Source organism: Polynucleobacter necessarius (genome assembly GCF_900095195.1).
GTDB classification, from domain to species: domain Bacteria; phylum Pseudomonadota; class Gammaproteobacteria; order Burkholderiales; family Burkholderiaceae; genus Polynucleobacter; species Polynucleobacter necessarius_G.
The window spans coordinates 1306491-1420309 of the sequence record NZ_LT606950.1; the positions used below are offsets into that span (position 1 = coordinate 1306491).

A 113819-nucleotide genomic window follows, 5' to 3' on the forward strand; every position below is an offset into this window, starting at 1 on the left:
TTCCCTGAAGACGCAGATGTTGTTCTTTTAAATACGTGCTCCATTCGGGAAAAGGCAGAGGATAAAGTATTCTCAGATTTAGGCCGTTTGCAGGAACTCAAAAAAGTCAAACCTGATTTACTGATTGGTGTGGGTGGCTGCGTCGCCAGTCAAGAGGGTCAACAAATCGTCAGTCGTGCACCCTATGTTGATGTGGTTTTTGGTCCCCAAACTTTACATCGCTTGAGCGATCTGATCGCACAACGCCGCAAAACAGGACTCTCTCAGGTCGATATTTCGTTTCCAGAAATAGAAAAGTTTGATCATCTACCGGCATCCCGCCAGACCCGTGGCTCGGCATATGTTTCTATCATGGAAGGTTGCTCAAAATATTGCAGCTATTGTGTTGTTCCCTATACACGCGGCGAAGAAGTTTCTAGACCATTTGATGATGTGCTTACCGAAGTTGCTGGGCTCGCTAGCCAAGGTGTCAAAGAAATTGTTTTATTGGGACAGAATGTCAATGCCTATCTCGGCAAAATGGGTAGCACCCAAGAAATTGCAGACTTTGCACTTTTAATTGAGTACATTGCCGATATACCAGGGGTTAAACGTATTCGATTTACTACTAGCCACCCAAAAGAATTTACTCAGCGCTTAATCGATGTTTACGCCAAAGTACCAAAGCTCGTAAGCCGCCTTCATCTCCCAGTGCAGCACGGATCTGACGCCATACTCTTAGCTATGAAACGTGGCTATACAGCCTTAGAGTACAAAAGCATTATTCGCAAAATGCGCGCGGTACGCCCCGATCTGACGTTATCAAGTGACTTTATTGTGGGCTTCCCTGGTGAGACAGATGCAGACTTTGACAAGCTTCTGAGAATGGCAAAAGAACTTGAATTCGATAACAGTTTTTGTTTTATTTTTAGCCCTAGACCAGGGACACCTGCTGCCTACTTAAGTGATAATACTCCGTACGAAGTAAAGCTAAAACGCCTGCAAACTCTCCTTGGAGTGGTGGAAGACCAAGCCAACCAGATTAGCCAAAAAATGCTGGGTAACACTGAAACGATATTGGTAGAAGGTTTAGCAAAGGACGGGGTGAATTTACAAGGCCGCTCTGAAAATAATCGGGTAGTGCACTTTACCGTCCAAGATGACGAAATCGAATCGTTTATCGGGAAAATGGTTGATATACAAATCACTGAGGTACTCAATTACTCACTCAGAGGTGAGTTAGTCGAAGTCCATGCCAACTAAAACAACATCAAGCGCCTCTTCACTAGTAGTAGACATTCAAACTGCTAGCCCAGTTATTGAAGCAACCTTAGAAAAAATCGCTTCGACTGCACTTATTAAAAAATGGGTGAAGCTAAGCCTCAATTGTGGAGGCTTACTAACGCTACGTTTTGTCAACAGAGCAGAAGGCAAAAAACTCAATGAAGCATTTCGGGGGAAGGGGTACGCAACAAATGTCCTCACTTTCCCTTACGAGAGCTCAAAGAAAAAAGTTGAGGCAGACCTTATCTTTTGCCTACCTGTGATTCAAAAAGAGGCCAAAGAACAAGGCAATACAGTCAGGGCCCACTTAGCACACTTAGTGATTCATGGCTGTCTCCACGCTCAAGACTTCGATCATGAGAATGCAACAGATGCCATGAAAATGGAGGCTCATGAAATACGATTATTAAAAGCCTTGGGTATCTCAAACCCCTATCTACCCATCTAATTTTTACTCTGTCATATTTCTAAGCTATTCTTCTCCCATGCTTGACCCCAAGTCTTTACTAGATCACCTAGCTGATTTTTTATCCCCTCAGCCAACCAGCCCTAGCGAACGCCGTCAAGAATTGATTGGTACATTGCGCGAGGCGCAAGCTGAAGGACTCATTGATGCCGATGCTCTCTCGATGATCGAAGGCGTTTTTCAAGTAGGTCAGTTATGCGCGAGGGATATTTTGGTTCCGCGTGCCCAGATTGATTGGATTGATATCAACCGGCCACTTGCAGAAATCATTAAAACGGTTATTGAGGCTGCCCATTCTCGCTTTCCTGTTTTTGAGGGAACGCGCGATAACGTGATTGGCATCTTGTTAGCCAAAGATCTTCTACGTCACTCTTCTGAACAAGATTTTCAAGTGCGTGATTGGTTGCGTCCCACGGTCTTCATTCCAGAATCAAAGCGATTGAGCGTGTTATTAAGAGACTTTAAAGACAATCGCAATCATTTAGCAGTAGTAGTGGATGAATATAGCGGCATAGCAGGCATCATTACCATCGAAGACGTGCTTGAACAAATTGTTGGCGATATTGAGGACGAGCATGATATTGATGAAGAGGCGGATAACATTCTTGCCTTAGATAATGGCGATGTTCGCATCAAGGGCATTACCGAACTTGAACAGCTGAATGAGGCATTAGGCACCAATTTTGCACCCGAAGATATAGAAACCGTAGCGGGTTTAGTCATCCAACACCTTGGTCGAGTTCCCAAGGTTGGTGAACGCATCGAAATAGATGGGATTGAATTTGAGGTGCAGCGTGCTGATCCAAGGCAAATTCATATTCTGCTAGCGCGCCAAAAACCCAAAAAGGTTGAGTAGAGATCGGTTTGTTCAATCGACAATCTTTCAGACCAATTCCCAAAGCATCTCTACTAATACTATTGGGGTTGGGCTCCCTGCTTGCAGGTGCAACCGAGCTACCTTATGGCGGCTGGATCCAGATTCCCATCTTGTCCTTGGTATGGCTTCAACTTACGACTAATCCATCATCAAAATTATCAGAACATTTTGCTTCTGGCATCGTGTTTGGGATTGGGTATTTTGCAATTAGCCTATGGTGGCTTTACATTAGCATGCATGATGTAGGCGGGATGAATTCTTTGCTTTCAGGAGCGGCGGTATTGATCTTATCTACCTATATGGCGCTCTTTTTTTCAGCTGCCTCCCTAGCGATTCCAGCATTTAAAAGATCAAAATTCACCGGAGTTCTATTGGGTTCAAGCTGGGTGATCATGGAATTTCTTCGCGGATATATTTTTACTGGATTCCCTTGGGCAGGATTTGCAGAATCGCAGGTGAATGGTCCTTTTGCACCAATAGCGCCTTTACTGGGAGGTCTCGCTTGTACCTTTTTAGTCATTTGGATTTCTTGGGAATTGCTTCAGACGAAACGGCAAGCATTCTTGAGTGGGGCTATCATCATTTGCGCAATTGTCAGCACTCAATTGATCGGTCTCATGAGTTTCACAAAGCCCTTTGGAGAACCCATTACGGTTCGCCTTATTCAAGGCAACTTTGAACAGAGCTTGAAATTTAACCCTGCAGCAATAAGCGAGCAAATTCATTTTTATTCTTCGCAAATAAAAAGTCGGCCCGCTAACCTCATCATCATTCCTGAGACCGCATTTCCTTGGCCACAAAATAAATTACCACCGGAATTATTGAGTGACCTGCAGGATTATTCAAATTTGAGCTCGAGCAACCTCTTGCTTGGTCTAGTTGGCGAAGTCACTAGTGATCAAGGCATGCAATACACTAATCGAGCAATTGGCTTATCGCCCAATGCTTTGCCCTATGAATACGATAAGGTGCACTTGGTTCCATTTGGGGAATTTATTCCCCCAGGCTTCCATTGGTTTGTCAAAGCATTCAATGTGCCCTTAAGTGATTTTGCGCGGGGCAATCTTGATCAACCTGCATTTAGCATTATTCGCAAAAATCAAGATGCTGTTCATGCAGCGATTACGATTTGCTACGAAGATGTTTTTGGCGGCGAGCTTGCAAATCGCATACGAAAAAATTCTGAACCAGCCAATTTTTTAATTAACTTAACGAATCTAGCTTGGTTTGGCCAATCACAAGCACCAACACAACAACTGCGACTCTCTCAACTGCGCTCGCTTGAAACGGGATTACCAGCATTGCGCGCCACCAATACCGGGATCACCTCCGTTCTCGGACCTGACGGGAAAGTGCTGCAATCGCTTCCTGAACTCACTCAGGCAAACCTGAGAACCGAAGTGCAGGCATACAGCGGCAAAACGCCTTTTGTCACTTGGGGTAATTTGCCCATTTTGGGCATTTCATGCCTGCTCTTAATTTGGGGTTTTATTCGCTATCGACGTTTTTAGTCAATTGTGACGCTGGAATACGCTAGCCATGTAAAATCAACGGCTTAGCCAGGTTAATCATGCTTACTTTTCAGCAAATCATTCTCAAACTTCAAGACTATTGGGACCAACAAGGTTGCGCCCTTTTGCAACCCATCGACCTTGAGGTTGGCGCGGGCACATCCCATACCGCTACTTTCTTGCGTGCCATTGGCCCAGAGCCTTGGAAAGCCGCTTATGTTCAGCCATCGCGGAGACCAAAAGATGGCCGCTATGGCGAGAATCCAAATCGCTTACAGCACTACTACCAATATCAAGTGGTACTCAAACCTGCCCCAGAAAACATTCTTGAGCTTTACTTGGGCTCCCTAGAGGCTCTTGGACTCGATCTCAAAGAAAATGACATTCGTTTTGTTGAAGATGACTGGGAAAACCCCACATTGGGAGCTTGGGGCTTAGGCTGGGAAGTATGGCTTAATGGCATGGAAGTGACACAGCTCACTTACTTCCAACAAGTGGGTGGCTTTGATTGCAAACCGGTTTTAGGCGAAATTACTTACGGTATCGAGCGCCTTGCGATGTATATCCAAAATTGCTCAAACGTATACGACTTAGTTTGGGCAGATGGTATTTCGTATGGGGATGTTTACCTTCAGAATGAAGGTGAGCAATCTTGCTATAACTTCGAGCACTCCAACACAGATCTTCTCTTTGCTAACTTTAATAATTATGAAAGTGAAGCAAAGCGTCTTATGGAAGTACCGCTAGCATTACCTGCTTACGAAATGGCTCTCAAAGCAGCGCATACTTTCAACCTACTGGATGCCCGTGGCGCAATTTCCGTGACAGAACGTGCAGCGTATATTGGACGTATCCGCAATCTTTCGCGCTCCGTTGCCCAAGCCTATTTTAAATCCCGGGAAAAGCTTGGTTTCCCCATGTGTCAACGCCAATCAACAGTATGAGCCAATCACCCTCGACCCCGCAATCAGACAGTTTGCTGATTGAAATCTTTACTGAAGAATTGCCCCCAAAGTCCTTACGACGTTTAGGTGATGCATTTAGTGAGGGTATTTTTACCAAACTCAAAGACGCAAAACTAACAACCACCTCTTCTATTGCTACTAGCTTTGCTACGCCACGTCGACTATCAGTACTCATTGGTGACGTGCTGAGTCAAGCAGAAGATTACCCGGTAAGAGAAAAGCTGCTTCCTACCAGCATTGCTTTTGATGCAGAAGGTAAAGCAACACCGCCTCTTCTGAAAAAATTAGCAGCCCTTGGATATCAAGATATTGATTTAGCAACGCTAGAAAAGTCGGGTGAAGGCAAAAATGAAGCTCTTTATCTCAAAGTGACTACTAAAGGTGCAGCGCTTGAGCAAACTGTTCAGGTAGCGCTGGAACTAACATTGAATAAGTTGCCTATTGCCAAAATGATGCACTACCAAGTGATACAAAAAAATGGTCAATTAGTGGATGTGCAATTTGCACGCCCTGCGCATCGAATCATCGCTTTACATGGCAAAACCGTTTTGAATATTACCGGTCTTGGAATCGCAGCCAGCAATCGAACAGAAGGCCATCGTTTCTTGGCTCCTGGCATAGTAACGATCTGTACTGCTGACCAATATGAGCACGACCTTCACAATAGGGCCAAGGTTATTCCAAGTTTTGAAAAGCGCCGAGCACAAATTGAAAACTCTCTATTAAAAGCAGCGGGAGACGATTTTGTGCTGATGCCAGATACCCTCTTGGATGAAGTGACTGCCCTCGTCGAGTGGCCCGCTATTTATGAATGTCAGTTTGATCCTAAGTTCTTAGAAGTACCTCAGGAATGCCTAATATTGACGATGAAAACTAATCAAAAATATTTTGCCCTCACCGATAAGCAGGGTAAATTGCGCAATCGCTTTTTAATTGTTTCCAATATTGAAACCCCTACTCCAGCAGCAATTATTTCCGGTAATGAACGCGTAGTGCGTCCTAGACTATCCGATGCTCGGTTTTTCTTCCAACAAGACAAAAAGCGACCGCTCGCATCTCGCGTTACAGATCTAGCCAAAGTGGTTTACCACAATCAACTTGGCAATCAACTCGACCGTACAAAGCGTGTACAAGCAATTGCGATTGGAGTTGCAAAACAACTCGTGGCAGATGAAAAATTAGCAGGTCGCGCCGCAGAAATCGCTAAGACCGATTTGCTGACTGATATGGTTGGCGAGTTTCCAGAGCTACAAGGCATCATGGGGACCTACTATGCCAATTACGATGGCGAAGATTCCGAAGTGGCTGCCGCATGTAGTGAGCACTATATGCCACGTTTTGCAGGCGATGCCCTTCCTAAAACATCGACCGGAACCATTCTTGCGATTGCAGACAAGTTAGAGACTTTAATTGGTATTTGGGGTGTAGGTTTAGCACCAACTGGCGATAAAGATCCCTATGCATTACGTCGTCATGCGCTAGGTATCTGCAGACTGCTGCTAGAAAAAAATCTTCCCCTTAGTCTTCCAGAGCTAATTGATCTCGCCAAAGCACAATTCCCTCAAAAAGAAGTGCAAGAGAAGGTAGTTACGACAGATATCTACGATTTCATTATTGATCGTATGAGGGCTTATTTACGCGATCAATCCATAGGTGGCAAACCCTTCACCACAGCTGAGATTGACGCAGTATTGAGCCAATCGCCATCCCATTTAAATGACTTAATTGACCGTTTAACCGCCCTGCGGGAATTTAATGCGCTGCCTGAAGCAGTGCAATTAGCGGCAGCTAATAAACGAATTAGCAATATTCTCAAGAAAAATACTGTAGCTATTCCGCCGGCCTGCTCAAACAAACTTTTGCAAATTCCAGCGGAAGTTGCTGTTTTCAAAACACTAGAGGAAGTTGGTCCAACCCTGAGTGCCGCTTATGACAAACGTCAATTTGTTGAATTTCTCAGGGCACTTGTCGCGCTAAGCGCTCCAATTGATCAGTTCTTTGCGGATGTCATGGTTATGGACCCCAATCCTGAACTACGTGATAACCGTTTGGCGCTTTTGCAACAACTCCATCAAAAAATGAATCTCATTGCTGATATCGGCAAATTGGCATGAGCGCTAGCTCCTCTAAGCTGATTATTTTTGATCGCGATGGCGTGATTAATGAAGATCGAGATGACTATGTAAAATCGGTGGATGAATGGATTCCACTTCCTGGCAGTCTAGAAGCGATAGCACTTCTCAATCAAGCAGGCTATCAAATTGCCATCGCCACGAATCAGTCTGGCCTTGCAAGAGGCTATTTCACCATCAACGATTTACATGCAATGCACAGCAAAATGGAGCGGCTGCTACAGCCCCTCGGCGGAAAAATCGATAGCATTTTCTTCTGTCCCCACACAGATGCTCATGCATGTGATTGCCGCAAGCCTGCGCCAGGCCTGATGAAAGAAATTGCACTGCGGTACAAAAAATTGAGCAGCACGCAACCTTTATTAGATGTCCCTATTGTGGGAGACTCTCTAAGGGATCTTGAGGCAGGGATAGCGCTTGGTGCCGCACCGCACTTAGTACTGACCGGGAAAGGTCAAAAGACCTTGGCGAAAGGCAACTTGCCTGAAGGAACACAAATTCATGCAGATCTCATGGCTTTTGCCATCTGGCTATTAAACAATCAAATCCAAAATTGATATGGTCTTGATACGATCCGCCCTATTTAGCTTATTTATCGTTATTTTCACGCCAATTTGGTCGGTATTGTGTATGGTTACCTTTCCATTTCTAAGCCCCGAAAATCGCTACAACTTCATTGGTACCTGGAACAAAGTAGTCATTTGGCTATTGTGGCATCTCTGTGGAATTCATTATGAGATTCGTGGCATGGAGCATATGCGAGCAGCGCTAGACTTACCAGTTGTTATTTTGAGTAAACATCAGTCTGCTTACGAAACGATTGCCTACATAGCACTACTTCCCAAACAACTTCACTTCGTTTTTAAGCGTGAACTACTTTGGATTCCATTCTTTGGCTGGGCGCTGGCTTTGCTGAAGATGATTCACATTAATCGCGCAAATAAACAGACTGCAGCACTATCGGTTGCCAGCCAAGGACGCGAAAGGCTCAGCGAGGGTAAGTGGATCATGCTTTTTCCCGAGGGGACCAGAACCCCAAGAGGCTCTACCAAACCCTATCGCAAAGGAGGGGCCCGTCTTGCTAGCGCCACCGGCGCCTTTGTCATTCCCATTGCTCATAATGCTGGGATATGCTGGCCCAAAAATAGCTTTCTGAAAATTCCAGGAACCGTTATTTTTTCAATCGGCCCGGCTATTTCCTCTGCTGGAAAATCTGGGGAAGAGTTACAACAAGAGGTTGAAAATTGGATCGAGACCGAAATGCGCGTCATTGATCCAAGCGCCTACAGATAGTACAAACAAAGAATGGGCATTAAGAATCTAAAAGCCTTGCCCATTCAATATAGCGCTCTACTGAAATATCTTGGGCTCTTGCTTTAAGCTCATCATCCGTTAATTTCAACCGATCTGCAAAAGCCTGAAGGTTCGTGCGCAACATTTTTCTTCTCTGAGAAAAGGCTGCCGCTACCAATTGCTCTAATGCACTCCATTGCGGCTTGGTTAAATCAAAATACTTTTTTGGAATCATTCGCACTACTGCCGAATTTACCTTGGGTGCTGGCTCAAAGGCCTCAGGCGGCACTTCCAAAACGAGCTCCATGTCATAACGCGCTTGGAGCATCACTGAAAGTCTGCTGAAGTCCGAGCTTCCAGCCTGGGCCACTAATCTTTCAACCACCTCTGCTTGCAGCATAAATACCTGCTCATCAATATCTGCTGCGGCAGTCATTAAATGAAAAAGTAATGGTGAAGAAATGTTGTAAGGTAAGTTTCCAACCACCTTACATAATCCTATTTTGGATTTCCGATCTCGAGCCCATGATTGAAAATCAAACTTGAGCGCATTACCCTCAATAATGGTCAGTCCGATTAAATTTTCATGTTGCCAATATGACACCAGATCGCGATCAATCTCCAGAAGATCAAGCTGACTAAGGCCACTTAGCAAAGGTCTTGTTAATGCCCCCAGTCCCGGACCAATTTCAATCACATGCATATCTGGATTAGGATTGATCAAGGAAATAATTGAATAAATGATGCCCTGATCTTGTAAAAAATTTTGTCCAAAACGTTTTCTAGCCCGATGCATAAATTAGGCAGCCTTTTTTTGAAGCGCCCATTGATATGCTAGACATATTGCCTCGAACATTGATCCCGAATCTGCAGCCCCTTTACCAGCAATATCTAAGGCAGTGCCGTGATCTACTGAAGTACGAATAATGGGCAATCCTAGAGTCACGTTAACACCACCGCCAAACGTCGCAAACTTAAATGGCGCTAGACCTTGGTCGTGATACATCGCAATATAAGCATCCACCATATCCAAAGAGGCCGCATCAAACATCCTATCGCCAGGGTAGGGGCCATGCACATGGATTCTAAGCACTCTGGCAGACTTAATTGCTGGAGCAATAATATCAATCTCCTCCCTGCCCAAATAACCAGACTCTCCCGCATGAGGGTTTAGACCTGCCATACGAATGACAGGATTCAAAATACCAAATTTATTACGTAAATCACTGTGCACTATCTGAATGGTATCCAGGAGATACTTCTGAGTTAGCGTGGCAGAAGCTGCTTTTAAGGGAACATGGGTAGTCGCTAAGGCAACTCGCAATTGTCTTGGCGCCCGCAAGCCTAAAGCACCCTTTTGTAAGATTGCGCATAACATCATCACAACGTGCCTCACATGACAACGTTCAGCCAAATATTCGGTATGCCCAGTAAATGGAATATCGGCTATGTTCAAAATGCTCTTTCGGACAGGTGCCGTGACCATGGCATCAAAACGCTTGCTCAAACAACCATCAATCGCTTGATTCAAAGTACTAATAACGTATTGCGCATTTTTCTCATTGAGAAGTCCAACCTGATTAGGAGCCTGCAATGGAATTTCTTGGATTTGTAGTCGATCAGATAAAAAATGTTAATTCTTATCCACCGCCCTGAGTAAAGAGGGGTCGCCAATCAAGGTAATGGCTACTCCAGACTGCTCCGCCAGGAACCGTTGTGCAGCAACTACCGACACCTCAAGACCAACACCAGCAGGCTCGCCGGTAGTAATCGCTAAACTAACGAGGGGCGCTTGTAGCTGCATCATCCACATTCAAGATTTTGACAGTAGCAGTATCCCTTAATTCACGCAACCAATCTTGATAAGTCTGCTCAAATTTTCTTTCCCGAATTCTAGCTTTTGCAAACTCTCGCTGCTTCTCAACAGTCAACTGAGCTTCACGACGCTCAAGAACCTGAATCAAATGCCAACCAAATTCGGTTTTAACAGGATTGCTAACCTCGCCAATTTGCAAACGATTCATGGCTTGCTCAAATTCTGGAACTAGATCACCAGGCCCCATCCAACCAAGACTACCGCCATTAGATGCAGATCCATCTTCAGAATACTTTTTCGCAAGCTCACCAAAGTCAGCAGTCTTTGCGCGCACTTGATCACGATAGCCAGCAAGCCGACGCTCAGCATCCTGATCAGTCAAGCCTGCTCGATTGCGCAACAAGATATGCCGTGCCATGGTTTGAGTTATAGGAATATTTTGTGGTGTTGATGGGGTAGCTTCTTGTAAAGCTGCCTGAGATTGAGAGGCAGGCGCTACAACCGCCGCACGACGATCCATTACCTTTAGGACATGGTAGCCGGCAGGGCTCTTTACTACAGCATTGGCAACTTGACCGCCACCAGTATTGCGAATAGCATCATAAAATATTTGCGGCAACCGATCTGGAGTGCGATAACCTAAATCCTGAAATTTAATTTTTGGATTATCTTTTGCTGCAAGCGCCCCAAGCTGTAAAAAATCAGCATCTCCTTTGGCATCTCGCAGTAATTTGTCCGCCTGTCTCTTGGCCTCCGCTTGAGCACCAGCACCTCCTTCGGCAGGGATAAAAATTTGAGCCACATCGATCTCCTCAATCTCCCCCTTGGCAGCAGGAGTTGAACGAGTTGCGCCAACACCACTCAAAGATCGATTTCTTTCTGTAATGAAGTTATCAATTTCTGCATCAGAAATTTTAATCTTAGCCCCCACCTCACGCTCACGATAACGACTAACAGCTATATCGTCTCGCAGCATTTGCTTATATCTTTCAAAAGAAGTGCCAGATGAGACCACTTTCTCTTTAAACTCCGCATAGGTAAGTTTGTTTTTAGCAGCGATATCACTAATAATTTTTTCAAGCTCTTTATTGGTGACCGTTAAACCTTCCTGCTCTGCGTTTTGCAGCTGAATTTTCTCAATAATCAAACGTTCAAGAATAATTTTTCTCAAAGAGGCATCGTCAGGTATTTTAGTTCCCTGCTTTTTCACTGCAGCAATTCGATCATCAATTTCTTTGCGAGTGACATAACCTGTATTGACTACTGCCGCTATCCCATCAATGTTGCGGACTTTACTATCCAAAACCGTTCCCGATTTTGCGACATCTTGGGCGTTTACAAAATTTGCGAAGACAGCGATAACCACCCAGAAAATGGTGCAAACAAACGACTTCAAATCAAATCTACAAAACATCATTGATAGTTCTCATAAATGGAAGGGGGAATCGGTTCTGAGGTTGGCAAATACCCAGGAACATTTAACTTCATGATATCAACTGGATTACTTCCGGCACTAGCAAAACCCCTAAATTCAATCTGAAAAAGCACCTGGGTAGTTGTAATAATGGAGGTATTAACTGCTTGTGTATAAGCCCCTCGAAAAGTCCAGCAATCTCGAGTCCACTCCAAGCCCACTAGGGTATTTAATGTTCTAGTTGTCAATGCATCATAACCCCAGCGCCCAAGTAATGAAACCTCTCGGGTCAATGGCCATTGACCGGATATGTTGTATTGGTCAGTAGTGGTAGCAGAGGGGGTATAAGTTTGATTATTTTGAGCTGATGCTTGAATTGGGGGTGACCAAACATTACGGTATCCAAAATTCAAACTTCTTCCTGGTGTGGGGCGCCAACTTGCTCCTACAGTTGTCTGCACAAAGCGATTTAATTGTGTGTTGTACTGCCCAAACATATCAGCACTAAAGTTACCTAGCAATCGAACAGAAGCGGAGCCCAAAGTATCCGAATAGGTCGTTGGGCTAACAATGTTTCCATTAAGCCCAACCTTCTGCCCCGTAAATTGCTGTTTTTGGGCCAATGTCACATTAGCACGTTCCGCACCAGTATTCGCCTCAATCATGCGACTAGTTAGGCCCAAGGTCGCAGCATTAGTGTCAGCAACACGATCATTACCAATAAAAGTATTGGCAGTAAAAATTTGTGAAACGCCAAAACCAGCATCAGCAGTATCAAAGATCGGCGTATTTGCCTGACTTTGGTATGGCGTGAACGCATAAAATGCTCTGGGCTCCATCGTCAGCAACATGTCTCGCCCAAAAAATCCTTTTAACTCAGAAACATCTCTCTCAAAAGCCATCCCAGAATCCAGACTAAATGTCGGAATCATAAAGCCCTGAGCCACTGGTACGCTTCCCGAAACATAAGGTGTTGCATTGTAAGTATTCGACTGAAAGCTAACTGTTGGCGTAATGTAATATCCGGGTGTAATTTGTGGCAGAGATAAGGCGCCCTTGACTACTGTTCTGTCTGCTTGCGTATAGGCCCCAGGAGGCGGCGCATTGAAGTTGCTACCTAAGGCATAAGCAAAATGTGTGTAATCCGTGGAGAACGTTGTCTTTAACCCCGTAGGTAAAGCCAAATATTTACCACTAGCATCTGAAACAACTGGACTTAACTGACTGTTATATGCGGCAGTTATATTTGGCAAGATATTATATGGCGCTTGGACTAAATTATTCGGATCTGGTTGTAATGTTTGGAAATTGGCAACTTTTGCTCCCACCACCCAATTACTTAATTCGCCAGTTAGCTGTATGGCTGTACCAGCCTCTTGTCGAAATTGACTGGTTACTTGGCCTGCAATATTTTGCGAAAAATTCGTGGGATAGAGACTGTCCGATACACGTGCCATATTGACATAACCACTCCACGAGCCAGGCAATGGCACCCCACCAGGACCTACCCCACCAGTAAATATTTGGCGTTGCTGCCAATCGTACTTCCATCGATTCGTGCCAGTTTGCTCGTCGTAGGGCAAATACTCGCCCGTTGCAACACCAGAATATTCCCTTTCTAAGAAACGATAAGAAGCTCCCAACATAAAACCGCGATGGTTCATTTCACGCGGCAATAAAAGCAAATCGCGATTGGGCGCAATATTGACATAATATGAAACGGTAACATCTAAACCGTTGTTAGAGTTAGAGCCAACAACTGGAGCCAATAAACCTGTTCTACGCTTCCCCGATGTAGGCGCAGTGAAATATGGCACATATGCAATAGGCACATCAAAGAAACGCATTACACCGTGAGTGCCCACTATTTCTTTTTGCTCGTTATCAATCTCCAAGCTGCTTGCCGCGAAATACCAGTCCATGTTCTCTGGAGTACAGGTTGTGTATATGGCCTTATCAAATATGAAAATATCGGAGTTTTCAACCGTTAATTTTTTAGCTGAGCCATTTCCACGTGTATCGCGCAACTCATAAGTCGGGGTCTCCATAAAGCCTTCACGTGCATCTACCTTGAATTGTCCTTTTGGCCCTTTAAAAATCGTATTGCCTTTTGACAGTTCTGCATTACCAAGTAAATCAGCAATATCAGTATCGGGGTTGTATGTAATTTCATCAGCTTTCAGAACGGCGCCATTGCGACGAATTTGTGCTCGCCCCTTAAGGTGCATATCTCGATCAACGACACCATCGATTACATCGCTTGAGATAAAAATGAGAGCATCGCCATCAGCTATCGGTTTGCCTACCCGCAATTGATCGTCAAGCTTGAGAACAGTGACATTGCCTCGGTCAGGCAGTAATGTGAAATTTTGCGTTGCCTGGGAAACTGGAGGAGGAGCTGCAGGCGCTTGAGCACTTGCCTCGAGCGCCACTGGAAACACTGCCACCCCCATCAGTAAGCGCAGGGTTACGACCAAAAAAAGAGGGGCGCGAAAGCCGGCGCGACGGCGATAATGACTCATGGATCCAGACCCGCTTATTATACTAACCGACCATGACTGACTCTCGCTTAAATACCCTCCGCAACTGGCTAAAAGGCCTCCAGCCTAACTGGCAATTAGACCTAGATACATTAACCCCGGCATCGGCAGATGCTAGCTTTCGACGTTATTTCCGCATTCAGTCAAAAACCCCCATTTTTGGCACCTTCATCATCATGGATGCGCCACCCCAACATGAGCCATTAAACGCCTTCATTCAGGTCGATTTACTGCTCTCAAAGGCCGGCTTGAATGTCCCCAAAATTTTAGAACAGAATATTGCCGAAGGTTTTCTTTTGTTGAATGATCTTGGCAATGAAACTTACCTTACAAAACTAAACGCTGAAACTGCAGCTCATCTGTATCAGGATGCGACACATGCATTAATTCAAATGCAGCTAGCTAGCAAGCCAGATGTTTTACCAAATTATGATGCAGCCCTTTTACAACGGGAGCTAGATTTATTCCCAGAGTGGTACTTACAGAAACATCTCGGTATCGAATTAACTGGTGTGCAACAAAAACAACTGAATGATTCATTTGCGCTGATTATTGAAAATAATTTAGCGCAGACAAAGGTGTATGTACACCGCGACTACCACTCGCGAAATCTCATGGTGACAAAAGAAAATAATCCAGGTGTTTTGGATTTTCAAGATGCAGTGTATGGTCCGATTACCTATGACGCCGCCTCGTTATGGCGCGATGCCTACACCGCGTGGCCAGAAGAAAAGGTGATTGATTGGATGGTTAAATTCTGGGAGCAAGGCCGCAAAGCGGGTCTTACAATGCCCGAGGATTTTGGACAGTTCTATCGTGACTTTGAATGGATGGGCTTACAGCGTCACCTTAAAGTTCTTGGAATTTTTGCCAGATTATTTCACCGTGATGATAAAGATGGTTATTTAAAAGATATTCCCTTAGTTTTGGAATATGCCATTGCAACCGCAAATCGTTATATAGAACTTAAGCCGCTCGCCAGAATCTTAGAGTCAACTCGCGACGATAAAGTCAGCTAGACGTATGCCATGATCCAAACAAAATACCTTCCATGTCTTTTGTTGGCTGCCGGTAGAGGTGGGCGCATGCGTCCACTAACAGACCATGTGCCAAAACCTCTCCTCACCATCAACCATAAATCTTTATTGGCTTGGCACTTAGAAGCGCTATCAAAGTCAGGCATCAATCACGTGGTTATTAACCACGCATGGCTTGGCTCCAAAATTGAGAGTGCGCTTGGATCTGGCGAACAATTTGGTCTAAAAATTGCCTACTCCCCCGAAGAGACTGCCCTAGAGACTGCTGGCGGAATCGCGATAGCGCTATCCATTCTGCAACCGCACGATTACTTTTTGGTCATTAATGGTGATGTGTTTAGCCCCAACTTGCCAATAGAAAAAATTTTAATTACCGCATCAACGCTTGAAAAGAGCGTCAACCAACTTCTAGCGCATTTGTTCATGGTGCCAAACCCTATTCAATATCCCGAAGGAGATTTTTATCTTCAGGACGGCCTAATCCACCCGGATGATCCCGGGGGTGCAGAAAGGCTTACTTTTTCAGGGATCGGCATCTATCACAAGGATCTTTTTCAGGATTTAACGGTTGGATTACCCGCCAAATTAGCCCCATTACTAAGAGAGGCTATGAAGTTAAATAAAGTGTCTGGTGAAAAATATCTGGGACCGTGGCACGATGTAGGGACGCCGCAACGCTTATTAGAGCTCAACGCAGTCTATGAATAAAAACGATATCTATCAACTTCGCAGAAATGCGTTAGCAAAACAAATTTCTAATAAAACGGGTGGGGGTATTGCTGTTCTTGCAACCGCTCCAGAGCTAGCACGTAATCACGATAGCGACTTTCCATATCGTCATGACAGTGATTTTTTCTACCTCACTGGATTTGATGAGTCGGGGGCCACTTTAGTGATGAATGTTATCGCCGACGGCAACGATTATGTTTTGGAGTCGCATTTATTTTGCAGGCCTAAAGACCTTGAACGCGAAATCTGGGATGGCATTCGCTTAGGTCCAGAAGCTGCGCCTGAGGCATTAGGCGTCGAGTTCGCTCACAGCAATCACGACCTTGATCAAAAGCTCGTTGAATTATTGGCCGATCAAAATGCAGTTTATATTCGACTTGCCGAAAGCGCTGAAGCTGATCGACGCATTCGTCATTGGATGAAACAAGTTCGCGGTCAGGCTCGAAGTGGGATCAACCCTCCAACTGAATTTCAGGATATTGAAACGCTGATTCATGAAATGCGTTTATTTAAAGACGCTCATGAAATCGATATCATGCGCCGAGCAGCTGTAATCTCAGCGCGCGCCCATATACGCGCGATGCAGATTTGTAAGCCCGGTATGCGCGAATATCAACTTGAAGCAGAATTACTACACGAGTTCCGGAATAGCGGCGCACAAAGCGTGGCATATAACAGCATTGTTGCGGGCGGTGCAAATGCTTGCATTTTGCATTATCGATCTGGTGCTACGGAGTTGCGTAGTGGTGAACTTTGTTTAATTGACGCAGGTTGCGAACTAGATGGTTATGCCTCCGACATCACCCGCACATTCCCAGTTAATGGAAAATTTACTGGGCCACAGCGTGCGCTATATGACATAACGCAAGCCGCACAAGAAGCAGCTATTGCGGCTACCAAACCCAGCAACACTTTTATGCAACCGCATGACGCCGCCCTCAAGGTACTAACTCAAGGATTGTTGGATGAAAAACTCCTAAAACTCACTGAAGTGGGATCCTTGGATAACGCCATTGAGACTGGCGCTTATCGTCGTTTTTATATGCATCGCACTTCACACTGGCTTGGTATGGATGTTCATGACGTGGGCTCTTATCGCGAAACAGCTACAACTGCATCAGCAGTGTCAGCAGAAAAACCATGGCGTATTCTCACAAGCGGCATGGTAATCACCATCGAGCCAGGTCTTTATGTTAGACCTTCAGATGACATTGATGAAGCATTTTGGAATATTGGTATCCGCATTGAAGATGATGCGCTTATTAATGACGTGGGGTGTGAACTTCTTTCGCGCGGTGCACCCGTTAAAGCGGATGAAATCGAAGCACTCATGAGAGATAGCAAGTAAATCATGAGTCTTGGGAATTGCGATATCTTGATTCAAGGCGGTGGCCCTGTAGGTCTTGCGTGTGCTTCCTGGATTTTGCAGCGATTTCCGGAAGCAAAGCTGACCTTACTCGATCGAAACCCAGTTGAAGACGCCGATCTAATAAATGCAGACAGTAGAGGCATTGCATTATCATACGGTAGCAAGCTTTTGTTAGACACAATTCATGCGTGGCCAGCAGACTGTGCTGATATTCATCGTGTACATGTATCGCAAGCTGGTCTGTTTGGGCGTGCACTGATGACCCGTGAAGAACTTCAGCAAGAAGCGCTGGGCCACATCATTCGCTATCGTGATATTCACGTTGCTTTACGACAAGCCCTGAGAGATATCCAAAGTAAGAGTCCGAATTTTAATTGGCAACACATTACCGGCAACGCTCCAGAACCTCTTCCGAATGCCAAATGCATCGTACATGCTGAAGGGGGGCTCTTCAAAAAACAAGATTGGGTCGAATCTGGCAGAGACTATGGGCAATCCGCCCTAGTGGGCCTAGTTGAAGTCGATAGAGCTGAGCCACATCAGGCTTGGGAACGTTTTACTGCTGAAGGCCCTCTAGCGGTCTTACCCAGTCACTATGGAATCAATATTCTTAATCTCGTCTGGTGCGGATCGCCTGGGTCTTCTCAACAACGCTTACAACTCAATGGGGAAGATTTTTTAAAAGCTTTGCAAACAGAATTTGGTAATCGCATTGGGCGCTTTCTAAAAATTCAGGATCGCCGTTTATATGAACTTGGCCTGAACTATCGCAAAAAAATAAACCAAGATCATGAAGTTTGGATTGGCAATGCCGCACAAACCTTACACCCCGTTGCAGGGCAAGGTTTGAATTTAGGTTTGCGTGATGCCTATTTATTGGCAGAAAAATTGGCCAATATTTTTTCTGGGGCATCCAACGAACAGACAGCGGCCAATATTCAAAATACTCTCGAAAGCTACGCTAAAAGTCGCAAGGCAGATAGAGCAACAACGATAGGCCTTACAGACCTGATGGCTAGAGTCTTTACCTCCAATCTAGCGCCAGTGATCCTCGCACGTGGATTTGCTTTCTTGGCTCTTCAGTGGCTTCCGCCTATGAAAACAGCCCTTGCTCGCCAGATGATGTTCGGTAGGCGCTAAGGATCTTTAAAAGCCCTCGAAATTCAACCATTTTCAGTTTGATCCCAATTAGGCATTTTGCCTAAAAAATAGGCAGATTAAGTCTCGAATGTGCTAAAGTTTCATGCTTTCCGCCTAATACAAAAACAAAACACCTTAAAAGCATAAATCTCCATTCCATGAAAATTGGTAGCCACTCCTTTGCAAACAGGCTATTTGTAGCCCCCATGGCTGAGGTAACGGATCGACCATTTAGGCAGCTTTGCAAGAAGCTTGGCGCTAGATATGCGGTCTCTGAAATGGTGGCCTCGAATGCTTTACTGTGGAAAAGCGAAAAGACTCAACGTCGCGCAAATCATATCGGCGAATTCAAACCGATTGCCGTCCAAATTGCAGGTGCGGACCCAAAAATGATGGGCGCTGCAGCAAAAATCAACGTTGATCATGGTGCGCAAATCATTGTATCAATATGGGTTCCCAGCCAAAAAAGTTTGTAACGTGGCTGCGGGTTCTGCATTACTTCGTGACGAGCCCCTTGTTCAACAAATTTTGGAAGCGGTTGTAAATGCTGTCGGTGTTGGACCAGATGCTGTGCCCGTCACTTTAAAAATTCGTACTGGCTGGGATCGCGAACATAAAAACGCCATTGAGATTGCCCAACTCGCAGAAAACTCAGACATCTCTATGCTGACTGTTCATGACCGAACTCGAGCTGATCTTTATCATGGTGAGGCAGAATATGAAACGATTACCGCGGTAAAGAGTAGTGTCAACATTCCAGTGGTTGCTAATGGCGACATTAATAGCCCAGAAAAAGCACAGTTTGTTTTAGACACTACTGGAGCGTATGCCATCATGATTAGTCGCGCAGCCCAAGGCCGGCAGTACTACTTAGAGACCGGCAAAAAGCTCCCGATTCTGCAAATTCATGAAATTCAAACCATCATGAATGAACACCTTTTAGACCACTATGCTTTTTACGGCGAGTACATTGGCCTGCGCACAGCGCGTAAACACATTGGCTGGTACTGCAATGGGTTACGTAATTCGCATATATTTCGCCAACAGATGAATACAGCAGATGATTGCAAAACGCAGTTGCAAATGGCGAATGACTACTTTGATGAAATGAAGTCGCATTCTGACCGACTCGTATTTTTAGAAGCGGCATAACTAATAACCATTCACCGCCATTATTTATTTTTTAATTATTCGCATTTAGGATTTACCAATCTTTATGAACAATAAGCACCCCATCACCGAATGCATTGAAACACAACTCCAACATTACCTTGATGATCTCAAGGGCACTCCCCCGAGTGATGTCTACCAAATGGTTTTGTCGGTAGTAGAAAAGCCCATGCTGGAACTGGTAATGCGACATGCCAAACATAATCAATCATTGGCGGCTCAATTTTTAGGCATCAATCGAAATACCTTACATAAAAAACCGGTCGAACACCAACTACTCAAGTAGACGCAAAGTTAACGTAACCATATTCTTTTATTGGTCATTTATTCATTTAACCTTTCGAAATTTTTTATGATCCGTACAGCACTTCTCTCCGTCTCAGATAAAAATGGCATCGTACCGTTTGCCAAAGCTCTACATACACAGGGCATCAAACTGATTTCTACTGGTGGCACAGCAAAACTATTGGCCGAGAACAATTTGCCAGTAGTAGAGGTTTCCTCTTTAACAAAATTTCCTGAGATGCTAGATGGTCGCGTCAAAACACTCCATCCAATGGTTCATGGTGGCTTGTTGGCCCGTCGAAACTTCCCCGATCATATGGCGGCCCTTAAAGAACATGGCATCGACACCATCGATATGCTCGTCATCAATCTTTACCCATTCAACGAGACTGTCGCCAAAGAAAAATGTTCATTCGAAGATGCTGTTGAAAATATTGATATTGGTGGCCCAGCTATGTTGCGTGCAGCAGCGAAAAACCATCAAGATGTCACTGTCCTCATTTCGCCAGAAGATTTCGCTCCCGTTTTGATAGAAATGAAAGCTAATAACAACACGGTTTCTTATAAAACGAGTCTTGCTTTAGCTAAAAAAGTTTTCGCCTATACGGCTCAATACGATGGCGCGATTGCCAACTATCTCTCATCACTGGGTGATGATCTTGACCATCAAGCGCGCTCAATCTACCCACAAACGCTGCATTTTGCTTTTGAAAAAGTACAAGAAATGCGTTATGGAGAGAATCCGCATCAATCAGCGGCATTCTATAAGGACATCTACCCTATAGATGGTGCACTTGCTAATTACAAGCAACTACAGGGAAAAGAACTCTCTTACAACAATATTGCCGATGCTGACTCAGCATGGGAATGTGTGAAAAGCTTTACTGGCGATACTGGTGGCGCCGCTGCTTGCGTCATCATCAAGCACGCCAATCCATGTGGTGTCGCTGTCGGCGCTACTGCACTCGAGGCTTACCAAAAAGCATTTAAGACTGATCCTAGCTCTGCCTTTGGCGGCATTATTGCCCTCAATATTTCATGCGATGGCGCTGCTGCTCAAGAAATCTCTAAACAGTTCGTTGAGATATTAATTGCTCCAAGCTTTAGCGAAGAGGCAAAAGCCATTTTTGCTGCCAAACAAAATGTTCGCCTCTTAGAAATTCCGCTAGGTAATGCCTTTAATACTTTTGACTTTAAACGCGTTGGTGGCGGTTTGCTAGTTCAATCACCTGATGCAAAAAATGTTTTACAAAGTGAAATGCGCGTAGTAAGTCAGCGTCAACCGACCCCCAGTGAAATGAATGACATGATGTTTGCTTGGCGTGTTGCTAAATTTGTTAAATCCAATGCCATTGTTTATTGCGCTAACGGCATGACACTTGGCATTGGTGCAGGCCAAATGAGCCGCGTTGACTCTGCCCACATGGCAAGCATCAAAGCGGAAAACGCTGGGTTAAGTCTTCAGGGTTCGGCCGTAGCGAGCGATGCATTCTTTCCGTTCCGCGATGGCTTAGATGTCGTGGTTAATGGTGGCGCAAGTTGCGCTATTCAGCCTGGCGGAAGTATGCGGGACGATGAAATTATTGCAGCAGCCAATGAACATGGTATTGCCATGATCTTTACTGGCACCCGCCACTTCCGTCATTAAACAATTCATTAAAAGACGACCCCCATAACTCATGCGCTGGATTGGAATTGACCCTGGCTTACGGACAACGGGTTTTGGCATCATCGATGTTGATGGCCAAAAACTGACTTACGTAGCTTCTGGAACCATTGAGAGCGGTGATCCTGCCAATGGCTTGCCAGAGCGCTTAGGTACTCTCTATGCGGGGGTTAAAGAAGTTTTGGAAACCTACCATCCTACCTCGGCTGCAATCGAAGAGGTTTTTCTGAACGTCAATCCAAGATCTACGCTGATGCTAGGGCAAGCAAGGGGCGCTGTCATCGCCGCACTTGTTTCAGAAAGACTACCAGTTGCCGAATACAGCGCTCTACGCGTGAAGCAAGCCATCGTAGGCACTGGTAGAGCCGCTAAACCGCAAGTACAAGAAATGGTGAAACGCTTATTACGCCTAAGTCGCGCTCCAGGGGCTGACGCCTCTGATGCTCTCGGCGTTGCGATCTGCGCGGCACACCACGCTCAAATTCCAAAATCAATAAGCTCTGCACTGGCCACCAAGAAACCTCGGAAGTAAAAAACGGCGTGACAGGTTAAGATCACTACATGATAGGTCGCATTCAAGGAATTCTCATCTCCGTTCATCCGCCACGCCTCTTGGTCGATTGCCAAGGTATTGGCTATGAAGTGGACGTGCCAATGAGCACCTTGTATCAACTGCCTCAAGCAGGGCAAAAAATCACCTTGCTGACGCACTTTCAAGTCCGAGAAGATGCTCAACAGCTCTTTGGATTTGCCACCGAGACTGAACGTGAAGCATTCAAGCAACTCATCAAAATTAGTGGCGTTGGCTCTAGAACAGCTTTAGCGGTGCTCTCAGGAATGGGCGTCAATGAACTGGCTCAAGCTATTACCCTTCAAGAGGCAGGTCGCCTTACCCAAGTACCTGGTATTGGTAAAAAAACGGCTGAACGACTTTGCTTGGAGCTTAAGGGCAAGCTTGCCCCCGATCTTGGAATGGCTCCAGGAAACGCCCATGCGCCCGATACCAATAGCGAAGTTTTGCAAGCACTCTTGTCTCTTGGTTATTCCGAGAAAGAAGCGCTCTTGGCATTGAAGCAAATTCCGCCTGACACCCCGGTATCCGATGGTATCCGCTTGGGATTAAAGTATTTATCCAAGGTTTAACTCGCCAAACCGAATAAACTAACAGTATGGCAATTCACACAGATGATCTAAGCTCCATTCCCGAGGATTTACCAGAGGGAAAGGATCGTATTGTCAGTGGCGCCGCAGGAAATGTAGAGGCTATTTTTGAAAAGGCCCTGCGCCCAAAACAGTTAGATGAATACGTTGGCCAAAGCAAAGCTCGAGCCCAATTAGAAATCTTTATCAGCGCCACTAGAGCTCGACAAGAGGCGCTTGATCATGTGCTGTTATTTGGCCCTCCTGGGCTCGGCAAGACTACACTGGCTCACATTATTGCGAGAGAGTTGGGCGTCAATTTGCGCCAAACCAGCGGTCCTGTATTAGATAGACCTGGAGACTTGGCGGCATTACTCACGAACCTAGAGGCAAACGATGTTCTCTTTATTGATGAGATTCATCGGCTATCACCAGTCGTAGAAGAAATTCTGTACCCCGCCCTAGAGGATTACTGCTTGGATATCATGATTGGTGAAGGCCCTGCAGCCCGTAGTGTCAAGATTGATCTCAAACCCTTCACCTTAATTGGCGCTACTACGCGCGCTGGCATGCTGACCAACCCTTTGCGCGATCGTTTTGGAATTGTGGCTAGGCTGGAGTTTTATACCACTGAAGAGCTCACCAAAATCATCAACCGATCCGCAGGCTTACTCAAAGCGAATATTGATCCCGAGGGATCTACCGAGATCGCCAAGCGTGCGCGCGGAACACCTCGTATTGCGAATCGATTATTACGTCGTGTTCGAGACTACGCTGAAGTAAAGAGTACTGGAACAATCACCAAAGCGATGGCGGATGCCGCCCTAAAGATGCTAGATGTAGATCCGAGTGGCTTTGATGTGATGGACAGAAAACTGCTGGAAGCCATCCTACACAAGTTTGATGGTGGCCCAGTGGGTATTGATAACCTGACTGCTGCGATTGGTGAAGAACGCGATACCATTGAGGATGTCTTAGAGCCTTACCTAATTCAACAAGGCTATCTACAGAGAACCTCCAGGGGAAGAGTCGCTACACGCCAAGCCTATGAGCACTTTGGCCTTACTCCGCCAAGCAGCTCAGGTAGCTTAGGCTTAGATATTTAAGCTAAAAAATGAATTAGCTAAGCGTGACCTTAGCAAACTTCCGTTTACCAACTTGCACAACATAGGTTCCAGATTCGATCTTCGCTTGCTTATCGGAAATAGTGACGCCGTCGACCTTCACGCCATTTTGCTCAATATTACGTACCGCCTCAGATGTAGATGGCGCTAAGCCAGCAGACTTCAAAAGCGTTGCAATGCCTATAGGCGCCCCAGATAAATTCACCCCTGGAATATCATCTGGAACACCACCTTTAGCACGGTGATTAAAGTCTTTTAAAGCCTTCTCTGCCGCTGCTTGAGAATGAAAACGTGCGACGATCTCTTGCGCAAGAAGTACTTTGCAGTCTTTTGGATTACGTCTTGCAGCAACTTCTTGCTTCATGAGATCAATTTCAGACAATGGTCTAAAAGACAGCAGCATGAAGTAATCCCACATTAAATCATCCGAGATACTGAGCAACTTGCCAAACATCTCTCCGGCGGGCTCGCTGATGCCAATGTAGTTTCCTTTGGACTTACTCATTTTCTCAACGCCATCAAGACCTACCAGCAAGGGCATAGTCAAAATACATTGGGGCTCTTGACCGTATTCACGCTGTAGCTCGCGACTCACTAGAAGGTTAAACTTTTGATCAGTGCCGCCAAGCTCTAAATCGCTCTTCAGAGCAACCGAGTCATAACCTTGCATCAGCGGATACAAAAACTCATGAATTGAGATCGGCACACCATTGCGATAGCGCTTAGTAAAATCATCACGCTCCAACATGCGCGCGACGGTGTGTTTAGCGGCCAACTGAATTATGCCCCTTGCACCCAAAGGATCACACCACTCGCTGTTGTAACGCACTTCAGTTTTTGCGGGATCGAGAACCATACTCGCTTGACGATAGTAAGTTTCCGCATTCATGGCAATTTCTTCTGCGGTTAATGGGGGACGAGTAGCATTGCGACCAGATGGGTCACCAATCATGCTCGTAAAGTCACCAATCAAGAAAATTACGGTATGGCCCAAATCTTGTAATTGACGTAACTTATTTAAGACAACGGTATGACCCAAATGAATATCCGGCGCAGTAGGGTCTAAACCTAACTTAATCCGCAATGGAGTCTTCGTTGCTTGGCTACGAGCCAGTTTTTGGACCCAGTCTGCCTCAACCAATAACTCATCGCAGCCACGCTTAGTTACTTCAAGCGCTGCAAAAACTTCGGGCGTTAAGGGATATTTTTGTTCTACTTGAGCCGTCATGCTGATTTGGTTAATGGTTTCAGTTAAATTAGTATCTATATTGCTAAAGCATAATTGTCGCATCACCGAGAGTGCAACCCAAAAGCCAATGACCAAACCGGATTCCCTATACATCGGACTAATGTCAGGAACCAGTCTAGATGGGATAGATGCTGTTCTAGCAAAAATTGGGTCTGAGGGCGAAGCCAGTGCAATAACAGCGCATAGCACCCCCTTTGCACCCGAGCTGCGTAAAGCCCTTTTTGAGCTACAGAGCCCTAGAGAAAACGAGCTACATCGCGAGAAACAAGCTGGTAATGCTTTAGCTCTTGCCTATGCGGCTGCTGTTAAAGAGCTACTCAATAAGGCAGGGATACAATCTGCAGAAATTACCGCCATAGGCGCCCATGGCCAGACCATTCGCCATCAACCCGATTTTGGTGAGCTAGCCTATACGCATCAGACCCTCAATCCAGCGCTGTTGGCAGAAAAAACAGGTATTGATGTCATCGCCGATTTCCGAAGTCGCGATCTCGCAGCGGGTGGTCATGGCGCACCCCTCGTGCCAGCATTTCATGCGCAACAATTTCGGTCATCTGAAAATCTTGCCATTCTCAATCTTGGCGGAATTGCCAACCTAACACTTCTTCCAAAAAACGGTGAGGTCACTGGTTTTGATTATGGGCCAGGAAATATGCTGATGGATGCTTGGATATTTGAGCATCAAGGGAATGCTTTCGATAAAAATGGAAATTGGGCAAACCAGGGAAATGTCATTCCAGCACTTCTTGAAAAACTATTGGCAGATCCTTTTTTCTCAAAATCACCGCCTAAAAGCACTGGCCGAGATGATTTTCATCTTGGCTGGCTACAAGAAAGACTAGGCAAAGAAAATTACCCATTAGAAGATGTACAAGCCACACTACTGGATTTAACTGCACAATCGGCAATAGAAGCTCTAACTCGACACGCCCCGCAAACCCAGAAGTTGATTGTGTGCGGCGGCGGCGCCCGCAATACCGCCTTAATGTCTTCACTAAAATTGAAGGGTGAGGAATTATTCAAACACCCTTTAGAAATAATCACTAGCGATGCTGCAGGAATCGATCCACAACTCGTAGAAGGCTTAGCCTTTGCTTGGCTCGCTTGGGCGTATCAACAAAAACGGCCGGCAAATTTGCCGGCCGTTACAGGAGCAAAGGGACCTAGAATCCTAGGTGCTTGCTATCCCGCTTAATTTGCTTTAACCGCTCTTAAGCGGAAAAAGAGGAACCACAACCACAAGTAGTGGTTGCATTTGGGTTCTTAATTACAAACTGAGATCCGTTGATGTCTTCTTTGTAATCAATCTCAGCACCAACCAAATATTGGAAGCTCATTGAGTCAACGAGTAGAGTGACGCCGTTCTTTCCAAACTGAGTGTCATCTTCGTTTACTGCTTCATCAAATGTGAAGCCATACTGAAATCCAGAGCAACCACCACCTTGGACAAAGACACGCAACTTCAACTCTGGATTGCCTTCTTTTGCAATCAAGTCAGCCACTTTTGCTGCGGCGGCATCTGTAAACACCAATGGGGTTGGTGATTCAGCCAATTCAGTCATGATTTACTCCCAATTCAAAGCCAATGTCTTATTTTAGGCTTTTAATGCCTAAATTGCTGAAGGGGTGTAGATTCATACCCACACAAGCATTAAGGCGATACAGCAATCTGGGTAAGACCCGTGGTTTCGGGTAATCCGAACATCAAATTCATACACTGCACACCCTGACCAGAGGCACCTTTTACCAAGTTGTCCTCTACAACCAAAATCACCAAGGTATCGCCACCACCAGGCCGGTGAATTGCAATCCGAATACCGTTACTACCCCGCACTGATCGGGTTTCTGGGTGGCTACCTGCAGGCATCACATCAACGAATGGCTCATTTTGATAAAAGTCTTCATAAAGCTTTTGATAATCCACCTCTTTACCAGCCTCAGTCAGACGCACATATAGGGTTGAATGAATTCCTCTCACCATTGGCGTGAGATGCGGCACAAAGGTCAAACCAATCCGATCATGGCCAGCGATCGCTTTCAAGCCCTGCACGATTTCAGGAAGATGGCGGTGGCCCTTAACACCATAGGCTTTGAAGTTATCGCTTGCCTCCGAGAGGAGGGTGCCAATTTCTGCTTTACGGCCTGCACCAGAAGTACCCGATTTCGAATCCGAAATAATATGTTCACCATCAATGAGTTGTTTTCCACCGGTTGACTTTGGTGACAGCAATGGTGCAAGCCCGAGCTGAACTGATGTGGGATAGCATCCCGCTAAACCAACAACGCGGGCCCTCTTAATTTGTTCGCGATTAATTTCCGCTAAGCCATAAACCGCTTCAGCCAAAATATCTGGGCAGCTATGCTCCATGCCATACCACTTGGCAAGCTCTTTTACATCCTTCAAACGGAAGTCTGCAGCTAAGTCCAAAATCTTGACATTGTTTGCAAGCAACTCCTTGGCTTGCGCCATTGCTACACCATGGGGAGTGGCAAAGAACACTACGTCGCATTCATTAAACTTGGCTTCATCTGGAGTAGTAAATTTCAGATCAACCCGACCACGCAATGAAGGAAACATCTCGGCTACTGGCATACCTGCTTCTGTACGGGAAGTGATGGCAACGATCTTGACCCCCGGATGTTGCGACAATAAACGCAACAATTCCACTCCGGTGTAGCCTGTGCCGCCAACTATGCCAACTTTAATCATGTCTTTCTCCAAGATACCGACTGCGAGAAGTTTTATTCAAACTTGATAACCATATTGTAGAAACAAAAAGGGCCGCTTGCGCGACCCTTTCGATAAAACAACAGCGACTGAAAGAATTAGCGCTTGCTGAACTGCTTGCGACGACGTGCGCCGTGCAGACCAACCTTTTTACGCTCAACTTCACGAGCATCGCGAGTCACAAAACCTGCTTTAGACAGAGTTGACTTCAAAGCATTGTCGTAGTCGATCAAAGCACGAGTCACGCCGTGACGTACAGCACCAGCTTGGCCAGTCTCACCGCCACCAGAAACGTTTACCTTGATATCAAAGGTCGTCAGGTGGGATGTCAGAGCCAAAGGCTGACGCGCGATCATGCGCGATGTTTCACGAGCAAAATATGCATCGATGGGCTTACCGTTGACAGTAATTTCGCCTTTGCCAGATTTAATAAAGACGCGCGCAACAGAACTCTTGCGGCGACCAGTACCGTAATTCCAATTTCCGTAATTAATAGCCATTTGGTTTCCTTAAATCTCTAACGCTTTTGGCTGTTGAGCCGCATGCGGATGATTAGCGTCGCCATAGACTTTTAATTTTTTAATCATGGCATAGCCGAGTGGGCCTTTTGGCAACATACCTTTCACAGCCTTCTCCAAAGCGCGACCTGGGAAACGGTCTTGCATTTTGCCAAAGTTTGTCTCGGAAATACCACCTGGGTATCCGCTGTGACGGTAATACATTTTGTTCAAGCCTTTTGTGCCTGTAACACGCAGCTTAGAAGAATTGATCACGACGATAAAGTCGCCAGTGTCAACGTGTGGTGTGAATTCAGGCTTATGCTTGCCGCGTAGACGGTGTGCCACTTCACTGGCGACACGACCGAGGACTTTGTCCGTAGCGTCAATCACGAACCATTTACGCTTTACCTCATGGGATTTTGCGGAAAAAGTTTTCATGATTTCTCAAATTGTTATGGTCAAAAAAAATTACTCCAACTAAATCACGTCCACTTTGGCCCTGCTTATGCTTGCAAGCTCGCAGATTCTGCAATCGAATTGGTACAACAAATTACCGCTGACCGGCTCGGTAATTCAGTAAAGCCTCGAATTGTAACCTAAAAAACCCAGGAACGAGTCCTGGGCTGGAATCCACCTATGTTTGGGTGGAGGAGACACTGGGAGGCAAGTACAAGTCTTATACAAGACTGACTGCCGATATGGTTATTCTACACAGGAGCCAATACCAAAACAAGAAAATTGACCAAAATCAATTTTTTTATGTTGCTATGCAACAACTAGAATTGGTTGAGAATTGGTAAACTATTGAAAATATTGATTAATTTAGTAAATTAGGGATCACTAATATATGGAATGTCGAGTATCTTTGTTAGGTAATGGTGGCATGGCCTTTTCAGCAGAAACAGGCAGTGGCCACCTGATCAACATGGATGGAGCCCCTGAGGCGGGTCAGGAACCTCGCTCCTAGGCCCATGGAGCTATTATTGGCTGGCGCTGGGGGATGCTTGCATTCGATGTGGTTTTGATCCTACAAAGGACGCGACAGGCTGTTTCTGCCTGCGATGTATCCCCTACAAGCGGAAAGAGCAACGGAAGACCCCAAGGTCTTTACAAAGATTCATTTGCATTTCACGGTCAAAGAAAAAGATCTCGACCAGGCAAAAGTTGATCGCGCTGTAAAGCTATCCCATGACAAGTATTGTTCGGCCACCGCCATGCTAGCTAAAACCGCAGAGCTGACTTATGGCGTGGAAGTCATTTCAGAATAAGTGCAGAGTCAATCGATAAGCCGGATTCTGTCGCCTAGATTCGCATCTAGGGGCAATCATTCCTCTAGGCCGTTAGTTACCTAACGGCTCAAGCTCCCTACCCGCAGACTCAGCGGGACGCCTCATAGTCTGCATACTTGGGATTGCTCCAGGTGGGAGGTTACCGCGTTTCACCGTAACTAAATACGCTCGTCTCTGTGGCCCTATTCCTCACGTCACCGTGGATGGCCGTTAGCCATCACCCTACCCTATGGAGTCCGGACTTTCCTCCCCCTCGATAAAGAGGCGGCGATTGCCTAATTGACTCTGCGCCTGCAGTCTAACGCAGTCGGAGCAAATTGGCTTGTAAAAAGAGTTTGGGTTAGCTCAAGGACCAAGCAATTGTTTCGCCTGCTCGCAACGGAACGATGGTGGCATCGCCAAATGGCTGTTCACTGGGTATGTTTTGTGCTTTTTTAGTGAGTGTAATTTTTTTTGTATTACGGGGTAAAGAATAAAAATCGGGTCCATAAAAACTGGCAAAAGTTTCTAGGCGATTTAGTTTGCCAACGCTGTCAAATGCTTCGGCGTATAAACCTAGCGCATTAAATGCGCTGTAGCAACCTGCGCAACCACGGGCAGATTCTTTTGCGCCTTTTGCATGGGGCGCACTATCAGTACCCAAGAAGAAACGCAGATTACCGCTCGTGGCTACTTCCAGCAACGCAATACGATGCTCCTCACGTTTTAATACTGGCAAGCAGTAATTGTGTGGACGAATGCCGCCAGCAAAAATAGCATTGCGATTCATTAGCAAATGCTGCGGAGTGATTGTAGCCGCAATAGTATTTTTTCCACTAGTTGAGGCATCACGAACATACTGCGCTGCTTGCTTAGTAGTAATGTGCTCGAAAACAATTTTGAGCTCAGGAAAATCTTTACGCAAAGGCTCGAGAACTTGATCGATAAAGACTGCCTCCCGATCAAAAATATCCACATCGGGATGAGTAACTTCGCCATGCACCAAGAGCGGCATCCCAACCTGTTGCATTACCTCAAGAACCTGATAGCAGCGTTTAATATCGTTAACGCCAGCGTCACTATTGGTTGTGGCACCTGCGGGATACAACTTCAATGCAGCAATACCTTCCGCTTTAGCTCTTTGTATCTCATCTGCCAAAGTGTTATCTGTCAGGTAGAGCGTCATGAGAGGCGTAAAACCATTAATTCCTAAAGACTTTAGGTTGGATTCAATACGAGCTTGGTAGGCTTTTGCTAAATCAACTGTCGTTACTGGTGGATTCAGATTTGGCATGATGATCGCGCGGGCAAATTGACGTGCGGTATCACCCAATGCATCTCGCATCACGTCCCCATCACGAATATGTAAATGCCAATCATCTGGCTGAATGAGTTCAATTTGAGTTTGGCTGTTTGACATCGTTATTTGTTGAGCAAAATTATGCGGAAATCATTCACATTCGTAAGTGTATGGCCAGTTTCCACCAAAGCGCCCAATTCTGCAAAGAACCCATAACAATCATGCCCCTCTAAGAACGATTTAGGCGCCAATCCCCTAGCTTGGGCTACTTTACGGATATTCTCATCAAACCATGCGCCTGCATTCTTTTCACTTCCATCAATACCGTCTGTATCTGCCGCTAGGGCAGCAATTTGAGGTATGTCCTCACTAGCAGCAAATAGGGATAGTAGATATTCACTGCAACGGCCGCCACGGACCTTAAGGCCCGATGGAGTGGCACGATACATTCGCCCCCAGAGATGATCGCTGTAGGCTTTAGATACTTTGCGTTTTGCTGACGCGCTAACCCGGCTTGGAAAGATCCAACCTCTTGTGCCTCTCCAGCAATAGTGTCGCCCAAAATAATGGGATCATAGCCTTGAGTGCGAACATAATTTGCGCAGCCTCCAAACTTTTGTATGCGGTTGCCATGACATGATTTGCTACATTCGCGCCGATTAAATCACTATCTTTTAGTGTCTCAGGCCTCTCCCCTGTTAAACCCTGCTGGAGATGATTGAGCACAGACGAGGGAATGACAACCTCATTCAATTGATATTTCCCAGGATATTGAGTGCATCTAGATGGTTGAGTAATCGGCTGCACAGGGACCGCTAGCAATATCTGCTGGTGAATCTCCTGTCACGTCGGAAATTAATAATGCCTCGACTCTTGCTCCGCGACTAATCGCAACTCTTGCTAGATTACCCCCAAGAATTGCTGACAAATGCTTGCGCACCACATTCATTTCTTCAATCGGTGCCCGCTACGAAGAAGCGCTTCTGTGGTCTTACGCATACCTTCAATCGAGATACCCTCAACTGGCAACGTGAGAAGGCTGGAACCACCACCAGAAATCAACGCAATCAGAACATCATTTGGTTGTAGCTGCTTAGCAAGTGCAAGAATATCTTTTGCGCCATCCATTCCCGCCTGATCAGGAACTGGGTGTCCCGCCTCGACAATCTGGATTGTCGATGTTGGCGATTTATGCCCATAACGAGTGAGCAATACGCCCTCAATGACAGCTTTGGGCCAATGATTCTTCGCATAAGCCTCTAAGCGCTTGCCATGGAGGCGCTTGCCTTGCCAGCACCAACGATTAAGACCTACCTTTTGGCTCTTGTCCGGCTGGAAATAATTTCGCGAGATACTGCGGAACAATTAACTGCGGATCAGCTACTGCAACAGCCGCAGCAAATGCATTTTTAAGAATCGTTTCTGTATTAAATGGAGAATGAATTTGCTGCGTCATCGAGCTATTCTAATCAAGTGAGGCACGTTCTTGCATTAGCCACATCTCAGCATATTTACCATTAATCTTTAGAAGATCGAGGTGGGTTCCTCGCTCGACAATCTGTCTATACTCCATCACCAATATTTGATCGGCATGAATAATGGTTGAAAGACGATGGGCAATGATGAGCGTGGTTCGGTTTTTAGCTAAGCTGAGTAACTCCTCCTGAAACGCCCTTTCGGTTTTTGAATCCAAAGCGGATGTTGCTTCATCAAAAATTAATATACTCGGCTTCTTTAGCAAGGTTCGAGCGATAGCCACTCGCTGCTTCTCGCCACCCGAAAGTTTTAGACTACGCTTACCGACTTGCGTGTCATAGCCCTCGGGTAAGCGTTCAATAAATCCATCGATTTGCGCTGCTCTAGCAGCCTCTCGAACCTCTTCCAGAGTAGCAGAGGGGTCTCCGTAGGCAATGTTGTAACCAATCGTGTCATTAAATAAAGGTATCTTGCGGAACGATACCTATTGCCTTGCGCAAACTGGCCTGTGTCACATCATGCAGACTTTGGCCATCAATCAAAATCTTCCCGGACTGAACGTCATAAAAACGGAATAGCAATCTTGCTAAGGTACTTTTACCCGCACCGATTTGACCAACAACGGCAGTAATCGTATCCGCAGGAATATTAAAACTCACATCTCGAAGGATTTAACGCTTAGCGTCATAATGAAATGACACGTGATCAAAACACACGTCCGGACCTTTGCTGAGATTCTGAATGTGTAAAGGTTGACATTTGGCGAATCCGCAATCTCTTTCTCGGTATTCAATAATGAAAACATCCAATCCATATCCGTCAGAGACTGCTTGATTTCACGATAGATCACGCCCAAGAAATTCAGGGGGATATATAACTGAATTATTAGCGTATTGACTAAGGCTAAATCACCCAATGTCATCGTACCGTCCGCCACCCCAAGAGTAGCGCGCCACAAAATCAACATTAAACCGACTGCAATAATGATTTGCTGACCAAGATTCAAAAAAGCAAGAGTCTTTTGCGACTTGATGGCTGCGGTCTGATACCTCAACAAGTTTTTATCGTAACGGCGTGCCTCAAACGATTCATTACCAAAATACTTTACGGTCTCAAAATTTAATAGCGAATCAATGGCTTTTTGATTTGCTTTGGAATCCATCTCATTCATGGCCCTGCGGTAGTGCGTACGCCACTCCGTAACAGCAATCGTAAAAACAATATACAAAATGAGTGCTACTAAGATAATCGCAGCAAACCAAATGTTGTATGAATATGCAAAGTAACCAAGTACTAAACAAAACTCAATAAGGGTTGGCAGGATGCTATACAGAGAATACGAAATCAGCGATTGAATGCCCCGCGTACCGCGCTCTATATCCCGACTCTCGCCACCAGTCTGACGAGCTAAATGAAAACCTAACGCTAGAGAATGCAAATTCTCAAACACCTGAAGCGCGACCTTGCGTACCGCATTTTGTGTTACCCGAGCAAATAACACCTCACGCAACTCCGTAAATAAAGAAGCGGAGATTCGCAATAATTTATAGGCAACAATAATGCCCACTGGAACAACCAATAAAGCCTGTGGCGAATTGGCCTTAAGATCCAAAGAGTCAATCAACTCTTTCATCAAAATATGGATACCAAGGTTGGCAAATTTTTCTGCAATGAGGCGGCTGATAGCAAAGAGGACCCTCAGTCGATGCTCTAGAAGATAGGGTATAAACCACGAATTACCCGCCAGTCGCCGCGTTGAGGCTCTTTTGAATCACTGCCACTGAGGTAGTGGCTCGATGAATGTCTCATCGTTCTATCTTATTCGCTTCTCACTTGATCTGCAGAAAACCATTTCAAGATGGCTTCACCATTGCTACGTGAGAAACATTTTTGAGCAGCTGTCTCATATGGCAACCATTCATAAGCCACATGCTCTCTTGGGGAGAGCTTTATTGAAATATCATCGGGTACTTGAAGCGCAAACCAATGCTCCGTATTTTTAGTGATGCCAGGCGCATACCGAAAGCGCCATTCTGGATAAATTTCATATTCGATGTGCTGATGCATGTCATGCAATGCACCAGCCGGCAAAGAATCAATCTGAATGCCAGTTTCTTCAAACACCTCGCGTGCTGCAGCCAAGGTTAGATTTTCATCAGGTACATCTAGACTTCCGGTAACGGATTGCCAAAACCCTTGCGATCAGCACGCTCTATCAATAAAACATCCCTATTCGATTTATAGATTATTACTAAAACCGATATAGGGATTTTCAAGATCGCACCAGGACTGTGCTTGAGTTGTTTTATGCGGCAGGCGTTGCTTGACGTAAACGAATATGGAGCTCACGCAATTGACGCTCATCTACAGGGCTTGGCGCCTGCGTTAACAAGCACTGGGCACGCTGTGTTTTCGGGAAGGCAATCACCTCGCGAATAGATTCCGCGCCGGTCATCATGGTCACAATGCGATCCAGACCAAAAGCAATGCCACCGTGCGGAGGTGCGCCGTACTGAAGAGCGTCCAACAAGAATCCAAACTTGGCCTGAGCCTCTTCAGCGCCAATCTTCAAAGCACGGAATACCTGACTCTGAACGGCTTCTTGGTGAATACGCACTGATCCACCACCAATTTCACTACCGTTAAGCACCATGTCATAGGCCTTAGCTAAACACTTACCGGGGTCGGTTTCCAGATATTGCATGTGTTCATCTTTAGGGCTTGTAAAGGGATGATGGCAAGCAACCCAGCGCGCCTCGCCCTCGTCGTAGTCAAACATGGGGAAGTCAACGACCCACAGCGGTTTCCAACCTTCAGTAAAGAGGCCATGCTCTTTGCCCAAGGCTGAATGGCCAATCCGTAAACGTAAATTTCCGATAGCATCATTTACGACTTTTTCTTTATCTGCGCCAAAGAAAATAATATCGCCATCTTTTGCACCAGTGCGCTTCAAAATACCTTCAATAGCAGCGTCGCGCAAATTCTTCACAATGGGAGATTGCAACCCATTACGACCTTCAGCAACCGAATTGACTTTAATCCAAGCCAAGCCTTTTGCGCCATAGATGCTGACAAACTGAGTGTAGTCATCTATTTCGCTACGACTGATTTCCGCGCCACCAGGAACACAAAGACCAACCACGCGACCACCGGTCTGATTGGCTGCGCCCGAAAACACTTTGAAATCAACATCCTTCATGAGATCTGTAAGCTCGGTGAACTCAAGGTTGACACGCAAATCCGGCTTATCCGAACCAAATCGTGCCATACCCTCTGAATACGGCATTGTTGGGAATGGGTTTGGTAGCTCGACGTTCATTGTTTTCTTGAAAATATGACGAATCATATTTTCAAAGAGATCGCGAATCTCTAACTCACTCAAGAATGCAGTTTCACAGTCAATCTGCGTAAATTCCGGTTGGCGGTCTGCGCGCAAATCTTCATCTCGGAAGCATTTGGTAATTTGGTAGTAACGATCAAAACCCGCCAACATTAAAAGTTGCTTAAATAACTGCGGGGATTGGGGTAATGCAAAGAACTGACCATCATGCACGCGTGATGGGACTAAGTAATCACGTGCACCCTCTGGCGTGCTCTTAGTCAGCATAGGAGTTTCGATATCGATAAATCCCGCATCGTCAAGATAACGACGGCACTCCATTGCCACGTTGTAACGTAAACGCAAGTGTTTTTGCATTTGTGGGCGACGAAGATCCAACACGCGGTGGGTTAAGCGAGTTGTCTCAGAAAGATTTTCATCGTCCAGTTGGAATGGCGGCGTAACAGAAGCATTCAAAATGACTAGGCTATGACAAAGAATCTCTACTTTTCCACTTACCAAATCGGTATTTTCAGTACCAGCTGGGCGCGCACGAACTAGACCCTTAATCTGAATACAGAACTCGTTACGAACCTGCTCTGCAAGTGCGAACATTTCTGGACGATCTGGATCACATACAACCTGCACAAAGCCTTCACGATCCCGCAAGTCAATAAAAATCACACCCCCATGGTCGCGGCGGCGGTTAACCCAACCGGAAAGGGTGACCTCTTGACCAATCAGTGCATCGGTTACTTGACCGCAATTATGGCTACGCATTGACATAAGAATTTCCTAAAAATCAAAAATAGTGTGCCGACTCAGTTGTAGTCAAGGCACTTGAATTGTTTGGTGGTACGGAGCCCATCGAAACAATGTGTTTCAGAGCCTCCTCTACACTCATCTCCAGCTCAATAGCTTGAGCACGAGGCACGATCATGAAAAATCCAGAAGTAGGATTTGGAGTGGTTGGCAAAAAGACGTTCACATAGTCTTCGCCCAATTTAGCAGTTACTTCTTTTGCTGGAGCACCCGTCTGAAAAGCGATTGCCCACGAGTCAGCGTGAGGATAACGAATTAAGAGAGCCTTACTAAACGCTTGGCCACTTCCGGAAAATAGTGTTGATGACACTTGCTGTACGCTCGAATATATAGAGCGCACAACCGGAATGCGATTAACAAACTTATCCCAAACCTTTAGCCACCACTGGCCCGCAAAACTAATCGCCAAAACACCCGTTAGCATGATGACGGCAATCACAATAGCGATACCCACCCCTGGCAGGTCACGGAAATACTGAAGGTCAACAGCAGCATCACGGGGAAGCACCAAAATAATGGCGTGCATTACTGATCCAAAGACGCCATCAAGCAAACCTAAGCCCCACGCAATCACCCAAATAGTGATCGAGAGCGGTGCCCAAACTAAGATGCCTGCAATAAAGTATTTTTTCATGTGTTCTGCCTAGCCCGCTATTTTAGCGTTTTAGAAGCCAAGCAGCGAAAGGCTAATAAATGCCTAGGCTGATAATCAAAATACCGGCCAAAAAGCCGCCTGCGAAGAGAAGGGCGCCAGTAATCAAGCGATGCGTACGCCTTTCCTGCAATAAAAGTGCTTTTAAGACCTCTAATTCACCATTCTGATCTTTTAACTCAGCACGACTTTGGGCTAGGCTATCGGCAATTAGGCGCGGCAAAGTTGGCAGGATTTTTGCCCAGAGAGGAGCCTCTTCTTTGAGGCCATCAATCAAGCCACGCCAGCCCAATTGCTTACCGACCCATTTTTCTAAAATGGGTTTTGCGGTTTTCCAAAGATCTAAGTCAGGATCGAGCTGACGAGCTAGGCCCTCTACATTTAAAAGTGTCTTTTGGAGCAGAGTCAGTTGTGGCTGAATTTCCACCTTGAAGCGTCGAGAGGTTTGGAACAAGCGCATTAATACCAACCCCAAAGAAATCTCTTTCAAAGGGCGATCGAAGTAAGGTTCGCAAACGGATCGAACCGCACCCCCCAACTCTTCAACGCGAGTGTTTGCAGGAACCCATCCGGACTCAATATGCAACTCAGCAACACGACGATAGTCGCGATTAAAGAAAGCCAAGAAATTTAATGCTAAATAATTTTTATCTGACTCACTCAATGCACCAACAATTCCAAAATCCAAGGAAATGAAACGACCAAATGTTTCAGGTTGTAGGCTGATCATGATATTTCCGGGATGCATGTCTGCATGGAAAAAACCGTGCTCAAACACTTGAGTAAAGAATATTTCTACACCATCCGCTGCCAATTTCTTAAAGTCAACACCAGCCGCACGAAGATCCGATGTGCGCCCTATAGAAAGGCCATCCATTCTTTCCATCACCATCACATTCGTATGGCAAAGATCCCAGTACATTTCCGGAATCATTAACTTCTTAGAATCGATAAAATTTCGCCGCAACTGGCTTGCATTAGCTGCTTCGCGCATGAGGTCCAACTCATCATGCAAGTACGTATCGAACTCTGCAACATTCTCGCGGGGCTTTAAACGACGGCCATCTTCGGAGCTCTTCTCTACAATTTTGGCCAGGTCATACATCAAGGCTAAATCACCTTCAATGACAGGCAATATACCGGGTCGGAGTACCTTAATGGCAACTGCTTTTTGCGTCCACTCAGGATGTTTTTCATTACCACGGAGCACCCCAAAATGCACTTGCGCCACAGAAGCGCTTGCGACCGGCGTAGCATCAAAACTAATAAACACTTCTTCAATCGACTGACCCAGAGCTTCTTCAATAAGTCGGCGTGATTCTGCATTGGAAAACGGCGGTACCTGATCCTGCAACTTCGCTAACTCGTTCGCAATATCTTCAGGCAATAAGTCACGACGGGTTGAGAGTACTTGTCCAAACTTAACAAAAATTGGGCCAAGCGCTTCAAGCGTCAAACGTATGCGTTCACCCCTCGGCAGATTCCCACCCGGAGAAGTCCAACAAACAATCGTTAGCGCACCTCGACCGATGCCAGGCTTTAAAACATCTCGCAATAACGGCAGAAGACCAAAACGCCATGCCGTAAAGAAAATAAAACAAAGACGGGCAATTCTGCGCACGATTTAGTTAGCCCTTTTTTGAATAAATTGAATGCGCTTCTCCAAGCGATCTACCGCCTCACGTACGTTATTAAGCTCGACTTTATGGGCTAAAAAATCACGTTTGTTTAAAAGCACTTTTCTCTCTTCGCTAACGTACTCAACGACATTGTCCAACAAATCCAATGCGGCTAAACGCGAAGCAGAAACGACTTTTTTACCCTGTCGAACAGCAAAATGAGCTAGTGCATCGCCGATAAATTCCGCCAAATCCTCTTCATAATCCCAACGTAGCTGACCAACTAAACGGCCAATTAATTGAGCCAACTCAGCATCGCCCGTAATTTTGACAGCTTTAAATGCCTGCTCTTTTAGCTTTCCTGAAGGGATGGTGAATCCACCCAGTGCCTTTGCAGAGATCTCCAGAGCAAGCGAGGGGGTTTCCAATTCATTTAATGACTCTAAATACCCTGAGGGAGTAATCGCAAAACAGAGGTGTCCGAATGGGGTCTGCACTAAAACCGTTTTCCCCGTGTGCTTTACTAACTCAGCGCACGCCCAAGGCTCGCGCCCCAAGACATGATTTATCCCACGGCAAACCGCACTTGCGGCAATTGAATGGGTAGATGTTGTCAGTGTGTTCATAAGTATAAAAAACCCGCACTAAGGCGGGTTTTCCAACGGAAATTACCTAGAGCTTAAACCAACTGAGAGATACCTGCTAGTACCCAGCCTCCTGGGCCATCCACAGGCTTACTCAGATTCCAAATTTCAGAGAAATCGCTAGCCGGCGCATTTTGCTGTTCACGAATTGCTCCGCTAAACCGTACGCTACAGAAATAGTGCGCATTTGCAGTCTCAATTCCCAACAAGCGAGCATTAATAGCAACCACATCGGTTTGATTTGGGCTTTCAGCACGTCCCGCTAAATCCTGTTGAATTGTGGAAAACATTTCAGGCGTAGTGAATTCTTGCAGAGATACTAAGTCACCTTGATCCCATGCTTTTTGTAAGACTATAAAATACTGCTTTGCATTTTCCAAAAAAGTTCGCTCATCAAATCCAGGGGGCATCGTGGATTGAAATGTCTCAGGCTCTACACCTACTCCAGCAAAAGCATTTGCAGCAAGAGTAGAAGCCGGCTCTTGTCTGACACCAGAGTCAATGTTGGCGCGCTGCATACCAGCGGAAGGAACATTGGAACGTTGTCCAGCGCTCGACATTGCTGGCAATAGTCTGCGAATTAAAAAGATGATGACAAAACCTGCCAGCATTGCAATTAATAGACCGGTCATGAAAGACGCTGCAGCTTCACCCAATCCAAAGTGAGACAACAGATAGCCAATGCCTAAGCCTGCAGCTAATCCACCCAGAATTCCGCCCATACCCCCAAAGCGACTAGGCGCAGGAGCTTGAGGCGGCTGAGGTGCTGCAGCTGGAGCGGTGGGTTGAGCCTGTTGAGCAGGTTTTTGTGCAGGAGTGGCCTGCTTGTGTATTGGTGCACCAGGAGCTCTACCAATATTTTTACCCCAACCAAGACGAGCAGCTTCAACTGAACCAACCGTCGCGAATATTAACGTTAAGCTTACTAAAGCAGCTTTTAAAAAATGTTTGTTCATTTCTTTTACCTCTCTTTACTCTTCTAATAACAACTTTGTTGTTTACGTTTAAGAGCGTAAAAACTATACAACTATCAGTATTTAATACCAATATGTAAGGCGACGATACCCCCAGTCATTCTGTGGGTTTCAACATCATCAAAACCTACTCCCAACATCGTTTCCTTAAGGATGTCTGCATCGGGGTGCATACGAATGGATTCGGCTAGATAACGATAGCTTTCAGAATCCTGAGCAATTTTTTCACCCAACCACGGTAATACTTTGAATGAATATGCGTCGTAGACGGGCTGTAGGAATGCATCTGGCTTTGAGAACTCTAGGACCAATACGCGACCGCCTGGCTTAATTACCCTGGACATCTCGGCAAGCGCGACATCCTTGTGCGTCATATTGCGCAAACCAAACGCAACAGTAACCACATCAAAGTGGTTGCTTGGAAAAGGAATCTTTTCTGCGTCAAATTGCACACAAGGTAAAGCCATACCCCGGTCCAGCAAACGATCTCGGCCTACCCCAAGCATTGAAGCATTAATGTCGCTCAGCCACACCTGTGCATCAGAGTTGCTGCCCCAATCAGCAGCTTTGGCAAAAGCTGCGGCGAGATCACCGGTGCCGCCAGCAATATCCAATATCTTTTGACCAGGGCGCACATTCGCTCTTGCAATGGTAATTTTTTTCCAGACGCGGTGTAGTCCGAGCGACATTAAATCATTCATTACATCGTATTTGCTGGCTACAGAATGAAACACTTCAGCGACTTTTCCAGCCTTTTCGGCTTCATCGACGCTTTGATAACCAAAATGGGTCTTACTCATTAATGACTTCCACAAGAATGGCCTTGCTTAATCATGGGCGCATCACGATCAAGACCTGCGGCTGCTAATTTATTCAAATAGTCCCTCCATACCCACTCTTGGTTTTCGCACAAGAAATGCAAATACTCCCAGGTGTAAAGACCGGAGTCATGTCCATCCGAAAACGTGGGCTTTAAGGCATAGTGCCCTACAGGCTCCATACTGGCGATCGATACCTCGCGTTTGCCAGTTTGCAGTGTCTCCTGTCCTGGTCCATGACCTTGTACCTCAGCGGATGGTGAAAGAACCCTTAACAATTCAAAAGGTAGACGATAAGTGCTGCCATCGTCATAAGAGAGCTCCAAAACCTTTGATTGTTGATGCACAACAATATTCGTCGGAATCATTACACCAATACCCTTTCAATACCGCCTTGATTTGCTTTAGCAACGTAATCTTGCATCCAGTTCTCACAAAGCAATTTTTGAGCCATCTCTACCACGATGTAATCAGCGGTGGTGCCACTATCCGCATTAAAGCGCGTCAGGCCCTGCAAGCAAGATGGGCAGCTAGTGAGCACTTTGACATCACCAGTAAAGTCACCTTTACGCAATTCATTTGCACCCTTTTCCATTTCGATTTGCTTGCGAAAGCGAACTTGCGTCGATATATCTGGGCGAGTCACAGCAAGCGTTCCAGATTCGCCACAGCAACGATCGTTCTTCGCAATAGCTTTGCCATCCTCTAGTTGAATAAGTTCGTTGACAGTCTTTAATGGATCTTGCAACTTCATTGGGGAGTGGCATGGATCGTGATACACATATTTCACACCAGTGACACCAGAAAGCTTGACCCCTTTTTCTGCCAAGAACTCATGAATATCGACAATGCGACAACCTGGGAAAATTTGTTCAAACTGATAACCAGCCAATTGGTCGTAACATGTCCCGCAAGACACTACGACTGTCTTAATATCAAGATAGTTCAGCGTGTTGGCAACTCGATGAAACAAAACACGGTTATCCGCGATCATTTTCTCGGCTTTATCAAAGTCCCCATTGCCACGTTGTGGATAGCCACAGCAAAGGTAGCCCGGAGGCAATACTGTTTGTACGCCAACATTCCATAGCATTGCTTGGGTCGCTAATCCCACCTGCGAAAACAAGCGTTCAGAACCACAACCTGGGAAATAAAACACTGCCTCGGTATCGGCTGAAGTCGTTTTAGGATCACGAATAATCGGCACATAGTTTGCATCCTCAATATCAAGGAGGGCACGAGCAGTTTTCTTTGGCAAATTGCCAGGCATCTTTTTATTAACAAAGAAAATCACCTGCTCTTTAACGCTCGGTTTACCAACTGTTGCGGGTGGATGCGCAGTTTGCTGTTTTGCAAATTTACGCAAAATATCGTTACCTAGTCGTTGCAGCTTATAGCCCCAGCCAATCATCGTCTTACGAGCCAAGTGAATACTTTCTGGGCTCGTAGCATTTAAAAAGAACATTGATGCGGCAGTTCCCGGATTAAAGCGCCGCTGACCCATTTTGCGCAAAAGGTTACGCATATTCATGGTGACATCGCCGAAATCAATCTTGACCGGGCAAGGAGTTAAGCACTTGTGACAAACTGTGCAGTGCGCAGCTACATCATCAAACATTTCCCAGTGACGAATAGACACTCCGCGACGGGTTTGCTCCTCATATAAAAATGCCTCAATCAACAATGAGGTAGCTAAAATTTTGTCTCTCGGGCTGTACAGCAAATTTGCACGCGGTACGTGCGTAGAGCAAACTGGCTTGCATTTACCGCAACGTAAACAATCTTTCACACTATCGGCAATTGCGCCGATATCACTTTGCTGCATGATGATGGACTCATGGCCCATCAAACCAAAACTCGGGGTATAAGCCATACTGAGATCAGCATGTGGCATTAACTTACCCTTGTTAAATCGACCCTCAGGATCAACACGATTTTTGTAGCTACGGAAGTCTTTCAACTCGGCCTCTGTTAGATACTCCAACTTAGTAATGCCAATTCCATGCTCTCCAGAGATGACTCCATCCAAAGAGCGTGCCAACTTCATGATGCGATCCACTGCACGATGCGCATCTTGCAGCATCTCGTAATCGTCCGAGTTGACAGGAATATTGGTATGCACATTACCGTCGCCAGCGTGCATGTGCAAAGCCACAAATACGCGCTTGCGAAGAATATTTTTATGAATTGCCTCGAGCTCAGCCAAAATTGGCTCAAACGCTAAGCCGCCAAAAATAATACGCAACTCAGAGCGAACCTCCTCTTTCCAGGACGCGCGCAAACTGTAGTTCTGTAATTGCGGAAAATAGGCATCCATCTGGGTTAACCACTCAGACCAACACCCACGAACCTTAGCGATTAAATCGAGCGCCTGTTGGACACGATCACCCAAAATTTCTGCAGTTGGAATTTCATAATCTTCTTCATTCTTACCTAATGGTAAGGCACTCTTTTTTAAGAAGTTTTCTAAACTATCCAGAACTTGAAGTTTATTTTTTAGAGATAACTCAATGTTGATGCGATCAATACCATCGATGTACTCGCCCATTCGGGATAATGGAATCACCACGTCTTCATTAATCTTAAATGCGTTGGTGTGGCGCGCGATCGCTGCAGTTCTTGCGCGATCCAACCAAAATTTCTTACGCGCTTCAGCGCTTACCGCAACAAAACCCTCACCAACCCGTAAATTGGCCATACGCACAACTTCACTCGTAGCAGCAGCAACAGCCTCTTCGTCATCGCCTGCAATGTCGCCAATTAATACCATTTTCGGCAAACTATTGCGCTTAGACTTGGTTGAGTAGCCTACGGCACGGAGATAGCGATCATCCAAATGCTCAAGGCCGGCCAAAATAGCCCCCCCTTGTTTACTTAGGCTCTCAAGGTACGCCTTAATTTCAACAATACTCGGAATAGCTTCACGAGCTTGACCGAAAAACTCAAGGCAGACTGTACGCATAAATTTTGGCATGCGATGCAATACCCAAGTTGCGCTAGTAATCAAACCATCGCAACCTTCTTTTTGTACGCCAGGTAAACCTGCTAAAAATTTATCGGTAACGTCTTTGCCCAAACCTTCCTTACGAAAACGCTTGCCTTCCACTTCCAAAAGTTCGGTTTTTAAAACGCGTTGACCTGGCTCGCTATTTCCATCGGACCACGTTAACTCAAAGCGAGCTTTTTCGACATCATGAATCTTGCCAAGGTTGTGGTCCAAACGCACAACATCTAACCAATTTCCCTCGGGATCAACCATGCGCCAGCTAGCGAGATTATCTAAGGCCGTACCCCAGAGCACCGCCTTTTTACCGCCAGCATTCATGGCAATATTGCCGCCAATACAACTGGCATCAGCAGAAGTCGGGTCTACAGCAAACACTAATCCAGCGTGCTCAGCGGCATCGGAAACGCGACGCGTAACAACACCAGCACCTGTAAAAATGGTTGAAACCTCATGGCTCACACCGGGCAAGTGTTTTAACTTCACACCACCAATGTCTTGTAATTTTTCAGTATTAATAACCGCAGACATTGCATATAACGGAATGGCACCTCCGGTATACCCAGTACCGCCCCCGCGTGGAATGATCGTGAGGCCCAATTCGACACATGCTTTAACAAGCCCAGGAATTTCAGATTCGTAATCAGGCTTGAGAACAGCCAAGGGAAACTCAACACGCCAATCCGTAGCATCAGTAACGTGTGCTGCACGAGATACACCATCAAAACAAATATTGTCACTGGCTGTATGGCGACCTAACTCCTTGCGTGCACGTTTACGGATTTGCTCAACCTCTTTAAATCCGTTTTCAAAATTTTCAATCGCACGGTAAGCGGCGCTTAATAAAATTTCAACTTGATCAGCAGAGTCGCCGTTATTGCGTTTTTTTACCTCACCCAAACGGTGCCAAAGCGCATTGATTAATTGTTGGCGGCGATTTGGATTATCAAGAAGGTCGTCCTGCAAAAAGGGGTTGCGTTGAACCACCCAAATATCACCTAAGATTTCAAACAACATACGCGCCGAACGGCCAGTACGACGGACGCCGCGCAATTCATTCAAAACACGCCAAGATTCCTCACCCAACAGGCGAATCACAATTTCTCGGTCGGAAAAGGAAGTGTAGTTGTAAGGAATTTCGCGAAGACGGGGAGAACCTGCCTCAGCATCCAACAACTGGTTCAAAGCTAAAGGTGCATTCATAGCGACATATTTGGTAAATACGCATTTTAATTGAGCAATATTGATACTGTCAGGAATTAGGGAAAGTTACTCCCCAAATGGATAAACCCCTGCAAATCTAAGGGCTTAGGCTCCATCCGTGGTACGCTCATCGCATGGCAACGAACTATTTAAAGAAAATATTATCGGCGCGCGTCTATGGCGTCGCTAGAGAAACCGAACTCCAACTCGCCCCTGAGTTGACTAAGCGCTTGGGTAATCAGGTTTTACTGAAGCGTGAGGATAACCAGCCAGTCTTCTCCTTTAAGCTTCGGGGCGCCTACAACAAAATAACGCATTTACCCCCAGAAGCCCTGAAACTAGGGGTCATTGCTGCTTCTGCCGGTAACCATGCCCAAGGTGTCGCCCTGGCTGCCGCCAAAATGAAATGCAAAGCAGTTATTGTCATGCCAGTGACTACCCCCAGCATCAAGATTGACGCCGTAAAAGCCAGGGGAGGCTCTTGGGTTGAAATCATCCTGCATGGCGAGTCCTACAGCGACGCATTTAACCACTCTGAGTTATTGGGTAAAAAGAGGGGTTTGACGTTTATGCACCCCTTTGATGATCCCGATGTCATCGCCGGACAAGGAACCATCGCTCACGAAATTTTTACGCAATGCGAAAAGCCCGTCGATGCTGTATTTGTTGCAATTGGTGGTGGCGGATTGATTGCAGGGATTGGCGAATACATCAAAGCAGTCACCCCAAAAACGAAAGTGATCGGTGTTCAAGCTTCGGACTCAGATGCCATGAACCAATCACTCAAAGCGAATAAGCGCATAGAGATGAAAGATGTTGGCTTATTTTCTGATGGTACGGCTGTCAAATTGGTTGGCAAAGAAACATTTCGCATCTGCAAAAAAGTGGTTGATGAAATTATCACCGTCGACACAGATGAAATCTGCGCTGCAATCAATGATGTCTTTACCGATACCCGCAGCATCCTTGAACCCGCTGGAGCCCTTGCTATTGCAGGCATGAAGAAGTATGTCGAGAAAAAACACATTAAGAAAAAAACTCTCGTTGCCGTAGCTTGCGGAGCAAATATGAACTTCAGTCGCCTGCGTTTTGTCGCAGAGCGCGCCGATGTTGGTGAATTTCGTGAGGCCGTGTTTGCCGTCACAATTCCAGAAGAAAGGGGCTCATTCAAGCGCTTCTGTGAACTGCTTGTTAAGCGTAATGTTACGGAGTTCAACTATCGGATTGGCGATCAGAGTGAAGCGCACATCTTTGTTGGTATCAGCACACAAAAAGCCGGTGATAGCGAAGCCATTGCAAAACATTTTCGCAAGGCAAAATTTGCAACCATTGATCTCACACATGATGAGTTAGCAAAATCGCACTTACGCCATATGGTGGGCGGACACTCTGCCCTTGCTAAAGACGAACTACTCTACCGCTTCGAATTTCCGGAGCGTCCAGGCGCCTTGATGAAATTCCTCACCAGCATGGCACCGAACTGGAATATCAGCTTATTTCATTACCGCAATCATGGGGCTGACTACGGTCGTATTTTGGTAGGTATTCAAGTACCTAAAAACGAACAGAAGAAATTTCAAAGCTTTTTAGCGACACTAGGCTACCCACACTGGGATGAAAGTAATAATCCCGCCTATCGTCTATTTCTTAAATAAGAGATAAGTAAAATGTTGTATACCTTCACCGAAAAACTCGTCGTAGCGATTTCGTCGCGTGCTCTGTTTGATTTTGAGGAAGAAAACCGTATCTTCGAATCCACCGATGACAGCGCTTATATGAAGCTACAGCTTGAGCGCTTAGGGGAAGCGGCACAAAAGGGTGTGGCGTTCCCACTAGTTAAAAAACTCTTAGCCTTCAATGAAGAGGGTGAGCAGCGTGTAGAAGTTGTCATTTTGTCGCGCAATGATCCTGTTAGTGGATTACGGGTTTTCCGCTCTGCAGAGCATCATGGTCTCCACCTCGAGCGCGGAGTATTTACCAGAGGTAGGCCGCCTTACCATTACCTACGCTCATTGCATGCAAACCTTTTTCTCTCGGCAAATGAAGATGATGTCAGGGCAACAATCGAGGCAGGCTTTCCTGCTGCACGGGTTTATCCAGAGTCGAGCAAAACGGCAGAATCCCATCCGAATGAAATCCGCATAGCCTTTGACGGAGATGCCGTCCTCTTTTCCGATGAGGCAGAACAAGTGTTCCAAAAAAAAGGGTTGGAGGCATTTGTTGATCATGAAAGTAAAAAGGTGGGTACACCGATACCTCCAGGACCTTTTAAACCCTTATTGGAAGCACTTCACCGACTGCAACGCTCCACCAGCGAGAATGGTGTGCGTATCCGCACTGCACTTGTTACTGCACGCTCCGCCCCAGCCCACGAACGCGCAATACGTACGCTGATGGCATGGGGCATTGAAGTTGATGAAGCGATGTTCTTAGGCGGACTCTCTAAAAGTGAGTTCTTGAGAGAATTTGAGCCCGACTTCTTTTTTGATGATCAAACCGGCCATTGCCAATCTGCCGCCTCTGTTGCGCCAACAGGTCATGTAGTATCAGGCGCATCTAATAATCCCAAAAAATAACTCGGCGGCAAGATTTCGGAATGGCAATACTTACTCTTGGTCAATCAACACAATACCCCGATCAATATGATCCGAGTTTGTTATTCCCTATTCCCAGAATAGGGAATCGTAAAAAGCTTGGTTATCAAGAAGGTCAATCATTGCCATTTGTTGGGATTGATATTGGGAATGCGTTTGAGCTTAGCTGGCTCAACAAAAAAGGAAACCTCAAATTGCTATCGCGGAGTTTCAAATCCCAGCAGACTCCCCCAACATGATTGAGTCCAAGTCCTTTAAGCTGTAGCTCAACAGCTTAAATAGTGCACGCTTTGAAGATGAAAACGAAGTCAAAGAGCAATTAATACAGGATTTATCTGCCGTAACTGGTAGCAAAATTACCGCACGAATTCAGTTAGCCGAATTGATTGCAAAACAAGGCATCCATGAAATGGGCGGCATTTTGATGGATCGCTTAGATATTGAAATTGATCCGAATCTTGCTGCAGACCCAAACCTGCTAGATGTGAATACCTCTTTTAGCCCAATCGAACAATGTTTAGTCTCACACATGCTCAAATCGAATTGCCCTGTAACTGGACAGCCCGATTGGGCGAGCATCCAAATTCGCTATCAAGGACGCCCCATCCTTGAGGAAGGGTTGTTCGCTACCTGATTGGCTTTAGACATTTAGGGGAGTTTCACGAGCATTGCGTGGAAACGATCTTTACGGATATCAAGCGCCAATGCAAACCCGAAAAATTGTCTGTGTACGCACGCTACACACGCCGTGGTGGTCTAGACATCAATCCATTCAGAACCAATCACAACTCGCTTTGGCCAGACAATGTTCGCCATGCTCGGCAATAAATAAAAAACCCTCAGAAATTTCTGAGGGTTTTTCTTATGAGTCATCAATCACTTGAAGAGATGATAGGTAAGCTTTTAAAACGGAATATCGTCGTCCATAGCACCAAGTGATGCAGCACTTGAGGCTGCTGGAGCAGATTGCTCAGAGGACTTTGAGCGACTGTAGCTTTCACCGCCATCACCGCCGCCACCTGCTGGCTTGCCACCGAGCATTTGCATGGTTTCTGCCACGATCTCCGTGGAATATTTTTCTTGACCACTAGCATCTGTCCATTTACGAGTGCGTAAACGACCTTCAACATAAACCTGAGAACCTTTTTTGAGATACTGGCCAGCAATTTCCGCAAGCTTGCCAAAGAAGGCAATGCGATGCCATTCTGTGGTTTCTTTCATTTCACCGATTTGCTTACCTTTGTAACGATCTGAAGTTGCTACAGAGATGTTTGTTACAGCGTCGCCGCTTGGCATGTAACGTGTTTCTGGATCACGTCCAACATTACCTACGATGATGACCTTATTTACCGAAGCCATGTTGTCTCCCGAAGAAAATTACTACAGTTATTACTACTAAAAATTTTTACACTGATACTGAAATGAAGCTACGGCTACATCTTTGCTGCAGCATCGCTTGCATCAACAGCTTTTGCAGGCAATTCGCGCATCGACCAAGCAATTATAAGCCAGCATATTAAGAGCGCCGCGCCCATTACAAATACCGACAAGTCGCCGTGGCTATCCATTAAATAACCCCCAATGGCAGCCCCTGTGAAGAGGCCAATAGACTGTGTGGTGTTGTACACACCGAGGGTAGTGCCTTTAGATTCTTTTGCAAATCGCGACACCAAAGAGGGCTGTAAAGCCTCGAGTAAGTTAAAGCCTACGAAATACACCAGCAACGCGATCGCAATTGACGTAATGGATGAGGTATTTGCAAACAAATATTCAGCAATGACTAAAAGCACAATGGATAGCAAAAGCACCGTGCGTAATTGTTGCTTCTTCTCGCCAAAAATCAAAATCGGTGCCATCAAGAAAAACGATAGCAGCACTACGGGCAAATAAATTTCCCAATGCGATGAAAGGGGTAAGCCTGCTTGTACGAGCAAGCGGGGCACAACCAAGAACATTGCAACTTGGGTGGCATGCAATACAAAGACGCCCAGATTTAAGCGCACTAACTCTGGTCTAAAAAATACTTCCCGCAGGGATGCTTGCTGAACCTTTTCTTCAGATTTATTTGATGGCAATACATATGCGGCTACGCACATCGCCATGACGCCCAGAATCGCAAGAACCATAAAGATGCCGCTCAAACTAATGACTTTATAGATGGGTGCAGCAATCACCAATGAGAGTGCAAAAGACAGCGCGATACTGCCTCCCACCAAAGCCATGGCTCGAGTTCGTACCTGCTCACGAGTCAAATCAGCAACCCATGCAGAGATGGCAGCGGAGACCGCGCCGGCACCCATTACCCCTCGACCAATTGCAATCCAAAGCAAATCGTCTTTGGCTGCGCAAATCAGGGCGCCCGCCACAAATAAAGATAAGCCCCATAAAACGACCGGTTTACGCCCAATTCGATCAGATAAGCGGCCTAAGGGAATGTAAAAACAGGCCTGAACGATATTAAAAATTCCCAAGGTCAGGCCGACCCACAAAGCATGCTCTCCGCCAGGTAAACCCCTAGCATGGAGGCTGAAAACGGGTAGAAGCAAGAACTGGCCCAGCATACGAAGGCCAAAAATGCCTGCTAAGGCCAGAGTAAAGCGGAGTTCAGAAGGATTCATGGGAAAGAGCTATATTAACAAGTTACGCTAAAAAATCATGAATAACGAAATCAAGATCCGCGGTGCCCGCACCCACAACCTCAAAAATATCAATCTCGACATTCCCAGAGAGAAATTAGTCGTTTTAACAGGTCTCTCAGGCTCCGGAAAAAGCTCCCTGGCTTTTGACACGCTCTACGCGGAAGGGCAACGACGTTATGTTGAATCCCTCTCTGCCTATGCCCGCCAGTTTTTACAGTTGATGGAAGAGCCGGATGTCGACACCATCGAGGGCCTCTCCCCAGCAATCTCGATTGAACAGAAAGCTACTAGCCACAATCCTAGATCCACCGTGGGAACCGTAACCGAAATTCATGATTATTTACGCCTTCTATTTGCGCGCGCTGGTACACCACATTGCCCGGAACATAACCTTCCATTAGAGGCTCAAAGCGTCTCTCAAATGGTCGACACGGTGCTGTCGTTACCGGAAGATACCAAACTCATGATCCTTGCTCCCGTAGTAAGCGAGCGTAAGGGTGAATTCGTTGATCTCTTTCAAGACCTTCAAGCACAAGGATTTGTACGCTTTCGAGTCCGCTCTGGCGGTGGCACTGCAAATGCTGCCAAAGCAGAAATTTTTGAAGCGGATCAAATCCCTGCGCTGAAAAAAAACGACAAGCACTCTATTGAAGTCGTTGTTGATCGCATCAAAGTTCGGTCAGATATTCAACAGCGACTGGCCGAGTCATTTGAAACGGCGCTCCGGCTTGCAGAGGGCAAAGCCATGGTGGTTGACATGGATACCGGCAAAGAGATGATTTTCTCGAGCAAATTTGCTTGTCCAGTTTGCTCCTACTCATTACAAGAGCTCGAGCCACGTCTCTTCTCATTTAATAATCCCATGGGGGCGTGCCCCTCTTGTGAGGGTCTTGGGCATCAATCGTTTTTTGATCCAAAACGCATCGTGGCGCATCCCGAGTTATCGCTTGCCTCTGGAGCAATTAAAGGCTGGGATCACCGCAATCAGTTCTATTTCAAGCTTTTGCAGGCTCTCGCTAAGCACGGCGGCTTTGATGTGAAAAAACCATTTGAGTCGCTCACCAAGAAACAGCAAGATTTGATCATGCTGGGCTCCGGAGATGTGACCATTCCTTTTGAGTACATCAATGAGCGCGGCAAGAACACAATTCGCGAGCATGCATTCGAAGGAATTGTTGCAAATTTTGAACGACGCTATCGAGAAACCAACTCTGTTGCGGTGCGCGAAGAACTCGCACGCTATCAGAATATCCAAACTTGTCCTGAGTGCAATGGCAGTCGTTTACGCAAAGAGGCTCGTTTTGTCAAAGTAGGTGAAAAAAACCAGTCTCGTGCGATCTATGAAATTAGTGAATTACCCCTCAAAGAGGCAAAAGAATATTTCGAGACGCTCGAACTAAAGGGCGCCAAAAAGGAGATTGCCGACAAGATCGTTAAGGAAATTAGTGCGCGCTTACGCTTCTTAAATGATGTGGGATTGAACTATCTTTCTCTCGAGCGCAGCGCGGATACCCTTTCGGGCGGAGAAGCTCAGCGCATTCGTTTAGCAAGCCAGATTGGCTCGGGCCTAACTGGTGTGATGTATGTCCTTGATGAGCCCTCCATTGGCTTACATCAGCGTGATAACGATCGCTTGATTGGCACCCTCAAGCATTTGCGTGATTTGGGCAACAGCGTTCTGGTCGTTGAGCATGACGAAGACATGATTCGCGCCTCGGATTGGGTCATTGATATCGGCTCTGGGGCAGGCGTTCATGGCGGAGCAATTGTTGCTCAAGGCACTCCAGCAGAAGTGGAAGCCAATCCAAAATCGCTTACTGGCGCATATCTTGCTGGCCGTGAAGTGATTGAAGTTCCACAAAACCGCATTCCAGTTAATGATCGCTTTTTGGAAATTATTGGGGCACGCGGCAACAATTTGCAATCTGTCCATGCAAAGATTCCTGTAGGGCTATTGACGTGCGTTACGGGTGTTTCAGGTTCTGGTAAATCAACCCTCATTAATGACACCCTGCACCATGCCGTTGCTCAACACCTGTATGGATCAAACGCAGAGCCTGCGCCTCATGACTCCATGAAAGGGTTGGAGCATTTCGATAAAGTTATCAGCGTAGATCAATCGCCAATCGGTCGAACCCCGCGCTCTAACCCAGCTACCTACACTGGCCTCTTTACACCCATCCGCGAATTATTTGCCGGCGTTCCAGCGGCACGTGAACGTGGCTATGAGGCTGGGCGCTTCTCCTTTAACGTAAAAGGTGGTCGCTGCAACGCTTGCGAAGGTGATGGTGTACTCAAAGTCGAAATGCATTTCTTACCGGATGTCTATGTACCGTGTGATGTTTGTCACGGCAAACGCTATAACCGAGAAACATTAGACATTCGATACAAAGGCAAAAACATTCATGAAGTGTTGACGATGACCATCGAACAAGCACATGAATTTTTTGAAGCAGTACCGGTGGTGAAACGTAAGCTCAAAACATTATTGGATGTTGGTTTAGGCTATGTACAACTTGGGCAAAGCGCCACTACACTCTCTGGTGGCGAGGCGCAACGCGTCAAGTTATCACTCGAGCTTTCTAAACGTGATACTGGCAGAACTCTCTACATCTTGGATGAACCGACTACGGGCCTACATTTCCACGATATTCAACTTCTCTTAACGGTGATCCAAACACTCAAAAAACAAGGCAATACGATTGTGATCATTGAACACAATTTAGATGTCATTAAAACGGCAGATTGGATTATTGACTTAGGTCCAAAAGGTGGCGCAGGAGGTGGCCAAATCATTGCTACCGGCACTCCGGGGGAGGTCGCTAAAAATGCCGCGAGTTTTACTGGATACTATTTGGCTCCGCTATTGAATCGCAAACCAGCAGCCAAGAAAAAGAAATAGCGCACATTTGCGCTCATGATCTCAGAGCAATTTTGCTTCGGCTAAATCCGTTGCCGCCGAGTTACCTGAGATCACCAAAATATCATTTGCTTGCAATTGCAAGTCTGGGGTCAAGGTCAGTTTTGCGTAATCCGCATTACGCCCTTTACGACGAACCGCCTGAACGCTCACGCCGTCACTGCCTAAATCTAACTCCTCTAGAGTTTTGCCAACCGCTTGAGAATTGGGCAATAACGTAATCGAATGCAATCGCCAAGACTCGTTTGAGCCAAAATCATCATCGCCTGAACCACGGAAATAACCGCGTAACAAGCTATAACGCTCTTCACGCGCAGTTGTAATACGTCGAACCACTTTGCGCATTGGCACACCCATAATGAGCAATACATGGGACGCAATCATAAGGCTGCCCTCAATTAATTCAGGGACTACTTCGGTAGCGCCTGCTGCTTGTAATTTCGCAATATCCGCATCGTCGCGGGTACGAACCAATACCGTCATTCCCGGACGCAGATGCTCGATTTGTCTCAGCACTCTGAGGCTAGCAGCAGTATCAGCATAGGTAATCACCACCGTCTTTGCTCTGGATAAACCAGCGGCAACTAAATAGTTTTCACGGCTAGCATCGCCGTACACAACGTTATCGCCTGCTGCCGCTGCTTCCTTCACGCGATCAGGATCTAAATCCAATGCAATGTAAGGAATTTTTTCTTGATCTAACATGCGCGCTAAGCTTTGCCCAGATCGACCAAAGCCACAAATAATCACATGGTGTTCATTACGCACACTCTTAGCGGCTACACGTGTCAATGCCAATGATTGCAAAAGCCATTCATTACTTGAAAAGCGCATCGCAATACGATCACTGTATTCAACCAAGAATGGGGCACAAAACATTGAAAGCAGCATTGCGGCAAGAACTGCTTGGCTTAAGGTCGGGTCAATCAAATCGAGTCCATCGATCTGTGTCAACAGAACAAATCCGAATTCACCTGCCTGAGCAAGGCACAGTCCCGTTCGTATTGAAATGCCGGTGCTCGAGCCAAAAGCCTTTGAGAGGATGGCAATAAGCCCGAACTTAAACACCAATGGGCCAATTAATAAGACCACAACCAGTATCCACTGCTCACGAATGACATTGAAATCAAGCAGCATGCCAATCGTAACAAAGAAGAGTCCCAACAACACGTCGCGAAATGGCTTTACATCCTCCTCCACCTGATGGCGATAAGGTGTTTCCGAAATCAACATGCCCGCCAAAAATGCTCCGAGAGCCAAAGACAACCCAAAATGCTCAGTCAATGCGGCCATACCCAAAACAATGAATAATAGATTTAGCATGAACAACTCTTGAGAGCGCAGCTTTGCAACCAATCTAAACCAACGACTCATTAATGATTGGCCAATAAAGAAAATGAGGCTTAAAGCAACGGTAATCTTGACTGAGGCAGCAGTTAGCGCAACAAAAAGATCTTTTGGATTTTTTCCTAGAGATGGCAACAAGATTAACAAGAAGACCACCGCTAAATCTTGAAACAATAAAATTCCCACAACATTGCGACCATGCTCCGTTTCCAACTCCGATCGATCAGAAATCAGTTTGGTAACAATCGCTGTGGATGACATTGCCAGAGCGCCACCCAACGCAATCGCCGCCTGCCAAGAAATCGGATAAACCCAATTCATCAAGAGGCTTGCTGGAACTGCTAAAAGCATGGTCAAGACAACTTGACTACCGCCAAGACCAAATACGATATTGCGCATTGACCGCAATTTATGGAGATTGAACTCGAGGCCAATGGAGAACATTAAGAAAACCACCCCAAATTCAGCTAAATACTTGACGGCGGCAGAGTCGTTAGCCAACGCCAGGGCGTTTGGTCCAATCAATACCCCAATGGCCAAATAGCCCAAAATCGGGGGTAAGCCAAAATAGCGGAAAATAACGACTCCAGCCACTCCTGAGGCTAGGAGAATCAGAGTTAATTGAAGGACTGACGGCATATACTTACCTGATGATAGCTGAGACTCGTGAACGTACCCTAAAGCTTGCTCGCGACACCCTCACGATTGAGGCTGCTGCACTGCAAACAATGCGTGATCGCCTTGAGGGCATTCACGCGGATGCACTCGTGCATGCCGTACAGATGCTGCACGAGTGCAAAGGCAGAATTGTGGTTTCCGGGATTGGCAAATCAGGGCACATTGCCCGAAAAATTGCCGCCACCTTTGCCTCCACAGGTTCCCCCGCCTTTTTTGTACATCCCGCTGAAGCAAGTCATGGTGATTTGGGCATGGTGACAAGAGATGATGTCTTTGTAGCACTGTCAAACTCTGGTGAAACGGATGAGCTGCTGACCATCGTCCCTATTGTAAAACGCACTGGCGCAAAATTGATTGCCTTAACTGGCGCACCAACTTCCTCGCTCGCAAAATTGGCGGATGCTCATTTGGACACTAGCGTGGAAAAGGAAGCTTGTCCACTCAATCTTGCGCCCACAACCAGCACTACAGCTGCATTAGCAATGGGCGATGCCTTAGCGGTTGCCTTACTGGATGCTCGCGGCTTTCAAGCGGAAGATTTTCAACGTTCACATCCTGGTGGTAGATTAGGTCGCAAACAATTAATGCACGTAAGCGAAGTGATGCGCAGCTTTGCTGACACACCCAAAATTTCCATTCAATCGTCGCTGAAAGACGCTTTGCTAGAAATGACCACTAAGCGCATGGGCATGGTGGTTATCTTGGATGAAAACCAAAAAGTAGTTGGGATTCTGACCGATGGTGACCTACGACGTCTTTTGGAAAAAAATACCGATCTGAGCAGTATCACACTCAAAAATGCGACCACCGCAAGCCCTCGAACCATTCCTGCAGAGCTATTGGCAGAAGAAGCAATTGAAATGATGGAGAAACACCGCATTAATCATTTAGTTGTGACAGATAAAAATGGTTCTCTGCTCGGAGCACTCAATCTCCACGACCTCTTTGCAGCAAAAGTCATTTAATCGCGTTACGAACTAAATTCATGCCAAGCGCTTTTAATACTCACAATACCAACCCGCTCTCCGATCACCCACAAGCTTGGGAACGGGCAAGCAATGTCAAATTATTAGTTCTGGATGTTGATGGCGTTCTCACTAATGGGCAAGTGAGGATCGGCGCCGATGGGAAGGAGTCCCTTAAAGTCTTTGATATTCAAGATGGCTTAGGCATTAAGCTACTTGAAAAGTGCAATATACCTACCGCCGTTATTACAGGTCGTAATTCAAAGATGGTCTTAGCGCGTTGCGATGAGCTTGGCATTAAACATGTTCATATGGGTGTCGAGAACAAAGCACTCGCTCTTGAAGGGGTTCTCAAGTCTCTTGGGATTCAGGCGAGCGATTGCGCGGTGATGGGCGATGATTGGCCCGATCTAGCAATGATGAAAAATGCGGGCTTGCGTATCGCGCCTGCGCAAGCCCATGAAGCCGTTAAAGAATTTGTCCACCTTGTCACAAAACGCGAAGGTGGTAATAGTGCCGTGCGTGAAGTATGCGATTTAATACTTAAAGCCCAAAATCGTTATGCCGAATTGTTGATCCAGGCTAGCCAATAAGCAATGCAATTCCATTCCCAAAGAATCAAACTCAGCATCGGACGAGCCATATTACGTCTGATGCCACTGATATTGATGGGCGCGTTAACTTTGGTCACCTTTTGGCTCGTTCGAAAAAATACTCCGCCCGAAAGCTCGATGCTTGAGCGTGTTCGCCTTCATGAACCCGATTACATTGTTAGAGATGGGGCACTCACGGCTTTGAATGCACAAGGCAACACCAAATACAGAATCTTGGGAAATAAAGTTACACACTACGATGACGATGCCTCAATTGATATTGATTTACCCCACTTGCGATTATTCCAAGAGAACAAAGTTCCGGTGACCGTCAAATCTAATACTGGTCATCTCGATGGCGATTTGACTATTCTCGAACTCTTTGATAACGCCTCGATTTTTCGTCCTGCCCAAGCGGCAATGCCCACCGAGCCAGCCTCATTGAGAATGCTTGCCTCATCCAGTTATTTCAAAGTCCTTATTAATGACGACATCATCGAAACAAATCGCCCCATTACACTCGAGCAAGGCATGTCAACCATGCACTCTACTGATGGCGGAACCTTTGACAACATTCAACAAAGCATGACGCTTTCTGGTCAGGTTCGAGGCCGCATTGAACGTGCTCCGCGGAGTACTCAATAAATGCTTGCTGCAAATCGTCTATTTGCTTGTTTGGCTTTTAGCTCACTAGTATTGAGCAATCTTGCTTTTGCTGAAAAAGCTGATCAAGATAAGCCCATCATTCTTGAAGCAGAAAAAGTTTCCGTAAATGACGTGCAACAAATCTATGACCTGAAAGGTCAAATTCTGTTAATTAAGGGCAGTATGGTTGTTACTGGTGAGGATGGGCATATACAAGTTGACCCCGAAGGGTATGAGTTTGTTGATGTCAAAGGTTCATCTGACACAACAGCCAGCTTTCGTCAGCGCAGAGAAGGCGCTGCGGATGAGTACATACAAGGTCGCGGCACTCAAATAAGCTATAACGCCAAAACTGAGGTCCTCACAATTACAGGGGATGCCAGCCTAAGACGATTACTGAATATGCAGATGCTCGATCAACTTCAGGGCTGGAAAATTGAGTACGATGACATTACAGAACGCTATCGCGTTACTCCACCCGCTGGCACTAAACCCAGCGATCTACCATTAGCAAGAGCTATTCTTTCACCTAGACGAAAAGCCACCCTAGAGAAATGACAATGGATTTAGCCAAAAATAATTCCAAACCAACACTAAGCGCCCACAACCTTCAGAAGCGCTATGGCTCCAGAACGGTTGTACAAGATGTTTCCGTTGAAGTGAAATGCGGGGAAGTTGTTGGCCTACTTGGACCTAATGGTGCAGGAAAAACGACATCTTTCTACATGATCGTTGGTTTGGTTCCGCTCGATGCAGGTCGAATCATTTTAGATGGAGCAGACATTGCCCACTTGCCTATTCATAAACGTGCCCGTATGGGACTCTCCTACCTTTCCCAGGAAGCGTCGGTTTTTAGGAAACTGAATGTTGCGGAAAATATTCAGGCGGTCTTGGAGTTGCAGGTTCAGAGTGGTAAGCCATTGAGCAAAGCAAAAATTGCTGACCGTTTGGATGAGTTGTTGGGCGAACTCCAAATTAGTCATCTTCGCAACAATCCCGCCCTATCCCTCTCGGGCGGCGAGAGACGACGTGTAGAAATTGCTAGGGCATTAGCATCACAACCAAAGTTCATATTGCTCGACGAACCTTTTGCTGGCGTTGACCCTATTGCTGTTGGGGAAATTCAGCGAATTGTTCGATTCCTTCGTGACCGTCAGATCGGGGTACTGATTACGGACCATAATGTCCGCGAAACCCTGGGGATCTGCGATCACGCATACATCATCAGCGAGGGCGGCGTTCTGGCTCAAGGCCAGCCAGACCAAATTATTCAAAACGATGCTGTTCGCAGAGCCTATCTAGGGGAAAACTTCCGAATGTAAGGCCGCCGAGGCCTTGCTCAGAATCCCTCAAAAAAAGTGCTTTTTCCTCTTGGTTTTCAGCAAAATCGCTGATACGCTGGAGGCTCATGGTTTATTTTCCAAAAAAACAGCTCAAAAATTACAGGGGCTTGCTGCGCACCCTAGGTATAGCTTTGCGCACGCCTTGATATAAGGAGTTGCTCATGAATTTGAAGATTATTAGCCGTCATTTAGAAGTTACCCCCGCTATGCGCTCTCACCTTGAGGCTGGGTTGGCCAAAATTCGTAAGCGCTTCGCGCATGTCATTGATACATCGACTTTTTAGTGGTTGATAACGCCAAAGAAAAAGACCGTCGTCAAAGCGCCGAGATTACCATCCACCTAAAAGGTAAGGAGCTGTTTGCAGAGGCTCACAATGCTGACCTATACCATGCCATGGATGCCGTAGTCGAGAAGCTTGGGCATCAAGTCGTGAAACACAAGGAAAAGATCCAAGATCATCATCACGAAAAGCGTTTTGACTAATCTTGTTTGTCAGGACACCTATAATCAACTGTAATGAATGCCCTGACTCATCTTTTTACCCCTGACTGCATTGCATTAGATAACCCTGCCAAAAGTAGGCCTGATGCATTTGCAGCCGCCGGTGAGTTGTTCTCTAAGCAAATTGGCATTGAGGCGGCCTCCGTTGTTGAATTCCTCAATGCGCGCGAGGAACTGGGTTCTACCGCTCTTGGCGCTGGTGTCGCTATTCCACATGGTCGTGTCAAGAGACTAAAACAACCGGCTGCTGCTTTCATGCGGCTCCGCGAACCCATTGAATTTGCTGCACCGGACAATGATCCTGTTTCTATTCTCATCTTTTTATTGGTTCCTGAAAAAGCCACTCAACAACATTTGGAAATTCTTTCTTCAATCGCGCAACTCTTATCAGACTCTGACGCACGCCAGCAATTGAGTTCGATTGCTGATCCCGCAAAAGTCTGTGCACTGCTTCAACAGTGGGGCACCTCAAAATGACTCAGCCCTTACTCTTAGATGGAGTAACTGCTCAGCAAATTTTTGATGACAACGTATCTGATCTGAAACTTTCCTGGATCGGTGGACTAGAAGGCGCTGACCGCACATTCCCACCTGAAGCAGTCAAAGCTGCAGCCGCAAGCTCTGATCTAGTGGGCCACTTAAATCTCATTCACCCAAGTCGTATTCAGATCTTTGGCGAACAAGAGGTTGACTATCACGCAGCGCTTGAGCCAAAGCAAAAACAAGAACAAATTGCCAGTCTGATTTCGAAGACGCCACCTTGCGTTATCGTTGCCGATGGTAAATCTGCGGATCCAGACTTACAACTCTTTTGCCAGCGTTCATCAACCCCGCTATTCACCACTCAAATCTCTGCTGCAGAGGTAATTGATCATCTACGTACTTACTTAACCAAGATCGGTGCTCCTCAAATCACCATGCATGGTGTGTTTATGGATATCTTAGGTCTAGGGGTATTGCTAACCGGTGAATCTGGCTTAGGAAAAAGCGAATTAGGGCTGGAGCTAATTTCACGCGGCCATGGCTTAGTTGCAGATGATGCCGTTGATTTTTCACGGCTTGGCCCAGATTACATTGAAGGCCGTTGCCCAGTGATTCTTCGAAATCTTCTCGAGGTTCGTGGATTAGGTCTATTGGATATTCGTACAATCTTTGGCGAAACCGCTGTACGTCGCAAATTAAAACTCCGCTTGATTGTTCAACTCGTTCGCCGTACCGATGGCGAATTTGAACGCCTACCCCTCGAAGCTCAACATATTGATGTTTTAGGCATTCCTATTCGCACAGTAAAAATCCAGGTAGCTGCAGGGCGTAACTTGGCGGTACTAGTAGAGGCTGCAGTTCGCAATACTATCCTGCAATTACGCGGTATTGACACTCTCAAAGAATTCATTGAGCGCCAACGTGTGCAAATGAACGCGGAAGCAGACTCCATTAAATCTCAGGGGCGCTTGCTTTAATTTATGCAAATCAACCTGATTACCGGAATCTCAGGCTCGGGTAAATCAGTTGCCCTCAGGGCATTTGAAGATGCTGGGTATGACTGCGTAGACAATCTACCTGTCTCGCTACTGGAAAATCTCGTTGCCACCCTTGCAAATGAGAATAGTGAGCGCGTTGCCGTTGCAATCGATGCGCGTCGCGGTCAATCGATTGCCCAACTTCCATCAATTTTGGAAAATCTCAAACGCGAGCATCAAGTCCGAATTGTTTTCTTAAACGCAGACACCAATACATTAGTACAGCGCTTCTCTGAAACACGCCGCAGACATCCTCTTTCAAGCGCTGATCAACAAAGTCAATCCGCCACCCTCATCGAAGCCATTGATAAAGAACGTAGCCTGCTTGAGCCCTTACGCAACCAAGCTCACAGCATCGACACTAGCAATTTGCCAGCACATGCATTGCGCTCCCGGATTCAGGACCTCCTGAAAGATAAGCCGCTAGGTCTTACGGTCGTTTTTGAATCGTTTGGATTCAAAAAAGGGGTTCCCAGTGAGGTCGATCTCGTGTTTGATGTACGGTGTCTGCCAAATCCACACTATGACAAAGCCTTAAGACCGCTCACTGGTAGCGATAAGTCTGTAAAAGAATTTCTGGAAAAACTTCCGGAAGTGGTCAGCATGGAAAATGATATTGTTCAATTTATTGAAAAATGGCTTCCGCATTACATTGCTGATGGCCGCAGCTATTTAACCGTCGCTATTGGCTGCACCGGCGGACAACATCGGTCAGTCTATCTTGTCAACCGTATTAGTGAACACTTCCGCGCTCAAAAAGATTTAATCGCCCTGCAGCTTAATTTTTTAGACCGCCATCGTGAGCTAGACTCAACCCCTGCAACAACACTTTAATAGGTTGCGGCAATCCATAGCGCCCCAATTGATTGAGGGGCACCCATCTCAAATTCGCGCCCGTCGGCTCCACACATTGATAAGCATTGATATCCCAAACTTGCATCCATAAGCGCCGGTGACTGAATACATGCTTGATTTGAGGCCCCTCTTTTACAGGTTGGCAATGCTTTTGCCAAGCAGCCAGCTTTTCATCCGGCAAGATAGTTCGGAAAAGACTACTAAGCGTCGAAGACTTTTTGCCTGCAGTAGATTTAGCGCTCCAACTGGATTCTGGCAAACACCATAAACCACCCCAAATCGCTTTACTAGGACGTATTTGCAAAAGAACAGTATTGCCAGATCGAATTAAAAGCATATCGCAATCAAACTCGGGGGATTTAGTCCTTGCTGTCTTTTTTGGAAACTCCAATACTTGATCACTTAAATTTGCCTGACATTCTTTTTCAAATGGGCATTTTTTCTCGCCACTCAAACAAACGGGTTTTCGAGCGGTGCACCAAGTGGCGCCGAAATCCATTAATGCCTGGGTATAGACAGGCATATCGTTAGGCTTAATTGGTAATAGTGCGCTCGACAATTCCCAAAGATCATCATTTACCCGCTTGTCTTGCAATGCGCCGTCAACAGCAAATAAACGCGCCAAAATACGTTTCACGTTTGCATCCAAAATAGGTGCTCTTTTGTGAAAAGCAAAGGCGGCGATTGCCCCTGCAGTCGATCGTCCGATACCTTTTAATTGTTCCAGCAATGCTGGATCGCCAGGAAATACTCCTCCATACTCTGTAATCACTTGCTGTGCACAAACATGTAGATTTCTAGCGCGTGAGTAATAGCCCAAGCCCGCCCATTCGGCCAACACATCATCAATATGGGCTGCAGCAAGTTTTTGAATGGTTGGAAACCGCTTCATAAAACGGGTGTAGCGCTCCAAAACCATAGCCACTTGGGTTTGCTGCAACATAATCTCTGAAATCCAGACCGCATAAGGGTCTCGATTTCCCTGCCAGGGCAATCCTGATCGCCCATTACGAACATGCCACGTAATAAGCTTTTGAGAAAAATTTGTTATTAACGTTTTTGACATACTGGGCAAAAGTATGTGGAACGCTGGCCTTGCACAATTTGTTTAATGGGAGTCTTACAAACTTTACAGGGCTGATCCTTGCGATCATAAACTTTAGTTTGCACCATAAAGTGACCTGGATCACCATCGGTATTGACGAAATCTTTCAGGCTACTGCCGCCTGCAGCAATTGCCTTTTTTAAGATGAGTCTCACGGCTTCAGCGAGTCGAGAGCATTGCTGTCGCGTCAGTTTTCCAGCTGATTTGGCAGGATGAATGCCTGCCTCGAACAAGCTCTCAGAACAATATATATTGCCAACCACGACTACCGCCTGACCTGCTAACAGGAATTGCTTAACAGCAACGCTACGCTTGCGCGATTTTTGATACAGCAATTCAGCGCCATACTCCCCAGCAAATTCTGGAGAAAATGGTTCAACTCCGAGCTTTAGCAATAAAGAATTTTTCTCAATCGGTTCTTTTGATTTAGGGTGCCACAAAACCGCACCAAATTTTCTTGGGTCATGTAAACGTAAGCTGAGTTTTCCAAATTCCAAAGTTACCCGATCGTGCAACTTTAACGGCTCAGAGCTCGGCAAGATACGTAGCGTTCCAGTCATTCCAAAATGAATCAAAATGTGACCTGTTTGAAGCTCCAACAAAAGATATTTGCCCCGTCTTGCAATCGCTTGCACCCGTTATCCAGGTAAGGCTTTTATGAGGGTTTTAGGGACAGGCCAACGCAAGCACTCATCAATGACGTGAATAGCGCTTATGGTGCGCCCCTGAATATGTGGGGCAACGCCCAATCGGGTTACTTCAACTTCTGGAAGTTCTGGCATAAATCAATTGTAGATTCGAGCATTAGAATGTGCTCATGAGCAATTTTTTACTTAAATCCTCAATTCAGGGTTTATTCATCCTATCAATTGGCTTTGCAACCCTTTTCCCTGGGGCTGTATTTGCACAAGCGGATGACGCGCAAACAGGCCAGGCTGTTTTTGAAGTTCTCGCCTCTGAAATTGCCCTGCAACGAGGTGAAGCTGGACTGGCCTACAACATTTACATGGAAATGGCTCGGCAATATAAGGACCCTCGCTTAGCCCAAAGAGCCATGGAAATTGGAATTGCAGGGGGCTCTCCAGAGCTAGCCTTCAATGCCGCGAAAACTTGGGATAGCCTTGCACCAACTTCCCAAACCAAACCCAAGGAAGTCTTGATTACTTTGCTGGTTCTGAGCAATCGCTGGTCAGATGCTGTGAAACCTGCCATTGCACTACTCCAACAACAAAGCCCCGCCCAACAAGAGAACACCTTACTGCAATTACAAGCTTGCCTCAGTAAGGCAAAAGACGAATCTAATGCTTTACGTGCTTTTTATGAAATTGCCTCTAAGGCAAAACCATTGCCCAAAAACCCCGCATTGCTATACATCTATGCGATGTCTGCTGAAAAAGCAGGGCATTTGGATGTGGTGGAAAAATCTTTGCGAGGAATTTTGCGAAAAAATCCCAATGATGCAAACTCTTTGAATGCTTTAGGCTACTCACTCGCAGATCGAAACATCAAACTACAAGAAGCTTTCGCACTCATCAGCAAAGCGCATCAACTATCCCCTGAAGACAGTTTTATTTTGGACAGCTTGGGTTGGGTGAATTTTCGACTCGGCAAAAATGCACTCGCATTAGAGCAACTTCGGCAAGCATTCAAAATAAAACCAGAGGCTGATATTGCCGCACACACTGGTGAGGTTTTATGGGTTATGAGGCGCCGATCAGAAGCAGAAGCAATGTGGCAACAAGGCCAAAAGATTGATGCCAATAACGCAACCTTGAAAGAAACGTTAAAACGTCTAAAGCCGGACCAGTCAAATGACGATCTAATTGCCTCTGGCACGTGGGACGGTCGTTTTGCAGTCAAAATCACAGGGCTGACAGAAGCCCAAAATCAAGGCGGGTCAGGCGGATTCACTTTAACCCAAGAACAACTAAAAGATGTTCTGGAAATTCGCAATCCTGTTGGTGGCGTAATCGCAAAAATTACGATTACGCCAGGTGAAGCTACGCTTGAGCGTGACGGCCAAGTGGTAACGGCAATTGATGCCGATACACTTGTACAAAACACTCTAGGGCTTCCATTGCCAGCTCGAGGACTGTCAAACTGGTTAAGGGGTGAAATTAGGCCGGGGGGAGAAGCGAGCGTTGAACGTAATGCCAAAGGCCAAGTGAGCAAAATTAATCAAGATGGCTGGGGTCTAATTTATACCTGGGGCGATAAAAATCGCCTTGAAAAATTAACCATGACTCGCAGATCGAATATTGGCTCGATTGATATTCGCTTAGTATTTGATAATCCAAATGAGTGAAAGCAATTCCTCCTCATTAAACTCTTTAACACTGCTCTCACCAGCAAAACTGAATTTATTCCTCCATATTGTTGGAAGACGCGCTGATGGATACCATCTCCTACAGTCGGTATTTCAGTTAATCGACTGGTGCGACACCATTCATCTCAAATGTATTGCTGAAAAAGAAATTCGCCGTATCAACCCCTTACCTGGAGTAAAGCCAGAAGAAGATTTGGTTGTGAGGGCCGCCAAGCTTTTACAGGAAGCTTATCAAGTAAACACTGGTGTCGAGATTGATCTTCAAAAAGAAATCCCGATGGGTGCCGGATTGGGCGGGGGGTCATCCGACGCCGCTACAACCTTAATTGGTTTAAATGCCCTTTGGAATCTTCAGCTTGACCAAAAATCTCTTTACGAAATCGGACTCAAACTCGGCGCCGATGTGCCATTCTTCATTTTTGGCAAAAATGCCTTCGTCGAGGGAATTGGCGAAAAACTCCAAGAAATTTCCCTAGAAAGCCGTCAATTTTTGGTTCTCTTCCCCAATCAAGGCATCGCCACCCAGCGCATTTTCCTAGACCCCGAATTGACCCGAGATCACGCTCAGATTACAATGGAAGGCTATCTTCCATCGCCCTGGTCAACGCTTTCGAACGACTGCCAGGCGGGTGCGATGCGGATTTGTCCTGAAGTGAAGCAAGCTTTGGATTGGATTAGTCAGGCGGTTCCAGGCTCTGAGCCTCGGATGTCAGGCTCCGGAAGTAGCGTTTTTGCCGTCTTAAACCCTAAGACAGATCTCGCAAAACTGGAAAATCTTCTTCAAACTCTTCCCGGAGGGTGGAAAGGTCGGGTTGTTCAGGGGTTAAATAAAAATCCTGCTTACAATTTGATTTCTCCAGATTAAGCTGCAGGGGAATCGCCAAGCTGGTTAAGGCACTGGATTTTGATTCCAGCATGCGAAGGTTCGAATCCTTCTTCCCCTGCCAAATACTGTAGAAATGACAAAGAGAACCTTTTGATCCTACAAGATCCTTAAGACTATGTCCGCAACAAACTCCGATTTATCGACTTTATTTACAGGCAACGCAAATCCGGTTTTGGCAGAGGCTGTCGCCAAAGAGCTGAATTTGCCTTTGGGCAAAGCATTTGTAGGGCGCTTCTCCGACGGAGAGATTCAAGTAGAAATTCAAGAAAACGTGCGCGGCAAAAATGTCGTTGTTATTCAGTCAACCTGTGCGCCGACAAATGACAGCTTGATGGAACTGATGATCATGATTGATGCGTTAAAACGCGCATCAGCGAGTCGCATTACCGCAGTAATACCTTACTTCGGCTATGCACGTCAGGATCGTCGACCACGCTCTGCTCGAGTTGCCATCTCGGCACGCATCGTAGCAAACATGCTTCAATCCGTTGCTGGTATTGAGCGCGTCCTCACAATGGACTTGCATGCCGACCAAATTCAGGGCTTCTTCGACATCCCAGTTGACAATATTTATGCTTCACCAGTTCTCCTAGCTGACCTTCAAGTTCAGAAAACCCAAAAAGACTTAATTGTGGTTTCGCCTGACATTGGGGGCGTTGTTCGCGCCCGCGCGATGGCAAAACAATTGCGCACTGATTTAGCGATTATTGATAAACGTCGCCCTAAGGCAAATGTTTCCGAAGTAATGCACCTTATCGGAGAGGTAGAAGGTCGCCACTGCGTCATCATGGATGACATCATCGATACTGGTGGAACCCTCTGTAAAGCTGCTGAAGCACTCAAAGAGCGCGGTGCAAAAGGGGTTACCGCTTACTGTACCCACGCCGTACTTTCAGGCGGCGCTGTTGCTCGTATTGCCGCCTCTGAATTAGACGAACTCGTTGTTACTGACACTATTCCATTAACAGCAGAAGCTGCAAAAGTAGCCAAAATCCGCCAATTATCAGTAGCGCCATTGCTGGCAGAGACCCTATCGCGTATCAGCAGGGGCGACTCTGTCATGTCAATGTTTGCCGAATAAAGCCTTAAAGCCTGGTTTAACCCAGTTTTTATGGGGTTCTGAAGCGTTTTTTGTTGTTTTATAGGAAAACCCCCTCCTCCCGCGATATAATCTGAGGATTTTCTGTTTGGTCGCGAACGGAAATTAACCTTAAAGGGAATTAATCATGAAAGTTGTAGCCTTTGAAAGAAGCGTACAGGGAACGGGTGCGAGCCGCCGTCTGCGCAATTCCGGAAAAACTCCGGGAATCGTTTACGATAGTAAAGATCCAGCCATGGTAATCGAGTTAGACCATAACGCGTTATTCCATGCTCTCCGTAAAGAAGCATTTCACTCATCTATCTTGGATTTGGAAGTTAGCGGAAAAACACAAAAAGTGTTGTTACGTGACTACCAGATGCATCCATTCAAGCCATTGGTTTTGCACATTGACTTCCAGCGCGTTTCCGCAACTGAGAAAGTGCATATGCGCGTTCCATTGCACTTCACCAATGCCGACACTTCGGCAGCCGTAAAATTGCAAGGCGCTGTTGTGAGTCATATCCTCAATGAACTTGAAGTTTCTTGCTTACCAGCAGACTTGCCAGAGTTTATTGAAATAGACTTAAGCAACATTGAAGTTGGTCACTCTATTCATGCAAAAGACGTTACATTGCCAAAAGGTGTTAGCTTGGTATTGCACGTTGAACAAGAAAACCCTGTTATTGCAAACGCACGTATTCCAGCTGTTAAAGCCGCTGAGACTGAAGAAGCTGCTCCAGCAGCCGCTCCTGCTGCTGATGCAAAGGATAAGGCTTAATACCTTACGCCATTTGTTTGCGTATAAAGCCCGCTTGCGCGGGCTTTATTTTTTTGTGGAAACTGGCTGATATCGATACACTCTCACCATGACAAAATTAATTGTTGGCTTAGGCAATCCTGGCGACAAACACGAAGAAGATCGGCACAATGCTGGTTTCTGGTTTGTTGACGCCCTCGCCAAGCAACTTAACACGCGTTTTGAATCTGAAAAACGCTTTCATGGAAAAGTAGCAAAAGCAAAATGGAATGGTGAGGATCTTTTTTTGCTGAAGCCCGTCACTTACATGAACCTCAGCGGACAAGCTGTTGGAGCTCTTTGTCGCTTTCACAAAATACTACCAGCGAATATCCTGGTCGTTCAAGATGAACTAGACCTCAAGCCTGGGACAGCGCGCATCAAACTCGGTGGCGGCACTGGTGGACACAACGGTTTAAAAGATATTCAAGCACACCTAAGCACTCCAAATTACTGGCGCTTCCGTTTAGGCATTGGACACCCTCGAGATTTAGCGGGCGATGGACGACCCATGGATGTGGCTGATTACGTGTTACGCCGACCACAACTCGCCGAGCAAAAGTTAATTGAAACCAGCGTTGAAAACGGATTAAAAATACTACCGTTATTTCTCAAGGGCGATACTCAAGCCGCTATGCTGGAACTGCACTCAAAAGGCTAAACGCTTGCCTTTTTAGCTGCCGATAACAGCTTAAATTTAGCCATTAGCTGGTCTTGGCTTTCGGTGTATTCTGGATTAAACGGAATGCAATCTACCGGGCAGACCTGACGGCACTGTAGAGCATCATAGTGCCCGACGCACTCGGTACATTTATTGGGATCAATTTCATAAATCTCTAGTCCCATATAGATTGCGTCATTAGGGCATTCTGGCTCGCATACATCACAGTTGATGCATTCATCGGTAATCATTAATGCCATGTTTACTCAGCCGAATTATGTTCTAAATGGGTTGCTTATTTGGCTTGCTTTATTACTGCTGTTTTATTGGCAAGCCATTTTTCTACAGATGGGAAAACAAACTTACTAACGTCGCCACCCATAGTCGCAATCTCGCGCACAAAAGTTCCAGAGATAAATTGATACTGATCGGAAGGGGTTAAGAACAAGGTCTCCACATCTGGTAGGAGATAGCGATTCATGCCAGCCATCTGAAACTCGTATTCAAAGTCAGATACAGCGCGTAAGCCACGTACGATAACGCGAGCATTATGTTCTCGCGCGAAATCTTTTAATAGGCCATCAAAGCCAACCACTTTAACGTTGGAGTAATGGCCTAGCACTTCTTTGGCAATGGCAATCCGCTCATCCAATGTAAAAAATGGATGTTTGCTACAACTGGAAGCCACACCCACGATTAACTCATCGAAAATACTGGATGCACGACGAACCAAATCTTCGTGACCACGAGTAAACGGATCAAATGTTCCTGGATATACAGCGACAGTCATAACTCTCCTAAGGCTTTATCAGCTACAGGCAAGAGTTTAGCCTCTTCCACTCCGGAAAAGGCACGCTTTTACCTGCCCCGCCTCTAAGTATTTTCCACAATACCAGTTTGGTAGCAACGATTCGATCTCTTCTCGCGGCCGACTAGAGGCAAATTCCACATAAATTCCACCACCAGTTGAGTCCTCACACACCCTACTTGCCTGAACCACAGCGCGATTCAGTAAATCCGCATCCAGAAAAGGGGGGTCTATAAAAATGAGATTGCTTGAACGATCCGCTTGTTGCTTTAAGAACTCCAAGCTATCTCTATGCAAAATTTCAACTACGCCATGAACGGGCGAAGATTGCAAAGACGCAAAATTGCTCACTGAATTTGTATAGGCTTTTTTATTCCTCTCAAGTAATACGACATAATCAGCACCACGCGATGCCGCCTCAAAACCCAAAGCTCCCGTTCCCGCAAATAAATCCAAACAGCGCAATCCCGTTAAATCTTGTCCCAACCAATTAAATAGTGTCTCGCGAATGCGATCAGTGGTTGGACGCAAACCGGGCAGGTCAAGCACAGATAATTGTCGACTGCGCCAGGTACCACCAATAATGCGCACTTTCTTAGGTGGCTCAGACTTCAATGATTTTGATTTATTTATTTTGAGCCCCTAGAACAATAATCTTCATTCGATCCATTGCAAGATGTTTTTGAAAGGCGGCGGTTACTTGATCTAAAGTGACAGCTTCAACCTGTTGAGTCCAGACTTCCATTGTATTGAGCGGTAAGTCATTCCACCCAATCGAAGAAATGTTATCCAGTAATTTTCGATTGTTATCAATTCTTAAGGGGTAGCCATTTATCAGATTAGATTTAGCTGCAGTGAGCTCGGCTGCTGTAGGCCCTTGCGTAATAAAGTTTTGAAGCGTCGCACTCATCACGTCAAGCGCCACAGAACCCTGATCACTTTTGGTTTGCAAGCCGGCTTGGAAAATTCCATTGTCTTTACCGGGTACAAAATAACTAAATACACTGTAAGCAAGTCCACGCTTCTCCCGCACTTCAGACATTAGACGGGATACAAATCCTCCGCCACCAAGAATGTAGTTGCCAACCAATAGAGGAAAGTAATCAGGGTTGTTACGGGCTACTGCTGTCATCCCCATTGCTATATGAGCCTGCTGAGAATCAAATGGGATTTGCACCTCACGCTGGGTCAGAGGCGCAGCGGGCGATTTCTGCAATTCGGGAAGGGCCGCAATAGTAGGGCCTGTTTCAGGAAGCCGGTTCAACAAGGTTTTAACTATTTCATTGGCTTGCGTTGGATTTGCATCCCCCACAATACTGATGATCATACGATCGCCTCGATAAAACCGCTTATGGAATTGCTTTAAATCTTCTGCAGTAATAGCGCCGATTGATTTGACCGATGGGCTATCAACCAAGGGGTATCTTCCATAAACCATCTTTTTAAAGCGTCGCTCTAAAACATATTCGGGTTTTGTCTCTGCCTCTAGCAGGGAGGTAATCGTTCGCTGTTTCTCGCGCGCAAGAACATTAACGTCATATGTCGGGGAACTCAACATTCCAGAAGCCAACTGAACAACACGGTCACGCAAATCTTTTCTGGCAAGAGTCCGGATACGCAAAATTGCACGCTCGCCGCTGACCGCAAAACTAATATTTGCGCCTAAATCGGCTACCTCATCCGCAATTTGCGCCTCCGTTAGCAGGCCCTGATGGGTGCGAGCCCCATATTTCATAAGACCCGCGGTCAAATCGGCCAAGCCACCCTTGCCCACGGGGTCGTAGCGGTCGCCGGCGTCAATACTGACCTCAATATCCACCATAGGCAGAGCCTGAGTTTGAATCAAATATACTTTGGCGCCCTTATATCCATCAAGCCTTTCGATTGGCAAGACGGCATTTACAGTACCCACAAAACCGATCGTAAAGAGTGTGGTCGCCACCCATTGCTTTAGGGCTCTCATGGTTTCGCCTCACTCTGAATGGCCTTACGGGGTTGAGGATCCAAAAATGCAATCGTTAAACCCTCATCCACTAAATATTTTTTTGCTACTGCCTGAACTTGCTCTGGAGTAATGGTCTGCATTTTCTCCAACATATAGTCAATATCTTTCCAGGAGAATCCCGCCATCTCTGTACTACCAATTTCCATTGCCTGACCAAAAATGGAGTCGCGCTTATAAATTTGCTCCGAAAGAATGCGTACTTTAATTCGTTTCAATTCTGAATCAAGCACTCCCTGTTGCTTAATTTCTTCTAATGCTTTACGAATACTCGCTTGCGCCTGCGCAACCGTTTTTCCTTTTGCTAATGTTGTGCTAATTAAAAATAACTCAGGCCCTCGAGATACCATGTCGTAACCGACGCCGACATCGTTCACGACTTTTTCTTGCTTTACTAATGCACGATTTAAACGTGCATTGTCATAACCATCCAGCACTGCCGTCAGAAGTTCGAGGGCATAAGGTTCGGGGTTATCCAGCTCGCCTGGCATGAGGCGTGGCACCTTCCACGCCATAGTCAATTGAGCACTATCAGCGGACGCCCTTACTTGCACCTGCTTAATACCCTTTTGTGGCGCCTCAACTTGTGGTTTACAAACTGGCATGGCCTGAGCGACATGCGCCCCATAATATTTTTCTACAATTGCCAACACCTGTTTTACTTCGACATCCCCAGCAATAACGACAGTAGCATTATTAGGTTTATACCAACTACGGTACCAATCTCTAGCATCCTCGGCAGTCATGTTTTGTAAATCATTCATCCACCCCACAACAGGGTGGCGATATGGCGAACTCATGTAAGCCGTTGCCATCAGCGATTCATTCAAAAGACTGTTTGGGTTGTCTTCAGTTCGCAAACGGCGCTCTTCCATCACCACCTGAATCTCTTTGAGAAATTCTGCATCATCAAAATTCAAATTTGCCATACGGTCGGCTTCTAGCTTGATGACATCCTCTAATTTTGATTTCTCTACCTGCTGAAAATACGCGGTGTAATCGCGGGAGGTAAATGCATTTTCTCGACCCCCAACCGCAGCGACTAAGCGCGAAAATTCTCCCGCTTTCACTTTATGAGTTCCTTTAAACATCATGTGTTCGAGAACATGTGCAACACCAGTTTTACCGTTTACCTCATTCATCGAGCCGGCGCGATACCAAACCATATGAGCAACGGTTGGAGCACGATGATCCTCCCTCACGATCAGCTTGAGTCCATTGCTTAATTGAAACTCATGAGTATTGGATTGGTCCTTACCCACCGCCCATGATGGCGGGGTTGATAGCAGAAAAAGGGATGAAATTAAAAATAAATGGATGCGCATCTGCTAAATCACCGTATTCCAAGAATTAAATTGATAAGATGCAAAGATTAAATTATATCGATTATGTTTGGATTACGTAAAACCCTCGGCTCTCTATTCAAATCCAGCAAGACGGATGAAGCTTGGTTTGATTCTTTAGAGAAATCGCTGATTCAAAGCGACGTTGGATTGCCCACGACAGAGCAATTAATTAGCAAATTGCGAAAAGCAGCAAAGACTGAAAAAGCCTCGACGCCAGAAGGGTTGCAAGCTTTGCTCATACAAGAGGTCGGCTCTTTATTGAAAGTTCTCGAGCCGACTCCTAACCCCTTATTTATAAGGCTCAAGGACAGCCTCCCAGAGGTTTGGCTGGTCGTTGGCGTGAATGGCGCAGGTAAAACAACAACGATTGGCAAGCTTTGCCGACTGTTTCAAGCTCAAGGCAAATCAGTACTGCTCGCAGCCGGCGATACATTCAGAGCAGCAGCTCGCAATCAGCTACAAGAGTGGGGCGGACGCAATCGGGTAGATGTTATTACCCAAGGGGGTGGTGATGCAGCGGCTGTTGCGCACGATGCTATTCATTCAGCTATTTCTCGCAAGACAGATATTTTGATTATTGACACTGCTGGACGGCTTGCCACCCAGGGCCACCTAATGGAAGAACTAAAAAAAGTGAAGCGAGTGATTGGTAGGGCGCTTCCTGGAGCTCCTCACCATACCCTCTTGGTCCTCGATGGCAACACCGGCCAAAATGGCTTAAGTCAGGTAAAGGCTTTTCATACAGCCCTAGGTCTTACGGGAATCATCGTTACCAAGCTCGATGGCACCGCCAAAGGCGGCGTTATCTGTGCCTTAGCTCATACCCTTCAAGATGGGCCAAAACCGGCTGTACTGGCTTTAGGCAAAGGTGAAGGGATTGATGATTTAGCCCCCTTTACGGCGGGACAATATTCAGCCGAATTATTCAATTGATTCAATAAGTTATAGAACAAAATAGGCATTAGCACTTTCTTGACAAGAGTGCTAAAATAGTCTTCCATTAACACCTCTTATTTACATAAATAAAAATGGTTCAAAAGAAATCTGACAAACCGAATTTGCAAAGGCTGCCTGTAGCGCAGGCTGCGGCGGCGTCTGCATTTCCAATGCTGCCATCCCTTGGGGTTGGCACACTCGATTCTTACATTGCGTACATTAATCGCGTACCGATGCTCAGTGCTGCAGAAGAGTTACATCTTGCGCAGGAATTTCGTCGCACTGAAAATGTGGAGACTGCTAAAACATTAGTGCTCTCACACTTGCGCTTAGTTGTTTCCGTTGCACGTCAATACCTTGGCTACGGCATTCCTCACGCCGACTTAATTCAAGAGGGTAATGTTGGATTAATGAAAGCGGTCAAGCGCTATGACCCAAGTAATGGCGCCCGTCTAGTCTCTTATGCAATTCATTGGATTAAAGCTGAAATCCATGAGTACATACTCAAGAATTGGCGCCTTGTGAAGATGGCTACAACCAAGGCTCAACGTAAATTGTTCTTCAATCTACGCAGCAATAAGCCAACACTGAGTGCGCTTTCACCCAGTGAAGTAGACGCATTAGCCAAAGCCCTAGATGTCAAAGGGTCCGAAGTTAAAGAAATGGAAATGCGTTTTGCTGGTGGTGATGTTGCGCTTGAAGGCGATGATAGTGATAATGAGGCCTCATATGCGCCAATTCAATGGCTGGCGGATAACAGCCAAGAGCCTACTGAGCGCATTGCCAATGCGGAAGTGGAAGCATTACATGGCCCCAAGCTCGATCAAGCGCTGATGGCTCTGGATAAGCGTAGTCGGAATATCGTGCAGTCACGCTGGCTAGCAATGGATGCTGATGGCAACGGTACAAAAACCTTGCACGATCTTGCTGCTGAATATGGCATCTCTGCCGAGCGTGTCCGTCAAATTGAAACGGCCGCACTCAAAAAGATGCGTGGCTTACTTCAAACTGAAGCTGCCTAAGAACTTTTAGAAGCTCTTTCAAGTCATGCGCCAAGGTCTCAGGACCTTGTGCATGCTTGATATACAAACGCAAGCGCCCCTCAGGATCAAACGCGTAACTTCCTGCAGTGTGATCCATTGTGTAAGAACCTGGGGTGGTGCCAGGCACCCTTTTGTAATAAATCTTGAAATCTTTCGCAACCTTTTCTAAAGCCGCCTCATCTGCTGGGCGTAGCCCCAGAAATCGTGCATCGAAAGATGGCACATATTGTTTCAAAATAGCGGCGGTGTCACGCTCTGGGTCGACCGTCACAAACAACACCTGAACCTTGTCTGACTGCGGCCCCAACAAAGTCATTACTTGCTGCATTTCCGTCAATGTTGTTGGACAAATATCGGGGCACTGCGTATACCCAAAAAACATTACCACTACTTTTCCCTTAAAGTCGGCCAATGTTCTGACTTTCCCATCAGGATCGATCAAACCAAAGTCCTTGCCAAAAGCGGTACTGCCAGTGATATCGACGTTTTTAAACTCAGGCTTTGGACTACAAGCACTCAAGAATATAAGCAAGAGAGCAATACAAATATTACGAAATAGGGTGGTCTTCATATCAAAGGAAGTAGTGATCTATCAGTAAGGCTGCGAACAACAACGATAAATACGTAATGGAAAAGCGAAACGTTTTCTTGGCTAAATTATCGCTGTAGGAAATAAATAGGGCTATGGCATAAGCCAAAAAGATTATCCCTAGGATGATGGCTGAAACTAGATATACAAAACCACTCATGCCATAAATATACGGTAGCAAGGTCGCGGCTATCAGAATGAAGGTATAGAGCACAATATTGAGCAATGTAAAACGTTCGCCATGCGTAACAGGCAACATGGGTAAACCAGATTGCACATAATCATCGCGATGGTATAGAGCCAATGCCCAAAAATGGGGTGGTGTCCAAACAAAAATAATTAAAACCAAAAGCCAAGCTTCGGCCGAGAGGGTATTGGTGACTGCTGCCCAACCTAAGGCTGGAGGCATTGCACCCGATAAGCCGCCAATCACTATATTTTGCGGAGTAGCGGGCTTTAGCAGCCAGGTATAAATCACGGCATACCCTACAAAGGTGGCAAGTGTTAGCCACATAGTGAGCGGGTTACAAAAATTCCAAAGAACGATCATTCCAATCGAGCCCAGAATGATCGAGAAAACAATAATATGAAATTGGGTGACCTCACCCGTTGCCGATGGGCGCCAAGAAGTGCGCTTCATTTTGGCATCGACCGCTTGCTCAATTAAACAATTGACAGCAAATGCCGCCCCCGCCAATAACCAAATACCAACGATACCGCCAATCAGAACGGAATACGGAACCATACCTGGTGCAGCCAAAAACATTCCAATGACTGCACAAAAAACAGCGAGCTGCGTTACCCGTGGCTTTGTTAATACCCAGTATTGGCGCCAGCGGGGCATTGCAGCAGGTGAAGGAATATTTGGTGTGCTCATAATGACTTCCAGGATGCCCAATGGCTCATTCTGACCAAGCAGAATACCAAAGCTGCTGAGCCTGCAGTATGAAGCAACGCCGCCACCAATGGCCACTGAAAAATGACATTCGAAATTCCCGTCAGAATTTGTAGAGCCAACAGGCTAAATAGCAGTCTAGCAAAGCGCCTCAAACCTGGTGTCGCCTGGGTCGATAGCTGTAATGTCCTCCAACCCAGTATTGAAAAAATCAACAACACCATCATTGCGAATACGCGATGCACCCAATGAATAGTCTGCAGCGCAACCGGGGAAATAAACTTGCCTTGAGCATTTAAACCCAGCTCACGCCAAAGCGCAAAGCCTTCTGTCCAATTTGTTTCAGGCCAAGCAGCTCCTAAACACGTTGGAAAATCTGGACAGGCCAGTACTGCGTAATTGGTGCTTACCCAAGCCCCCAAGAAAATTTGAATAGTTAACACGATAAAGGCTATCAACAACCAAGCACTAGACAATGGCCTAACTTTTAAGGTGCGTACTGCAGCAATTTTTGGCTCCCATTCTTGCTGTGCATACGCAGTCAAACCCGCAAACAATACAAGGGCAAGCATCAAATGGAGGGTGACAATAATGGGTTGCAATTTTAGTGTTACTGTCCAGGCGCCAAAGGCCCCTTGAAGACATACCAATATCAGTAAACCCAAACTTCCCAGAAAAGGTCCTTTCCCAAGACTCTTCACTTTGCTCCATGCCAAGGCCACCTGGACCAATATCAATGCACCTACAATCATCGCCAAATACCGATGAATCATTTCAATCCAAGCCTTCATGACTGTGACTGGGCCCGTAGGCAAAGCACTTTCTGCTTGCTGAATTTCAGTTATGGCACGTAATGGATTAGACGCTCCATAACAACCGGGCCAATCTGGACAACCTAAACCGGAGTCTGTTAAACGCGTAAAGGCACCAAACACAATTAAATCAAAGGTCATAAACACCAAGACCCAATTGAGTTTTTGAAAGAAGTTGTAACCTGGTCTAGTCCAAAGATACAGCAATGGCAAACCCGCAAAAAGGATTGCAATCGCTGCAAGTTCTAGAAATAAAACTAAATTGGGCATTACAAATTCTCGCCCTTGTGATTCAGTTTCAAGAGCTTCTCTACATCTTTCTTTAGGCTTGAAAACTCTTTGGGTGAATTCGTCACGGGAAACACCATCATTTTTGCTGGACTGGGATCAACTAGCTGAATATCGTTACCAGCACCCTCTTTATTCAGCCAAGCATCAAATTCCACTTTTAACTTCGGGTCTGTAGGTGGTGCAACAATTATTAAGCCCGCAGCCTGCTCATCATATGCCTTCAAAACCTCTGGATCCGCTGATTTACCGTCCGTGTTCACCCATACCAACTGAACACGCTTACTTTCCCTGCCCATTGCAACTCGGGTTTGACGCATTAGGAATAAAGCTTCAATGCATTTTTCGTCTTTGATCGAACACTCACCGGCTGGACGGGCCACAAGTAAAGTCCACTTACCTTGCAATGGCACACTCAACCAAGCATTGTTAAATTCTTGAGCGGGATAAACCAATGTGCCAAAGCTCGTCTTACCGCCTTCAGGCTTGATCATATAGTAGGTAAAGTAAGAAGCAATCACAGGGCTCGCACAAACCAACAAAAGCAATAGCATTTGGATTCGGCCGCGCCGAGTTCGTGCATTGATTGCTGAGGAATCTGCTTGAGAAGCCGGAATTAATAACTCTTTATCAGGATGCACGAGACCTCATTAACAGCGCCTCGACGCCAATATTGCCGAACACCTGTAGTCAACCAAAATATAAATCCACAAAAGGCCAAAGCAAACCACTGAAAAGCATAAGCATAATGGCGATCGACTCCAGTAGTCAGAGGAGACCATGCTCTTAAAAGACCATCTTCAACACCAGCATCTTCCTCTCGGAGGATAAATGGGGTCTGATTCCAGCCTCGCAGACGACCCTCTATCTCTAATTGAAAATTTTGCTCAATTCTTGGCTTAGTTAAATCGCCAGACGGCTTGCCATCGCCCAACTCATAAACCCTACCAGGATTCGAGAAAACAATGCCCTCAACATTAACAACACCTGAGGGCGTTTTCACGGGAGGTAAGGCTTCACGATTGCCATTGTTTCTGGGCGCCCAGCCGCGATTTACCCAAAGAATCTCGTCACGATGCTCCAAACGCAGGGGCACCATCAAATAAAAACCGGATTGCGAAGTGTTAACTCCGCCAACCAAAATCGGCTTTGGCCTATTGTCCAACCAAATTGCAGCCTCGGAAATGTACTGGCCCCGAGCGATCATGCGGCGCTGAGTAGCCTCCTCAAGAGTCCAAATCTGCGCATTGGCATTCAAGATAGGCATTTGCTGTCTGGCCACTAAATTGGCTGCCTGAGTAATTTTCGTGTTTGCTCTATTTAACTGCCAAATACCTGCAGCACACTCAAGCGCAATCACTGCCAAGGCTGATACAGTAGCTACTATGCGCTTTTTTATTAAGGCGCTAAAAAGACTATTCAAAGGTTTCAAGATAAGGAATTATGATGAAGCGGATCATCCCCATTGTCCTACTAATGATCGTTGCTAGCTTGGGCTCAGCACTGTATTACATGATGAAGGACAGAGGTAACAGCGCCAGAATGGTTCACTCCCTCATGTTGCGCATTGGCCTATCGGTTTTGCTATTTCTAGGAATCCTTCTGGCGCATTATTTTGGCTTAATCGAAGCCACCGGCATCAAGGTGGGCACAAACTAATCTTTTAACCTAGTCGGCACTACCAGAAACAAATCGGGGCATTAAGCCCCGATTTTTTATTCTCATTACATCCAATAAACCGCGATATATAAACCCAGCCAAACTACGTCTACAAAGTGCCAATACCAAGCGGCACCCTCAAAAGCAAAGTGGTGGTTAGCGGTAAAGTCGCCGCGAATCATACGACGCAAAACAATCGCCAGCATGGTGCCGCCAAGGAATACGTGGAAGCCGTGGAAGCCGGTCAACATGAAAAAAGTGGAGCCGTAGATACCTGAAGTCAGCTTCAAGTTCAATTCATAATATGCATGGTAGTACTCATACACCTGAAAGCCCAAAAAGATCGCACCCAACAGGACTGTTGCGGCCAAGAAATTAATGGCTTTCTTGATGTGGTTTTCTACTAAAACATGGTGTGCAATAGTGATGGTCACACCAGAACTTAACAACAATAAAGTGTTAACTGTTGGAATTGGCCATGGACCCATAGTGGTGAATTTCTCGACCAATCCAGCAGGACCATCATTTGGCCAAACCGCCTGGAAATTAGGCCAAATTAATTTACTTTCAACTTCACCTATCCAAGGCATTGCGATATTACGTGCATAGAACAACGCAGCAAAAAGCGCGCCAAAGAACATGATTTCAGAGAAGATGAACCATGCCATCGACCAACGATAGGAGATGTCAACGTTAACGCCATTCTTACCAGTATTGGACTCATTAATCGTATCGCCAAACCAGTTGTACAGAACGTAGAGAATGAATGCAACTCCCGCCAAGGTTAGTGGTCCTCCCCAAGAAGCATGATTCACCCATCCAGAAATGCCAAAGCCAAAGCCAATCAGGCCAATAGCAGCCATGACCGGGTGTCTAGACAGTCCAGGGACAAAATAGTGTGGGGTTGAATTAGATGACATCGTATTCTCTCTGTTCAATCAAAAAATAATCAATGGGATACAACTGCTTTCACGATCAACAGCAGGACGGCCATAAAAATCAAGGCTCCAACCACTCCCGCAATGATAATGTGCACAAAACTTAATGACGCTACATCTTCCTGCAAACCTGCCTGCTTACGCACTCCCAAAAAACCCCATAGAACGGCTTTCATAGACTGCATAAACGTACTTTTTTTCTTCATGATGCCAGCCTTGGCTTAGGTGCTGGTGGCGTACCGCCCAGGCCCAACTCAAAAAAGGTGTAGGACAGGGTGATGGTTTTCACATCATCCGGCAATCCAGCATCAATCACAAAAAGGACTGGCATCTTCTTTGTTTCTTTTGCTGCTAATGTTTGCTCTTGGAAACAAAAGCACTCTAATTTAGTAAAAAACTCTGTCGCACTTTTAGGCGCATAACTTGGGATCGCTTGAGCTCTAATAGGGCGATTCTGATTATTGGTTACTTCATAAACAATCTCAGTCATTTCTCCGGGATGCACTTCCAAAAAATTTTTTACTGGCTTAGAAGTAAATGGGCCTCGGCTATTTGAATCAAACTCAATGGTGACGGTACGAGCATAGTTAACTTGAGTATTGCCAACTTTGTTAGGACTAAATGCTCTGATTCCATAATCATTCTTATTGGTGACAACATTAATACCAGTCACTTCGCAAAGGGCTTTGTACATGGGGACTAATGCATATCCAAAGCCAAACATCATCACTGCCGCAATTAAGAGCTTGATCAGAATTTGACGATTCAGTGACTGTGTAGCAACCATTGCAATCTCAGGTGTTAGCCCAATAAGCTCCGTTTAATCACAATACCAATAAAGAAAGTCAGCACAATACTCAGCAAAACAAACCCCATCCTGCGAACAATCGCAGGATGGGGTTTGTTTACTTAAAGCATTAGATCCCTGCTTCACGCATTTGCTCAGCGTTAGGTGGAGTCTCAAAAGTATGGTGGGGCGCTGGAGAAGATACAGTCCACTCTAAGCCTTTTGCGCCATCCCATGGCTTCATCGTCGCTTTTTCACCTTGGCCACGAGAGGCGGGCAATACAACGAAGAGCAAAAAGTAGACCTGAGCCAAACCAAAACCCAAGGCGCCGATTGAAGCAATCATGTTGAAGTCAGCAAACTGAGTTGGGTAGTCAGCATAACGACGTGGCATACCAGCTAAGCCCAAGAAATGCATTGGAAAGAAAGTGATATTAAAGAAAATCATGGAAGCCCAGAAGTGGATCTTGCCGCGAGTCTCGCTAGCCATATATCCAGTCCATTTTGGACACCAGTAGTAGAAACCGGCAAACATGGCGAACAATGAGCCCGCAACCAATACATAGTGGAAGTGAGCCACTACGTAATACGTGTCTTGAATACCAATATCAATCGGTGCCATTGCGCAAATCAAGCCTGTAAAGCCACCCATTGTGAACACGAAGATAAATCCGATTGACCACAACATCGGGGTTTCAAAAGTCATTGACCCTTTCCACATCGTTGCAACCCAGTTGAAAATCTTCACACCAGTTGGAACAGCAATCAACATCGTTGCATACATGAAGAACAATTGGCCAGTAACTGGCATACCTGTTGCAAACATGTGGTGAGCCCAAACGATGAATGACAAGATCGCGATCGATGCGGTCGCATACACCATCGAGCTGTAGCCAAACAATGTTTTTCTGGAGAACGCTGGCACGATTTCACTAATGATTCCGAATGCAGGAAGAATCATGATGTAAACCTCTGGGTGCCCAAAGAACCAGAAAATGTGCTGGAACATAATTGGGTCACCACCACCAACGGCTGAGAAGAAAGAGGTGCCAAAATGACGGTCAGTCAAGACCATCGTAATGGCGCCTGCCAATACCGGCATCACAGCAATCAACAAATAGGCAGTAATCAACCAAGTCCAACAGAACATTGGCATCTTCATCAATGTCATGCCAGGAGCACGCATATTCAAAATGGTGACGATGATGTTGATCGACCCCATAATGGAGGAGGCACCTAGTAAGTGGAGCGAGAAAATCGCCATGTCCATGCCAGGACCCATTTGGGAGGTCAACGGTGCATAGATAGTCCAACCGCCCGCAGGAGCGCCGCCAAGAACTAAGAAGGAGCTCAATAACAAGGTTGCAGCCACTGGAAGAATCCAGAAGCTAAAGTTATTCATACGCGCAAACGCCATATCGGATGCGCCAATTTGCAACGGCACCATCCAGTTTGCGAAACCAACGAAAGCCGGCATGATCGCACCGAACACCATCACGAGACCGTGCATCGTGGTTAGCTGATTGAAAAACTCTGGACGCAAGAATTGCAAACCAGGCTGGAACAATTCCAAACGAATTCCCAAAGCCATCACACCGCCAGCCAACAAACTGACAAACGAGAAGATCAAATACATTGTTCCAATATCTTTGTGATTGGTTGCAAACAACCAACGACGCCAACCATGTGGCGTGTGATCATCGTGTGCGTGATCGTGGGTAGTAGAGACTGTGCTCATAAATTACTCCGGTTTTGTTTTATCTGTATTCGTTAATCTAAATTAATTGCCACGTGCAGCAATAATGTCCTGGGTCTGAATCACTTCGCCCGTTTTATTACCCCATGCATTACGTGTGAAAGTCATTACTGCAGCAATATCGCCATCAGAAATCACGCCAGCCCATTTCGGCATTGCGCCCTTACCGTTAATCAGGATGCTGTATTGACCAGCTTTAGGACCTAATACCACATTACTACCATCCAGCGCTGGGAATGCGCCCGCGCCTTTGCCATTTGACTGATGGCAAGCTGCACAGTTTGCTGCATATACTTTTGCACCGCGCTCTTTTTGCTCATCCAATGAGTAAACCTTAGGTGGATCATCGCCACCAGCGCCCATCTCTTTTTTCTTCTGAGCAACCCATGCGGTGTAGTCATCTTGCGAAACGACCTTAACCACGATTGGCATAAAAGCGTGCTCTGCGCCACAAAGCTCTGAACACTGACCGCGGGATGTGCCGATGGTTTCAGCTCTGAACCAGGTGTCGCGCACAAAACCCGGAATCGCATCTTGTTTTACGCCGAATGCTGGAATCGTCCACGCGTGGATTACGTCATTTGCAGTGGTAATCAAACGAATTTTCTTGCCAACTGGCACAACCATTTCGTTGTCCACTTCCATCAAGTAGGTATTTGACTTAGGGGCGAGGTTGTTAATGGTTTCTCGTGAAGTAGACAAAGTAGACAAAAAGCTTATGCCTTCGCCCTCACCTTTAATGTAGTCGTAACCCCACTTCCACTGATAGCCAGTGGTCTTAATTGTGATGTCAGAATTTGTGGTGTCTTTCATAGCAACAACGGTTTTTGTTGCTGGTAATGCCATACCGATCACGATGAGCAGCGGAATTACTGTCCAAATGATTTCAACCGTAGTGCTCTCATGAAAAGATGCTGACTTATGACCTAAAGATTTGCGATGTTTCAGGATCGAATAAAACATGACGCCGAATACACCGATGAAAATAAGCGCACAGATCGCCAACATCATCCAATGCAACCAATGAATTTCTTGCATGATTTTGGTGGCAGGGGTCGGGAAATTAAGCTGGTTTACGGCTGGGCCGCCAGGCATGTTTTCAACTGCGTAAGCAAAAGCAGTGCCGAATGCTGCTACAAAAAAGAGCGTTGCCCTAGCGAACTTTCCAAATAAATTCATCTTATTCTCTGTTGATTGTCGTGAGCACAGCAGCAAAAAACGCTACAAAATGCCCAAAATGCAGTCTCAAGTCAATACTTCCAGCCGTGATTATAGGGTTAATTAAGTTCGACAACAAACAGGGATAACCCACCTCCAGCCAATCTTGGTCAAGGTTTAAATGATAGTAAGCACTTACACTTAAGCAGAATATTACCTAGTCTTGCGGCCAATTTGATTTAGATCGATATAAGCAATGTTGTCTTGGGCTTTTGCAAGGTTCTTACCAATGGCCCAGGCATGCCCGTAAACCACCTCTAGGGTAATTTTTTGCGGCAAAACTGCATTTTCTGCCCCCTTCATCGATGATGGGGGGGTCAGTTTTAGAGCCTCGAGATCGGTCAACAAAAGCTCTGGCTTTTCGTAATCTAACGTGAGGTACTCCATGTCCATGACAGGGCCTGAAAACCGCTCACCCATTAGTGCATCACCCATGTCGTGCATATCCCAAGAACTTACTAGGTTTTTCAACTGAAATGAAGCGTCTTGCAAAGGTCGCAATTCTTTTCCAGTATCAGGACCTAAATAACTAAACACAATCAGCCCGCCCTCACGCAATACGCGGCGACACTCTTGTAGAAAGAGTTTTGGATCTGCTAAATCTTGTAATAAAAGATCGCTAAATACCAAATCCACAGAATTGTCGGGAAGGTTTATTTTTCCCGATGAACGATAAGCGGCAAGAGGGCCCGCTCTACTACAGCGAAATAATGCACGCCAATTCGCCCAAAATTTATTGAGCCGAATTTGAAAATTTGAAACACCCTCCTCGGCAATGCTGTGAATTATTGCGCGAGGGAAGCGTTTGGCAAACGTAGAAAAATGCTTTCCATGAAAATCTGGAATGGCCAAAATATCTCTGACATCCAATTTAACGATATCGAGTTTTTGCAGCATGCGGTCTGCGATTTCGTCTTGTAACCATCTGATCGGCTGGGTCATTGGTTCAGTATACTCAGCGCCCCATGCAATTTTTAGAACATATTCTTAAATCGATTGGCTCTCGGGTCCTGCCAAGCGCCTGCATTGCCTGTCAATCCGTTCAATCAGAATCCATTTGTCAATCCCGTCTTCAAACGCTTGAGACCACGAGTCTCAAGCATTATGAATGCTGCAACCAATGCGGCGTTCCACTTAAACAAAATGAGGTACATGATCAACAATGCACAAATTGCATAGTGCATTCGCCATTGTTTGATGAGACCCACTGTCTTGATCGATATGATGGAATTTTGCGTGAAGCATTGCATCAGCTCAAATATCAAAATCGGATTGCCGTCGCGCATGGTCTTGCAAAAGCAAGGAATCATATTCAATGGATGCAAATGAATCGGCATTCCCCCGCATTTATATTGCCCGTTCCCTTAAGTAATCAAAAGTTACTCAGCAGAGGGTTTAATCAAAGCTGGGAAATTGCGAGAAAAATTCGTTGTCATGATGGCCTCCAAAAGCTTCCGTATGCTCTAAGACGGCACCACCGCGCAAACGATCAAGCCAAAAAGTTACCACTTGCTCGACAGGATGCTGTTCATGGGCTGTTTTATATTGACTCTAAATTTCAAGAGCGCTTGATGGGCAAAACTATCATTGTTTTTGATGATGTGATGACAAGCGGTGCCACACTAAATGAAATTGCAAGAACCCTAAAAAGTATAGAAGTACTGCGTGTGGTTAATTGGGTATTGCTTAGAACTACCAGACCCGTATGATTAGCCCTATTATTGATTAACATTTAGAAAATGCAACATGTTTAATATTGTTTTATTCGAACCCGAAATACCGCCTAATACCGGGAATATTATTCGGTTGTGCGCCAATACCGGCGCTAGACTTCATCTGATTGAGCCTTTAGGTTTTCCAATGGAGGATGCTAAGTTAAGGCGCGCCGGTCTTGACTATCATGAATTTGCCAGCATCAAAGTTCACGCTAACTGGATGGAATTCTTGGCTAATGAACGCCCAGACCCTCAGCACCTTTTTGTACTGACAACAGAGGGCGTCGGAAAATTTCATGAAGGAAGCTACACACTAAATGACTATTTCATCTTTGGCTCTGAGACAAAAGGAATTACAGATGAAGCACGGAACTCGATTCCCACTCAAAATCAAATGCGGCTTGCCATGCAAGATAGCAGTCGAAGCCTGAACTTATCGAATACCGTAGCGATTGTGGTGTATGAAGCTTGGCGCCAAAATGGTTTTGCAGGCGGTGAGTGAAACTAAGGGGGTAGTTAAGTTTCGATTTTTGGATCGCGACCCATCAGTCTTTTTACAGCCTCGTGAGAAGAAAGTTTGCCAGCGAGAACATCTCCCATCATATTGGTGATTGGCATCTCAACATTCAAACGCCTTGCAAGATCACCTACTGCGGAGGCACATAAGACACCCTCCGCCACATGACCCAAACCAGCTAGGATTTCATTTAATGATTTACCCGACGCCAACTCCAGACCTACTCGACGATTGCGAGAGAGATTTCCGGTAGCAGTCAAAATCAAATCGCCCACTCCCGTCAAACCCGTGCAGGTCTCCGATTTTCCTCCAGCGGCTTTTACCAAGCGCATCATTTCAGCTAAGCCACGGGTCAATACTGCAGCGCGTGCATTTAAACCAAGATCTAAGCCATCGCCAATACCAGCAGCAATCGCCAAAACATTTTTTACCGCTCCACCCAACTCAACACCAACTAGGTCATTCGAAGAATACACTCGCATATTTCCATAATGAAAAACACTTTGCACAATTTTGCAGAGTGACTCCGATGAGCTAGCGACTGTTAGTGCGCACGGCATTCCAGCACCCACTTCATGAGCAAAACTAGGGCCAGAAAGAGCGCCGTAAGCGTGTTTCAACCCATGGTTATGAAGCTGATCCTGACGTGCCCCCACCTGATGTGGCAAAAGGGCAGTAATGGGCTCTAAACCTTTGCATAGCCAGATAATGTTCAGTGATTGATTTGCAACCTTTAAAACGCGCTCAATGGTTTCTGATAGCCCCGACATTGGAGTTGCAATTACTAAAAGATCTTCTGGACCAAGGCGTTTAATGGCGGCAGCAAAATCACTCTCTAAGAGAAGATTTTTTGGCAGAGCAATTCCAGGAAGGTAGACTTGATTCTCGCCGGATTTTGCAATTGAATGCAGTTGCTCTGCGCTACGAGACCATAAACATACATCTTCAGCTCTTAGCTGACGAGCGGCTTGTAAGGCCATTGCGGTTCCCCAAGCGCCCGCACCGAGCAATGTCACTTTCATAATTTATGACCTAGATTCAATCCTTAATTGGGAAGGATGATTTTGCTTTTTGCAGCGCTATCGCCAGCGCTCTCGTTTGCTGTCTGCTGCGCTTGCATCAAGCGATGCTCATACATTCCATGGAAATTAATTTCATTTAAATGGATTGGCTGGAAACCAGCACGGCTGATCACATCAGCAATATTTGATCGTAAGTATGGATACAAAATAGTTGGGCAAGTAATGCCCAACATCGGATCGACTTGCTCAGCAGGAATATTTTGGAATTCAAAAATACCAGCCTGATTAGTCTCTACTAAAAATAGCGCTTTGCCCTCAACACGAGCAGTCACTGTTGAGCTCAATACCACCTCAAAAAGCTCGTCGCTAACGCGCTTAACAACAATATCAACTTCAACTTGCACTTGGGGTTCTGCGACCACCAAGAATATTTCTGGCGAATTTGGTTGCTCTAAAGATAAGTCCTTTAAATAAATGCGCTGAATACGAAATGAAGGATCTTTTGATTCAGTATTCGCGTTAGACACGGAAGATTGTTCTGTCATTGCAAACTTTCTTTCAGTTTATTTCTATCAAGCCAACAAAGGATCAAGATTTCCAGCACGATCTAAAGCAACTAAATCATCATAACCGCCAACATGTGTTTCACCAATGTAAATTTGTGGAACGGTACGACGACCAGTGCGCGTCATCATGATTTCATGTCGTGATGGATCACGATCAATCAAGATTTTTTTAAATTACTAACACCCTTCTTTAGCAATAGCTTTTCGGCCATAACGCAGTATGGACAAACCTGTGTATGTACATAATTACTTGCGGCATATCGTTACTTTACTAGTGGTAATGCTGATGTTTTCCAGGCTTGCACACCACCTTCAAGAACGCCGACCTCAACAAACCCTAGTTTTTGGACTTGCGCGAGCGCCTTACGAGAGTGCGCGCCTGTATCGCATACCAAAACTAATGGGCGCTTACGATCTAATTTCAAAGCCTCAATGGCGGCTTCGATTTTGGCAACATCGGCCAGTTTTGCCCCTGGCAAATGGCCTATTTTGAATGCCTCTTCTGAACGCAAATCCAGCACATGCGCCTTGCGGCGGTTTATCCAAATAGTGGCCTCTGTTGGAGACAGGCCTTTTCCGCTAATTAACGAGGATAATGTGGGCAGGAAGAGCGCTGCGCCTGAAACAAGTAATAAGGCAATAAGCGCTAAATTATCAGTTTGCGTGAGAAAGTTCATCACCAGATTATAGAATGGCTCTATGAAACAACTTGTCCTTATTCGTCATGGCGAATCCGCCTGGAACCTTGAAAACCGCTTCACTGGCTGGACGGACGTTGACTTAACCCCAAAGGGCACCGAACAGGCCCTAGCTGCAGGTGCAAACCTGAAAAATGCAGGGTATGAATTTGATATTGCATACACCTCTGTTTTAAGGCGCGCCATACGTACGCTGTGGCATGTTCAAGACACTATGGATCTGATGTGGATTCCAGTGGTACACAGTTGGCGTCTTAATGAACGACACTACGGGGCACTGACCGGTCTCAATAAGGCAGAAACTGCTGCGAAATACGGGGATGAACAGGTGCACATTTGGCGTCGCTCATACGATGTACGCCCACCCTTGCTAGAAAAGGACGATGAACGGAACCCTAAGAATGACAGTCGTTACTCTAAATTAAATCCATCCGACATTCCGCTTGGAGAATGCCTTAAGGACAATGTCGAGCGTATTCTGCCACTTTGGAATGAATCGATTGCACCAGCACTAAAAGCCAACAAACGCATTTTGTTAGTAGCTCATGGCAATAGTATTCGCTCTTTGGTTAAGTATTTAGACCAAATGTCCGATGAAGCTATCATGGAAGTCAATGTTCCTAATGGCGTTCCGTTGGTTTATGAGTTAGACGATAACCTCAAACCAATACAACATTTCTATTTAGACTAAATCTATATGCGCCAATTTCTGAAGAACTTTGCTCTTATTTCCGTAGGCTTAATTGCTGGGGTAGCCGCCACGATTCAGCTCTCGGCTACTGCCCAACAAGGCTCGCAATTACCCTTGGATGAGCTACGCACTCTTTCCAATGTATTTGCTCAAATCAAGCGTGAGTATGTAGAGCCGATTGAGGATAAGCAACTCTTAACCGATGCAGTCAAGGGAATGGTCAGCAGTCTTGACCCACACTCCACCTTTTTGGACAAAAAAGATTTTGCTGAAATGCAAGAACAGACCTCTGGAAAATTTCCAGGCCTGGGTATTGAAATCACTTCTGAAGATGGCGTAGTAAAGGTATTAAACCCTATTGAGGACAGTCCTGCTGCACGTGCTGGTCTCCAGGCTGGTGATTTAATTACGCGTCTTGATGATAAACCGGTGCGGGGCATGTCCCTAGATAAAGCAGTGCGCACGATGCGCGGAACCCCCGGTACAAAAATTACTTTGACGGTCTATCGCAAAAGCGAAGAACGTAGTTTTCCAGCAACCATTACCCGAGCAGAGATCAAAGTCCAATCTGTTAAAGCGAAGATCTTGGATAACGATATTGCTTGGGTTCGCATCACAAGTTTTCAAGAGCGCACGATTCCAGATTTAGCAAAGAAATTAATCGACCTCGCCAATCAAGATCCCAAAATGAAGGGGATTATTTTGGATCTGCGTAATAACGGTGGCGGCTTACTTCAAGGCGCGGTTGGGGTAGCGGCCGCATTCCTGCCGGCTGATGCAGTGATTGTTTCAACCAATGGGCAAGCGCCTGACTCCAAGCAAGTATTTAATGCAACCCCTGCCATGTATCGCCTGAGTGAACCCGGAGATCCCCTGGCGGGCGTTCCCGAGATGTACAAAAAATTACCAATGGTGGTTTTAGTGAATGCTTACTCTGCCTCAGCATCTGAAATTGTTGCGGGGGCCTTACAAGATTACAAGCGCGCAACCATTATCGGTAAAACGACTTTTGGCAAGGGCTCCGCTCAAACCGTTCGCCCATTAACAAATGACTCCGCCTTGAAAATTACAACTGCTTACTACTACACTCCTAGCGGCAAATCGATTCAGGCATATGGCATTATGCCAGATATTCCGGTAGACCAAAATAAAGATGGTGATCCGGCTGATGTTTTGATTACCCGCGAGATTGATAGCGAAAAGCATCTACGTAATAAACAGTCTGCCGAAGATAAATTAATTAAAGAACGCGAACAACGTAGACTTGAAGAGTTACAACGCATTGAAGAGAAGAACGCGAAGAAAACTCCCGAGGAAAAAGAGAAAGAAAAGAATAAAAAGCCGCCTGAACTTGGTAGCGCTGACGACTTTATGCTTGCCCAAGCGGTTGCCTTTATTAATGGTCAACCCGTGAAGCGCTCTTCATCCAAGCTTGAGTAGTCTTCAACCGTAAAATGAATGGTGCCCAGTTACTTCGTTATTCCAGTCATTTATTGCTTGAGGATATCGATGTTGCTGGGCAAAAAAGATTATTAAATGCACACGCCCTAGTGGTTGGGGCTGGAGGACTAGGAAGCGCTGTCGCCCCCTACCTGGCTGCTGCCGGAGTTGGGCATATCACTTTGCTAGATCACGATGATGTTGAATTAACCAATTTGCAACGCCAAATCATGCATACCGAGCTCACTATTGGTAAAAGCAAAGTCGCCTCCGGAAAACAATTTTTGCAACAACTAAATCCTGGAATTCAGGTTGAAGCTATTCAAGCAAAAGCTGACGAATTCTTGTTGGATGAGATACGCCATAGAGTCGATATTGTTTTAGATTGCACTGATAATTTTCAGACACGCCAACCCATCAATGCTAGTTGTGTGAACCATCAAAAACCATTGGTCTCAGGCTCTGCCCTTCGCTTTGACGGACAAGTATCCGTATTTGATCCTCGCAATCGCAACTCCCCTTGCTATGCCTGCATCTTTTCACCGGATGAAACTTTTGAAGAAGTCAGCTGTGCAAGCATGGGAATCTTTTCTCCTCTCGTTGGAATTATTGGCACTATTCAAGCAGGCCAAGCATTACAGGTATTAATTGGGTTTGGAGAGCCACTCATTGGGAGAATGTTGCTTTGGAATGCTCGTACTACACAGATTGATCAAATTCAGATTGCGCGCAACTCTGACTGCCCCATCTGCGGGACAGAGCACTAAGAGAGTATTACGCCAGCAGGCGCTCTAAGGCTTTAGCTTGAGCCTCTGGCTCATAAGCCTTCAACACTCTGGGGAAGCGCGCTTTTAAAATACCGACGTTAGCCTGTAGGATCTCCCGCTTGACCAACAACAGTTGACTAAAGTGCATCGAAAAGTCTGTGAGACCCATAGCTAATAATAATTTTGTTAATGCAGGATCACCTGCCATCTCACCACAAACCGCAACGGGAACGTTGGCACGTTTTGCTTGATCAATAATGCTGGCAAGTAAATTCAAAATCGCAGGATGAAACGGATCATACAAGTGGGCAACGGCATGATCTGCACGATCGATTGCAAGTGCGTACTGAATTAAATCATTTGTGCCAATGGATAGGAAATCAAACCGGTTGATGAATAAAGGCAGAACGAGTGCAGCAGCTGGAATTTCGATCATTGCACCCACCTGAATATTCTGGTTAAATGATTGACCGCGATGGGATAACTGCTGCTTTGCTTTTTCAATCAAACGAAATGTTTCATCAATTTCCTTGGCATGAGCCAGCATCGGAATCATGATGCGTGCTTGACCATGAGCAGAGGCGCGCAAAATAGCGCGCAATTGCGTCAGAAATATTTCAGGCTCTGTGAGAGACCAGCGAATCGCCCGCAAACCCAATGGAGACGTGCCAGTTTGCGATACATCGCCACCAGCACCTAAGGCTTTATCAGCGCCAACGTCAATCGTGCGAATGTTGACAGGCAGTCCATGCATTAAATCAACTACGCGACGGTATTCTTGATATTGTTGCTCTTCATCCGCAAGAGCTTGTTTACGATTCATAAACAAAAATTCGGAGCGGAATAACCCCACCCCAACAGCCCCGAGCTTTACTGCCTGTATCGCATCTTCAGGCAATTCGATATTGGCAAAAAGTTCAATATCGACTCGATCCAACGTTTCTGTTTTGGCATGCTTTAACTGTTGTAACTTACGAGCCTTTTTAGCGACTTGTGTTTGTAGCTTGCGATACTCTGCCAAAAGTTGCTCATCCGGCGCAACCACCACAATGCCACGTTCGCCATCGAGAATAAGCCAATCTCCATGGCGAATCATTTCACTAGCATGACGCACGCCTACAACAGCAGGTATTTCCATGCTTCGCGCAACAATGGCCGTGTGCGAAGCTTTACCGCCAAGATCCGTAACAAATCCAGTGAAGGCATGTTCTTTAAAACCCAACATGTCATGTGGCGCAATATCGTGCGCCACAATAATCGATTTCACCCCAATATCACTTGGGGGTAGAAAATCTGAACCGCCTATTTCTTCTCTTCGAAGGTTAAGGGCCTTAATGACACGCTCTGCAACTTGCCGAATATCGTTCGCACGTTCTTTTAAGTAGGGATCCTCAATCTCAGCAAACTGCTCTAAAAGATCATTAAGTTCTGTAGTTAAAGCCCAGGCAGCATTCAGCCTCTGTGTGCGAATGAGCTTAATTGGCTTTTCAGCCAGAGCTGGGTCAGCCAATATCATTCCGTGAACATCCAAAAACGCACTCATTTCTTGTGGGGCATCTTTGGGCAAACCCATACGCAATTGATCCAGTTCAAGGCGAACGTGATTAAACGCCTCTAATAGTTTTTGTGCTTCCGCCTCTTCTTTTCCGGGCTCAACAAGATGGTGACTTACTTCGAGAGCTGCGCGCGAAATCAGTACAGCCTTGCCGATAGCAATGCCTTTTGATACTGGAATTCCATGCAGCGCAAACGTCATACTTACTCGCCCTCTCCGAAGCGATCATTAATTAATGCGGTAAGTACCTCCATGGCCTCATCCGCCTTATCACCAACTGTCTCCAACGTGACAGTGCTACCGATACCTGCAGCTAACATCATGACTCCCATGATGCTTTTGGCATTAATTTGACGTCCATTACGTGACAGAAATATTTCACAGGGAAATTGGGCCGCCAATTGTGACAACTTGGCTGACGCTCTAGCATGCAGCCCTAACTTGTTGATAATTTCGATCTCAGCTACTGGCATTACAGTGCACTCCCATTACTCTTGATCTACTTTTGCGCCTAGACGCAAAATGCCGTTCTGCCCACCGGCAAGTGCTTTTTGGGCTAACTCTTCCATACCCTCTCCGCGGTGTGAAATACAGCGCATTAACATGGGCAGATTTAACCCCACCAAAACAATGACAGGGGCATTTAATCCAGACAATGGGCCTAAGCTTTCTAGCTTGGATGCCACATTTGCTGGGGTCGCACCCATAACATCGGTCAACATCAGGACTCCGTTGCCAGTATTGACACCATAGGCTGCCTTAAGGACTCGATCAAAGCTGGCTTTGACATCCTCATGCGGAGGAATATCAACCGCTCTGACACGTTCAGGTAAAACACCAAAGGTGTGCTCTGCAAAACTGAGCATTGCACTAGCTATCGGAGTGTGTGCAACGATTACGATTCCAGCCATGTTATGCCAAGGTCCTCTCAAACGCTTTTAATCAAAATTGCGAAACATTAAATTGACTTTGCTCGCTTATTTCAACAAAACAGGTTGGGCTAGTAACATTTATCTCAGTCAAATACCCACTAATTAAATCTAGCCCCACCAAAAATAATCCACGCTCATTCAAAATAGGCGCAAGTTTTTCTGCTATGCGCTTTTCATCTGCAGTTAAGGGCATTGCAACTCCTTTGCCTCCCGCAGCTAAGTCTCCACGAATTTCTTTTCCTTGTGGAATTCTTGCTAACGCAAAGGGCACAACTTGCCCTCTGATCAACAATACACGTTTATCGCCTTGAGCAATCTCGGGCAAAAAGCGTTGCACCATTAATGTTCTAGCGCCATTCTCGCCAAGCGTCTCAACAATGCTAGCAAGATTTAAACCATCTGGGCCAACTCGAAACACGCCCATGCCACCCATGGCATCGAGTGGCTTAATAACAATATCGCTATGTACTTTATGAAACTCTTCCACTGCGCTCAGTTCACGGGTAACCAAGGTAGGCGGAATAAGTTCCGGAAACTCTGTGATGGAAAGTTTTTCCGAATGATCACGCACTGCAGTTGGATCATTAAATACTCTAGCGCCCTGGCGCTTAGCAGCCGACAATAGCCACGTAGTATTGAGATATTCAATATCAAACGGAGGGTCTGTTCTCATTTGTACCGCCGAGAAGACATTTAGTGCACGAGATTGTTGTTCACCCAATTCAAACCAAACAGATAAACTAGACTTAATTGATAAAGGCTGGCAGTCGGCAACCACCAAATCACCCTTCCACAAAATATGACGACTTTCGCAAAACCAAAGATGATGTTCCGCCTCCTGGGCAACCCGCATCATCGCTAGCGTGGAATCTTTGTGAACTTTAAAAGACTCTAGGGGGTCGGCAATAAATAAAAGGTTCATCTTCTTTTAGAATGTTTGGCTAGATATGCTATTTCCATATCAGGATCGGTTCTCTCCTGCTCTAGAGAGGCCGCTAGCAATGCCAAGCGAGCAACTACGCCATAAAGATAGAAACGATTTGGGGCTGCACTACCTGGCTTGGCGCCAAGGTCTGGCATTGAGTTTTGCTCAAATGCTAACGGCACAAAATGCATTCCTGGTGCATTTAAGTTTTCATCCGGGCCACGATCGGTATGCACACGATAAAAGCCACCAATGACATAACGGTCAATCATGTATACCACTGGCTCAGCAACAGCTTCATTTACTTTCTCGAAGGTATAAACACCCTCCTGAATAAGCACATCACTAACTTCAAGACCCTCTTTCACAACACTCATTTTGTTGCGATCTTTACGATTCAAATCCTTTAATTGCGATTGGTCATTTACAACCATCGCGCCCATGCCATATGTGCCAGCATCCGCCTTAACCACTACATAGGGTTTTTCTTTGATGCCATATTCACGATATTTCTTTGCAGTCTTTTTTAAAACTTGCTCAACTGCAGCCTGCAGTTCTTCCTTGCCTTTACGCTCATGGAAATTAATATTTGAACAGCTCGTAAAGTAGGAATTAATCATCCACTGATCAATATCGACGACCTTTGCAAACTTCTTAGCAACTTCTTCGTAAGCGGCAAAATGGTTCGATTTGCGACGCACATGCCAGCCAGCGTGCAAGCCAGGCAATAAGTATTGCTCATAAATGTTTTCGAGTATCGGTGGGATACCTGCAGACAAATCATTGTTCAGCAAAATAGAGCAGGGGTCGAAATCTTTGAGGCCTAAGCGCTGCTTTTTTAATCCAAGTCGAGATAAGGGCTCCATCAACAAGCGATTACCATCAGGTAACCCAACCCATGTAGGCTTCTTAATTTCTTCCGAGAAAGTACCCAGACGCACATTCAACCCCGCTTGACGCAAGATTGATGAAAGGCGCGCAATATTTTGTAGATAAAAAGTATTGCGGGTGTGTCGCTCAGGAATCAGTAATAGGTTTTTAGCTTCAGGGCAAATCTTTTCAATTGCTGCCATAGCTGCTTGTACGGCCAACGGCAACATTTGTGGGGAGAGATTATTAAACCCTCCAGGAAATAGATTTGTATCAACTGGGGCTAACTTAAACCCTGAATTGCGCAAATCGACTGAGCAATAAAATGGGGGGGTGTGTTCTTGCCATTCCAGCCTAAACCAGCGCTCAATTGTGGGAGTAGCTTCAAGTACCTTTGACTCCAATTCGAGCAAAGGACCGCTTAGGGCAGTGATGAGATGTGGAACCATTTCACCATTGTAAGATTATTAAAAGAAAAACGCGGAATCCAAAGATCCCGCGCTTGAAACTAGGCAGCCAATGACCGCCTAGTGAGGGGTAAAACCGAGATTAAGACTCGTAAGCAGACTCACCATGTGAGCTGATATCCAAGCCTTCGCGCTCTTCCTCTTCCTTAACGCGCAATCCAATCACGATATCGACTAGCTTGTAAGCGATAAACGCTACAACTCCAGACCAAATCAATGTAGTAGCTACCACTTGGAACTGAATCCACACTTGGGAAGCAATGGAGTAGTCAGGGATTACTGCATTTGCAACATAATCCCAAACCCCAGTTCCGCCCAATGCTGGATCGGCAAACACACCAGTCAGCAAAGCACCAGAGATACCGCCTACGCCGTGAACACCAAAGACATCCAAGCTGTCATCAGCACCGAGGATCTTTTTGAGGCCAGTAACACCCCAGTAGCAAACGATGCCTGCAATCAAGCCAATTACCAAAGCACCAACCACACCAACAAAACCTGCTGCCGGAGTGACTGCAACTAAGCCTGCTACTGCACCAGAAGCTGCGCCCAAAATGGATGGCTTTTTCTTGAAAATCCATTCAACCAAAGTCCAAGTTACAACTGCAGCTGCCGTTGCAAGCAATGTATTCACAAAAGCCAATGCTGCACCACCGCTGGCCTCAAGAGCAGATCCAGCATTAAAACCAAACCAACCTACCCACAACAAAGATGCGCCGATCCAAGTAAATGTGAGGTTGTGTGGCTTCATCGCTTCTTTGCCGTAACCAATTCGCTTACCGACAACATACGATCCCACGAGACCAGCAATAGCGGCATTGATGTGAACAACCGTTCCACCAGCAAAGTCGAGCGCACCCTTTTGGAATAACCAGCCAGATGCAGCAACTGCATTTTCTGCTGCAGCAGCATCTGTAAAGGCATCAGGACCAGGCCAGAACCAAACCATGTGAGCGATTGGCAAGTAGCTGAAAGTAAACCAAATGATTGCGAACAACAATACTGCAGAGAACTTCACGCGCTCTGTGAATGCACCAATGATCAACGCAACAGTAATAGCTGCAAACGCACCCTGGAATGCTGCAAATCCAAATTCAGGAATTACCACGCCTTTGCTAAATGTAGCTGCAGCAGTATCAGGGGTAATGCCCGCTAGGAATAGCCTATCAAACCCTCCAAAAAACGCCCCTCCCTCAGTAAATGCAATGCTATAGCCATAGATTGACCACAACACAATAGTGAGAGAAAAGATCACTAATGTTTGCGCAAGTACAGAAAGGATATTCTTGCTACGCACTAAGCCACCATAGAACAATCCCAATGCTGGAATTGTCATCATGATTACCAATGCAGTACATATGAGTAACCAAGCGGTATCACCCTTATTGCACTTTTCAGAGCACAAGATTGGCGCAGGTTCTGCAGCTGCTGGCGTGGCAGCAGGAGCAGTCACTGCAGGCTTTTTAGCTTCATCAGCAGCATGTACTGGCGATGTCACCATAACATCAGTAGCACCGATAGCTAAAGCCATAGCACCACTAGCAACGAGTCGTTTCATCCAAGTTAACATTTTGAACCTCTCTTTAAAGTGCTGATGCACCGGTTCCACCGGTACGAATACGAATGACGTGCTCAACTGGGGAGACAAAAATCTTGCCATCACCAAGCTTGCCTGTACGTGCGGATTTTTCAATTGCTTCAATCGCACGCTCCAAGATGCCATCTTCAACAGCAGCTTCAATTTTTACTTTTGGCAAAAAGTCGACAACATATTCCGCGCCACGATACAACTCGGTGTGGCCCTTTTGACGACCAAAGCCTTTAACTTCAGTAACGGTAATGCCAGAAACTCCCACTTCCGAGAGAGCTTCGCGCACTTCATCAAGCTTGAAGGGCTTGATGATTGCAGTAATTAATTTCATACGTTTCTCCGTTCAGGGGTGGAAATTAAAAGGTTTTTGTCAAAGAGATTAAGCCAGTTGATCGGCCTAAATTGCTATTTTGCGGCGAGTAATATCCAGCAATATTCGCATTCGTACCCACATAAGCCACGGAGCCCGATAAACCCCCTCCAAAATCTTTAGTTACACTTACCTTCCAATCGGTATAGGTGTATAGACTTGAATTAGATACTGTTGTGCCTGCAAGAGTACCAGCAATGTACTGATATCCAACGTGACCATTGAGCGATAGACCCCATACACCAGTGTCGTAATTAACAGTCAGATCAGGATAGTAGGAGCCCTTACTGTTTGCATTCCCGAATGTGTTAGTGAGCGCATAAGAAAACTTCACAAAACCCGTTACTGGGCCAAAAGTAAAATTCTGCGCAGCGTACAACCCAGTTGTATTGGGATTTATTGCACCATTTGGCAGCCCAGAGGTCGGGTAGTAGCACTGAAGAATACCAACATCCGATGCAAAGCCTTCTCCAATGAATTCTTTTTTGTAGCCAGCATAAAAGTCCATTTCGATTGGTGCAGAAACACTTTTACCGGTTGGGTTTGCACTTGATAAATTTCCTGTTGAAGTATATGGATCACTTATCCAGCCAATGGAACTGTTCCAGTCACCAATGTAGAAGCCACTCTCATGTGCGTAATCAAATCCGCCCTGGATAGCAGGCTTAAAGTTTGACTGGCTGATACCGCGATAGCGATAGTCATTGACGATTGTTACGTTTGCAGCGATTGGGCTACCTGCATCTTCTGGATCTGTTGGTGTATCAGCCGCGAATGCCGAAGAACACGCCAAGCCTGTAAGCAAAGCTAATGCTGCTGCAGAAAGCGCTTTCTTATGTAAAGTTTTCATCTATTTCTCCTTACTGTTTGGAATCAAAAATTGGATTAATGCTTATTGCATGGAAAGATGATGATGGTCGGGTCCCGCTAAGCTTTTTGATCATTCACCGTAATAATGCTTGAGCACTATTTTGGTGCATTTATTTGCCCCATTAATGTGAAATTTCCCTATTTTTAGTATTTTTTAGCCCTTTCCACCCTTTTTGAAGGCTCAAATTAAAATATTGATGTGTATATTTATACAACTCTCAACCCTTTTGAAAGCCCATCCTGCAAAAACCTGGCGAAATTCTTGAACAAATCCAACGCATTGCTACAGATATGCAAAACAAAGTCGGGGATGTCATTCGAAATTCGCCCGCACAAGAGATTGAAAAAAATGTGCGCGCAATGATGAACCAAGGATTTCAAAAAATGGGTTTAGTTACTCGTGAAGAGTTTGAATTGCAAAGTAAAGTGCTTGCCAAAACCAGGGAAAAACTGGAAGCACTAGAGGCAAAAGTTACCGCTCTCGAAAAAACCCAGTAATTTCTTATTAGAGTTTTTCAACTTTACTCTGGACGGAACTCGTTGAAAAAGTTCGCATACCCTTCTTGAGATAGAAGGGCTTTTATATCACTAGTTTTTGTGTTTGTATGCAGTACAGAAACTTGATAAATCCAATTGCCCCCGCTTTCAATTGGCTAGCTATCCAACGCACACGCATTGATTGCTGAGCTTTGCTGTTATAGCCAAATGTAATGAAGTAATCTTTAACTGGGAAGCGTTGATAATTGCTGGTTTAATAGCTGGAATCCTCGATCAATACATTACCACTAGATGCTTTTGCACGATCCAATAAATAGCCTGCAATTGATCAATAATTTTTTGGCTCAAACCCCTTGATTGGCTTCTACCCGAATTGAGCTAATCGAATAAATATCATCATCGATCTTTACTGCTTCAAGCGCTTGTTTTACATCTTGGTCTTGATAAGGAATCAGCCGCACCATCTCATTAGGCTTGCCCGGGAATTGCGCAACGTACCTTTGCTCAGGGGATTGAACAATCCGCCAATTGAGCTTCGGACTACAGGCCGTTATTACTAAAAAAGCAGCCAGTAAAATACTGGCTTTAACAATTCCCTTAAACAACCCCTGCTCCATGGGCTTGTTGATCAGCATGGTAGCTGGAGCGGACCATGGCACCTACCGCTGCATGCGAAAAGCCCATCTCATAAGCTTTCTCTTCAAACATCTTAAATACATCTGGATGGACATAACGAGTTACTGGTAAGTGACGTCCTGATGGCGCAAGATATTGCCCAATGGTGAGCATATCAATATTGTGCTCGCGCATATCTTGCATAACCTCCAAGATCTCATCATCTGTTTCACCCAAACCAACCATTAACCCACTTTTTGTAGGTATATGTGGGAACCGCTCTTTAAAGTCTTTTAGTAACTTCAATGAGTGCAAATAATCTGCTCCTGGTCTTGCTTGTTTATACAATCGCGGAACCGTTTCTAAATTATGATTCATCACATCTGGCAGACCGTTGGGTGCATGCTCAGCAAAAATATCCAACGCCTTTTCTAAACGACCTCGGAAGTCAGGGACCAGCACTTCTATGCGTATCGCAGGAGAAAGGTCTCGGGACTGTGAGATACATTCGACGTAGTGCATTGCCCCACCATCACGCAAATCATCTCGGTCCACGCTGGTAATAACAACATAATTTAATTTGAGCGCTGCAATCGTACGCGCTAAGTTGGCAGGTTCTTTTTCATCAAGAGGATCAGGTCTACCATGCCCCACATCACAAAATGGGCAGCGACGTGTGCACTTGTCGCCCATGATCATAAATGTTGCAGCGCCCTTACCAAAGCACTCGCCGATGTTTGGACAACTCGCCTCTTCACATACAGTGACCAATTCATTCTCACGCAAAATCTTTTTAATCTCGGCGAAACGTGAATTTCCGGAAGCCGCCTTTACTCGGATCCAATCGGGCTTTTTGAGCACCTCTTCTAATGGAATAATCTTGATGGGAATACGCGCCGTCTTCTCGCTCGATTTCTGTTTTCGAGTAGCGTCGTACTGAAAATCTTGGCGCTCTTCAGTACCCTGTTTATCAATCTTATTTGTAGTCATGTTGGTTCTAATTGCTTTTGCAAATGCGCCAATAATTTCTGGCTCACAATATCGATTGTGTCCTTGATCCCCAGAGTTTGCATATCGACCGTTCTTAAGCCCTCATATCCACAGGGGTGGATGCGCCCAAAAGCGTCCAGATCGGTGTCAACATTGAGCGCCAAACCATGATAAGAGCAACTTTTTGATACTTTAAGCCCTAATGCAGCAATTTTTGCGCCAATCCGCATTGCATCTAACCCTGATTGTTCAGATACATAAATCCCGGGGGCGCCCGTCTTTCTCTCAGCCCGAATACCAAACTCAGCCAAAGTATCGATCAACGCCTGCTCAATACGGGAGACTAATTCTTTTACGTATATTCCCAACCTTTTTAAATCAAGCAATAAATACACTACGATTTGTCCCGGCCCGTGGTAAGTTATCTCGCCACCTCGATCAACTTGCACCATCGGAATTTGATTCGATGGCGAATGTAAATTACTAGCATCACCGGCTAAGCCTAACGTAAATACCGGGGGATGCTGCAAAACCCAAATCTCGTCTGGAGTATCACTGTTACGATCGCTCGTAAATCTGCGCATTGACTCATACGTCGAAGCATAATCTGCCAAGCCAAGATGTTTTACCAATATGGTCATGACTGATTACTAAAGAACAATGCTCACTAATGGATGTGTTGAAAGTGTTCTATAAAGCTCATCTAGTTGCTCTCGACTTGTTGCCGTAATAGGCAAAGTAAGCCCAAGGTAATTACCATCTTTAGATGGCCTCTGCTCAACCCTACTTTCATTAAAGGTAGGATCAAATTGCTTCGCTATATGAATAATGGCTGGCAAGAATTCCGGATTACTCTTTCCCATCACCTTAATGGGAAAGAGGGAGGGATACTCAATGAGTGATTTTTCTTCGGTCATGGTTCTTAAAACATCGTTTCCGATTGGTTAAATATTGCGGTGGTCAGGCATACCGAGCCAGGCGCTGGTAATAATGTTACGGATGCAATGTAAGCGACGGTGAAAGAAGTGATCAGCACCAGGAACTACTTGCACCGCTAACTCCTGAGGACGTGCCCAATCCAAAACATCAATCAACGGAATGGTTTCATCTAGCTCACCATGAATGGCAATCGTATCGGTCGGCACCTGTGCCAAGGTCCATTTACCAGCAACACTGCCGACCATCACTAAACGCTCAGCAGGGCGGCCAAGCTCAGCCAGCCTGTGCACCAAATGGCTTCCTACAAAACTGCCAAATGAAAAGCCAGAAACCACCAAAGGCAATGTATTGGCTGAGCCAATCCAAGCTTGCTGTGCCGTAACCTCAAATTGATTCCAGCTTGAGGGGGTTTGCATCCACTCGGTCACATGCAATAAATCTTCAAGCTCGCCTACACCATCATCATGTACCCCAACAGTTCCCCCAACGCCACGAAAGTTGGGTCGTACACTCACGTAACCAAGTTGGTTGAAAGCACGCGCCATCGTTTGTGCTACTTTGTTGTCCATGGTGCCACCCATCAAGGGATGAGGATGAGCAACAAGCGCAAGACCCCTTACTACAAACGCAGGGTCTGTCTTTAATTCGTCAGGCAAATCAATTGACATCTCTATTGGCCCAACGATGCCATTAATGTGAATAATTTTTGTACGACTATTCATGAATAAAACTCTCAATAATGAATCAACTATTAGTACTAGGCCAACTGTAGACGATGTACAGGGTGGCCCTCAATCAGATGGGATTGAATGATCTCCTCGACATCTTCTTGATCGACAAGGGTATACCAAATACCCTCTGGATAGATCACCATAACTGGACCGTCCGCGCACCGATCAAGGCAACCTGCCTTGTTCACTCGAACCTTATTGGGTCCGGCTAAACCCCGCTCTTTCACTCGGTTTTTCGCATATTCAAATAGTGCAAATGCATTATGGCGATCGCAACAATCTTCGCCGTTAGACCGCTGATTGAGACAGAAAAATAAATGGTGTGAAAAGCTCATAAATTTTTATTTAGATGAATTCTTAAGATATGAAAGCACGGTTTGTCGAATGACCCAAAGCATAGCCAATGTAACCATATCACTGAAACCCACTGCATGAGTTCATTAAAGTGCACCAAGCGTCCCTGTTGCCAATGCCGAAGATTACTAATGAAATACGGATTATCGGGCATGATGTTAATTGCAATAGTTGCCCCAACCAAACAGCCAATAGCCAGCACCTGCTTGGTTTTTGACTTAAATTGCAACGCCCTATACAACGCAATAGTAGCTATAAGCATTCCCCAAAACGCTCCAGCCGTTAACCAATTGAGGCTAGATACCCACCCAAATTGAAGGCGGTAGATAAAGTCTTTAGGACTACTGTAAATCCAAGCAATCCATTCAGAATCTGCCATTGGTGCGCTTTAGCCCTCATCCCCAAAGAGAGTAACAACGCCACACCTAACCAGCAAAATCCTGTGATCAACGTTTCTTGAACCACCTGATTGATTACAGCAGTTCCCCAATCAATCGATCCGAAAACAACATGTCCCCAAACCCCAACTCCCAGCCATGAACTTTGCGGATAAATTTGTGACCACGGAAATAAGAGAAAAAGAGCGCACATCGCCCAATTTAATCCAAACCATTGATCAAGCCTGCGTCGTACCGCAGAGCCAGACAGCCATTGTGGCCCCAAAGGAATCGCCAAAAGCCCCCAGCAGTCCACCGAATAATTAGCCCACCAGTCCATCAAACTCGGTATACGTGAAGGAATCCAAGACTGTAAGGTTTCTACACCAAAAGCCAAAGCGGCACTCAAAGCCAGCGCGATTCCGAGGGCTACAAAATTTTGCCAGCGAGGATAGCTTGCAAATACCAATAAAAAGCCAAATGGGATATACGCCAAGATATTCAAAGATACGTCAAATAAGGTGATAAAGCGTGGCAATAGCGCATCGAGCCAAGCCCAGGCTGAAATACCATTGTGAAAATCAAAATCAAATGGATTGAGACTGACATAAAAGATCAAAAATGCATAAACTAGACTCATCGCCCTCGCAAGTGGCATTGCTTGTAAGGGCCAAACCAGTCTCTGGGGGCGATGTTCTTTTGCACTCATTCCACAATTCTAGGTCAGACCTTTCTACAATAGCGAAATGACTGCAAATTGCATCCTAGAACGCGTTGCTGAAACCAAATCCACGAATGATGATTTATTGGCACGCTGGCGAGCGGGAGAATTAATCGATCCCGTGGCGCGCATTGCCCACAAGCAAACTGCGGGCAAAGGTCGTGCCGGCAGAGCATGGCTTGCGAACCCCGAGGATTCTGTCTGCTTCTCAATGGCTTATCCATTCAAACGGAGTCCTGCAGAATTAACTGGGCTAAGCCTGGTTGTTGGTCTAGCGGTGATTGCAGGTCTGGTGCAAGCATTAAGGATTACCTCAGAAGAATTACACCAATCAGGTATACGTCTTAAATGGCCAAACGATTTACTGTTAAATGATTCAAAACTTGCAGGAATATTGATCGAGGGCGGCCAAACTAAGCCCGGCGATCCAAATTGGATGATTGTCGGCGTCGGCATCAACTTGCGGAACGCAAGTGCAATTGAAAAATCATTAAGTCAAGATAACGTCAAAGTTGGAGCAATCGATCAACTAGTCGCCCCAAACACGCCCCCCCCAGATTCTGAGTATATTTGGCTAGCATTGCTCGATTCTTTTGATCAGCATTTCAAAAAATTTGATCAGCTGGGGTTTTCTGCTTACCAACAGGAATGGCTTAAATGGGATGCCCACCTAAATCAAAGGGTCAGTATTTCTGGTGCTGGTAAAGACCCAGTACATGGCGTTGCCATGGGTGTTGATACCAATGGCGCACTACTACTTCAGCAAGAAAAAAATTTACAGGCTATTTATGCAGGCGACCTCTCTCTCAGAGTTAAATCATGAGCTTATTTTTAATATTTGACGTCGGTAATACTCAACTTAAGTGGGCCGCTGTTGAATCTACTCAACACCCATCTGCTCAACAAAAAAAACTCTGGGCTTACTCGGGCTATATTAGTAGTAATTCATTGCGGTCCCATGAACATCGCCAAGAACTTTCAAGCTATATCGCAAAAACGCTACCGAAGCCAAATGCTATTGCTTTCAGTTGTGTGGCTGGACAAGAGTCCATCAACAGCCTCCAATCCCTCTTTCCGCAATGGTCAGAAATAAGGTGGCAGCAGTTAAAAGGTGATAGCTCATTTGATGGCGTTCGAACCCTTTATCAAGAACCCAGTAAATTGGGTGCCGACCGTTGGGCGGCAATCATCGCAGCTTGTAACCTCAGCAAAACCAACACACTGGTTGTTAGTGCTGGTACGGCAACAACCATTGATTTATTGGGCTCAAATGGCGTCCATCACGGCGGATGGATTCTGCCTGGGATTGATCTCATGCAAAAAAGCTTGGTGACCAATACAGCCCAACTTCCAATGGCTACTCGCAATGAGCCTTCTAATGAATTTGGACTATCTACTAATCATGCAATTGTAGGTGGATGTGATGCCGCCCAGATTGGCGCAATTCAATACGCCCTTGATGTTGCAAAAGAAATGAACCAGGCCGTAGAGACTATTTGGATTGATGGCGGCAATGCAAAAATATTAGCAAATGCTTTAGTTCAAACTCACAAATTGAGTCACATCAAAATTGAGGTCTGCGAAGGCTTGGTACTCCGCGGACTTTGGGCATGGCTTCTGAAAAATACCGAGTCTTAAAACTGACTCTCGGTTAATTTACGAGCAAATTTTTCCCAATAAACTAGTAGTAGAGCGTTGATACAAAAATGGAATGGCAACCGCTTTTCCACCACAGCTCTTGACCGCGCGAGTCTCAGCTAAAGTCTCAATCTCATAATCACCGCCCTTGACATAAATATCAGGTCGAATTTTTTCGATTAATTGGACAGGGGTTTGTTCCGTAAATAAAACGGTCATATCAACACTCTCTAAGGCAGCCAGCAAAGCTTGTCTGTCTGCTTCAGTGTTGATAGGCCTGTCATCGCCTTTGCCCAGCATTTTGACTGAGGCATCTGAATTTACGCCAACCACAAGACTTGCACCTAAAGCGCGAGCTTGGGCCAAATAGCTAGCATGTCCACGATGCAAGATATCAAACACCCCATTCGTAAAAACCAATGGTCGCGGCAAGCTCGCAATTCTCATTTCAAGTTGCTCTAATAGACAAACTTTAGTTTCGAAAGAAGGTGGTGGGATTGAACTCATAACGCAATATTACTGGCTTTAGGGATCATCCTGCGATATTCATCAGAATGTCTTAGACTTGGATGCCCACAAACAAAAATACTGAGGCAGATGACTACCAAGCCAAGCGACCTTAGCCCAACGATAATTTATTGGGTTTTTGCCTGTTTTTTCCTATTCTGCGGACTTCCCATGGCAAACGCAGCCCCCACTTGCAGCCCATTGCTTTCTCACACATTTCCACGCCTTCAAGATGAAGCCCCTCAAAACCTTTGCCAATATCAATGTAAGGTAATTCTTGCCGTCAACACGGCGAGTTATTGCGGCTTTACTGGTCAATATGAAGGTCTTGAGAAAATTTATGCCAAATATAAAGATCGGGGTTTTGTCGTACTAGGATTTCCATCAAATGACTTTGGGCAACAAGAGCCAGGCAGCAATAAGGAAATTGCAGATTTTTGTAAAAATACGTACGACGTAAAATTTCCGATGTTTGCTAAGAGTGTTGTCTCCGGAAGCAATCAAAATCCTTTTTTAGGATGTTGATTGCTAAAACAGGAACAACACCAAAATGGAATTTCTATAAATATTTAATTGATCGAAATGGTAACGCGGTGGATTCCTTTGGTAGCGTCACCAAACCAACTAGTAGCAGCATTACCAATCAAATTGAAAAACTCTTAGAGGAAAAAGCGCAGTGAGCAAAAACGAATTGCCATCATTGGCGCTGGAATATCTGGACTAGGTTGTGCGTACGCCTTAAGACAACATCCGGATTTTGAAATAACCCTCTATGAAGGTGGAAATCATATTGGCGGCCACGGTAACACGGTAGACTTTTCCTGTGAAGTAGCGGGAGAGACTATTACGCATGGGGTTGACACCGGCTTCTTGGTTTTTAACCGCAAAACTTACCCAAGACTCGTCAGATTGTTTGAGGAGATACAAGCGCCCGTTGCTCCGTCTGAAATGTCATTTTCAGTTTCCATTGATGCATCTGAGAAAAACCTTGCACACCCTAAGATAGAGTGGTCTGGTACTGATCTCAATGCTTTCTTTGGTCAGCGCTCCAATATATTCTCTCCTTCATTTTGGAGGATGGCATTTGACATCTTGCGATTCAATTATTTAGCAACGAAGCTCGCCAAGCGTCAAATTTCCGAAGGGCATCACTATAAGCAACCTGATGAAACAATCGCTCAATTTTTAGATCGAAATAAATTTAGTCAGAGCTTTCAGGAAAATTATTTCCTACCAATGATTGGCGCGATTTGGTCTTGCTCAGTAGAGCAAATGTTAGAGTTTCCTATACAAACCATGATTCGCTTTTGCCACAATCATGGTTTGTTGCAAATACAAAACCGGCCACAATGGCTCACCGTTCAAGGTGGATCAAGAGAATATGTAAAGCGTATCTTAGCGGCCTTGGAGCTTCATAATGTGGCTATCCGACGAGAGTCTGTTTTACGCGAACACCCCCAAGGTGACTGCGATAAGAGTCAAGCGGAAGTAATTAGCCCATCAGGATCGGCATGGTTTGATGAAGTGGTGATGGCATGTCATAGCGACGAAAGCCTGGCGTTAATCCATGGAATTGATCAGCAAACCAAGAATATTCTTGCGGCGGTACCGTATCAAAAGAATCGAGCCATTTTTCATACGGATTCACGGTTTCTTCCTGAGACAAAGTGTTGTTGGGCTGCATGGAACTATACAGCCAAATCTGGAAAGATTCCAAGCGCCAAACAACATGTCAGCGTCAATTATCTGATCAATTACTTACAGCCACTACCCAAACAACCAAAAGACATTCCTATTATTGTTAGTCTGAACCCCACTTCTGAGCCCGATCCAAAACTGGTGCATCAGGAAATTCAGTACTCTCATTCGGTATTTGATATGCGGGCCATTCAAGCGCAAAAGGAATTGCCATTGATTCAAGGCAATTCATCTATTTGGTATTGCGGCGCCTGGACAGGATTCGGCTTTCATGAGGATGGCCTTCGCTCTGGGGAGCTAGTGGCTGAAGCGTTGATCGAAAACATTCGCTCGCCGCTGAATAATACTCCCGAGGAAAACGCACGCTAAATGAATCAACCAAAGATTAGCTTTGGCATCGTGAAGCATCGCCGTCTTCGGCCTGCTCAAAATGCATTTGGGTGTGGTGTTTTACACTCTCTATTCCAATGCGCTCAAGAAAGCAAAATCCTAGTCTGCTAAGTGGTCGTAGCGTTCTAGATAATCGATTTGGAATCTGCTCTTTCTACGATAAAGATCATGGCGTTGGCGGTCCCAGTAGCCTTGACTGGATTGAAACCATTTTGCAAGAGAATGGGTTGGGTTACATTGATGGTGAAATTTGGTTGCAAACTTTTCCAAGGGTTTTAGGATATGTATTTAATCCTGTTAGCTTTTGGATTTGCACAAACTCATCCCAGGAAACATTAGCGGTCGTAGCTGAGGTCAACAATACATTTGGTGAGCGTCACCGCTATTTGCTATATAAAGACTCTGGGGAATCAATTTACTCAGGCGAAACTCTAAGAAGCCAAAAAGTCTTTTACGTATCTCCATTCTGCGAAGTACGTGGAGAGTATCAATTTCGGTTTTTGTTTTCCAAAGACAGTCGTTCGGGACGCAATTCTGTTGCTCGTATAAAGCTTCACGAAGATAACCTACCGCTCATCAACACCAGTATCAGTGGAACTAGTCGTCCACTTTCTAGGACAAGCCTATATTTGGCAATGATGCGCTACCCACCAATGAGTTTAGGCGTGATTTTCCACATTCACTGGCAAGCATTGAAATTGTGGCTAAAAGGTGTACCCTTTTACTCAAAACTCAAACCACCCGAATTTGAAGTTAGCAGATGAGTAGACCTGGACAATCCCTTTTGTCGCGTTTAAGTTTTTCTTCTCCGCCAAGCGGCAAGAACAACATTCTTAAAGGCAATATTCATGCACAAACGCTGCTCAATATCTTATCGAGACTTAAAAKCGGCCACCTTTCATTAAGACTGCCGAATGGCGAAACACAAAAATTTGGTAATCCGTCAGATGCTTTATGCGCTGATATTCAGATACATGATTGGTCAGTATTTAAGGAGGTCATGTCGCATGGCGATATTGGATTTGCTGAGGCCTATATACGTGGGGAATGGAATACTTCAGACCTTAAGGCGCTTCTAGAGCTGGCCATTCGGAATGGCACCATACTAGAGAGAGCTATACATGGCAGCTGGTTTTGTTCGATTATTTACCGCATTAGACATTGGCTACGGGATAACAGCAAATCAGGTAGTCGTAAAAATATTCATGCTCACTATGACCTTGGTAATGCCTTTTATAGCTTGTGGCTTGATCCCACAATGAGCTATTCGAGCGCTTGGTTTTCAGAAGGAGAAAAGCAAACGCTTGCCCAAGCACAGCGAGCAAAGATCCAGTGAATTCTAGAATCTCTGCAAACTAAGCCGGGCGCCCATCTATTGGAAATTGGTTGTGGCTGGGGCGGGGTGATGGAAGAGTCACTGTTAAGCCAGCGATCAATAACTGGGCTCACCTTATCAACCGAACAAAAGAACAAAAAGCATATGCCGAGACTAGGCTAGCTAAGATTCTTTCCGCCTCAAATTCTGTGGGATCTTTTGAAGTACGACTACAAGATTACCGCGATTGCCAAGAACAGTTCGATGGCATTGCATCCGTTGAGATGTTTGAAACAGCGGGTGAAAAACACTGGCCTGAGTATTTTTAAACAATCGCCAAATGCCTCAAGGTTGGTGGTAAAGCGTGTATTCAAACATTGTGATTGCCGAAGATTTATTTAAGCGCTACCGCCACAACACCGACTTTATTCAACAATATGTATTTCCTGGAGGCATGTTACCGTCTCGGACTAGCTTTAAAGCAAGTGCTGAGAAGGCTGGATTGCAAATTGAGAATGAGTTTGCTTTTGGCCTAGACTAGGCTAAGACACTTTGTCTCTGGCGCGATAGCTTTAATCAAAAATTAGCCGAAGTGCGCCAATTGGGTTTTGATGAAGCCTTTATACGTCTCTGGAATTTCTATTTAATGTACTGCGCTGCCGGTTTTTCACAACAAAATATTGATGTGGTGCAATTCACCTTAAGCCATAAACCCAGTAAGCTCATTTCGAATGCGCTAACAGCATGAAACAGACTGGAATTCGTCACTTTTCTGGTAAGCGGGTATGGATTATTGGCGCCTCCAGCGGAATTGGTGAGGCATGTGCCAAAAAACTCATTGAGCAAGGCGCAAGAGTTGCGCTATCCCGTCGGCGAGTAGAGCGTTTAAATACGATTGCTGAAACTGCAAAAGCAAATCAGACCTTAGTTGTTCCAATTGATGTGACGAATAACGACCAATTACAGCAAGGCTATGAATCCATCTTCGATACTTGGGGTGCCATAGATTTATTGCTTTTTGTGTCTGGCATTTACACGCCCCAACGCGCAAACTACTTTGATTTCTCGGCGGCAGAACAAACGATTGACGCCAATCTTCTAGGGCCCATGAGGGCAGTAGCACTAGTGCTACCTGAAATGCTCAAAAGACATGAGGGGCATACTGCCATTGTTGGTAGTGTCGCAGGATACAGCGGTCTACCAAAGGCGCTAGCCTATGGTCCAAGTAAAGCCGCTACTATCAATTTTTGCGAAACGCTCTACTATGATTTGCTTCCTGAGGGCGTGAGCGTTCATATGATTTCCCCGGAATTCGTTGCTACCGAAGCAACCGCCCAAAATGACTTTGAAATGCCCGCACTGATTAGCACCGATGAGGCTGCCAAGGAAATTCTGAACGGAATTCAAAAAAAAGGGGGGGTTGATATCCACTTTCCCAAGCGATTCTCGGGATTTTTAAAATTCTTAAGAATTCTTCCCTATCCAATTTATTTCTGGATAGTGTGACGTTTCGTTAAGATTTAGATGAGCGCGTAAAGATACTGCGCTCAGTAAGCTTTACTACTTGTACTTGTCTTTGCGAATTTTCTCTTCTAAGCAGTCCATTAGCGCAATGGCTTTGGCTTTTGATCCTGCAATTGAAGGTGAAGTTACATACTTGCCCTGCATCACAATCGTAGGCACGCCATCGATACGATATGCTTCAGTTAATTGTTTGGCAGCCCTCGCTTTGGAGACTACGGCGAAAGAACGGTAGGTTGCTAAGAAACTATTGCGGTCAATTCCTTGTGAGGCAACCCGGTCAGCAATTTCATTCTCGGTGAGCAGGCGTTTGTTTTCTTTGTGCATGGCATACATCACCTTTTCATTCAAAGAATCGCCTTTACCCATAGCCTCTAAGGCATAAAAAAGCTGGCTATGAGGCAAAAAATCGTCTCGGAAAGCCACTGGCACTCTACGAAACGCAACGTCTTTTGGCTGGCGTTTTACCCAAGCACTAAGCTCTGGCTCAAAGTCATAACAATGTGGGCATCCATACCAAAAAAACTCAATTACCTCGACCTTGCCTTTTGTCTCAACAGGCTGTGGCACAGGTAAGACTCGGTAGTCAAAGCCTTCTTCAATTTTTTGCCCTTGGGCAATAGCAATACCACTCAAAAAAATAAAGGTGCCGGCGATCAATACCCGTTTGCTAAAAGAAACCATGATGTTTAACTTTATTTGCTGGCTTTGATGAGAGTTGGTTTAATACCCACGCTACTTAACTTATCGCGCGCAGGATTGCTTTCTTCAATACTGCTATAGGGTCCGGAACGCACTCGCCATAAAGTATTTCCATCGGCCGTTACTTCACTCAGTTGCGTCTGAATACCTTGAATGGCTAGGCTTGCTTTTTGTGCATCCGCATCGGCGCGCCTCGTAAATGCGCCTACTTGCAAGACATAAATGGCGTCGCCCTTAGGTACAGCTGTGGCCGTTGCATTATCGGAGGTCTTTTTGCCGTTAACCAAATCTCCTATCGGATCGGAAGTAGGGGCGCTAGGGCTTTTACCTTGCAAAGGCTTATTTAAATCTACCCGCTCAGTTGAAGATGTCGCCTCACCCTCAGCGGGAGCTGACGGTTTGATGGTGATCGGCAAATTTGGCGCGCGTACACCAGGCCTTTCTTGAGGGGTATTTTTGGAGAGATAAAAAGCAATTACAAAGGCGATGCCAAGACCCGCGCCCAATCCTAGAACAAAGCCTAAGATGGTTCCACCATACTGCGAGTGATTTGCAGGGATATTGTTGCTCTTGTTGATGAAGCCAGATTGTGGATTCGGCTTATTCATTATTTCCTCATCTTACCTATTCACTTCACACTATGCCACTACATCTTTGCTGGTGCTGATACACCCAATACCTTTAGGCCATTTTGCAGAACTTGACGGGTGGCTGATAGAAGAGCAAGCCGAGCCAGTTTTAATTTTTCATCATCAATCAACACTCGATCAGCGTTATAGAACGTATGAAAGTCACTAGCCAAGTCACGCAAATAAAATGCAAGCGCATGCGGAGCAAGCTCTGCTACTGCATCCGTTAACACTTCTGGATATTCCGCTAGGCGTTTCAATAAATGATCCGAAGCCTTACTTTGCAATAGCGACAAATCAGCATTAGTTAGGTCTGCTGATTTACCGCCCCACTGCTGCAAAATAGAACTGATACGTGCGTGAGCATATTGCACATAAAAGACTGGATTCTCATCGTTTTGCTGTAAAGCTAGATTAATGTCAAATACAAATTCGGTATCTGCTTTTCGAGAAATTAAGAAAAAACGAACCGCATCTCGACCACGTTGTAATGCCGATTCTCTCTCTTCCGCTGTCATTTCTGGGGTAACCCCGCCGGACCATTCGACCAAATCTCGAACCGTCACATAGGAGCCTGCACGCTTAGAGATTTTTACCTCTTCACCATGCCTCATCACTGTCACCATTTTATGCAGCACATAATCTGGATAGGTTTTAGGGATATTCCAACCACGCTTTTGTGCCACTCCTTGTAAGCCCGAGCGGACGCGGGCAATAATGCCGTGATGATCACTACCCTGGACATTGATCACTTTTGCAAATCCACGATTCCACTTGCTAGTGTGATATGCAACATCTGGTACAAAATAGGTAAAGCTTCCATCGGATTTACGCATGACGCGATCCTTATCGTCGCCATCATCGGTCGTCCTGAGCCAAAGCGCGCCTTCAGCCTCATACGTTTTACCAACACTTTGCAGGTCTTGCACAATCTGATTCACACTGCCGTCAGTGTACAAAGAAGACTCTAAGTAATAGCAATCAAATTTCACACCAAACGTTTTCAGATCAATATCCTGTTCATTACGAAGATACGCTACGGCAAATCGGCGAATAGCCTCAAGATCATCGCAATATTCCGGTGATGCTTTAAAAGCGACTGCGATCTCAGCAATGTATTCACCGTTATATGCTTGCTCAGGCCAATTTTCA

The 113819-nt window shown here is 45.7% G+C and carries 111 protein-coding genes, 1 tRNA gene, 1 other RNA gene and 12 pseudogenes (2 of these 125 cut by a window edge); 57 read left to right on the forward strand and 68 right to left on the reverse strand.

Annotation, left to right across the window (positions count from 1 at the left end; genetic code table 11):
* The 8 genes from miaB to BQ1619_RS07300 form a co-directional block, all read left to right on the forward strand.
* Positions 1-1242, forward strand: the 3' portion of a protein-coding gene (gene miaB / locus BQ1619_RS07265) for a tRNA (N6-isopentenyl adenosine(37)-C2)-methylthiotransferase MiaB (RefSeq protein WP_114663147.1). It extends 105 nt beyond the left edge of the window; 1242 of the gene's 1347 nt are visible here — the last part of the coding sequence; its start codon lies off the left edge, out of view; it ends in the stop codon at positions 1240-1242.
* Positions 1232-1711: an rRNA maturation RNase YbeY gene (gene ybeY, locus BQ1619_RS07270; RefSeq protein WP_114663150.1), complete on the forward strand. Its 480-nt coding sequence runs from the start codon at positions 1232-1234 to the stop codon at positions 1709-1711. Before miaB ends, ybeY begins: the two co-directional genes overlap by 11 nt.
* A 37-nt stretch (positions 1712-1748) precedes the next feature.
* Positions 1749-2585 (forward strand): HlyC/CorC family transporter, encoded by an 837-nt coding sequence (locus tag BQ1619_RS07275; protein WP_114663151.1) that lies wholly within the window; start codon positions 1749-1751, stop codon positions 2583-2585.
* 62 nt (positions 2586-2647) lie between these two features.
* A complete protein-coding gene (gene lnt / locus BQ1619_RS07280) occupies positions 2648-4117 on the forward strand; it encodes an apolipoprotein N-acyltransferase (RefSeq protein WP_231968589.1) in 1470 nt (489 codons plus the stop codon).
* A gap of 59 nt (positions 4118-4176) precedes the next feature.
* Positions 4177-5061: a glycine--tRNA ligase subunit alpha gene (gene glyQ / locus BQ1619_RS07285; RefSeq protein WP_114663153.1), complete on the forward strand. Its 885-nt coding sequence runs from the start codon at positions 4177-4179 to the stop codon at positions 5059-5061.
* On the forward strand, positions 5058-7196 hold the full coding sequence (gene glyS, locus BQ1619_RS07290; protein WP_114663154.1) for a glycine--tRNA ligase subunit beta: 2139 nt from the start codon (positions 5058-5060) through the stop codon (positions 7194-7196). Before glyQ ends, glyS begins: the two co-directional genes overlap by 4 nt.
* Positions 7193-7771, forward strand: coding sequence for a D-glycero-beta-D-manno-heptose 1,7-bisphosphate 7-phosphatase (gmhB, locus tag BQ1619_RS07295; protein WP_114663155.1), 579 nt, complete (start codon positions 7193-7195; stop codon positions 7769-7771). Before glyS ends, gmhB begins: the two co-directional genes overlap by 4 nt.
* Position 7772: 1 nt before the next feature.
* On the forward strand, positions 7773-8507 hold the full coding sequence (locus BQ1619_RS07300; protein WP_114663156.1) for a lysophospholipid acyltransferase family protein: 735 nt from the start codon (positions 7773-7775) through the stop codon (positions 8505-8507).
* Between the two features lie 19 nt (positions 8508-8526).
* On the opposite strand, the gene rsmA is transcribed toward BQ1619_RS07300, so the two are convergent.
* The 4 genes and pseudogenes from rsmA to BQ1619_RS07320 all read right to left on the reverse strand — a co-directional run bounded on the left by rsmA (position 8527) and on the right by BQ1619_RS07320 (position 14259).
* Complete coding sequence (rsmA, locus tag BQ1619_RS07305) at positions 8527-9303, reverse strand: 16S rRNA (adenine(1518)-N(6)/adenine(1519)-N(6))-dimethyltransferase RsmA (protein WP_114663157.1); 777 nt, start codon at positions 9301-9303, stop codon at positions 8527-8529.
* A 3-nt stretch (positions 9304-9306) separates the two neighbouring features.
* A pseudogene (gene pdxA, locus BQ1619_RS07310) lies at positions 9307-10311 on the reverse strand (4-hydroxythreonine-4-phosphate dehydrogenase PdxA).
* The gene (locus BQ1619_RS07315; RefSeq protein ID WP_231968590.1) at positions 10286-11740 is read right to left on the reverse strand and encodes a peptidylprolyl isomerase; all 1455 of its coding nucleotides are present in this window, start codon (positions 11738-11740) and stop codon (positions 10286-10288) included. Before BQ1619_RS07315 ends, pdxA begins: the two are co-directional and overlap by 26 nt.
* Positions 11737-14259 carry an LPS-assembly protein LptD gene (locus BQ1619_RS07320; RefSeq protein ID WP_114663159.1) on the reverse strand — a complete coding sequence of 841 codons (2523 nt, stop codon included), beginning with the start codon at positions 14257-14259 and terminating at the stop codon, positions 11737-11739. Before BQ1619_RS07320 ends, BQ1619_RS07315 begins: the two co-directional genes overlap by 4 nt.
* 32 nt (positions 14260-14291) lie before the next feature.
* Here BQ1619_RS07320 and BQ1619_RS07325 point away from each other — a divergent pair, with 32 nt between their 5' ends.
* The 10 genes and pseudogenes from BQ1619_RS07325 (at position 14292) to ruvB (ending at position 23919) form a co-directional block, all read left to right on the forward strand.
* Entirely contained in the window at positions 14292-15296 is a 1005-nt protein-coding gene (locus tag BQ1619_RS07325; RefSeq protein WP_114663160.1) for an aminoglycoside phosphotransferase family protein, read from the forward strand.
* A gap of 9 nt (positions 15297-15305) precedes the next feature.
* Positions 15306-16022, forward strand: coding sequence for an N-acetylmuramate alpha-1-phosphate uridylyltransferase MurU (murU, locus tag BQ1619_RS07330; protein ID WP_114663161.1), 717 nt, complete (start codon positions 15306-15308; stop codon positions 16020-16022).
* Positions 16015-17391, forward strand: coding sequence for an aminopeptidase P N-terminal domain-containing protein (locus tag BQ1619_RS07335; RefSeq protein ID WP_114663163.1), 1377 nt, complete (start codon positions 16015-16017; stop codon positions 17389-17391). The genes murU and BQ1619_RS07335 overlap by 8 nt, the downstream gene beginning before the upstream one ends.
* A 3-nt stretch (positions 17392-17394) precedes the next feature.
* Positions 17395-18552, forward strand: a complete 1158-nt coding sequence (locus BQ1619_RS07340) for an FAD-dependent monooxygenase (protein ID WP_114663164.1) — start codon at positions 17395-17397, stop codon at positions 18550-18552.
* A 158-nt stretch (positions 18553-18710) separates the two neighbouring features.
* Positions 18711-19704, forward strand: a pseudogene (dusB, locus tag BQ1619_RS07345) (tRNA dihydrouridine synthase DusB).
* A 64-nt stretch (positions 19705-19768) separates the two neighbouring features.
* Positions 19769-20008, forward strand: a complete 240-nt coding sequence (locus BQ1619_RS07350) for a helix-turn-helix domain-containing protein (RefSeq protein WP_114663165.1) — start codon at positions 19769-19771, stop codon at positions 20006-20008.
* A 66-nt stretch (positions 20009-20074) separates the two neighbouring features.
* The gene (gene purH, locus BQ1619_RS07355; protein ID WP_114663166.1) at positions 20075-21655 is read left to right on the forward strand and encodes a bifunctional phosphoribosylaminoimidazolecarboxamide formyltransferase/IMP cyclohydrolase; all 1581 of its coding nucleotides are present in this window, start codon (positions 20075-20077) and stop codon (positions 21653-21655) included.
* A 31-nt stretch (positions 21656-21686) separates the two neighbouring features.
* A complete protein-coding gene (gene ruvC / locus BQ1619_RS07360; protein WP_114663167.1) occupies positions 21687-22205 on the forward strand; it encodes a crossover junction endodeoxyribonuclease RuvC in 519 nt (172 codons plus the stop codon).
* Positions 22206-22234: 29 nt separating this feature from the next.
* Complete coding sequence (gene ruvA / locus BQ1619_RS07365) at positions 22235-22816, forward strand: Holliday junction branch migration protein RuvA (RefSeq protein ID WP_114663168.1); 582 nt, start codon at positions 22235-22237, stop codon at positions 22814-22816.
* 26 nt (positions 22817-22842) lie between these two features.
* Entirely contained in the window at positions 22843-23919 is a 1077-nt protein-coding gene (ruvB, locus tag BQ1619_RS07370; RefSeq protein WP_114663169.1) for a Holliday junction branch migration DNA helicase RuvB, read from the forward strand.
* Between the two features lie 13 nt (positions 23920-23932).
* Here ruvB and tyrS read toward each other — a convergent pair whose 3' ends face one another.
* Positions 23933-25165 (reverse strand): tyrosine--tRNA ligase, encoded by a 1233-nt coding sequence (gene tyrS / locus BQ1619_RS07375; protein WP_114663170.1) that lies wholly within the window; start codon positions 25163-25165, stop codon positions 23933-23935.
* 88 nt (positions 25166-25253) lie between these two features.
* Here tyrS and BQ1619_RS07380 point away from each other — a divergent pair, with 88 nt between their 5' ends.
* A complete protein-coding gene (locus BQ1619_RS07380) occupies positions 25254-26381 on the forward strand; it encodes an anhydro-N-acetylmuramic acid kinase (RefSeq protein ID WP_114663579.1) in 1128 nt (375 codons plus the stop codon).
* Positions 26382-26397: 16 nt separating this feature from the next.
* Here the strand turns inward: BQ1619_RS07380 and erpA are convergent, their stop codons facing one another.
* The 4 genes from erpA to rplM all read right to left on the reverse strand — a co-directional run bounded on the left by erpA (position 26398) and on the right by rplM (position 28852).
* Positions 26398-26748, reverse strand: coding sequence for an iron-sulfur cluster insertion protein ErpA (erpA, locus tag BQ1619_RS07385; RefSeq protein WP_114663171.1), 351 nt, complete (start codon positions 26746-26748; stop codon positions 26398-26400).
* 89 nt (positions 26749-26837) lie between these two features.
* Positions 26838-27896: an N-acetyl-gamma-glutamyl-phosphate reductase gene (argC, locus tag BQ1619_RS07390; protein ID WP_114663173.1), complete on the reverse strand. Its 1059-nt coding sequence runs from the start codon at positions 27894-27896 to the stop codon at positions 26838-26840.
* Positions 27897-28012: 116 nt separating this feature from the next.
* Positions 28013-28414: a 30S ribosomal protein S9 gene (rpsI, locus tag BQ1619_RS07395; protein ID WP_114663175.1), complete on the reverse strand. Its 402-nt coding sequence runs from the start codon at positions 28412-28414 to the stop codon at positions 28013-28015.
* Positions 28415-28423: 9 nt separating this feature from the next.
* On the reverse strand, positions 28424-28852 hold the full coding sequence (gene rplM, locus BQ1619_RS07400; protein WP_114663177.1) for a 50S ribosomal protein L13: 429 nt from the start codon (positions 28850-28852) through the stop codon (positions 28424-28426).
* A gap of 409 nt (positions 28853-29261) precedes the next feature.
* Here rplM and BQ1619_RS07405 point away from each other — a divergent pair.
* Positions 29262-29682 (forward strand): annotated as a pseudogene (locus tag BQ1619_RS07405) (OsmC family protein).
* On the opposite strand, the gene rnpB reads toward BQ1619_RS07405, so the two are convergent.
* From rnpB to BQ1619_RS07485, 13 genes and pseudogenes are all read right to left on the reverse strand, one after another.
* Positions 29683-29990, reverse strand: an RNA gene (gene rnpB / locus BQ1619_RS07410) — RNase P RNA component class A. It lies immediately after the preceding pseudogene.
* A gap of 53 nt (positions 29991-30043) precedes the next feature.
* Positions 30044-31102, reverse strand: a complete 1059-nt coding sequence (pyrC, locus tag BQ1619_RS07415) for a dihydroorotase (protein ID WP_114663178.1) — start codon at positions 31100-31102, stop codon at positions 30044-30046.
* A gap of 2 nt (positions 31103-31104) precedes the next feature.
* Positions 31105-32438: pseudogene (locus BQ1619_RS10760) on the reverse strand (glycerate kinase type-2 family protein).
* A 9-nt stretch (positions 32439-32447) separates the two neighbouring features.
* A pseudogene (locus tag BQ1619_RS07440) lies at positions 32448-34267 on the reverse strand (ABCB family ABC transporter ATP-binding protein/permease).
* A 9-nt stretch (positions 34268-34276) separates the two neighbouring features.
* Positions 34277-34734, reverse strand: a pseudogene (nudB, locus tag BQ1619_RS07445) (dihydroneopterin triphosphate diphosphatase).
* 29 nt (positions 34735-34763) lie between these two features.
* Complete coding sequence (gene aspS, locus BQ1619_RS07450) at positions 34764-36563, reverse strand: aspartate--tRNA ligase (RefSeq protein ID WP_114663186.1); 1800 nt, start codon at positions 36561-36563, stop codon at positions 34764-34766.
* Between the two features lie 16 nt (positions 36564-36579).
* Positions 36580-37233, reverse strand: coding sequence for a DUF502 domain-containing protein (locus BQ1619_RS07455; protein WP_114663187.1), 654 nt, complete (start codon positions 37231-37233; stop codon positions 36580-36582).
* 52 nt (positions 37234-37285) lie between these two features.
* Entirely contained in the window at positions 37286-38872 is a 1587-nt protein-coding gene (ubiB, locus tag BQ1619_RS07460) for a ubiquinone biosynthesis regulatory protein kinase UbiB (RefSeq protein ID WP_114663189.1), read from the reverse strand.
* Between the two features lie 3 nt (positions 38873-38875).
* Complete coding sequence (locus BQ1619_RS07465; protein WP_114663190.1) at positions 38876-39496, reverse strand: ubiquinone biosynthesis accessory factor UbiJ; 621 nt, start codon at positions 39494-39496, stop codon at positions 38876-38878.
* A 53-nt stretch (positions 39497-39549) separates the two neighbouring features.
* Entirely contained in the window at positions 39550-40470 is a 921-nt protein-coding gene (locus BQ1619_RS07470; RefSeq protein ID WP_114663192.1) for a Tim44 domain-containing protein, read from the reverse strand.
* A gap of 74 nt (positions 40471-40544) precedes the next feature.
* Positions 40545-41288 (reverse strand): bifunctional demethylmenaquinone methyltransferase/2-methoxy-6-polyprenyl-1,4-benzoquinol methylase UbiE, encoded by a 744-nt coding sequence (ubiE, locus tag BQ1619_RS07475; protein WP_114663193.1) that lies wholly within the window; start codon positions 41286-41288, stop codon positions 40545-40547.
* Positions 41288-41674 carry a gamma-butyrobetaine hydroxylase family protein gene (locus BQ1619_RS07480; protein ID WP_114663195.1) on the reverse strand — a complete coding sequence of 129 codons (387 nt, stop codon included), beginning with the start codon at positions 41672-41674 and terminating at the stop codon, positions 41288-41290. The genes ubiE and BQ1619_RS07480 overlap by 1 nt, the downstream gene beginning before the upstream one ends.
* A complete protein-coding gene (locus tag BQ1619_RS07485; protein WP_114663196.1) occupies positions 41674-45513 on the reverse strand; it encodes a DUF3683 domain-containing protein in 3840 nt (1279 codons plus the stop codon). The genes BQ1619_RS07480 and BQ1619_RS07485 overlap by 1 nt, the downstream gene beginning before the upstream one ends.
* A 134-nt stretch (positions 45514-45647) precedes the next feature.
* On the opposite strand from BQ1619_RS07485, the gene ilvA reads away from it, so the two are divergent.
* The 3 genes and pseudogenes from ilvA (at position 45648) to queF (ending at position 48935) form a co-directional block, all read left to right on the forward strand.
* On the forward strand, positions 45648-47168 hold the full coding sequence (ilvA, locus tag BQ1619_RS07490) for a threonine ammonia-lyase, biosynthetic (protein WP_114663198.1): 1521 nt from the start codon (positions 45648-45650) through the stop codon (positions 47166-47168).
* Between the two features lie 12 nt (positions 47169-47180).
* Positions 47181-48089, forward strand: coding sequence for a 5'-nucleotidase (locus tag BQ1619_RS07495; protein WP_114663199.1), 909 nt, complete (start codon positions 47181-47183; stop codon positions 48087-48089).
* A gap of 20 nt (positions 48090-48109) precedes the next feature.
* Positions 48110-48935 (forward strand): annotated as a pseudogene (queF, locus tag BQ1619_RS07500) (NADPH-dependent 7-cyano-7-deazaguanine reductase QueF).
* Between the two features lie 75 nt (positions 48936-49010).
* Here the strand turns inward: queF and ssb are convergent.
* Both ssb and BQ1619_RS07510 read right to left on the reverse strand, forming a co-directional pair.
* Positions 49011-49466 carry a single-stranded DNA-binding protein gene (gene ssb / locus BQ1619_RS07505; protein ID WP_114663201.1) on the reverse strand — a complete coding sequence of 152 codons (456 nt, stop codon included), beginning with the start codon at positions 49464-49466 and terminating at the stop codon, positions 49011-49013.
* Positions 49467-49540: 74 nt separating this feature from the next.
* Positions 49541-50725, reverse strand: a complete 1185-nt coding sequence (locus tag BQ1619_RS07510) for an MFS transporter (protein ID WP_114663202.1) — start codon at positions 50723-50725, stop codon at positions 49541-49543.
* 37 nt (positions 50726-50762) lie between these two features.
* Between BQ1619_RS07510 and uvrA the strand changes: the two genes are divergently transcribed.
* A complete protein-coding gene (uvrA, locus tag BQ1619_RS07515) occupies positions 50763-53648 on the forward strand; it encodes an excinuclease ABC subunit UvrA (RefSeq protein WP_114663204.1) in 2886 nt (961 codons plus the stop codon).
* A 21-nt stretch (positions 53649-53669) separates the two neighbouring features.
* Here the strand turns inward: uvrA and BQ1619_RS07520 are convergent, their stop codons facing one another.
* Positions 53670-55652, reverse strand: a complete 1983-nt coding sequence (locus BQ1619_RS07520; RefSeq protein ID WP_114663205.1) for a monovalent cation:proton antiporter family protein — start codon at positions 55650-55652, stop codon at positions 53670-53672.
* Between the two features lie 11 nt (positions 55653-55663).
* On the opposite strand from BQ1619_RS07520, the gene BQ1619_RS07525 reads away from it, so the two are divergent.
* The 9 genes and pseudogenes from BQ1619_RS07525 (at position 55664) to rapZ (ending at position 62093) form a co-directional block, all read left to right on the forward strand.
* Entirely contained in the window at positions 55664-56656 is a 993-nt protein-coding gene (locus tag BQ1619_RS07525; protein ID WP_114663207.1) for a KpsF/GutQ family sugar-phosphate isomerase, read from the forward strand.
* A gap of 20 nt (positions 56657-56676) precedes the next feature.
* Entirely contained in the window at positions 56677-57249 is a 573-nt protein-coding gene (locus BQ1619_RS07530) for a KdsC family phosphatase (RefSeq protein WP_114663208.1), read from the forward strand.
* Positions 57250-57309: 60 nt separating this feature from the next.
* Entirely contained in the window at positions 57310-57894 is a 585-nt protein-coding gene (lptC, locus tag BQ1619_RS07535) for an LPS export ABC transporter periplasmic protein LptC (RefSeq protein ID WP_231968591.1), read from the forward strand.
* Positions 57895-58452: an LptA/OstA family protein gene (locus tag BQ1619_RS07540; protein WP_114663213.1), complete on the forward strand. Its 558-nt coding sequence runs from the start codon at positions 57895-57897 to the stop codon at positions 58450-58452.
* Positions 58449-59216 carry an LPS export ABC transporter ATP-binding protein gene (lptB, locus tag BQ1619_RS07545; RefSeq protein WP_114663215.1) on the forward strand — a complete coding sequence of 256 codons (768 nt, stop codon included), beginning with the start codon at positions 58449-58451 and terminating at the stop codon, positions 59214-59216. The genes BQ1619_RS07540 and lptB overlap by 4 nt, the downstream gene beginning before the upstream one ends.
* A 182-nt stretch (positions 59217-59398) precedes the next feature.
* Positions 59399-59721 (forward strand): annotated as a pseudogene (hpf, locus tag BQ1619_RS07550) (ribosome hibernation-promoting factor, HPF/YfiA family).
* A gap of 33 nt (positions 59722-59754) precedes the next feature.
* A complete protein-coding gene (locus tag BQ1619_RS07555) occupies positions 59755-60216 on the forward strand; it encodes a PTS sugar transporter subunit IIA (protein WP_114663217.1) in 462 nt (153 codons plus the stop codon).
* Positions 60213-61199, forward strand: coding sequence for an HPr(Ser) kinase/phosphatase (hprK, locus tag BQ1619_RS07560; protein ID WP_114663219.1), 987 nt, complete (start codon positions 60213-60215; stop codon positions 61197-61199). Before BQ1619_RS07555 ends, hprK begins: the two co-directional genes overlap by 4 nt.
* Positions 61200-61202: 3 nt before the next feature.
* Positions 61203-62093 carry an RNase adapter RapZ gene (gene rapZ / locus BQ1619_RS07565; protein ID WP_114663220.1) on the forward strand — a complete coding sequence of 297 codons (891 nt, stop codon included), beginning with the start codon at positions 61203-61205 and terminating at the stop codon, positions 62091-62093.
* On the opposite strand, the gene mutY is transcribed toward rapZ, so the two are convergent.
* On the reverse strand, positions 62038-63180 hold the full coding sequence (gene mutY / locus BQ1619_RS07570) for an A/G-specific adenine glycosylase (RefSeq protein ID WP_114663221.1): 1143 nt from the start codon (positions 63178-63180) through the stop codon (positions 62038-62040). The two genes, rapZ and mutY, sit on opposite strands and share 56 nt — an antisense overlap.
* Positions 63165-64001: pseudogene (mutM, locus tag BQ1619_RS07575) on the reverse strand (bifunctional DNA-formamidopyrimidine glycosylase/DNA-(apurinic or apyrimidinic site) lyase). Before mutM ends, mutY begins: the two are co-directional and overlap by 16 nt.
* 35 nt (positions 64002-64036) lie before the next feature.
* Between mutM and BQ1619_RS07580 the strand changes: the two are divergent.
* The 6 genes from BQ1619_RS07580 (at position 64037) to pth (ending at position 68969) form a co-directional block, all read left to right on the forward strand.
* Positions 64037-65524, forward strand: coding sequence for an outer membrane lipoprotein LolB (locus BQ1619_RS07580; protein WP_114663222.1), 1488 nt, complete (start codon positions 64037-64039; stop codon positions 65522-65524).
* Positions 65517-66410: a 4-(cytidine 5'-diphospho)-2-C-methyl-D-erythritol kinase gene (ispE, locus tag BQ1619_RS07585; protein WP_114663223.1), complete on the forward strand. Its 894-nt coding sequence runs from the start codon at positions 65517-65519 to the stop codon at positions 66408-66410. The genes BQ1619_RS07580 and ispE overlap by 8 nt, the downstream gene beginning before the upstream one ends.
* Positions 66411-66415: 5 nt before the next feature.
* Positions 66416-66492: transfer RNA gene (locus tag BQ1619_RS07590), tRNA-Gln, on the forward strand.
* 54 nt (positions 66493-66546) lie between these two features.
* Positions 66547-67512, forward strand: coding sequence for a ribose-phosphate pyrophosphokinase (locus BQ1619_RS07595; RefSeq protein ID WP_114663224.1), 966 nt, complete (start codon positions 66547-66549; stop codon positions 67510-67512).
* A 145-nt stretch (positions 67513-67657) separates the two neighbouring features.
* Positions 67658-68290, forward strand: coding sequence for a 50S ribosomal protein L25/general stress protein Ctc (locus tag BQ1619_RS07600; protein WP_114663225.1), 633 nt, complete (start codon positions 67658-67660; stop codon positions 68288-68290).
* 88 nt (positions 68291-68378) lie between these two features.
* The gene (gene pth, locus BQ1619_RS07605) at positions 68379-68969 is read left to right on the forward strand and encodes an aminoacyl-tRNA hydrolase (protein ID WP_114663226.1); all 591 of its coding nucleotides are present in this window, start codon (positions 68379-68381) and stop codon (positions 68967-68969) included.
* On the opposite strand, the gene BQ1619_RS07610 is transcribed toward pth, so the two are convergent.
* The 5 genes from BQ1619_RS07610 to BQ1619_RS07630 form a co-directional block, all read right to left on the reverse strand.
* Positions 68966-69229: a YfhL family 4Fe-4S dicluster ferredoxin gene (locus tag BQ1619_RS07610; protein ID WP_114663228.1), complete on the reverse strand. Its 264-nt coding sequence runs from the start codon at positions 69227-69229 to the stop codon at positions 68966-68968. The two genes, pth and BQ1619_RS07610, sit on opposite strands and share 4 nt — an antisense overlap.
* A 35-nt stretch (positions 69230-69264) precedes the next feature.
* Entirely contained in the window at positions 69265-69759 is a 495-nt protein-coding gene (coaD, locus tag BQ1619_RS07615) for a pantetheine-phosphate adenylyltransferase (protein WP_114663230.1), read from the reverse strand.
* 36 nt (positions 69760-69795) lie between these two features.
* On the reverse strand, positions 69796-70326 hold the full coding sequence (locus BQ1619_RS07620; protein WP_231968592.1) for an RsmD family RNA methyltransferase: 531 nt from the start codon (positions 70324-70326) through the stop codon (positions 69796-69798).
* A 76-nt stretch (positions 70327-70402) separates the two neighbouring features.
* Positions 70403-71719, reverse strand: a complete 1317-nt coding sequence (locus BQ1619_RS07625) for a M16 family metallopeptidase (RefSeq protein ID WP_231968593.1) — start codon at positions 71717-71719, stop codon at positions 70403-70405.
* A 17-nt stretch (positions 71720-71736) separates the two neighbouring features.
* A complete protein-coding gene (locus tag BQ1619_RS07630) occupies positions 71737-73104 on the reverse strand; it encodes a M16 family metallopeptidase (RefSeq protein WP_114663236.1) in 1368 nt (455 codons plus the stop codon).
* Between the two features lie 63 nt (positions 73105-73167).
* Here BQ1619_RS07630 and ftsY point away from each other — a divergent pair, with 63 nt between their 5' ends.
* The gene (gene ftsY / locus BQ1619_RS07635; RefSeq protein WP_114663238.1) at positions 73168-74058 is read left to right on the forward strand and encodes a signal recognition particle-docking protein FtsY; all 891 of its coding nucleotides are present in this window, start codon (positions 73168-73170) and stop codon (positions 74056-74058) included.
* A 95-nt stretch (positions 74059-74153) separates the two neighbouring features.
* Entirely contained in the window at positions 74154-75083 is a 930-nt protein-coding gene (gene rpoH / locus BQ1619_RS07640) for an RNA polymerase sigma factor RpoH (protein ID WP_114663239.1), read from the forward strand.
* Here the strand turns inward: rpoH and BQ1619_RS07645 are convergent.
* From BQ1619_RS07645 to BQ1619_RS07665, 5 genes are read right to left on the reverse strand one after another with little or no spacing between them, the layout of a single operon-like run.
* A complete protein-coding gene (locus BQ1619_RS07645) occupies positions 75043-75675 on the reverse strand; it encodes an SCO family protein (protein WP_114663240.1) in 633 nt (210 codons plus the stop codon). The two genes, rpoH and BQ1619_RS07645, sit on opposite strands and share 41 nt — an antisense overlap.
* A gap of 1 nt (position 75676) precedes the next feature.
* On the reverse strand, positions 75677-76570 hold the full coding sequence (gene cyoE / locus BQ1619_RS07650) for a heme o synthase (RefSeq protein ID WP_114663241.1): 894 nt from the start codon (positions 76568-76570) through the stop codon (positions 75677-75679).
* Entirely contained in the window at positions 76567-77670 is a 1104-nt protein-coding gene (locus tag BQ1619_RS07655) for a COX15/CtaA family protein (RefSeq protein ID WP_114663242.1), read from the reverse strand. The genes cyoE and BQ1619_RS07655 overlap by 4 nt, the downstream gene beginning before the upstream one ends.
* The gene (locus BQ1619_RS07660; protein ID WP_114663243.1) at positions 77670-78329 is read right to left on the reverse strand and encodes a hypothetical protein; all 660 of its coding nucleotides are present in this window, start codon (positions 78327-78329) and stop codon (positions 77670-77672) included. The genes BQ1619_RS07655 and BQ1619_RS07660 overlap by 1 nt, the downstream gene beginning before the upstream one ends.
* On the reverse strand, positions 78305-79120 hold the full coding sequence (locus BQ1619_RS07665) for an SURF1 family protein (RefSeq protein ID WP_231968594.1): 816 nt from the start codon (positions 79118-79120) through the stop codon (positions 78305-78307). Before BQ1619_RS07665 ends, BQ1619_RS07660 begins: the two co-directional genes overlap by 25 nt.
* Positions 79121-79134: 14 nt before the next feature.
* Between BQ1619_RS07665 and BQ1619_RS07670 the strand changes: the two genes are divergently transcribed.
* A complete protein-coding gene (locus tag BQ1619_RS07670) occupies positions 79135-79347 on the forward strand; it encodes a twin transmembrane helix small protein (protein ID WP_114663581.1) in 213 nt (70 codons plus the stop codon).
* A gap of 65 nt (positions 79348-79412) precedes the next feature.
* Here BQ1619_RS07670 and BQ1619_RS07675 read toward each other — a convergent pair whose 3' ends face one another.
* The 8 genes from BQ1619_RS07675 to BQ1619_RS10080 all read right to left on the reverse strand — a co-directional run bounded on the left by BQ1619_RS07675 (position 79413) and on the right by BQ1619_RS10080 (position 85332).
* Positions 79413-80267, reverse strand: a complete 855-nt coding sequence (locus BQ1619_RS07675) for a cytochrome c oxidase subunit 3 (RefSeq protein ID WP_114663244.1) — start codon at positions 80265-80267, stop codon at positions 79413-79415.
* A gap of 29 nt (positions 80268-80296) precedes the next feature.
* Complete coding sequence (locus tag BQ1619_RS07680; protein WP_197711913.1) at positions 80297-80491, reverse strand: DUF2970 domain-containing protein; 195 nt, start codon at positions 80489-80491, stop codon at positions 80297-80299.
* Complete coding sequence (locus BQ1619_RS07685) at positions 80488-81072, reverse strand: cytochrome c oxidase assembly protein (protein WP_114663247.1); 585 nt, start codon at positions 81070-81072, stop codon at positions 80488-80490. Before BQ1619_RS07685 ends, BQ1619_RS07680 begins: the two co-directional genes overlap by 4 nt.
* Positions 81073-81086: 14 nt before the next feature.
* Positions 81087-81161, reverse strand: coding sequence for a cytochrome oxidase small assembly protein (locus BQ1619_RS10075; protein ID WP_231968654.1), 75 nt, complete (start codon positions 81159-81161; stop codon positions 81087-81089).
* Between the two features lie 41 nt (positions 81162-81202).
* A complete protein-coding gene (ctaD, locus tag BQ1619_RS07690) occupies positions 81203-82810 on the reverse strand; it encodes a cytochrome c oxidase subunit I (RefSeq protein WP_114663249.1) in 1608 nt (535 codons plus the stop codon).
* Between the two features lie 42 nt (positions 82811-82852).
* A complete protein-coding gene (gene coxB / locus BQ1619_RS07695) occupies positions 82853-84007 on the reverse strand; it encodes a cytochrome c oxidase subunit II (RefSeq protein ID WP_114663251.1) in 1155 nt (384 codons plus the stop codon).
* A 192-nt stretch (positions 84008-84199) separates the two neighbouring features.
* The gene (locus BQ1619_RS07700) at positions 84200-84988 is read right to left on the reverse strand and encodes a class I SAM-dependent methyltransferase (RefSeq protein WP_231968595.1); all 789 of its coding nucleotides are present in this window, start codon (positions 84986-84988) and stop codon (positions 84200-84202) included.
* A gap of 104 nt (positions 84989-85092) precedes the next feature.
* Positions 85093-85332, reverse strand: coding sequence for a hypothetical protein (locus BQ1619_RS10080; protein ID WP_231968596.1), 240 nt, complete (start codon positions 85330-85332; stop codon positions 85093-85095).
* A gap of 39 nt (positions 85333-85371) precedes the next feature.
* Between BQ1619_RS10080 and BQ1619_RS10085 the strand changes: the two genes are divergently transcribed.
* Positions 85372-85755 carry a ComF family protein gene (locus tag BQ1619_RS10085; protein ID WP_231968597.1) on the forward strand — a complete coding sequence of 128 codons (384 nt, stop codon included), beginning with the start codon at positions 85372-85374 and terminating at the stop codon, positions 85753-85755.
* Between the two features lie 37 nt (positions 85756-85792).
* The gene (trmL, locus tag BQ1619_RS07710; RefSeq protein ID WP_114663253.1) at positions 85793-86263 is read left to right on the forward strand and encodes a tRNA (uridine(34)/cytosine(34)/5-carboxymethylaminomethyluridine(34)-2'-O)-methyltransferase TrmL; all 471 of its coding nucleotides are present in this window, start codon (positions 85793-85795) and stop codon (positions 86261-86263) included.
* 14 nt (positions 86264-86277) lie between these two features.
* Here trmL and BQ1619_RS07715 read toward each other — a convergent pair whose 3' ends face one another.
* The 4 genes and pseudogenes from BQ1619_RS07715 to BQ1619_RS07730 all read right to left on the reverse strand — a co-directional run bounded on the left by BQ1619_RS07715 (position 86278) and on the right by BQ1619_RS07730 (position 88543).
* Complete coding sequence (locus BQ1619_RS07715; RefSeq protein WP_114663256.1) at positions 86278-87300, reverse strand: NAD(P)H-dependent glycerol-3-phosphate dehydrogenase; 1023 nt, start codon at positions 87298-87300, stop codon at positions 86278-86280.
* A gap of 23 nt (positions 87301-87323) precedes the next feature.
* Entirely contained in the window at positions 87324-87845 is a 522-nt protein-coding gene (gene secB / locus BQ1619_RS07720) for a protein-export chaperone SecB (RefSeq protein ID WP_114663257.1), read from the reverse strand.
* A 27-nt stretch (positions 87846-87872) separates the two neighbouring features.
* A pseudogene (grxC, locus tag BQ1619_RS07725) lies at positions 87873-88125 on the reverse strand (glutaredoxin 3).
* A 4-nt stretch (positions 88126-88129) separates the two neighbouring features.
* Entirely contained in the window at positions 88130-88543 is a 414-nt protein-coding gene (locus BQ1619_RS07730) for a rhodanese-like domain-containing protein (RefSeq protein ID WP_114663258.1), read from the reverse strand.
* A 22-nt stretch (positions 88544-88565) separates the two neighbouring features.
* Between BQ1619_RS07730 and gpmA the strand changes: the two genes are divergently transcribed.
* From gpmA to BQ1619_RS07745, 3 genes are read left to right on the forward strand one after another with little or no spacing between them, the layout of a single operon-like run.
* Complete coding sequence (gene gpmA, locus BQ1619_RS07735) at positions 88566-89255, forward strand: 2,3-diphosphoglycerate-dependent phosphoglycerate mutase (RefSeq protein ID WP_114663259.1); 690 nt, start codon at positions 88566-88568, stop codon at positions 89253-89255.
* 6 nt (positions 89256-89261) lie between these two features.
* Positions 89262-90695, forward strand: coding sequence for a S41 family peptidase (locus tag BQ1619_RS07740; RefSeq protein ID WP_114663260.1), 1434 nt, complete (start codon positions 89262-89264; stop codon positions 90693-90695).
* A gap of 14 nt (positions 90696-90709) precedes the next feature.
* On the forward strand, positions 90710-91462 hold the full coding sequence (locus BQ1619_RS07745; protein WP_114663261.1) for a HesA/MoeB/ThiF family protein: 753 nt from the start codon (positions 90710-90712) through the stop codon (positions 91460-91462).
* Between the two features lie 7 nt (positions 91463-91469).
* Here the strand turns inward: BQ1619_RS07745 and ptsP are convergent, their stop codons facing one another.
* The 8 genes from ptsP to BQ1619_RS07785 all read right to left on the reverse strand — a co-directional run bounded on the left by ptsP (position 91470) and on the right by BQ1619_RS07785 (position 99022).
* Positions 91470-93218: a phosphoenolpyruvate--protein phosphotransferase gene (ptsP, locus tag BQ1619_RS07750; RefSeq protein WP_114663262.1), complete on the reverse strand. Its 1749-nt coding sequence runs from the start codon at positions 93216-93218 to the stop codon at positions 91470-91472.
* A gap of 2 nt (positions 93219-93220) precedes the next feature.
* On the reverse strand, positions 93221-93490 hold the full coding sequence (locus tag BQ1619_RS07755) for an HPr family phosphocarrier protein (RefSeq protein ID WP_114663263.1): 270 nt from the start codon (positions 93488-93490) through the stop codon (positions 93221-93223).
* Positions 93491-93505: 15 nt separating this feature from the next.
* Positions 93506-93928: a PTS sugar transporter subunit IIA gene (locus BQ1619_RS07760; protein WP_114663264.1), complete on the reverse strand. Its 423-nt coding sequence runs from the start codon at positions 93926-93928 to the stop codon at positions 93506-93508.
* Between the two features lie 31 nt (positions 93929-93959).
* Complete coding sequence (gene gshB / locus BQ1619_RS07765; RefSeq protein ID WP_114663265.1) at positions 93960-94871, reverse strand: glutathione synthase; 912 nt, start codon at positions 94869-94871, stop codon at positions 93960-93962.
* Positions 94868-96193 carry a glutamate--cysteine ligase gene (gene gshA, locus BQ1619_RS07770; protein WP_114663267.1) on the reverse strand — a complete coding sequence of 442 codons (1326 nt, stop codon included), beginning with the start codon at positions 96191-96193 and terminating at the stop codon, positions 94868-94870. The genes gshB and gshA overlap by 4 nt, the downstream gene beginning before the upstream one ends.
* Before the next feature lie 100 nt (positions 96194-96293).
* Positions 96294-97781, reverse strand: a complete 1488-nt coding sequence (locus BQ1619_RS07775; protein ID WP_114663269.1) for an ammonium transporter — start codon at positions 97779-97781, stop codon at positions 96294-96296.
* 13 nt (positions 97782-97794) lie between these two features.
* Positions 97795-98133 carry a P-II family nitrogen regulator gene (locus BQ1619_RS07780; RefSeq protein ID WP_114663271.1) on the reverse strand — a complete coding sequence of 113 codons (339 nt, stop codon included), beginning with the start codon at positions 98131-98133 and terminating at the stop codon, positions 97795-97797.
* Between the two features lie 25 nt (positions 98134-98158).
* Entirely contained in the window at positions 98159-99022 is an 864-nt protein-coding gene (locus BQ1619_RS07785; protein ID WP_114663273.1) for a TorF family putative porin, read from the reverse strand.
* 260 nt (positions 99023-99282) lie between these two features.
* Here BQ1619_RS07785 and BQ1619_RS07790 point away from each other — a divergent pair, with 260 nt between their 5' ends.
* Positions 99283-99540, forward strand: coding sequence for an accessory factor UbiK family protein (locus BQ1619_RS07790; RefSeq protein WP_114663275.1), 258 nt, complete (start codon positions 99283-99285; stop codon positions 99538-99540).
* Between the two features lie 344 nt (positions 99541-99884).
* Here the strand turns inward: BQ1619_RS07790 and BQ1619_RS07795 are convergent, their stop codons facing one another.
* The 7 genes from BQ1619_RS07795 to BQ1619_RS07825 form a co-directional block, all read right to left on the reverse strand.
* Positions 99885-100145: a hypothetical protein gene (locus tag BQ1619_RS07795; protein WP_231968599.1), complete on the reverse strand. Its 261-nt coding sequence runs from the start codon at positions 100143-100145 to the stop codon at positions 99885-99887.
* Positions 100138-101145, reverse strand: a complete 1008-nt coding sequence (lipA, locus tag BQ1619_RS07800) for a lipoyl synthase (protein WP_114663279.1) — start codon at positions 101143-101145, stop codon at positions 100138-100140. Before lipA ends, BQ1619_RS07795 begins: the two co-directional genes overlap by 8 nt.
* Entirely contained in the window at positions 101142-101786 is a 645-nt protein-coding gene (lipB, locus tag BQ1619_RS07805; RefSeq protein ID WP_174222104.1) for a lipoyl(octanoyl) transferase LipB, read from the reverse strand. Before lipB ends, lipA begins: the two co-directional genes overlap by 4 nt.
* A 9-nt stretch (positions 101787-101795) precedes the next feature.
* Positions 101796-102062, reverse strand: coding sequence for a YbeD family protein (locus BQ1619_RS07810; protein WP_114663282.1), 267 nt, complete (start codon positions 102060-102062; stop codon positions 101796-101798).
* A 27-nt stretch (positions 102063-102089) separates the two neighbouring features.
* Complete coding sequence (locus tag BQ1619_RS07815) at positions 102090-102806, reverse strand: alpha/beta hydrolase (protein WP_114663284.1); 717 nt, start codon at positions 102804-102806, stop codon at positions 102090-102092.
* A 35-nt stretch (positions 102807-102841) separates the two neighbouring features.
* The gene (locus tag BQ1619_RS07820) at positions 102842-103150 is read right to left on the reverse strand and encodes a (2Fe-2S) ferredoxin domain-containing protein (RefSeq protein ID WP_114663286.1); all 309 of its coding nucleotides are present in this window, start codon (positions 103148-103150) and stop codon (positions 102842-102844) included.
* A 301-nt stretch (positions 103151-103451) separates the two neighbouring features.
* Positions 103452-104255, reverse strand: a complete 804-nt coding sequence (locus BQ1619_RS07825) for a VanZ family protein (RefSeq protein ID WP_197711914.1) — start codon at positions 104253-104255, stop codon at positions 103452-103454.
* A 37-nt stretch (positions 104256-104292) separates the two neighbouring features.
* On the opposite strand from BQ1619_RS07825, the gene BQ1619_RS07830 reads away from it, so the two are divergent.
* Both BQ1619_RS07830 and BQ1619_RS07835 read left to right on the forward strand, forming a co-directional pair.
* The gene (locus tag BQ1619_RS07830; RefSeq protein ID WP_114663288.1) at positions 104293-105090 is read left to right on the forward strand and encodes a biotin--[acetyl-CoA-carboxylase] ligase; all 798 of its coding nucleotides are present in this window, start codon (positions 104293-104295) and stop codon (positions 105088-105090) included.
* Positions 105087-105905 (forward strand): type III pantothenate kinase, encoded by an 819-nt coding sequence (locus BQ1619_RS07835; protein WP_114663289.1) that lies wholly within the window; start codon positions 105087-105089, stop codon positions 105903-105905. The genes BQ1619_RS07830 and BQ1619_RS07835 overlap by 4 nt, the downstream gene beginning before the upstream one ends.
* Before the next feature lie 18 nt (positions 105906-105923).
* Here BQ1619_RS07835 and rfaE2 read toward each other — a convergent pair whose 3' ends face one another.
* On the reverse strand, positions 105924-106412 hold the full coding sequence (gene rfaE2 / locus BQ1619_RS07840; RefSeq protein ID WP_114663290.1) for a D-glycero-beta-D-manno-heptose 1-phosphate adenylyltransferase: 489 nt from the start codon (positions 106410-106412) through the stop codon (positions 105924-105926).
* 90 nt (positions 106413-106502) lie between these two features.
* Between rfaE2 and BQ1619_RS07845 the strand changes: the two are divergent.
* From BQ1619_RS07845 to BQ1619_RS07865, 7 genes and pseudogenes are all read left to right on the forward strand, one after another.
* Positions 106503-107092: pseudogene (locus BQ1619_RS07845) on the forward strand (glutathione peroxidase).
* Between the two features lie 19 nt (positions 107093-107111).
* Positions 107112-108479 (forward strand): NAD(P)/FAD-dependent oxidoreductase, encoded by a 1368-nt coding sequence (locus BQ1619_RS07850; protein ID WP_269460100.1) that lies wholly within the window; start codon positions 107112-107114, stop codon positions 108477-108479.
* A gap of 98 nt (positions 108480-108577) precedes the next feature.
* The gene (locus tag BQ1619_RS07855) at positions 108578-109264 is read left to right on the forward strand and encodes a DUF1365 domain-containing protein (RefSeq protein WP_331851901.1); all 687 of its coding nucleotides are present in this window, start codon (positions 108578-108580) and stop codon (positions 109262-109264) included.
* Entirely contained in the window at positions 109261-109836 is a 576-nt protein-coding gene (locus tag BQ1619_RS10495; protein ID WP_331851902.1) for a class I SAM-dependent methyltransferase, read from the forward strand. The genes BQ1619_RS07855 and BQ1619_RS10495 overlap by 4 nt, the downstream gene beginning before the upstream one ends.
* Before the next feature lie 50 nt (positions 109837-109886).
* The gene (locus tag BQ1619_RS10500) at positions 109887-110144 is read left to right on the forward strand and encodes an SAM-dependent methyltransferase (protein ID WP_331851903.1); all 258 of its coding nucleotides are present in this window, start codon (positions 109887-109889) and stop codon (positions 110142-110144) included.
* 125 nt (positions 110145-110269) lie between these two features.
* Positions 110270-110563, forward strand: a pseudogene (locus tag BQ1619_RS10505) (class I SAM-dependent methyltransferase).
* On the forward strand, positions 110560-111321 hold the full coding sequence (locus BQ1619_RS07865) for an SDR family NAD(P)-dependent oxidoreductase (protein ID WP_114663292.1): 762 nt from the start codon (positions 110560-110562) through the stop codon (positions 111319-111321). Before BQ1619_RS10505 ends, BQ1619_RS07865 begins: the two are co-directional and overlap by 4 nt.
* Before the next feature lie 54 nt (positions 111322-111375).
* Here BQ1619_RS07865 and BQ1619_RS07870 read toward each other — a convergent pair whose 3' ends face one another.
* The 3 genes in view from BQ1619_RS07870 to argS are tightly spaced (at most 38 nt apart) and all read right to left on the reverse strand, a layout consistent with a single transcriptional unit that may run on beyond the window.
* Entirely contained in the window at positions 111376-112020 is a 645-nt protein-coding gene (locus tag BQ1619_RS07870) for a thiol:disulfide interchange protein DsbA/DsbL (RefSeq protein ID WP_114663293.1), read from the reverse strand.
* A gap of 11 nt (positions 112021-112031) precedes the next feature.
* Positions 112032-112646, reverse strand: coding sequence for an SPOR domain-containing protein (locus tag BQ1619_RS07875; RefSeq protein ID WP_114663294.1), 615 nt, complete (start codon positions 112644-112646; stop codon positions 112032-112034).
* A gap of 38 nt (positions 112647-112684) precedes the next feature.
* Positions 112685-113819, reverse strand: partial view of an arginine--tRNA ligase gene (gene argS, locus BQ1619_RS07880; protein ID WP_114663295.1) — the 3' portion only. The gene runs 593 nt beyond the window's last position; only the last 1135 of its 1728 coding nucleotides appear in the window; the start codon falls outside the window, past its right edge; the stop codon is at positions 112685-112687.

What these genes read in the sequence shown, in the direction of transcription:
- ybeY (WP_114663150.1), top strand. Translation starts at nt 1,232, where the DNA reads ATGCCAACTAAAACAACATCAAGCGCCTCTTCACTAGTAGTAGACATT.
- BQ1619_RS07275 (WP_114663151.1), top strand. Translation starts at nt 1,749, where the DNA reads ATGCTTGACCCCAAGTCTTTACTAGATCACCTAGCTGATTTTTTATCC.
- glyQ (WP_114663153.1), top strand. Translation starts at nt 4,177, where the DNA reads ATGCTTACTTTTCAGCAAATCATTCTCAAACTTCAAGACTATTGGGAC.
- glyS (WP_114663154.1), top strand. Translation starts at nt 5,058, where the DNA reads ATGAGCCAATCACCCTCGACCCCGCAATCAGACAGTTTGCTGATTGAA.
- gmhB (WP_114663155.1), top strand. Translation starts at nt 7,193, where the DNA reads ATGAGCGCTAGCTCCTCTAAGCTGATTATTTTTGATCGCGATGGCGTG.
- BQ1619_RS07300 (WP_114663156.1), top strand. Translation starts at nt 7,773, where the DNA reads ATGGTCTTGATACGATCCGCCCTATTTAGCTTATTTATCGTTATTTTC.
- rsmA (WP_114663157.1), bottom strand. Translation starts at nt 9,303, where the DNA reads ATGCATCGGGCTAGAAAACGTTTTGGACAAAATTTTTTACAAGATCAG.
- BQ1619_RS07315 (WP_231968590.1), bottom strand. Translation starts at nt 11,740, where the DNA reads ATGATGTTTTGTAGATTTGATTTGAAGTCGTTTGTTTGCACCATTTTC.
- BQ1619_RS07320 (WP_114663159.1), bottom strand. Translation starts at nt 14,259, where the DNA reads ATGAGTCATTATCGCCGTCGCGCCGGCTTTCGCGCCCCTCTTTTTTTG.
- BQ1619_RS07325 (WP_114663160.1), top strand. Translation starts at nt 14,292, where the DNA reads ATGACTGACTCTCGCTTAAATACCCTCCGCAACTGGCTAAAAGGCCTC.
- murU (WP_114663161.1), top strand. Translation starts at nt 15,306, where the DNA reads ATGATCCAAACAAAATACCTTCCATGTCTTTTGTTGGCTGCCGGTAGA.
- BQ1619_RS07335 (WP_114663163.1), top strand. Translation starts at nt 16,015, where the DNA reads ATGAATAAAAACGATATCTATCAACTTCGCAGAAATGCGTTAGCAAAA.
- BQ1619_RS07340 (WP_114663164.1), top strand. Translation starts at nt 17,395, where the DNA reads ATGAGTCTTGGGAATTGCGATATCTTGATTCAAGGCGGTGGCCCTGTA.
- BQ1619_RS07350 (WP_114663165.1), top strand. Translation starts at nt 19,769, where the DNA reads ATGAACAATAAGCACCCCATCACCGAATGCATTGAAACACAACTCCAA.
- purH (WP_114663166.1), top strand. Translation starts at nt 20,075, where the DNA reads ATGATCCGTACAGCACTTCTCTCCGTCTCAGATAAAAATGGCATCGTA.
- ruvC (WP_114663167.1), top strand. Translation starts at nt 21,687, where the DNA reads ATGCGCTGGATTGGAATTGACCCTGGCTTACGGACAACGGGTTTTGGC.
- ruvA (WP_114663168.1), top strand. Translation starts at nt 22,235, where the DNA reads ATGATAGGTCGCATTCAAGGAATTCTCATCTCCGTTCATCCGCCACGC.
- ruvB (WP_114663169.1), top strand. Translation starts at nt 22,843, where the DNA reads ATGGCAATTCACACAGATGATCTAAGCTCCATTCCCGAGGATTTACCA.
- tyrS (WP_114663170.1), bottom strand. Translation starts at nt 25,165, where the DNA reads ATGACGGCTCAAGTAGAACAAAAATATCCCTTAACGCCCGAAGTTTTT.
- BQ1619_RS07380 (WP_114663579.1), top strand. Translation starts at nt 25,254, where the DNA reads ATGACCAAACCGGATTCCCTATACATCGGACTAATGTCAGGAACCAGT.
- erpA (WP_114663171.1), bottom strand. Translation starts at nt 26,748, where the DNA reads ATGACTGAATTGGCTGAATCACCAACCCCATTGGTGTTTACAGATGCC.
- argC (WP_114663173.1), bottom strand. Translation starts at nt 27,896, where the DNA reads ATGATTAAAGTTGGCATAGTTGGCGGCACAGGCTACACCGGAGTGGAA.
- rpsI (WP_114663175.1), bottom strand. Translation starts at nt 28,414, where the DNA reads ATGGCTATTAATTACGGAAATTGGAATTACGGTACTGGTCGCCGCAAG.
- rplM (WP_114663177.1), bottom strand. Translation starts at nt 28,852, where the DNA reads ATGAAAACTTTTTCCGCAAAATCCCATGAGGTAAAGCGTAAATGGTTC.
- pyrC (WP_114663178.1), bottom strand. Translation starts at nt 31,102, where the DNA reads ATGTCAAACAGCCAAACTCAAATTGAACTCATTCAGCCAGATGATTGG.
- aspS (WP_114663186.1), bottom strand. Translation starts at nt 36,563, where the DNA reads ATGTCAATGCGTAGCCATAATTGCGGTCAAGTAACCGATGCACTGATT.
- BQ1619_RS07455 (WP_114663187.1), bottom strand. Translation starts at nt 37,233, where the DNA reads ATGAAAAAATACTTTATTGCAGGCATCTTAGTTTGGGCACCGCTCTCG.
- BQ1619_RS07465 (WP_114663190.1), bottom strand. Translation starts at nt 39,496, where the DNA reads ATGAACACACTGACAACATCTACCCATTCAATTGCCGCAAGTGCGGTT.
- BQ1619_RS07470 (WP_114663192.1), bottom strand. Translation starts at nt 40,470, where the DNA reads ATGAACAAACATTTTTTAAAAGCTGCTTTAGTAAGCTTAACGTTAATA.
- ubiE (WP_114663193.1), bottom strand. Translation starts at nt 41,288, where the DNA reads ATGAGTAAGACCCATTTTGGTTATCAAAGCGTCGATGAAGCCGAAAAG.
- BQ1619_RS07480 (WP_114663195.1), bottom strand. Translation starts at nt 41,674, where the DNA reads ATGATTCCGACGAATATTGTTGTGCATCAACAATCAAAGGTTTTGGAG.
- BQ1619_RS07485 (WP_114663196.1), bottom strand. Translation starts at nt 45,513, where the DNA reads ATGAATGCACCTTTAGCTTTGAACCAGTTGTTGGATGCTGAGGCAGGT.
- ilvA (WP_114663198.1), top strand. Translation starts at nt 45,648, where the DNA reads ATGGCAACGAACTATTTAAAGAAAATATTATCGGCGCGCGTCTATGGC.
- BQ1619_RS07495 (WP_114663199.1), top strand. Translation starts at nt 47,181, where the DNA reads ATGTTGTATACCTTCACCGAAAAACTCGTCGTAGCGATTTCGTCGCGT.
- ssb (WP_114663201.1), bottom strand. Translation starts at nt 49,466, where the DNA reads ATGGCTTCGGTAAATAAGGTCATCATCGTAGGTAATGTTGGACGTGAT.
- BQ1619_RS07510 (WP_114663202.1), bottom strand. Translation starts at nt 50,725, where the DNA reads ATGAATCCTTCTGAACTCCGCTTTACTCTGGCCTTAGCAGGCATTTTT.
- uvrA (WP_114663204.1), top strand. Translation starts at nt 50,763, where the DNA reads ATGAATAACGAAATCAAGATCCGCGGTGCCCGCACCCACAACCTCAAA.
- BQ1619_RS07520 (WP_114663205.1), bottom strand. Translation starts at nt 55,652, where the DNA reads ATGCCGTCAGTCCTTCAATTAACTCTGATTCTCCTAGCCTCAGGAGTG.
- BQ1619_RS07525 (WP_114663207.1), top strand. Translation starts at nt 55,664, where the DNA reads ATGATAGCTGAGACTCGTGAACGTACCCTAAAGCTTGCTCGCGACACC.
- BQ1619_RS07530 (WP_114663208.1), top strand. Translation starts at nt 56,677, where the DNA reads ATGCCAAGCGCTTTTAATACTCACAATACCAACCCGCTCTCCGATCAC.
- lptC (WP_231968591.1), top strand. Translation starts at nt 57,310, where the DNA reads ATGCCACTGATATTGATGGGCGCGTTAACTTTGGTCACCTTTTGGCTC.
- BQ1619_RS07540 (WP_114663213.1), top strand. Translation starts at nt 57,895, where the DNA reads ATGCTTGCTGCAAATCGTCTATTTGCTTGTTTGGCTTTTAGCTCACTA.
- lptB (WP_114663215.1), top strand. Translation starts at nt 58,449, where the DNA reads ATGACAATGGATTTAGCCAAAAATAATTCCAAACCAACACTAAGCGCC.
- BQ1619_RS07555 (WP_114663217.1), top strand. Translation starts at nt 59,755, where the DNA reads ATGAATGCCCTGACTCATCTTTTTACCCCTGACTGCATTGCATTAGAT.
- hprK (WP_114663219.1), top strand. Translation starts at nt 60,213, where the DNA reads ATGACTCAGCCCTTACTCTTAGATGGAGTAACTGCTCAGCAAATTTTT.
- rapZ (WP_114663220.1), top strand. Translation starts at nt 61,203, where the DNA reads ATGCAAATCAACCTGATTACCGGAATCTCAGGCTCGGGTAAATCAGTT.
- mutY (WP_114663221.1), bottom strand. Translation starts at nt 63,180, where the DNA reads ATGTCAAAAACGTTAATAACAAATTTTTCTCAAAAGCTTATTACGTGG.
- BQ1619_RS07580 (WP_114663222.1), top strand. Translation starts at nt 64,037, where the DNA reads ATGAGCAATTTTTTACTTAAATCCTCAATTCAGGGTTTATTCATCCTA.
- ispE (WP_114663223.1), top strand. Translation starts at nt 65,517, where the DNA reads ATGAGTGAAAGCAATTCCTCCTCATTAAACTCTTTAACACTGCTCTCA.
- BQ1619_RS07595 (WP_114663224.1), top strand. Translation starts at nt 66,547, where the DNA reads ATGTCCGCAACAAACTCCGATTTATCGACTTTATTTACAGGCAACGCA.
- BQ1619_RS07600 (WP_114663225.1), top strand. Translation starts at nt 67,658, where the DNA reads ATGAAAGTTGTAGCCTTTGAAAGAAGCGTACAGGGAACGGGTGCGAGC.
- pth (WP_114663226.1), top strand. Translation starts at nt 68,379, where the DNA reads ATGACAAAATTAATTGTTGGCTTAGGCAATCCTGGCGACAAACACGAA.
- BQ1619_RS07610 (WP_114663228.1), bottom strand. Translation starts at nt 69,229, where the DNA reads ATGGCATTAATGATTACCGATGAATGCATCAACTGTGATGTATGCGAG.
- coaD (WP_114663230.1), bottom strand. Translation starts at nt 69,759, where the DNA reads ATGACTGTCGCTGTATATCCAGGAACATTTGATCCGTTTACTCGTGGT.
- BQ1619_RS07630 (WP_114663236.1), bottom strand. Translation starts at nt 73,104, where the DNA reads ATGCGCATCCATTTATTTTTAATTTCATCCCTTTTTCTGCTATCAACC.
- ftsY (WP_114663238.1), top strand. Translation starts at nt 73,168, where the DNA reads ATGTTTGGATTACGTAAAACCCTCGGCTCTCTATTCAAATCCAGCAAG.
- rpoH (WP_114663239.1), top strand. Translation starts at nt 74,154, where the DNA reads ATGGTTCAAAAGAAATCTGACAAACCGAATTTGCAAAGGCTGCCTGTA.
- BQ1619_RS07645 (WP_114663240.1), bottom strand. Translation starts at nt 75,675, where the DNA reads ATGAAGACCACCCTATTTCGTAATATTTGTATTGCTCTCTTGCTTATA.
- cyoE (WP_114663241.1), bottom strand. Translation starts at nt 76,570, where the DNA reads ATGAGCACACCAAATATTCCTTCACCTGCTGCAATGCCCCGCTGGCGC.
- BQ1619_RS07655 (WP_114663242.1), bottom strand. Translation starts at nt 77,670, where the DNA reads ATGCCCAATTTAGTTTTATTTCTAGAACTTGCAGCGATTGCAATCCTT.
- BQ1619_RS07670 (WP_114663581.1), top strand. Translation starts at nt 79,135, where the DNA reads ATGAAGCGGATCATCCCCATTGTCCTACTAATGATCGTTGCTAGCTTG.
- BQ1619_RS07675 (WP_114663244.1), bottom strand. Translation starts at nt 80,267, where the DNA reads ATGTCATCTAATTCAACCCCACACTATTTTGTCCCTGGACTGTCTAGA.
- BQ1619_RS07680 (WP_197711913.1), bottom strand. Translation starts at nt 80,491, where the DNA reads ATGAAGAAAAAAAGTACGTTTATGCAGTCTATGAAAGCCGTTCTATGG.
- BQ1619_RS07685 (WP_114663247.1), bottom strand. Translation starts at nt 81,072, where the DNA reads ATGGTTGCTACACAGTCACTGAATCGTCAAATTCTGATCAAGCTCTTA.
- ctaD (WP_114663249.1), bottom strand. Translation starts at nt 82,810, where the DNA reads ATGAGCACAGTCTCTACTACCCACGATCACGCACACGATGATCACACG.
- coxB (WP_114663251.1), bottom strand. Translation starts at nt 84,007, where the DNA reads ATGAATTTATTTGGAAAGTTCGCTAGGGCAACGCTCTTTTTTGTAGCA.
- BQ1619_RS07700 (WP_231968595.1), bottom strand. Translation starts at nt 84,988, where the DNA reads ATGACCCAGCCGATCAGATGGTTACAAGACGAAATCGCAGACCGCATG.
- BQ1619_RS10080 (WP_231968596.1), bottom strand. Translation starts at nt 85,332, where the DNA reads ATGCGCGACGGCAATCCGATTTTGATATTTGAGCTGATGCAATGCTTC.
- BQ1619_RS10085 (WP_231968597.1), top strand. Translation starts at nt 85,372, where the DNA reads ATGAATCGGCATTCCCCCGCATTTATATTGCCCGTTCCCTTAAGTAAT.
- trmL (WP_114663253.1), top strand. Translation starts at nt 85,793, where the DNA reads ATGTTTAATATTGTTTTATTCGAACCCGAAATACCGCCTAATACCGGG.
- BQ1619_RS07715 (WP_114663256.1), bottom strand. Translation starts at nt 87,300, where the DNA reads ATGAAAGTGACATTGCTCGGTGCGGGCGCTTGGGGAACCGCAATGGCC.
- secB (WP_114663257.1), bottom strand. Translation starts at nt 87,845, where the DNA reads ATGACAGAACAATCTTCCGTGTCTAACGCGAATACTGAATCAAAAGAT.
- BQ1619_RS07730 (WP_114663258.1), bottom strand. Translation starts at nt 88,543, where the DNA reads ATGAACTTTCTCACGCAAACTGATAATTTAGCGCTTATTGCCTTATTA.
- gpmA (WP_114663259.1), top strand. Translation starts at nt 88,566, where the DNA reads ATGAAACAACTTGTCCTTATTCGTCATGGCGAATCCGCCTGGAACCTT.
- BQ1619_RS07740 (WP_114663260.1), top strand. Translation starts at nt 89,262, where the DNA reads ATGCGCCAATTTCTGAAGAACTTTGCTCTTATTTCCGTAGGCTTAATT.
- BQ1619_RS07745 (WP_114663261.1), top strand. Translation starts at nt 90,710, where the DNA reads ATGAATGGTGCCCAGTTACTTCGTTATTCCAGTCATTTATTGCTTGAG.
- ptsP (WP_114663262.1), bottom strand. Translation starts at nt 93,218, where the DNA reads ATGACGTTTGCGCTGCATGGAATTCCAGTATCAAAAGGCATTGCTATC.
- BQ1619_RS07755 (WP_114663263.1), bottom strand. Translation starts at nt 93,490, where the DNA reads ATGCCAGTAGCTGAGATCGAAATTATCAACAAGTTAGGGCTGCATGCT.
- BQ1619_RS07760 (WP_114663264.1), bottom strand. Translation starts at nt 93,928, where the DNA reads ATGGCTGGAATCGTAATCGTTGCACACACTCCGATAGCTAGTGCAATG.
- gshB (WP_114663265.1), bottom strand. Translation starts at nt 94,871, where the DNA reads ATGAACCTTTTATTTATTGCCGACCCCCTAGAGTCTTTTAAAGTTCAC.
- gshA (WP_114663267.1), bottom strand. Translation starts at nt 96,193, where the DNA reads ATGGTTCCACATCTCATCACTGCCCTAAGCGGTCCTTTGCTCGAATTG.
- BQ1619_RS07775 (WP_114663269.1), bottom strand. Translation starts at nt 97,781, where the DNA reads ATGTTAACTTGGATGAAACGACTCGTTGCTAGTGGTGCTATGGCTTTA.
- BQ1619_RS07780 (WP_114663271.1), bottom strand. Translation starts at nt 98,133, where the DNA reads ATGAAATTAATTACTGCAATCATCAAGCCCTTCAAGCTTGATGAAGTG.
- BQ1619_RS07785 (WP_114663273.1), bottom strand. Translation starts at nt 99,022, where the DNA reads ATGAAAACTTTACATAAGAAAGCGCTTTCTGCAGCAGCATTAGCTTTG.
- lipA (WP_114663279.1), bottom strand. Translation starts at nt 101,145, where the DNA reads ATGACTACAAATAAGATTGATAAACAGGGTACTGAAGAGCGCCAAGAT.
- lipB (WP_174222104.1), bottom strand. Translation starts at nt 101,786, where the DNA reads ATGACCATATTGGTAAAACATCTTGGCTTGGCAGATTATGCTTCGACG.
- BQ1619_RS07810 (WP_114663282.1), bottom strand. Translation starts at nt 102,062, where the DNA reads ATGACCGAAGAAAAATCACTCATTGAGTATCCCTCCCTCTTTCCCATT.
- BQ1619_RS07815 (WP_114663284.1), bottom strand. Translation starts at nt 102,806, where the DNA reads ATGAATAGTCGTACAAAAATTATTCACATTAATGGCATCGTTGGGCCA.
- BQ1619_RS07820 (WP_114663286.1), bottom strand. Translation starts at nt 103,150, where the DNA reads ATGAGCTTTTCACACCATTTATTTTTCTGTCTCAATCAGCGGTCTAAC.
- BQ1619_RS07825 (WP_197711914.1), bottom strand. Translation starts at nt 104,255, where the DNA reads ATGAGTGCAAAAGAACATCGCCCCCAGAGACTGGTTTGGCCCTTACAA.
- BQ1619_RS07830 (WP_114663288.1), top strand. Translation starts at nt 104,293, where the DNA reads ATGACTGCAAATTGCATCCTAGAACGCGTTGCTGAAACCAAATCCACG.
- BQ1619_RS07835 (WP_114663289.1), top strand. Translation starts at nt 105,087, where the DNA reads ATGAGCTTATTTTTAATATTTGACGTCGGTAATACTCAACTTAAGTGG.
- rfaE2 (WP_114663290.1), bottom strand. Translation starts at nt 106,412, where the DNA reads ATGAGTTCAATCCCACCACCTTCTTTCGAAACTAAAGTTTGTCTATTA.
- BQ1619_RS07855 (WP_331851901.1), top strand. Translation starts at nt 108,578, where the DNA reads ATGCGCTCAAGAAAGCAAAATCCTAGTCTGCTAAGTGGTCGTAGCGTT.
- BQ1619_RS07865 (WP_114663292.1), top strand. Translation starts at nt 110,560, where the DNA reads ATGAAACAGACTGGAATTCGTCACTTTTCTGGTAAGCGGGTATGGATT.
- BQ1619_RS07870 (WP_114663293.1), bottom strand. Translation starts at nt 112,020, where the DNA reads ATGGTTTCTTTTAGCAAACGGGTATTGATCGCCGGCACCTTTATTTTT.
- BQ1619_RS07875 (WP_114663294.1), bottom strand. Translation starts at nt 112,646, where the DNA reads ATGAATAAGCCGAATCCACAATCTGGCTTCATCAACAAGAGCAACAAT.